Origin of the sequence: Thiorhodococcus minor, assembly GCF_010820565.1 — a bacterium.
Classification (GTDB): domain Bacteria; phylum Pseudomonadota; class Gammaproteobacteria; order Chromatiales; family Chromatiaceae; genus Thiorhodococcus; species Thiorhodococcus minor.
On record NZ_JAAIJQ010000009.1, the window covers coordinates 1 to 98,859 of the forward strand.

Here is a 98,859-nt window from a genome sequence, read left to right on the forward strand (position 1 = left end):
AGTCGAGTGGCCCCGCAGCCCAGTCGCCATACGGTGCTTGCAGGGTGACTCGGCATTATTCGGCACCCGGGATTATGACGAAGGACGTGAGTCCTTCGTCGTGAAGGCAATATGCAAAGCGCAGTCACACACGCCGTAGAGTCATTCGTCGTAGGGTCGTGCGTAGCCCGAGTGCGCCAACGGCGCTACTCGAGGCGGAGCAGCGACCCGGAGCGGGACGGCCCGGGCTGAGAAGGTTGTCGCCCTGCGCGAGTCCCGTCGGCGAGGGATCGACCCGACGGGTATCACGAGCGCAGACGCGACACTCCGGGTCGTTCATCGCGAGCTGGAAATCGGCAAACTGCGGGAGATCATCGCGCCCAACTGGACATGTTGCGAGGAAGCCGCCCGTCCGGGTCGTTGACGGTGATCGAGTTGCCATCCTTGAGCCGCTCTGAGTAAACGACCACGTTCGTTCCACCCTCATGCGCCTGGCTCGGAAAGAGGATGCCGGTGTGTCCGTGCGCCAGCACCAGATCGGCGAGAACCCATGTTGGCGGCTCGATGTGCCGCTCGAACTTCAGGTGGCGCCAGTCCTCGCGCCAGTCGTGCCACAGGTCGTCCCAGGGCTCGCCGTCGTGGAGCTGGCGCAAGTCGACCAGGTCACGCAGGGCCACGGTGTACGAGCACATGGTGCAGGGTGGCAGGAAGGGTGAGGTCTGCTGGTACTCGCGCAAGGCGGTCACCTCATCCAGCGACAGGTACAGCGCCTCCACGCCCTCTCGGTTGAATCGTCCCCCTCGGATTGCGGCGCCTGCACCGCTGATGGGCCGGCTGGCCCACTGCGGGGCATGCGCCCGGAACAACGTGGTGCCGGGGGGCAGGTCGCATAGGATCATCCGACGAAACCGGCGCTGATCGACTCCAGGTAGCCGATCGCATCCTCGGTTCGCCCGTCTTGAATCAGTTGCAACAGGGTCTTGTGACGAAACGCGGGAATGGGCTCGTTCTTGATTAGGAAGATGGCGCGTTGCGGGTCCGGCTGCACCGCCGTGGCGGCCGACAACACGCGCATCAGGTCACGCAGTGCGGATTGCAGTCTTGGCGATTCCGGATGGGTGCGCAGCGTGTTGCGATGGACCCCCGCCAGTGCGGCCAGATCCTGTTGTTGCAGGCCGAGAATGTCAGCAACGCCCGATGCCGAGAATCGCGACGTACCCGGCTCCCGCGTCGATTCGAGCACGTCTGCAAAGATGGCGCCCATTAGGTTTCTCCTAGGGTGGATGTCAGAAACGCACATTCTACGCACAGTATAGGCATAGCTCTAGTTGCCGTCTGTTCCTATATGTAGCCTTTCCGAGCCCCCAGACAGCCTCGTCGAGTGTCAGCTGCATGCCCGACTAAGGTCACATAATCTTTCCCGCTGACTGACCGCTCTGGGTCGTGACTTGTCACTCGCAAAACGAAAGGGACTTTCCGCTAGCAGGATGCAGCGGACGAAGCGTGGACAGGGTCCAGTGACCGCTCCTCGCCGACGGCCGTCAGTCGGACCAAGCCGACGAGCGCCCCTGACTGCGACGAGATGTTCGCCGCCTACAGACCGAATGGCATCGCCCCATCAGGATCGAGCCTGTGCTCCTTGTCGGTCCAATCTTGGCGCAGGCATTGATTGGTGGCTCTGCCAGCTAGGTGCCGCCCGAGCCCGTCGGCAGACGAAAGTCCTGGATCAGTGCCACAGTCCAATAGAGCGTGTAGGCCAGGAAGAGCCCAAGCGCGACGAGGAACAGCGGCTGATCGCGCCGGACGGGATCGGAACGATTGGCCGCGAGGGTCAAGAGCCCGACGGCCAGCAGGAAGAGAAAGAGTGCCGCGCCGAAGGCCCAGAGCCGCTCGCAGAAGCGGGCGATGGTCGCTTCGCGCCGCTCGGGGCTCAGCCAATAGGCGCGGTTGGGCAGGTTGACCCAGTTGACCGGTGTCCGGCGCAGTAGTGCGGGCGAGAGCCAGAAGGTCAGGAAAAGCAGGGTGTCCAGACTGAGCGTCAACAGGACGCTGTCGAGCCGAGCGGCCCAACCGTCGGCGGCACCGCCCCAGGCGAAATGGATGGCCACCCGCTCGGGCAGGACGAGGATAGAGAAGATGGCCAGCATCAGATTGGCCGTGAAGCTCAGGGTGAGCGCGACACGCATGCTTTCGAGTCCTCCGATCCCATGGAATAGGGATGCCGCCACGCCAAGACTGCCCCGTGTCGATCCGGCCGGACGGTGGATCCCCTCACACCAGAGGCATCATACGACGGTGTCGGCGAGCCGCATCGCGCGCTTGTCCCCAGATCCTCTGCATGGAACTGTGGATAAGCTGTGATACGTGGCTGTAACCGACTGTCTGCCATGGTCGACGCGGTGACTGGTCGAAGACTGACCGGCTGTGTGATGCTTGGGCTTCCCCGGAGATTAGAAGACAGGCCGACCGCCATGGGACGACGTGCTCCAATGACACTGGCCCTCTTACTCTGGAGCGCCTTCACCGGCGCCGACGGCTTTCCGCTGACCTGCGCCTATGTCGCGCGGGCCGCTGACGCCGAGCTAGCGTCTCACCCCGCGTGTGCGGCCCGCGAGGGCGAGCGGCTGATTCTGGCACAGAGGCATCTTCGACAGATGCGCTACGAGACAGAGGGGCTCGCGAGCGTTTGGGTCGCGGGACGCTGGTACTACGCTCGGCCTTCGGGCGCCGCGTTACCCGTGGTGACCCTGGACAATGCCCCAGATCCCTTTGCCGAGGGGCTGGTCCGCTCCCGACGCCAGGGCCGCATCGTCTATGCCGACGCCCACTTCCGAGAGGTCATCGGCCCGCGCTACGACTGGGGCTGGCCCTTTGCGCAGGGCAGGGCGCTGGTGTGTCGCGGCTGTCGGCCGCTTCAGGAGGGCGAGCACAGCCACGTGAGCGGTGGACGCTGGGGCTGGGTCGACCGTCAGGGCCGGGAAGTCGTCCCGGTGCAGCTCAGCGAGGCGCAGGCGCGGGCGCGCTGAGGGGGACTTCGGGGACTCGGCCAGGGAGCACATCGCGTCCGGCGCTCATTGCAACGTCCGCTCCGTCCGCGCCGCGCCGTCCAGGAGCCCCGTGAGCCGCCCGCCGACCTCGCTGAAGCGAGTGAAGCTGGGCGTGGCGAAGGTGGGTGCCCCTGGCGGCTCGCCTTGAGCGGCACCTGCGCCGCCCACATCCCCCGGTCCGTTTCCAACGCGGAGGAAACGCTGTCGACGCGATAGGGCGAGTCGCCGATCGGTCCGTGCTCGGCGAGGATGGCCTCTTTGCGCACGCTGGCCGCGACGGCGCGCTGGTGGTCTCCTTTAATCTGGGGATACCTCAGGATCAGACCTTTGCTAGCGCCCGGCCCAGCCTCCCGTTGATCCTTTGCAGAACGCAGGGAGAGCGCTCGCCGAGGGTCGTGACCAGGATGGGGGTGAAGTGTTTCGGCCCTCAGACGAAGGATGCCGGGCTGGTCTGGCCGATCTGGCCGGTCACCAGCCAGTCGCGGGAAAGAGGGCGATTTCTTGGTGACGCTCGAGCCGTGGGTCGCCCAATGCGTGAGTCCGTTCGCACATGCCCGCCCCCGACTGAGCTCGTCGGTGCCACAGGAGCCGGCGGGGCATGTGTCCGTGCTCTGCGGGAGGGCCCCGGGCTTGCCAGCACCCGAGGGCACCTCTACAGTCCCAGCGACGGGGCAGAAGATCCGCAGCGCGGGGGCACCATGGAAGCAGAAATCCTGGAGATTCGCGATCATATCAGCCGTCATCCGCCCTTCGACGGGCTGCCCGACGATCTCCTCGACAAGGTGGCCGGCGCGGTGGAGATCGCCTATTCCAAGGCCGGCACCATCATGGCCGAACGGGACCGACAGGTGCAGGCCCTGTCCTACATCCGCAGCGGCGCGGTGGAAGTGTACCGCCACAACGGCCAGCTCTTCAGCCGCCTCGGCGAGGGGGATATCTTCGGGCAGTTCGCCCTGCTGAGGGACGGCCAGGTGCGCTTCCCGGTGCAGGCCATCGAGGACACCCTGGTCTATCTGATTCCCAAGTCCGTCTTTGACCAACTGTGCGCCGCAGACGACGATTTCGCCGATTTCGTGGAGCTGTCCGGCTCGCGGCTCAAGAGCACGGTCGAGCAGAGCCTGCGCAACAACGACATGATCGCCACGCCGGTGCGCCGCCTCATCTCCCGGCTGCCGGTCATGATCGAGGAGTCGGCCAGCGTGCAGGAGGCGGCACGCCTCATGACCGAGCACGACGTCTCTTCGGTGCTGCTGCTCAAGCCCGGCAACGACGAGGATTCGGACCGCATGTTCGCCGACGCCGAGGGACGGCAGTGGCTGCTCACGGGCATGATCACGGACAAGGACTTGCGGCAGCGCATCGTCGCCGAGGGGGCCTCGCCGCAGACCCCGCTCGCTCGTATCAGCCACGGCTGGATCATCACCATCCAGTCCAACGAGTCGGTCAACGAGGCCATGTTGACCATGCTGCGCAACAACATTCAGCGACTGCCGATCCTCCATCGTCGCCGTCCCGTGGGGGTGGTGTACCTGTCGGACATCGTCCGCTACGAGACCAACAACAGCCTCTACCTGGTCAACAACATCTTCAGCCGCACCTCGGTCAAGGCCCTCGCGCGCCTTACGCCCGAGGTGCGGGCCTCCTTCGTGCGGCTAGTCGACGAGGGCGCCACCTCGCGGATGATCGGTGGGGCCATGTCGAGTGTCGGCCGCAGCCTGATGCGTCGTCTGGTGGAGCTTGCCGAGGCCGATCTCGGCCCGCCCCCTGTTCCCTATTGCTTCATGGGGCACGGCTCCCTCGCGCGCAACGATCAGTCGATTACCACGGATCAGGACAATGCCATGGTGCTCCACGACGCTTTCGAGCCGAAGCGCCACGATGACTACTTCAAGGAGCTGGCGCGATACGTGAGCGATGGGCTGAACGCCTGCGGCTACCCTTACTGCAAGGGGGGCGTCATGGCCACCAACGACCAATGGCGCCAGCCCCTCGCCCGCTGGAAACGCTATTTCAGCGACTGGATCGCCAAGCCGGATCCTCAGCGGCTGCTGCACAGCTCCATCTTCTTCGACCTGGACGCGATCCACGGCGAGACGCGATTCGTGGAGGAATTGCAGGACCTGATCGCCGCCCGGGCCAAGGCCAGCCCCCGGTTCCTCGCCGCCCTGGCGCGCAATGCCCTCGGCCGCACGCCGCCCCTCGGCTTTTTCCGCACCTTCGTGCTGGAGCAGGACGGACGGCACAACAACAGCATCAATCTCAAAGGTCGCGGAATCGCCCCGCTGAACGATGTCATTCGGGTCCATGCCCTAGGCGTGGGCTCCCGCGGCCAGAACGGCTTCGAGCGGCTCGACGAGATCAGTGCGGCCGGGGCCCTACCGGCCGGGCAGACCGACAAGTTGAGCTATGCCCTAGAGTTCCTGTCCATTGTGCGGATGCGCCATCAGGCTCAAGCGATTAGGGACGATCACGAGCCGCACAATGCCATCCAGCCGGATCGTGTATCGGACAGCGAGCGCCACAATCTCAAGGAGGCCTTTCAGATCCTGAGCAATGCTCAGAGCTTCCTGCGCTTCCGCTATCCCAGCCCGAGCCGCTGACCGCAATGATCCTAGGCAAGCACCAGCGGCAGGCCTCCCCGAGCTGGGCGGACTATTTCGCCCGTCAGGCCGAGGCTTGCAAGACCCCGGCTCTCAAGCGCTTCTACGCGGCGGGTGTGCCAGCAGAGGAAGGCCCTATCGGGGACGTCCCGCTGGTGGCATTGGACTTCGAGACCACGGGCATGGATCCCCGCGAGCACGCCATCGTCAGCATCGGCCTGGTGCCCTTCGACCTGCGGGTCATCCGTCCGTCGGCGGGCCGTTACTGGGTCGTCAAGCCGCCCCGGCCGCTCACGGAGGAGTCCATCGCCTTCCATCGCATTACCCACTCGGAGGTCGAGCAGGCGCCGCCCATCGCCGCGATCCTCGACGAGGTGCTGTCCGAGCTTGCCGGCCGCTTGGTGGTCGTCCACTATCGCAATATCGAACGGCCGTTCCTCGATGCCGCCGTCATGGCCAATCGCGGTGAGCACTGCTTGTTTCCCCTGATCGACACCATGGCCCTCGAAGCGCGCTGGGAGCGCCATGGCCGTCTGCGTGGCATCAAGCGCCTGCTCGGCATCCAGCCGTCCTCCATCCGGCTGGCCGACAGCCGCGGTCGCTACGGCCTGCCCCATTACTCCTCCCATCACGCCAAGGTGGATGCCATGGCCACCGCGGAGCTCTTCCAGGCCCAGATGGCCCGGCATTTTGGGCCGAGCACACCGGTATCCGACCTCTGGATCTAGCTTTTCGACAAGATTGACAGGATCCTCCAATTAGCTGTTTTCAATCCTGCTCACCCTGTGAATCCTGTCCGGTTTTCAACTGTCTCGTGTTCAAACTGATCGGCTGTATGGGTGCTGGGCGGTGAAGGCCTGCAGCCAACGAAGAGGGCGGCCGCGGCCGCCCTCCTCCACCGCCGTCAAGGGGCCGTCGGCCTGGTCGGCTTGGCGATCCGGGGCTCGCTCAGCAGCCCCATGATGATGGCGTAGCAGCCCGCCAGGAGCAGCAGGGTGAAGGGCAGGCCGGCGGATACCGCCACCGCCTGTAGGGCTGCCAGCCCACCTCCCAGCAGGAGTGCGATGGCGACGGCACCCTCGATGACGCCCCAGAACACCCGTTGGGGCTTGGGAGCATCGATCTTGCCGCCCGCCGCGATGGTGTCGATCACCAATGACCCGGAATCCGAGGAGGTGATGAAGAACACGAGCACGAGCACGATACCGATGAACGAGGTGATCTCCGTCAGCGGCAGCTCGCTCAGCATCATGAACAGCTGCAACGGCAGCTCCGCCGAGACGGCCCCCTCGAAGCCCTTTCGCACCTGATCGATGGCCGTGGTGCCGAAGGCCGTAAACCAGAAGATAGACACAGTGGTGGGGATGAGCATCACGGAGATCAGGAACTCCCGCACCGAGCGCCCCCGGCTCACTCGGGCGATGAACATGCCCACGAAGGGCGACCAGCTGATCCACCAGCCCCAGTAGAAGGTGGTCCAGCCCTGGCTGTAATTGACGTCCTCCCGTGCGAAGGGGTTGGACAGGAAGGGCAGCTCACCCAGGTAGCTGACGATATTCTTGAAGAAACTGGTAAAGATGAGCAGTGTCGGCCCCACGACCACCACGAACATCAGCAGCAGGAAGGCCAGCACCATGTTGATCTCGGACAGACGCTTCACGCCCTTGTCCACGCCGGCCACGATGGATCCCAGGGCCACCGCTGTAATGCCGGTGATCAGCAGCACCAGGGTCACATCCCCGTCACCGATCCCGAACAGGTAGTGCAGCCCCGAGGCCGCCTGCTCGGCGCCAAACCCGAGGGACGTGGCCAGTCCGAACAGGGTCGCGAACACCGCCAGGATGTCGACGATGTGTCCCGGCCAGCCCCAGATGCGCTCACCCAGAATCGGGTAGAAGATGGACCGCACCGTCATCGGCAGGCCCTTGTTGTAGGAGAAGATCGCCAAGGCCAAGGCCACGACGGCATACATCGCCCAGGGATGCAGGCTCCAGTGGAGCAAGGTCGCGGCCATACCCAGGCGGGTGGCGGCCTCCTCATCACCGGCAGCCGCCCTGAGAGGAGCCCAATCCGTGCGCACGCCGTCGTCGCCCAGGGTTGTGCCTTCCAGGGACGTCCCGTAGTGGGTCAAGGGCTCGGCCACGCCATAGAACATCAGGCCGATACCCATGCCCGCCGCGAATAGCATGGCGAACCAGGAGGTCCGTGAGAAGTCCGGCGTCGCATCGGCGCCGCCGATGCGAATGCGTCCTAGGGGCGAGAGGATCAGGCCGAGACACAGCAACACGAAGATGTTGGCCGATAGCAGATAGAACCAGGTCGCATGGGTGTTGATCCAGCCCTTCGCTCCATTGAAGATGGCGGTGGCCTGCTCGGGTAGGGCCAGGGTCAGCACCACGAAGCCGAGGATCATCAGGGACGACACGGCGAACACGGAGCCATGGATGTCGATATTCACCCCGAGCGGACGGGCCTGATAGTTGTCCTGACCGATCTGGTAATCGGTATCGATCAGATTGGCGGCTCCCTGCGGGGCCGGTATGCCGACCGACTCCAGCGGGGCCTCCGGAGCTGTTGAGGGTTCTTTTTCCACGAGATTCTCCCTTGACTGCCTGGTTCTAGTGCGGGGGCTTGTGCGGTGGTATTCAGGCGCGGTCATTCGGCCGAGAAGTCATTACGCACGAGGAGCACGGACGCCCTAGTGTGCTTTGCGATCTTGGCGCCGTTGGGGGGCATGATTGCGTCGAGATGGGTGGGCAGATGGGTCGCCATGACCACCAGGTCCGCACCGACGTCATCGATGGCCCGGACGAGGATATCGTCCAGGTCGGCCACCGGATCATGGCTGTTGTAGACGCGCGCCGTGGGCTCATGACCGCTGTCGGGGGCATGCTCGTGGGCGAATGCCCTGAGCTTGACCTCATATTCCTCGGGCGTGCGGGCCACCGCGCTGGGCTGGGATGTGGTCACGCCGATGTAGCACAGGGCCGCCCCGTAGTGGCGCGAAAGATCGGCCGCCACGGTCAGGGCCTTCTCCAGCGCACCCAGGTGCGCAAGATCGACCGGCACCATAATTTTGTTGAACATGAATGCGTGCCTCCTGGGGTTATGCGAGCGCATGCCGCGGCGGATCCTCCTGCACACCGCGCAACCGGCTCGTCGGTTAGGTAGACAAGCAGGTTAACAGAACGGCTGGAGGCCTTGCTGGAGCTGGCCCAGGATCTCCCGAGCCTGCTGCTGTGGCCGCCGTTGACCACGAGTCCCGAGGTGGGGCGCGAGGTCTGCGCGCGATTTGCGCTTCAGACGTTGGGGATGCGTTGGGGTGAGAACGACCCGATGCCAGGCTGTCGGCTCGTCTACCGCTTTACTTCCGAGCCTGTCACGCGATGCCTTATCGCAGTCGTGGAGGCCTTGGAGCAAGCGATGGGCTGGGAGTGGTGACGGCGACGACCGCACTCCCGAGTGCCTCATTCAACTGTGGTGGGGTGATGTTGGAGCGCCGGCTCCTGGAGTCCGCGTGCCTGCAAGTCGAGGGGTGCGCTCCATCTGTGGAAGGGTTCCGAATTCAGGGACGAGTTGCTTGGTCTCCTGGGACCGAGGCGGAGTGGTCGAGCCCGCCTCGGGGTTGCGCTCGAGCACCGCCAGACTCATGCCCGGCGGTGCTCGACGCTCGGCACTCAGCCCGCGCCGCGCAGCGCGTAAGGAACCAGTGGTGCCAGGCAGATGGCCCAAATCATCCAGTAGGCCTTGCGTTCGTTCTTGCGCATGGTCTCTTCGCTCATGATGTCACCTATATTCGTTGAATCTTGATGGCCGAACCGAAAACCTCTCGGGTGGCTCGACAGATCGCCCTCTCGTTGGGCAACCGCTTCTCGTATCGCCTACGATCGAGAGAATCGTGATGACCAAGCAAAATACAAGGAATACATTGTTCAGAACATGGGCATGCAAAGCCTCTTTCTAGGATAATTAGACGCAGCCTTGCGCTTGCGCGGCCTCTGGCTGTAAAGGCGATGCGGTCACGACCCTCCCGCTGGAGTGCTGGTCTGCGCCGACTGATCCTGTCCAGGTCTTGTCCTGTCTTCCGATCGCCGCGACGACCAGAGCAGGGGCCTCAGCTCGCCATCCGCGCCACGCCCGAGCCGATCCCGAGGATCCGGATCTCCTCGTGGCGCAGATGGATCGACTGCATCTGCGGATTGGCTGGCCGCAGACGAGCTCCTTCAGCACGGCCACGCATGGCCAACCCACAAGCGGCGGAGGCAAGTGACATGGACCTTGAGCAAGCGCAGACACTGGCATTCCAGGAGATGGCGCGCTTCCCGGCCGCTGCGATCGGCCGACCTGGTTTGTGTCGCGCATTTTCTCGACCGCGGTCTGGCTCCGGCCTTGGCCGCGGCTTTGCGTCCGGATGGTCTACTGCTGCATCAGATCTTGGCCTCGATCGTCAGTTGGACCGGTGGGCGAGCGAGCGAGAGCGAAGTCCACCGAATCCCGCGCCGGCGTTGGTGGACTGCGCTGCGCTTGTCCACCCTTGCGGGACGCCGGGCCAATCGATGATCGACGCCCAGACCCTCAGCCGCGTGGCGGTCACGGATCGCGGTCCCTCGAATCCTGAGTTTCGGATCGCGCCCAACGAGCTGCTTCGCTTGTTCCCTGGGCTGATCGTGCGCGCCTATCGGGACGAGGGCTGCACGGGCGACACCTGCCGCGGCACCCGGGAAATCGCCTTCCCTGTCGCCCAGGCACCCGCTAGATCCGATCACTCGGGGGCATTCGGGGACGAGGGGCAGGATTCCAAAGCGGATCCGGAACAGCGCGCGAGACATTGGTTGAACCGATCTGTATCGACGCCATAGCCGACCCCATGCCGATTGTCTCGGATCTCAATGTCACGATTAGCTCGCGCTCACGCCCGAGCCGGTCTCTGTTTGGCGGCTGCGGGGTCCCTTGAAGCGGTTTCGACACATCGGCGAAGTTCCGGGCCGGGCGAATGGCGCCGGCGGCCATGAGCGATCGCGTCGACGCCGATTGGGGCCTGCTTGGGCTTGGCTGCTCACGATCCTGCTGATACTCCCCTTGCCGGGCTCGGCCAGCTCGGTCACCACCGAGCATGTCACGGCCCGGCTGATCGCGGAGCGCACGCCGATCGCACCTGGCGCTGGCGTCGAGCTGGCCGTGGTGCTCGACATCCAACCAGGCTGGCACACCTACTGGCGCAATCCCGGTGACTCGGGCGAGGCGCCGCGCATCGACTGGACCTTGCCCGAGGGCGTGGTCGCGGGCGCCATCCGCTGGCCCTACCCAGAGCTGATCCGGGTCGGGCCGCTCGCCAATTACGGCTACTCTGGCCGCGCCGTGCATCTCGTCGAGCTCTCGGTGCCAGCGGACTGGCCAGCCGGAACGCCGCTTGACATGCGCGCGGAGGCCCATTGGCTGGTCTGCGCCGAGCATTGCATCCCCGAGTCCGGCTTGCTGGAGCTGAGGCTGCGGACCGCCGAGGCAGCGGGCGCCGCCGATCCGGCATGGGCAGACCTCTTTGCCGATGCCCGTCGTGCACTGCCCAGGGATCGCCTGCAGGGGGCGCTGCTCGGCGCGCATGATGACGGACTCAGGCTGTCGATCCCAGGCGTCCTCAATCCCGCCATTCAGGACGCGGAGCCGGCATCCGTCCGCTTCTTCGCGGGGAGCTGGGGCCTCATCGAGCATGCCGCGCCGCAGCCCTGGCGGATCGGCGCGGAGCGGCTGGAGATCGATCTGACACCCGGGAGTCTGGCTGCAACCGCAGATCCCGAGGGCGTCCTGGTCATCAGTGATGGAGACGGCGCCGTTGGCGCCTTCTCAGTCGTCGCCGAGCGCGGTGATGTGGCGCCATCGGCGGCGCAGGCCGCGGAGCGCGATGCACTGACTTGGCCGCTCGCCCTCGGTCTCGCGCTGCTCGGTGGCCTGATCCTCAACCTGATGCCCTGCGTCTTCCCTGTGCTCGCGATCAAGGCGCTGAGCCTGCTGGACGGGGCAGGGCGGCACGCCCTCAACGGCCTTGCCTACACGGGCGGGGCTCTGCTCTTCTTCGGACTCTTGGGTGCGCTGCTGCTGGCCATGCGCGCCGGCGGAGCCGCCGTCGGATGGGGCTTTCAGCTCCAGTATCCGCCTTTCGTCGCGGTCATGGCCGACGTTTTCCTGGTCATCGGACTCGCACTGGCCGGGGCGGTGACACTTGGGGGGCGTCTGATGGCGCTGGGAGGCGGGCAGACCGGACGGGGGCTGGGGGGTGCATTCGGCGCCGGCGCGCTCGCGGCGCTCGTCGCGGCGCCCTGCACGGCGCCTTTCATGGGGGCGGCACTCGGCTATGGCCTCACGCTGCCCTGGGGCCAGGCCCTGTCGGTGCTGCTGGCCCTGGGGCTGGGACTGGCCCTGCCGTTCCTGGCGCTGTCACTGTTCCCGGCGCTGGTTCGTTGGCTGCCGCGTCCCGGACCCTGGATGGAGACCCTGAAGCAGGCACTCGCCTTCCCGATGCTCGCGGCCGCGGCCTGGCTCCTCTGGGTGCTGGCGGTCCAGACCGGGCCGGACGGGGTGGCGCTGGGGCTGACCGGCATGCTACTGCTCGCCTTTGGGCTGTGGGTGCGCGAGCGCACCTTGCTGAGCGCGCCGAGACGGCGTCAGGCTGGCGCCGTGACCGCTGGAGCGACCATCCTCGCGGCTCTTTTGCTCGGCGTCTCGACCGACGAACTGGACGTCCCCGCAAGGTCGCCCGAGGAGCCGGCGAATGCTGGCCGACCGACCCTGCGCGCGCAGCCCTATTCGGCCAGCCGTCTTGCCGAGGCGCGGGCCGAGGGGCGCCCCGTGCTGGTCAACATGACCGCCGCCTGGTGCATCACCTGCCTGGTCAACGAGCGCGTCGCCTTGTCGACGGCCGCGACAGCGGCCCTGCTCGCGAAGCATCAGGTGCGCTATCTGAAGGGCGATTGGACCAACCGGGACCCGGCGATCACGGCCTATCTGGCGGACTTCGGCCGCAGCGGCGTGCCGCTCTATGTTTACTATCCTCCACAGGGAGAGCCGCGGGTGCTCCCCCAGATCCTGACCGCGGGCAGCGTCCGTGAGACCATCGAGGCCCCATCGACGCCTGTCCGCAATCATCAGTCCGACTCCCCGAGATGAACTCTTTCCCACCACGAGGATCTCTCTATGTCCCTTCTACTAACCCGATCGCCGCGCGCGCACGCCACCATGCTGATCTTGATCGGCCTACTCCTCACGGGCAGCGCCTTGGCGAAGCCCGAGGTCGGTGCCCCAGCGCCGGCCTTCACAGGCACGGATACCAGCGGGCAATCCTGGAGACTCGCCGACCTGCACGGCAAGACAGTCGTGCTGGAATGGACGAATCACGACTGCCCCTATGTGCGTAAGCATTACGGCAGCGGCAACATGCAGGCCCTGCAACGCGAGGCCGCTGGAAACGGCGTGCTCTGGTTGTCGGTGATCTCCTCGGCGCCCGGCAAGCAGGGGTACGTCAGCCCCGCCGAGGCCGATGCGCTGACCAGGCAGCGCGATGCCTCCCCGACGGCCGTACTGCTCGATCCAGAGGGCACCATGGGTCGCGCCTATGGTGCCCAGACGACGCCGCACCTCTTCGTCATCGACGGCTCCGGGACCTTGGTCTACATGGGCGGCATCGACGACCGGCCGACGACCGATCCGGCCGACATCGCGGGGGCGACCAATTATGTCCGCGCAGCGCTCGCCGATCTCGCGGCCGGTGAATCCCTTGGCACGCCGGTGGCACGTCCCTACGGCTGCTCGGTCAAGTACTGAGGCTGGAGAATGGGGCTCCATCGCCACCACGGAGCGCATGCGCACACAGCGTCAGCGGGAGCCGGTCGCCGGTGCGATCGGCAAGGCCATAGCGGCAGGCAAAAGACTTGGCCGCGCTCACGGCCCAGGTCGAGCGGCTCAAGCGGGCGACGCTCGGTGGAGGCTCGGTCAGTCGCTGGCTCTTCTTCGGTGAGCATCTGAGCGACAGGCGGGTGGAGGACAAGAAAGCCACGGCCCTTAGCCAATCGGCTTCCTGTTCGATTTCGGCGCCGCTTGGCGATTCGAGCTGCTGGTCGAGCGGATAGATTCCGAGTTGGCGAGCCAGGCGCCTGAGGTCCTGGAAGCGCATGGCACGGCGCCGGCGCAGTATCGAGGTAGGTAGCCGCCAGCGGCCGGCGCGAGGGCGAAGCTCTCTGGTCGGAGACCGAATCATGAAGTCCGGGATGACCCTGAGGTCAATCAACTTGGCTGGCCAGGCTCCGCGCGAGGGCCAGCAAGCTCAAGGGCGCGCAGCCCTCCGCCTTGTTGTTGGCGATTACATAGACGTCGCGGTCTTGGCCAAGCGCCGCGGCGACGAGGTCGGTGATCTCCGCGCGTGACGCGGGATCTGGCTCCTGCAAGCGATCGAACGGCTGGAAGCGCATACGGGCCTCGGCATATCCGCGATTGGCCCGGAGCATCCAGCGCAGGATCAAGGGGCCGGCCGGACGGTCTGCGAAGCGCTCCCGCTGCTGCCGCAAGGGCGGCAGGCGCGGGTGCAGGCTGTAGGCGGGGTGGGCGCCGCCGTGTCTCAGGGCGGCGGCGAGATCGGGTGTCAGCAGCTCGCGATCGCGCACCTCGACGGCCACGCAGGGGCCTTCAGGCAGGCGCTTCAGGAAGCGGTAGAGCGACTCGGCGAAGCGTCTTGGGTCGGCGGTGATGCGCCTTCCGAGCGGCGGGAACTGGAGCAAGAGCACGCCGCCGTGCTCACCAAGACCCTGGATGAAGGGGCGCGCGGCGAGATCCGTCGCCAGGCCTGGGTCGAGGAAGCCTGCATTGGGCTCCGCTGGGCGCCCCCCTGCGGCACGCACGAAGGGGTCAGTGACCAGGGCTGGTGCCTTGACCAGAAAGCGGAAGTCGGCCGGGACCTGGTCGGCGTAGGCGCGCAGGCGCTCTGTTGGCACAGGCGCATGGTAGGCGCTGTCGAGGCCGACGCTGCGCAGCAGCGGATGCTGGGCGTAGGCCCGCAGACCATGTCGCGACAAGGCGCAGGCATCATTGGCCTTGTCATAGAGGAGGCCGATCCAGCCGGGGAAGGCCCAGGACGAGGTGCCGAGCCGCAGGCGTCGGGGCAGGGTGGCCGCGAGCTCTGCAGCCTCGGCCCAGCTCGCCTGCGCCGGCCGAACGAGCGGGCTTGCGTCGTCCGGGGCGTCGCCGAAGAGATCGAGCTGCTGCATGGTGACTTCGCGGCTGGACGCGCTTCGGGGCTGCGCCTAGCGGCAAGCCACGAAGCGGATCGCCTCCGTCCCACCAGCGGCGATGCGGGCGAAGCGCGCGAGCGCGTCCTCGATCTCGGCGGCGGTCGTCTCTGGAGTCAGCGACAGCCGGATCGAGCAGTGCGCATCGGCTGTACCCAGCCCCATCGCGAGCAGCGCGTGCGATGGCTCGGGCGAGCCGGAGCGACAGGCCGAGCCAGACGATAGGGCCACACCCAGAGGATCCATCGCCATCACCAGGGATTCGCCGCGCACGCCTGGAATCCTCAGGTTGAGGGTGTTGGGCAGGCGCTCGCTCGGGTGCCCGTTCAAGTGGGCCTCCGGAAAGATCTCGATGAGTCCCTCCAGCAGCCGGTCGCGCAGCTCCCGGGTCTCGTCCGCGCGCTCGAGCGCCCTCGAGGCCAGCTCGGCGGCCGCACCCAGTCCGACGATGCCGAGCGTATTCTCGGTCCCGGCGCGCAGCCCTTGCTCCTGGTGTCCGCCGTGTACCAGTGGGTCCAGCGCGATGCCCTTCGCTAGATAGAGCGCGCCCACGCCCTTGGGGCCTTGGATCTTGTGGGCCGAGAGCGTCAGCAGGTCGACTCCGAGCGCATTCACATCGAGCGGAATCTTGCCGATCGCCTGCACGGCGTCCGTATGGAAGCGGGCGCCGCGCGCATGGGCGAGGGTGGCCAGCTCGGCGATCGGCTGCAGGGTGCCGGTCTCGTTGTTGGCGGCCATGATGCTGACCAGGAGGGTGTCGTCCGTGAGTGCCGCCGCGAGATCGTTCGGGCGCACCTGGCCGTGCGCGTCGACCGGCAGATAGGTCAGTCGGCGACCCATGCGTGATTCGAGCCAGCGGCAGGTGGCGAGCACGGAGGGATGCTCGACGTCCGTGGTGATGATATGGGCGCGCTCGGGATGGGCGAAGGCTAGCCCCTTGATGGCGAGATTGTTGGCCTCGCTGCCGCCGCCTGTGAAGTAGATGCGGCGGGCGGTGCAGCCCAGCAGGCTTGCCAGTGCGCGTCTTGCTCCTTCGACGGCCTGGCGCGCGGCCTTGCCTTCGCGATGGATGCTGGACGGATTGCCCCCGAGTGTCTCGAGTGCGGTCTGCATCGCATCGCGGACCGGCAGGGCGATGGGCGTGGTGGCGTTGGCATCCAGATAGATGCGTCGCTCGCTGGCGGCGACCGGCTCCTGTCGAGCCGAGGTCGTGGAGCGCTCGCCGCTGTCGATTTCGAGTCGTTCCGCGACCTCGCTGACCGGCTCGACCTCGCACAGCAGCGTCTTGTAGATGGGGAAGCCGCTGATGGGGTCGTAGCGCTCGATGTCGGTCAGCGCGTTGATATTGGCCTCCTGCCAGGCCGCCGGGCCGACGGGTGTGCCGCCGCCCATGTTGGCGTCGACCGCGCCTTGGACGATGTCGTCTGTGACCAGGGCGCGCATCTCCACTGCGCCCCGTGGTGAGCGGATGCGCAACTTGTCGCCATTGGCGATGCCGCGCCGCTCGGCATCCTTGGTGTTGATGGTCACGGTCGGCTCGGGGCGCTGCTTGACCAGGCCGGGGATGCCGTGGTGCTGGGAGCGGAAGTCCGTGGTCACGCGTGCGCCCGAGTTGAAGACCAGCGGGAAGCGCTCGGCCAGGTCCGGACGGGCCAGCGGGCCTTCTGCGGGCTCTGTGTAGACGGGGAGGGCATCATAGCCGTGCTCGGCGAGGATGCTGGAGGCGATCTCGAGCTTGCCCGAGGGTGTGTCGAAGCCAGGCTTGCCGTCCGGGCGCAGGCGTCCCTTCTCCCACTTCCTGTATTCCATCACGCTGGTCGGGCGCTTGACCCAGCCGCCTGCCGCGCGGACCTCCTCCAGGTCATAGCCGCTGCCCTGGAGGGCGAAGCGCAGGATGGCCTCCTCGTCCTGCGGGAAGCAGTCGCCATAGCCGAGCCGGCGGGCCAGCTCGGCGAGGATGAGGAAGTCGCTGCGGGCCTCGCCGACCGGCTCGATGACGCGCTCGCGCAGCCGGAAGATGGGGCCATAGTGCATGTAGCTGTCGATCTCGAAGCCTGTGGTGGCCGGCAGCACCAGATCCGCGTAGGCGCAATCGGCGGTGAGCTGGCGGTCGATGCAGACCAGGAAGTCGAGCGCATCGAGCGTCCGCTTCCAGATCTCCGGCTGCGGCCAGGAGGTGATGATGGATCCGCCGAGGACGATGAGCCCGCGAATTCGGTAGGGCTTGCCCTCCAGGACAGATTCCGGCAGGGCGATGGCGTGGGACTCCCCGCGATACTGGCTGTAGACGGGGAAGCGGTCGCGGCCGAGCGCTTTTTTGAGGTCCGGGTTGGCCAGCAGTCCGCTGCGGTTGATCGGAAAGGCGCTGTGCGGCATTGCGAAGCAGCGCCCACCAGGTAGGTCGAGCTGGCCCGCCAGCGCCCAGAGGACCATGGTGGCGCGGATCGCCTGGACGCCTGAGTCGCTGTATTCCAGGCCGGTGTACATGACCGGGCTGGCGCCGTCCGCCTGGGCGATGCGCCGCGCTAGGCGGCGGATGGTCTCGGCCGGGACGCCAGTGATGGCCGCGGCCTGCTCGGCGCGGAAATGCTGGACATATTGGCCGAAGTCGCCGAAGCCGAGTGTCCAGTCGCGGACGAAGGCCTCGTCGTAGAGCTCCTCCTCGATGATGACGTTGGCCATCGCTAGGGCGAGCGCGCCGTCCGTCCCAGGTCGGATCGGCACCCACTCGGCGCCGGCGGCCTTGGCCGTGCGGGTGCGGCGCGGATCGATCACCACCACCTCGGCTCCGCGCCGCTTGGCGGCGAGGATGCGCTCGAGATCGCGCGGCGGACAGTCTGTGGCCGGGTTGGCGCCCCAGACGACGATGAGATCGGCGTTCTCGAGATCGGAGAACATGTTGATGAACATGCCCCCCATGGTGACGTGAGGTGCGATCATCGCCATGGAGACATAGCAGAGTGCACCCACGCCAAGGGTGTTGGGCGAGCCGAAGGGGAAGAGCACGCTGGATGCCGAGGAGACAGCGACGCCCTTGGGCTGAAAGAGGTCGCACATCGCCAGCTCGAAGCTGCCGCGCCCGGTGTAGATGGCGGTTGCCTCCGGGCCGGACTCGGCCTTGATCGCCTCCAGCCGCTCGGTCATCAGCGCGAAGGCCTGGTCCCAGCTGATGGGCTCGAAGTCGAGCGTGCCCTTGGGGCCCTTGCGCCGCATCGGCTGCTTCAACCGATGCTCTGAATAGACGATCTCCTTGGCATGCTCGCCCAGGGTGCAGATGGCGCCGAGCGGATGGTCTTTATCGGGGCGGATACGGTCCAGCCGGCCATCGGCGTCATAGTCGACTTCCACCCAGCAGCCGGCGGGGCAGATGCCGCAGATGGCCTTGCGGCTGGCGTTGGGGGCGGGCATGGCGGGCTCCTATCCGAAAAGGTGTCAGGTTTCAGGTGTCAGGTGTCAGTGGCGACGCAATCGCCCTTGGGCGCTTGTGCGATCGGTCGTGCACGAACGCCTTTGCAGGGGCCAGGGCCCTTCGCCTTCGATCGTCCGTCTGTCCGAGCCCCGGACGCGCGCGCTTCAGGGGAGCAGGTCTCGAACGAGGACTGGATTTCCGGGGGCAAAGGCAGGCGCAACGCGCTCGTCCGATCGCACGACCTGTGCGAACGAATAGCCGCGACCCTTCGGCTCTCGATAGATTTCCAAGCGTTCTGCATTCAGGTCGAGCATCCAGTACTCTGGAACGCCGGTTTTCGCGGATGCGATCAGCTTCTTGCCGCGATCCAAGGCGAGCCTGGTGTCGGAGATCTCGCAGACGAGTAAGGCGGTAAGCGGATGGGCATCTCTGTCGTCGCGGGGACTCTCGGGAAGGATAGCGGCATCGGGCTCGGGCTCCGAGTGCTCGTCGAGGCTGAGCGGGAGCCGAAGGCGCACCGTCACCTCGGTGTCGAAGGCCGCGCGAAGGGCATCGCCAAATAGAGTGACTGCGGTCGCGTGCCGGCTCCTCTGCGGTGCCCTATCAAGGATTTCTCCGTCCAAGAGCTCGACGCGGTCGTCCGGACCAAAGATGCCGGCTTCCACCATGCGCGCGCATTCATGGCGGCTGAATCTGTGCCGGCTGGATTCGAAGACGGTGCTCATCGACGAGTCCTCGGGCTCGGTGGTTTGCGGGATGGACCGATGCGCCAGTGTACAAGCTTCCCAGGGTGCTCATCGAGATCCGCCCCTAACGCTAAGGTGATTTCCGGGAAACAGATTCCCCGTAGGATGGGCAAAGCGCAGCCTGCCCATCGTCCAGGCGCCTGAGCGACCTGGGTGGGCACGCCCCACAAAGGTCTTCCCCATGCGCGCCGGCGTGCCAGGGGCTTTGCCCATCCTACTGGAGGCGCTGTTCTGGGTAGGGTCATTTCAGGAAATCACCTAAGAGTCTCGTCGGCGCATGAATTCAGTTCTTGCCCTGAGGCGAGCGCCATGACGCGCGCGAAATCTCGCGGCAGCGGCTTGCGTCGATCAATAGCGAGAAGTAAGCTTCCGAGCTTTTTCATGGTGGACCCGGCCAAACTCCCGGCCAGGTCCAACAACGGCTTAACGACGGGGCACTAGACCAATGCGCACGCATTATTGTGGAGATCTGAACGACAGCCATGATGGCCAGGAGGTCGTTCTCTGCGGCTGGGTACAACGGCGGCGGGACCATGGCGGTGTCATCTTCATCGATCTGCGTGATCGCGAGGGCTTGGTGCAGGTCGTTTTCGACCCCGATCGTGCCGAGGTCTTCGAGCGTGCCGAGCATGTCCGCAGCGAGTATGTGCTGCGCGTCGAGGGCCGGGTGCGGCCGCGTCCGGAGGGCACCGTCAATCTAGATCTGCCGACCGGCATGGTGGAGGTCCTGGGCACCGAGCTCGAGATCCTCAACGCCGCCGACACGCCGCCCATCCAGCTGGACACCCATTCGGCCGACGCCTCCGAGGAGGTCCGGCTGCGCTACCGCTATCTCGACCTGCGCCGCCCCGAGATGCAGGAGCGCCTGCGTGCGCGCAGCAAGGTCACCCAGGCGATGCGCACCTTCCTCGACGGCCATGGCTTCCTCGACATCGAGACGCCCATCCTGACCAAATCGACACCCGAGGGCGCGCGCGACTATCTGGTCCCCAGCCGTACCCACCCCGGCGAGTTCTTCGCCCTGCCGCAGTCGCCCCAGCTCTTCAAGCAGCTGCTGATGATGTCCGGTATGGACCGCTACTACCAGATCGCCCGCTGCTTCCGCGACGAGGATCTGCGCGCCGACCGTCAGCCCGAGTTCACCCAGCTCGACATCGAGACCTCCTTCATGAGCGAGGACGAGCTGATGGGGTTGATGGAGGAGATGATCCGCACCCTCTTCCGCGAGGTGAGCGGGGTCGAGCTGCCCAATCCCTTCCCGCGCCTCTCCTATGCGGAGTCCATGCGCCGCTTCGGCTCGGATCGCCCGGACCTGCGCGTGCCGCTGGAGCTGATCGATGTCGCCGATCTCATGGGCGAGGTCGACTTCAAGGTCTTCGCCGGTCCCGCCAAGGATCCGGAGGGCCGCGTTGTCGCGCTGCGTCTGCCCAAGGGCGGCACGCTGACCCGCAAGGAGATCGACGGCTACACCAACTTCGTCGGCATCTACGGCGCCAAGGGCCTGGCCTATATCAAGGTCAACGAGTGGGCCGCCAAGGGCCGCGAGGGGCTGCAATCGCCCATCCTCAAGTTCCTGCCGGATTCGGCCGTGCAGGGCATCATGGAGCGCACCTGCGCTCAGGACGGCGACCTGATCTTCTTTGGCGCCGACAAGGCCAAGGTGGTCGACGAGTCGATCGGCGCGCTGCGCGTCAAGCTCGGCGAGGACCTGAATCTGCTGGAAGGCGACTGGCGTCCGCTCTGGGTCGTCGACTTCCCCATGTTCGAGCAGGATCCCAACAGCAACCGCTGGGTCGCGCTGCATCATCCCTTCACCGCACCCAAGGAGGAGCAGCTCGATTCACTGGAGCAGGACCCGGGTGCCTGTCTCTCGCGCGCCTACGACATGGTCTTGAACGGCACCGAGATCGGCGGCGGCTCCATCCGTATCCACCGCGAGGAGACGCAGCGCCGCGTCTTCAAGCTGCTCAACATTAGCGACGAGCAGGCCGAGGACCGCTTTGGCTTCTTGCTGAAGGCGCTCAAGTTCGGCTGCCCGCCGCACGGCGGTATCGCCTTCGGTCTGGACCGCTTGGTGATGCTGATGACGGGGGCGACCTCGATCCGCGACGTCATGGCCTTCCCCAAGACGCAGACGGCCGCCTGCCTGCTGACGGACGCGCCTTCCGCAGTCGACGAGAATCAGCTCAAGGAGCTGGCGCTGCGGATTCGCCTGCGGGCCTGAGGTGACTCCTAAGGGTGCCTGCTCGGCACCGCCCCGCAGTGACCCCTGGCTCCCGGCGCTCTGCGCCTTGGTGAGCCCGTGGGCCGAGGCGAAACGCTGATGTCAAAGACTGAGCGCAAACGGCCGCAGTCGGTACTTGTCGTCGTCTGCACCCGCCAGGGCGAGTTCCTGCTCATGGAGCGGACACGCCCGGAGGGCTTCTGGCAGTCCGTGACCGGCAGCCTGGCGCCCGGTGAGACCGCCAGGCTTTGTGCCGCGCGCGAGGTCTTGGAAGAGACGGGTCTTCGTCCCGGCGGCGGACTGATCGACCTGCGCCAGTCCGTCCTCTTTCCCATCATTCCGGCCTGGCGCAAGCGCTATGCGCCCAACGTCTGCTTCAACCGGGAATACTGGTTCGCGCTCATCCTGGATTCGCGTCGGCTCATCCGGCTGAGTCGACGTGAGCACTCGGAGCATCGCTGGCTCTCCGCGCCCGAAGCCATGGAGCTGACCGGCTCATGGACGAATCGCGACGCCATCCAGCGGGTCGCCAGCTTGCTCGATCCCGTCGGGGCCTGCGGCACGGCCGGACAGGGTGCGCGGACCATCCGCCGCACCACGCGCGTCATCGACCCACGCTTCCGGCGGGCCATCTCCAAGAAGTAGGCTGGGCAAGGGCCGCACAGCCGACCGTAGCAGGTGTCGGCACACTCTCCATTCTGGCTACCAGGCTCCAGCGTGGTAGCCAGTCAGCGACGCTCCAGCGTCACGATGACATCTCCCATCTGTCAGTTGAGCAGGAGGCTCGGGCCCCGGGACGCTGTGTGCGCATTCATCGCTGGCGCAGTGGACCGACATGACGGCTCGGTCACGAGTTGATGTAGTGCTCCAACTGCTCGATGATGAACTTCTGCTCCGAGATGATGGACTTGACCAAGTCTCCGATCGACACCAGTCCCAGCACCTGCCCGTCCTCGATGACCGGCAGATGCCGCACCCGCTTCTCCGTCATGAGGATCATGGCGTCCTCCAGCGATTGCTCTGGGGTGGCGCAGACGACCCGGTGGGTCATGATGTCGCGCACCGGCGTGTCTCTGGAGGCCCGTCCGCGCAGGATGCCCTCGCGCGCATAGTCGCGCTCGGAGATGAGTCCGACGGGGCCATTGTCGTCCACCACCAGCAGGGCGCCGATGCGGTGCTCCGCCATCAGCGTGAGTGCGTCGAACACAGTGGCGTCCGGGCCGATCGACCAGACGCTGGCGCCTTTTCCCTCGAGTAGCTCTTGGATCTTCTTCATCGCTCCTCCGGCTTGTTACGGCGTGTCCTATGTCGCCGTTTCTGGATTGTGCTTGTGCTAGTTTCCTAGACCGACAGGCTTAGCTTAGCAATAGAGTCGGAAAAGAGCGGGAAATCCGAGGCACGCCATGAAATGCCCGAAATGCAACGCCGAGCAGAATCACAGCAACGCCATCTGCGAGCAGTGCGGAGTCGTCTTCGAGAAGTACTACAAGCACCACCCGCATCCAGGCGAATCGCTGCCGGCCACGACCTTCGCGGACAATGGCTTCTCCACGGCGAGCGAGCTGCAGCATCTCCTGCTGCCGGCGCAGGTGGGCGGTGACGAGATGGTATTGGCGCTGCGCGCGATCCTCTGGGTCATTCTGGCCGTCTGGGGCCTGCTGCTGATCTTTTCCTCGGTCGATTCCAACGCCGCGGGCCAGTCCTTTCTTCACCTCATCAATCTGCCTTTCCATGAGACCGGGCACGTCTTCTTCCGTCCATTCGGCCAGTTCATCACCTCCCTGGGCGGCACCCTCGGGCAGCTCCTGATGCCGGCGATCTGTCTCGGCGTGCTGCTCATCAAGACGCGTGATCCCTTCGGTGCGTCCGTCTGCCTCTGGTGGCTTGGCGAAAACTTCCTGGATATCGCGCCCTACATGGCCGACGCGCGCGCAGGTATCTTGCCCTTGATCGGTGGCAATACCGGGCAGACTTCTCCCTACGGCTTTCATGACTGGGAGTATCTGCTCACCGAGACGGGGCTGCTGCACTGGGATACGACGCTCGCCACCCTGAGCCATTTGCTCGGCGCCCTCATCATGATTCTTGCCGCGATCTGGGGTCTGATCCTCCTGCGGCGTCAATTCCTGGGTCTCAAGTCGTAGAATAGGGCGCGAGTCCGCCGGCTTCGTCGGCCGACGGATCGCCCCCATATCCTCAGTCGGCGTCCAACCGACCGCCTCGAATCGAGCCCGTCGGCGCCCTGCGTCGACGCGAATGCCCCTTTGCAGTGAGACCCTCCATGAGTCATTCCTCCGCCTCCGACATCAACCGCCCCGGCGCACGCAACCTAGGTGCGCTCACGCGGCTCCTGACCTTCACGCGGCCCTATGTCGGGCGGCTCGTCGCCGCGATCGTCGCGCTCATCGTCGCCGCTGGCTCGGTGCTGGCCTTCGGTCAGGTCATTCGTGTCGTGGTGGACTCTGGGCTGGGGACAGGCTCGGTCGAGGCGCTCAACCGTTCGCTCGTGCTCTTTCTCGCCGTGGTGGTGCTGACCGCCTGCGCCATGATGGTCCGAAGCTATCTGCTCAATTGGATCGGCGAGCGGGTGGTCGCGGACATCCGCAAGGCGGTCTTCGAGCGGGCCCTGAGCCTGGACGTCGGCTTCTTCGAGACGACCCGAGCCGGCGAGATCATTTCGCGGCTGACCAGTGATACCGCGCTGCTGCAGATCGTCGTCGGCTCCACCCTGGCGATGTCGCTGCGGACCTCCTTGCTGGTCATCGGCGGCGTCATCATGCTCGCGATCACCAGCCCCGGACTGACGGGGCTGGTGCTCGCGGGACTGCCGGTCGTCATCCTCCCCGCGTGGATTATCGGCCGACGGGTCCGCCGGCTCTCGCGCGCCAGTCAGGACCGCATCGCCGACGTCGGTGCCTATGTCGACGAGGTCATCCATGGCATCCGCACCGTCCAGGCCTTCTGCCATGAGCCGATCGACAGCCGCCGCTATGGCGATCAGGTGGAGGCGGCCTTCTCGGTCGCCATGCGCCGCTCGCTCTCGAGTGCCACCCTATCAGGCGTTGCGACCCTGCTGACCTTCGGGGCCATTGGCGTCGTGCTCTGGATGGGCGGGCACCAGGTGCTCGAGGGCACGCTGAGCGGCGGCGAGCTCTCGGCCTTCCTCTTCTACGCCATCGTCGTGGCTGGCGCCGTCGGCTCCCTGAGCGACCTCATCGGTCAGCTGCTGCGCGGTGCCGGGGCCAGTGAGCGCCTGATGGAGCTGCTGGAGGTGCAGCCCGCGATCCTGCCGCCCGAGCAGCCGCAGCGGCTACCGGCGCGGGCCCAGGGCCGAATCGATCTCGAAGGGCTTCGCTTCGTCTATCCCTCGCGTCCCGGAACCGCGGCTCTGGACGGTCTCAGGCTGGTCGTCGAGCCGGGTGAGCGTCTTGCCTTGGTCGGCCCGTCGGGCGCGGGCAAGTCGACGCTCTTTCAGCTGCTGCTGCGCTTCTATGATCCCAACACTGGGGTCATCCGCTTTGACGGCGTCGACATCCGTCAGGTGGATCCGAAAGAGCTGCGCAGCCGCATCGCCCTGGTGCCCCAGGATCCGGTCATCTTTGGCGCCAATGCCTGGGAGAACATCCGCTACGGTCTCGACGACGTCTCCGACGCGGAGGTGCGCAAGGCGGCGGAGGCCGCCCATGCCGCAGACTTTCTCGACCGGCTCCCGAACGGCTTGGACACCTTCCTTGGTGAGCGTGGCGTGCGCCTCTCCGGCGGAGAGCGTCAGCGGATCGCCATCGCCCGGACCATCCTGCGCAACCCGGCGCTGCTGCTGCTCGACGAGGCCACCAGCGCCCTCGATGCCGAGAGCGAGCGCCTGGTGCAGGATGCCCTCGAGACATTGATGCAGGGCCGCACCAGCATCGTCATTGCGCACCGCCTGGCGACCGTGCGCAATGCCGACCGTATCCTGGTCATCGATCAAGGCCGCATCGTCGCATCCGGGCGGCACGATGAGCTCATGGCCGAGGGCGGGCTCTATGCGCGGCTGGCGTCGCTGCAGTTCCAAGACGCCGCGCTGGCTGTGCAGCCGGAGCTGCGTGCCGTCGCGGGTCAAGCCTGAGCAATCGGAGATTGGGCGAATAATGAGGGGCGCCTCCGCACGTCAGCCGAATGATTCCAGAAAGCTGGCTGCCGGAGGCTGGGGGAGCTGGCAGCGCCATCGGGATCAAGGCCGATACAGCCACCATGAGGTCTCGTTCGCCGAGAAGACCGGCTGGTAGTGCCGCACGCGCTTCGCGGGCCGCACGTCCTTGACTTGATTGTCGAGCAAGAGCGTCTCGCCGTGCAGCGAGACCAGCGTGACGGCGTGCCCGATGCCCAGGTTCTGGTCCTTGACGGCGACCAGCAGCAGCTCGTCATTGCTGAAGCCGAGCGCGCGCAGGCTCATGAACTTGACGATGGCGAAGTCCTCGCAGTCACCCGCCTTGGCGAAGAACTCGCCCGGCGTCTCCCAGTAGTCCTCGACGCCCCAGTTCACGCGATCTTCGATGTAGCGCCAGCGGTTCGCGAAGTCGTTCACTTCCCGCAGCTGCGTCATCCGATCGCGATATTTCAACTTGTCGATCAGGCCCTTCCATTCGGTATAGGGGCAGTCTCCTAGCTGGAGGCGTCGGCAGCGCGCGTCCTTCGCCTCCTCCGCGCGGTAGCGCTCCAGCAGCGTCTGCCACTTGGGGATGGGCTTGAAGTTGGTGAAGCGCTTCCCGCTGAGGCCGAAGATCGAGCGAGCGCCGAGAGAGGCGCTGCCGGTCTGCTGCCAGCCGATGCCGACGAGCAGAAGCGAGAGCGCGACCACGGCGGCGAGTGCGCAACCACCTGTCTTGGATGGGCTTGCAGCATGCATGGGGTTGGATTACACGCTCAGACCATGCTAGAAAATGAGTCCCGCGTCACAGGACGCCCAATGTAGGCCGCGTGCCGAGCCGGGCACGAATCCCTCCTATCCCGAGCCATCCGGAATGGACATCCACATGTTAACCGCTGATCGCAATGGCGATGTCTTCGCGCCACCTGGGGTGAGGCCGAGAATCTGGGTGGCCGTCGCTATTCTCCTGGCGACCGTCTGTGTGGCGCTTTACGGCGCATACGTGCTCACCGAGCGCGAGCGGGCTCGCGACGTCCAGCTCCTGCAGACGCGGATGACTGTGGTCGCGGATAGCCGAGCCGACGCCATTGGGCGTTGGCTCGAGGGCCAATACGACATTCTGGACGGCCTTGCGGACAATGCGTCGCTGCAAATCTACATCAAAGTCGTGAGTGCGAGCGACGGGGAGGAGCCCTTAGATCCGGATCCGGCCAACCTGACCTACCTGCGGACGCTGCTCGAGGCGACGGCGAGCCGCTCGGGATTTCAGCCCCGCGTCCGGTCCCCGTCCTTGCCGGCGAATGTCAGGCCCCTTGGCGATGCCGGCATCGCATTGATCGGTCCGCAAGGCGATGTGATCGTCGCCACCGCGGGCATGCCGCCACTTGAGGGGCGGATCGCGGCCTTTCTCGATCAGGTCCCGCAAAGCGAGCGCGGGCTGCTGGACCTTTCCATCAAGACGACGGAGACGCCGCAGCTTGGATTCGTCGTCCCGGTTCTGACGCAGGAGCCAGGCGAGGCCACGTCCAGGGTCATCGCGCGCGTCCTCGGCGTGCGGTCGGTGGGGACTGACTTCTACGACACGCTGGCGCAGCCGGGGGCGACGGCGCAGACGGCCGAGTCCTACCTGATCCGCCAGAAGGGCGGCAAGGTGGAGTACCTGACGCCACTCAAGGACGGCTCGCGACCGCTCACCAAGCGTCTCGCCCTGAATACTGCGAATCTGGTGGACGTGGATGCCTTGTCGAGCCCAGGGCGCTTCCACTCCGGCCGCGACTATGCCGCCAGGGCCGTCTTCGCGGTGAGTCGCGAGATTCCAGGCACTCCCTGGGCGCTGGTGCACAAGATCGAGCGTGCCGAGGCCCTGGCCGCCACGGACGATCGCCGCAACGCCCTGATGGCGGGCATGGCGCTGCTCATCGTCACCCTGGCCGCGGCCTTCGTCATCGTCTGGCGCTATGCGACATCGCTGCGGGCGGAGGAGGCCGCGCGGCAGTACAAGCTCTCCTCGGAGCGCTTCGCCGCACTCTCCGAGCTTCTCGATACCCTCATGGACAGCCAGCCCCTGCCCATCTTCGTCACCACGGCTTCGGGTGAGATCACTTTCGCCAATCAGCGCATGGCCGATCTCACGCAGGTGCCCAAGGAAGAGCTCCCAGGGCGCTCGCTCCTCGGCATGCTCGGTCAGCAGAAGGGTGGGCGGTATCTCGAGATCGCGCGTCAGGTGCTCGAGAGCGGGCAGCCCAGGACCGAGCTTTCGCGCTTCAGGCTGGAGGAGGGCGAGGAGCTGGTCTGGCGCTCCTACCATGCGCGCTTGTCCGCAACGGCCGAGCATCCAGGCGGGGTGCTGACCAGCATTGAGGACCTGACCGACCTGGCGCACGAGCGCGCGCGTCGAGAGCGCAACACGAGCCAGCTGATCGAGACCCTGGTCGGGCTGGTCGACGAGCGCGACCCGGATTCGGCCCATCAGTCCCGCTATGTCGCCTGGATCGCGCGAAAGATCGCCCAAGAAGCCGGCTTGGACGCGAGCATGGTCGAAGCGACGGTGCAGGCCGCGCGCTTGGTCAATATCGGCAAGATCCGCGTGCCAAGATCACTCTTGACCAAGCAGGACCGGCTCACCCAAGACGAGCTGCGGACGGTGCATCAGGCCCTCGACGACGGCCCCGAGATACTCAAGGACATCAGCTTCGAGGGCCCGGTGCTGGAGACCCTGCGCCAGATCAACGAGCGGGTCGACGGTCGGGGGCGTCCGCTCGGGCTCCAAGGAGACCAGATCCTGCTCAGCGCTCAGACCGTTGCCCTCGCCAATACCTTCGTCGCCTTGGTGAGTCCGCGCGCCTTCCGCGACGGCAAGACCCTCGAAGAGGCCGAATCCATCTTGCTCGAAGAGATCGGCCGTCGCTTCGACAAGAGGATTGTCTTCGCCTTCTTGAGCTACCTGGCCAACAAGGGCGGACGAGACGACTGGAGCCGTATGGTGGACGCCGAGTCGGTCTGACCGATCCGCTGGCCGCTGATTGCTGGTAGCGCTCCCGAGACTAGCGGCTCCGGGTAATCGGATTGCCACATTGCGTGCAGAAGCGAAGTCCGGGCTCGAGTGGAGCCCCGCAGCTCGCGCATGTCGGTGGAGAGGCGGCTGTCGCTGGAAGTGCTCGGTCAAGGCTGGCGCCGCACTCGGAGCAGAATTTCTGTCCTTCTCTAACCATGGTCCCGCAGGCGGGACACTGGCTCGTTGTCGCAGGCGTGGCGCCTGCGGCCGCCGCTTCTTCTGGCACGGGCGGCGACAGCATGCCGAAGAGCTCCAGCCAGTATGCGCCGGGCTCAAGCGACCGCAGCCTTGCCTTCGGCATTGGCGCTTCCTCGAACGCGATCACGCAGAGTGGTCCGCTGCCTCGCAGGGTCAGGCGGTGTGTCGTCGTTTCTTGGCGGTCTTCAAAGGTGACGACTTCGTGGGCAATGGCCGGAACCGGCGTCATCCAGTGGCCGGACAGCCGCATGAGGTTGGCGCTGGGGCTCCATTTGCCGTTGCCCTCATCCCTGAGCAGGCCGAGTCCCGCCAGCTCCCGATAGCCGCTCGTTAGCCTGGATGCGGAACCTCCGTCCCCAATCTGGAAGGAATGGGGGGCGAGCAGCCTCAACAAGGTCACCAGCCAGCGCCCGTCGGCCTGTGTGTCCTCAACGCTCAGGCGATACATGACCGTCAGGTGATCGACCGGAAGCAGGAAATCGGCTACGACCTGCCTCTGCATGATGGAGGTCAAGAGCACGAGACGCACGGCATCCGCCGCCGCCGCCAATGCCATTAGGCCCGCGGGGGTGAGCTCCAGCGTCGGGATGTCGGGGAAGGGCGCGCTATCGACATCCAGGGCGATGCAGTCTTCGAGCGCGATCTCCTTGGTCGTCCACGGAAAGGATAGCCTGTAGCCATCCTCGGCGGGGGCGATGGCCGTCAGCCTGTCGGGCGCGGCAGACGAGGCCGCATAGAAGGGCGCGCTGATGCGATCGGCCGTGGCCGTCGCGCTATTGATGAGCAGGTAGGGGTGGCACAGCGCCTCCAGCGCCGCTCTCCAGCTCTGGTCCAGCCAGCCACGTCCGCGCATGTCGGCCTGCAGGGCCGAATCCGGAAAGGCGGCGGGCAAGTCGCGCAAGGGCGACCCAATGCCCGGAGCCAGGCCCTGGGCGATCAGCAGCTGGGCCAGGTCCGATCGAGAGAGTGCTTGTTCGGTTCGCCGGGTCATTTTGGTCTCACCTTCGATTGCCGCGTTTGCCGATGCGCCTCGAGCCTCCTCAATGAAAACGGCGATTCTATGTTCATTCGGCCTTTGTCTTGCCTGGCCCAACGAGGTAGGAATTCCGCCAGTCGACGGCTTCATTGAACTCCTTGTACGACAAGATGAAGTCCTTGTTGGGAACTGCAGGATCGACAACTCGAAACTCTAATCCGGACGACCCCTGCCTTACTTCCGTGCACACAACGGCGTGAGGCCTCCCGGTAATCGCGCCCGAAGAGCTGCAGACGATCGGTTCTCCAGCATTTACCCTTGCGACTACCTCCGAGACGCCGAGATCACTCGCCCGAATTGGAGTACTTCCCAGGGATTCAATTGCCCCCGGAAGATTGCTCGGACTGAGTCCACCCTTTTGCCCCAGGAGATTCCTTGCTTTTAGGACATCCTCGACTTCGGTGTAGCTGCGCCCAGTTGCATTTGCCAACGATGCCCTCGCACAGTCTCCTCTAGAGTACTGTCCATGTCGTAACCCGCCCTTTGGGTCTTCTGCCCGATGCGCCCACGGGTGCGATGGGTCCAGTTCGGTCACATGGTAGATGCCGTCGCTATCCGAATCGCCCTCGGAGATTCGCTCTCCTTCTCGGAGTGTCGCTGCTGCTTCAGGAGCATCGTTTGGTGAGCCTTCGCTTCGCGTCGGCGTCTCTTGACCCGCACGCGATCCACTCACTTGGTCCGTCGGCTCATCGTCCGTGCTCGGCCGTGTTGCACCTCCTTCATTGCTCGCGGCCGAGCGCCGCAGACCGACGCTCTCATCCGCAGTGGTGGTTGAGCGCTGCGGCGATGTGCCCTCATCGGGCGTGCCGGGCTGGCCGCCTCCGTCATTGCCTGTCGACGGCCGCACTGCGCTGTCATCATCGCTGCTCAAACCGCGTGAGCCGGCGCGCAAGGTCGGGTCGTCGCCTGCGGGGATGCGCGGCAGTCCCGACTCATCGACGGCAGCCGAGCGTACCGAGAGATCGTCGTCGCTGCCAAGGCCACGTGAGCCGGCCCGCAGAGCCGGGTCGTCACCAGCGTCGATCCGCGGCGTATTGCTTGGGCCGAAGAGGCTCCCGCCGTTACGCTGCTCGACATTCTGCAGATGCTCGAAAAGGGCGCCGGTCGCGGCGCCCTGGACGCCGGCGTAGAACATGTCCTCCGCATTGCCGCCGCGCCAGCCTGCCTGTGCCGCATCGGTCAGGCCGCTGGTGAAGGCATTCCAGGCGACATCGCCCTGGCGCGTTGCGCCGAGATGGCCGCCAATCCAACGGAAGGTTGCACCGGTTGCGGCCTCCTTGATGGCCCCTTCCGCACCCTTGTCGCGGTATTGAATCGCATCGTAGACGAAGCTCGACACGGCGCCTCGCGTCCAGGGGGTAACCCTGCTTTCGAGAATGGCAGCGGCCTTTTTCCCGGTCTCGACGATCTTGATGGCGACATTCTCTCGGTGCTGCGCATCGATGGCCTCATGGTCGGCCTTGGCGCCGGCGGATTCAGTCTGGCCAGTGCGAATGTCATTTACGGCATGGTTGAGCCGGCGCAGGGTATCGAGATCCTCATCGGTGATGCTGTCGGGGTCGACGCCATGGCCGCGGTAGCCGATGCGATCGAGAATGCGGTCGAGCGCCGCCTGCTGCTCTAACGTCAGATGGTGGCGCCTGTCGTCCAGATAGTCGCCGCGCTGATAGTACTCATCCAGCGGCGTGCGTGGCTCATTCGGGGGCGGCGCATGCTCGTCCGGCACCCATTGCGGTGTGTTGCTACTGTCGTCGCGCCTCCAGCCTCGAACCCAGCGCTGGCTGTCGTCGTCCCATTTGAAGCCTTGCCGAGTCATCTTCTCGGCATAGAGATCGTCCTTGGGCCTGAAGCTGTTGGTGTCGGGATCCCAGGCGAGATTGTTCGGGTCAGGGTTGTTGCGCAGCGACCATTCGGGCACGAAATAGCCGCCGTCGCCGCTGTCTCGGTCGTCCTCTTGCGGCCGAGCTCGATCCTGTCCGTCGTCGGATTGACCGTCTATATCGTCCGCTTGGCTAGGCTCAGGGCTACGGTCGCGCGACGAGGAATTGCCAGCTTCGTTGCTACCGGCCCTGACGTCATCGCTGCTAATGATGACGAGATTGCCGTCCGGTCCGGTCGCGAGGCCAAGCAGTGGACTGTCGCTACCTGCGCTATGCGGCGCGCTCATCCAGTCGAGGTATTTGTCCGTCGGATTGCCCTGCGCATCGTAATAGCCGTTGCGGATCATCCAATCGCGGGCCGCGTCGCCATCGAGCAGGCGGGTATTGGCGCCGCCGCCGGGCGCGTCGTCGAAATCGATGCCGAGGTCCGTGCCGAGCCGGTTCAACACCTGCGCAAGCGCGGCTCCGAGTCCAGCCGCGACGCCGGCGGGCAGGCCGTTCATCAGGGCCGTGATCGATCCGCCCTTCTGCAGATAGATCAGGATGTTCTCGGGTGTCATCGGCCTGGTGCCCATGTACTCGGGCCAACCGCCATCATGGGCCAAGGCGATCGGGGACAAGTCGGGCAGGAAGGAGACCACCACCGCTGCCGCGATCAGCAGCAGGAGTATGCCGAGGCCGCCGAGTCTGCGATGCTGCAAATAGGCGAATGCCAGGGCGCCAGCGAGGAGCAAGAGACCGAGTGTGACGCCATCCGGCGTCACGAGCGAATTGAGCATGAAGCCGAGCGCGCCGGCCAGCATGGCGACATAGCCGATTGCCATCCCGTGCTGCCGCAGGGTTTGGCCGCGGAGCAGACTGAAGGCCGAATTCCAGGCCGAGCGCGCCAGCAGCGCCACTACCGAGCCGCCGCGCGCGGCGATTAGCGCGCTCGCGCCCAAGGCCAGCGATAGGTTGGCGGAGCCGTTGACGAGCGCGCCGATCACCAGGCTGAGACCCACGGACGCCGCGACTACGGCATAGGCGTCGTGTTTCTCGCGTCGGACATAGGCGAGGATCGCCTTCACCCGCTGTCTGAAGCCGATGCGCTTCCCCTTGCGGCTGAAGACCCGCCCGAGCCCCCAGACGAGGAGGGCCGACGCCGTCATCCAGAGGACGAAGTTGGAGACGGGGCTGTTGATCATCAGGAAGTCGCTGACGAGGGACGACTTCTGAAAGCCGCCGTTGATGACGATCAGCAGGTAGGCGTGCAGGAGAAAGCCTGCGAGCCCGAAGAGGATGGTCAAGGGGAGCCGTCTGAAGAAGGTGGTCAGCGCCTTCCCCAAGATCAGAGTCAGCAAGGCGAAGAAGCCGTCGGGCAGGCGCGCGGGCCCCTTGCCAACGCCTGCCTGTTTCCCACCTTGCGCCGTGGCGACGATGCGGCCGCTCGCCGGATCGATGCGGGTCTCTCTGCCGTCCTTGTCAGTAAAGCCGAGCGCGGCAACCTTGGCGTCAAATTCCTCGGCGGAGAGCACGCCCTGCTTCTGTGCTGCGCGCAGCGCAAGATAATTCTGCAGCAAGTCTTCATGTGCCATGGCGCTCTCCCGAATGCTGGCCGAGCAAGCGCTCGACAGCGCCTGGAGTCAGGCGCAAGGCACCCCTCAGCGTTCCGAGCCAGAGATTTCCCGCGCGGTCTTCCTCGATGACGGTGACCTCGGCGTCCGGCAGGCCGTCGTCGACGGTGAGGGTGCGGACGGTGCGACCCTGGTCGCGAAGCGTCAGGCCGTCATATTCATGCCCGACCCAAAGACGGCCTTTGCGACCACGGTAGAGGCTGCGGACCTTGGGGCCAGCCAGCTGCTCCAGCGGCAGGCTGTCGCCGATGCGCCAGCGCGCTGCGTCGCGGACGAATCTCACCGCGCCGCCCTTGTTGTAGAAGCCCTGACCGCTCCAGACCGAGCCGTCTCGCTCCAAGAAGAAGCAGGTCACCTGTGGGTGCTGGAGACCATCGGCAACCGACCAAGACCGAAAGTGGCCGTCTTTGAGGCGTAAGACGCCTTGTTGCGCCGTGCCTATCCAAAGGCCGCCTTCCAGATCGAAGAGCAAGGCTGTCACCAGGGTGTCTGGCCGAGGCAAGGGGACGGGAATCAGCGCGTCCGCGTCGACCCGGAACAAGCCTGCGTCGCCACCCGCCCAGAGTCGGCCATTGCGATCGAGCGCGAGGGCTCGCATGGCTCCGGGCGCCTTGCCATCAGCGCGCGGTAGCGCGGTCTCGCTATCCTTCGTCAATCGGGAAACGCCGCTTTCGCGCGCGACCCAGGTGTGGCCCATGGGATCCTTGACGATCGCACGCAGGAAGGGATCGATCCTGCGCTCTCCCATGAAGCGGTGCTGCTCGTTGCCATCCGGTGAAAGGGCCACCAGGCCTTGAATTGCGGCGACCATGGTAATGTCCCCATCGAAAAGGATGTCTTGCACCTGGAGATCGGCGGCATGAAGCGTCCAGCCTTGGGGCAGGGCAGGGGGGCGGGTCTCCGATGACAGGCTCAGGAGGAGAAAAAGGCTGAGTACGGCGATCGCAGCCGAGATTGAGCCGACTGCCGCGAAGCGCCTCTCGAGCTTGCCGGACATCTCGTTACTTCTCTCAAACGTCGATGACGAAGACGCTCGCCAAGAGGCCGATGAAGGCGGCAATGGCCCAACCGAGTGCCCCGAGCAGTTTCCGACGACGTGGAATCTCGCGCGCATCCCGCTCTTTCGTCGGCGTCAACGACGCCGCCAACAGAAGGGAGACCGCACCGAGAATGGGTGCTGCGAAGAGGATGAAGAGCGCGATCTCATCGTCGCTGGTCAGGCTGCCGCTGACGAAAGACCCAATGGGCACGGACAAGGCGAGAGCCCAGCCCACGAGCCACAAGAAGAGTCCGCCGACGGATGCGCGGCTTAAGCCAACGCGCTTTTCCGGAAAGACCTTGGTGAAGATGATTCCTGCGACGAAACCGCCGATCAGCCCGGCGAGGGCGAAAGCGGTCGTTGCGCCGGGGAGCGTATAGCCCCAATCCTGGATCGGGGCATAGAGTGCGTAGAAATCAGGGTGGCGCAGGCGTTGATCTGCCCAGTAGAGGGCTGGGAAGATCCCCACGGGCATCCATCCGAGGAGCCAGACGAGGCCCCAGTGCATTCCGGACAGCAGCTCCCTGCCGCCCAGGGTGTACCAACGCCCCCTGCGCTGTCTAGCCTGGCTGGGCCGGTCGATTTCCTCCGCAGCGACGAAGGGAGACTCGGTTGGCGCGGCGTGAGGCCGATCGGGCGCTTGCCTGCCGCCTTCGCGTGGCGCGGATCTGAATGGCTCTGGCTGGGGTGCCGCCCTCGGTGCTTGGCGGTCTGTTGGCGTCTCGGCGGGGGACGGCGGCCTCGTATCGGACGCATGCCACCCGCATTGTCCGCAGAAGCGATGCCCCGGCTTTATCGCCGCACCGCATTGACCGCAAAATCTGGCTGCTCGTGACATCAGAACATCTCCCTCTTCGACGGCTTCCCGCCGGCGCCATCATTGATCCGCATCAGAGCAAGGGGCGGCGATGCCCTGGCGGTCCAATGATATAAATATAGTCCAGCGGGGCTTCACATCGAACGCAGGAGCCCCGAGAGGATGCCGGGCTGCCATGGCCTGAGGCGCCTGCAGTCCGGATCTGCGGACCAAGGGGGATGGGAGCATGGGCTGGGATTTCGAAAGGCTCGACGAGGTGTTTGCGATGCTCGGACAGACAGGCCGTCATCTACTGCTGCACGGGCTCCTCGGCTTGCTCTTGTCGCTGTTTCTTGCGGCCTGCGACAGCGGGGATGTCGCTGTCGAGGAAGTCACCATCTACACCTCGGTCGATCAGCATTTTTCCGAGCCCCTGTTTCGTCGTTTCGAGCAGGTCAGCGGGGTTAGGGTAAGGCCGGTCTACGACATCGAGGCGGCCAAGACCACAGGGCTCGTCAACCGGCTGATCGGCGAGTCCAAGCGGCCGCTGGCGGATGTGCTCTGGAACGGCGAAGTCTCGCAGATGCGACGCCTCGCCGAGCATGGCGTGCTTGCGATCTACCGCCCCAAGCGGCTGCCAGAGGGCGTGGCGCTCGGCCCGAAGGGGCGCTGGCTGGAGTTCGGCGGACGTGTGCGCGTCTTCATCATCAACCGGCAACGCCTCGGTAGTCGTCCGCCACCGACCTCGATCGTCGATCTGCTCGACCCGCGTTGGCAAGGCGGCGACATAGCTATCGCCTACCCGTTGTTCGGGACGACGGCGACCCATGCCGTGGCTCTCGCCGAGGTCTGGGGTGTGGCGCCGACGCTCGACTTCTTCTCGCAGCTCGAGCGGCGCGGTATCCGCTTCGTCGACGGCAATTCGGTCGTGCGCGATCTGGTGGTCTCGGCCAGGGCGGTCTTCGGTCTCACGGATACGGACGACGCCTGCGGCGCGGTCGCCCGTGGAGAGCCCGTTTTCGCCACCTTCCCGGATCAAGGCGCCGAGGGGATGGGCGCCCTGGTCATCCCGAACAGTGTCGGTCTGATCGAGGGCGCACCGCATGAGGAGGCCGCGAAGCGTTTCATCGATTTCGTGATCGGGGAAGAGGCGACTGCGCTGCTGGCCCAGTCAGGCTGGCTCTATGTCAGCGGCAGACAGGTGGTTGCCGACCCCGATTGCCGCTTGCCCGCGCGCCTGAAGCGGATGTCCTTGCCTTCAGGGCTCGACGCCGAGGCCTTGGACAGGCTGCGTCGCGACCTGCGCGACGTCATCGTGCGCTAGGGACGGCCGATGCCGCGCCGCTCGGCCGTGGTGAAGGGGCGGGCCGACTGGAGTTGGGTCCTCTCGGCGGCCTGTTGGCTGGTGCTTGGGTTGGGACCAGTCGTGGCGATTCTGGCCGCGCTCATCGTCGAGCCGGAGAGTTGGCTTCACGCCGGGCCCCTCAGCGCGCGGCGTTCATGGCTGTTCGTCAAATCGGCGCTCTTGGCTTTCTCGGTCGCCGGCGCCGCAAGCGTGATCGCCGCCGCCGCGGCTCATTGGCTGCGCAGCCAGGGCGGTGCGCGCGCGCTGCTGCTCTGGCTGCCGCTTTCGTTGCTGACGGTTCCCCCCTACCTCCACGCCGCCGCTTGGATGGGCCTGGCCGATCATCTGGGGCTGCAGCTATCCGGCTGGATGGCGGTCTTCGTCATCGAGACCCTGACCTTCCTGCCTCTAGGGCTTGCGTTCGGGCTCGCCGGCTTTGCCATGACCGACCGGCAGCAGGTCGATGCGGGACGCGTCTTCGCCGACGATTGGCGGGTCTTCCATGCCATCGAGCTCCCGCAAGCCGCTCCGGCCATCGGCATCGGTGCGGCGCTGATCTTCATCCTGGCGATTGCCGATTACAGCGTGCCGGCGCTGATGCAGGTCGAGGTCTACGCGCTCGAGGCCTTCGTCGAATATAGCATCGCCGCCGAGAGCGCCGCCTCACTGCTGGTTGCCTTGCCCGTGCTCTTGCTGTGCGTGCTGTTGCTGGTGCTCGTGGCGGCGCCTATGCGGGCACTCGCGGTCAAGGTCTCCTTCCTGGCGCCTGCGCAACGTCCGAGAGCCCCTGCCTTGCATCGAGGCCTGCGACTGATGCGGTCGGGCGCTGTGATGCTCTGCCTGGCGCAGGTGCTGGTACCCGTGGTGTCGCTGTTCTTGATGACGCCATTGGGCGACATTTGGGTAATTTGGTCGGTCAGCCTGCGAGAGATCGGAAGCTCGCTCTCGACGTCCATGCTCGCTGCGTCGGTCTCCGTCTTACTCGGCTTGTTGCTAGCTCCACGGCTTGCCTCGACCGGATGGCTGGTCGCCGTGCTGCTGCCGCTCGCGGCGCCAGGCTCCTTGATCGGCACCGGGCTCATCGTGCTCTGGACCCTTCCCGGCCTCGCACTGGTCCACGGTACCGTCGTCATGCCCGTGCTGGCCGACGTGGCGCGGTTCGCGCCGCTCGCGATCCTGATCCAGTACGTCCAGAGCAAGCGCACCGACCCGGGATTGATCGAGGCGGCGCGCCTCTATCGCGGCAATGGACCCGCGGTCTGGCTGAAGGTGCTGCTTCCCTTGAGGGCGCAGGGACTTGCGGCGGGCTTCTTCGTCGTTCTCGGTCTATCCATGTCGGAGCTGACGGCCAACCTGCTCGTGGCGCCGCCTGGCGCGCAGTCGCTGATCGTCAAGATCTACGGTCTGCTGCACTATGGCGCTTCGCAGCAGGCCGCGGCCCTCTGCCTCTTCGTTCTCATCTTTTCCATGGCGTCGATGATCGGCCTTCTGCTGGCCCTGGGGAGGCTGCGCGCCGCGAACCTTTGGAGCGCGCATGGGCGAGACTGACGGGATTGCGGTCGTCGGGATCTGCAAGAGGCTCGACGGACGATGGGTGCTCGATGGCGCGTCGCTGCACATCGGAGCCGGCGAGCGCTGCGTCCTGTCAGGCGCCTCGGGAACGGGCAAGACCACCCTGCTGCGTCTCATCGCCGGCTTGGAGGTCCCGGAATCCGGTTACATCGACATCGACGGAGCCCGGGTGACGGGAGGCGAGCCATTCGTCGCGCCGCACAAACGCGGTCTGGGTGTGGTGCTCCAGCAGCCGACTCTGTGGCCGAGCATGACCGTGGCCGGCAACCTGGCGTTCGTCATGGGCCGCGCTCGGGACAGACAGCAGCGAATCCTCGCGCTGGCCGAGCGTATCGGATTCGCCGAGCTTCTCGGCAGGAGGCCGCAAACGCTTTCCGCGGGTCAGGCGCAACGTGTCGCACTCGGGCGGGCGCTCGCCGCGGAGCCCAGGTACCTGCTGCTCGACGAGCCGACGAGCAACCTGGACGCCGAGGCGCGCGATCAACTGAATGCGGTCATTCTCGATCAGGTTGCGGAGCAGGGCGTGGGCCTGCTCTACATCAGTCACGACGAAATTAGCGCTGCCGCCATCGCCGGCAGAAGGCTGCTGTTGTCCGACAGAAGGATCACGGAAGTAGGGACGGCGCGCCTTGGGGGGCACGGGCTTGCGGGGCCATGATCGGAGCCCGACCCCACCAGCGCTAGGCTGGGGCCAAGCTCCCATCTGAGCTGCGGACCGAGGCCTGCTCAGGCGCCTTGCCCCGGGCGCCTCGCCGGCTCCTTCATGGTCACCAGCTCTTCGGCGCTGCAGGGGTGGATGGCGACAGTGTTATCCAGATCGGCCTTGGTGGCGCCCATTTTGAGGGCGACGGCGAAGCCTTGAAGCATCTCGTCGACGCCGTCTCCGATGAGGTGGATACCCATGACACGCTCCTCGGGGCCTGTGCACACCAGTTTCATTGCGGTCTTGGCGCCGTGCGCGTTGAGCGCATAGCGCATGGGCGTGAAGCTGGTCTCGTAGACGGTCAGGGTGTCGCCGTAGCGCTCGCGGGCCTCCGACTCGGTGAGGCCGACTTTGCCGATCGGCGGGTGGGCGAAGACGACGGTCGGGATGTTCTCGTAGTCCAGCTTGGAGTCCGGCTTGCCGTTGAACAGCCGCTCGGCGAGACGGCGTCCGGCGGCGATGGCGACCGGGGTCAGCGGGTCGCGTCCGGTGATGTCGCCGAGCGCGTAGATGCCTTCCACGTTGGTGCACTGGTAGGCGTCCGTCGGGATGATGCCGTTGCGCTCGACCTCCACGCCCGCCGCCTCCAGGTCGAGGTCGCGGGTGTTGGGCGCCCGCCCTACGGCCCAGATGACCTGATCGAAGCCGCTCAGGCGCTGGCCGTCGCTTGCGAGCATGGTGATTCCGGATGCCTCGCGCTCCAGCCCTGCTACCTCAAACTCCAGATGGACCTGAATGCCCTCGGCCTCCATGTTCTCCTTGAGGGTCTCGCTGATCAAGGGGTCGAATTGCCAGAGCACCCGGTCCTCGAGGGCGACGGTGGTCACTTCGGTCCCGAAGGATCTGAGCACGCCCGCCAGCTCCACGCCAATGTAGCCGCCGCCGATGATGGCGACGCGCTTGGGCTGTTCTTCAAGCGCAAAGAAGCCGTCGGAGGTGATGCCCAGCTCGTGGCCAGGCATGCGGGGCACGATGGGCCGGCCGCCGGTCGCGATGACGATATGGTCGGCGCCGTAGTGCTGGTCGCCGACCGCGATGGTGCGTGCATCGACGAAACGGGCGAAGCCGTGGATGCGGGTGATCCCGAGCCGGTCGGCATAGCCGTCCCAGTAGTCGTTGATATTGGCGACATAGCGGTTGCGCCCCTCGACGAGCTTCTTCCAATCGAGCCCGCCGCCGCTGGCGTGGACGCCGAAGTCCGGCGCGTCCTTCACAGCGTCCGCCAGGTGGGCGCCGTACCACATCACCTTTTTCGGCACGCAGCCTGCGTTGACGCAGGTCCCGCCCAGCTTGGCGCCCTCGACGATGGCGACGCGCTTGCCGAACTGGGCCGCCTTTTCGGCGATGGCCAAGCCGCCGCTGCCGCCACCGATGGCAATCAAGTCGAAATGCTGACTCATGGTATTCAACCTCTCATTCCTCTGATCCGCAGCCGACTCCGCCGATAGATCGGCCGAGCCGCTTGCGCGCTTGGTCTCGATCGCATGCTGCTCCAAGGCCTAGCCCCCATGCCCCAAGCGAAGACGCCCTCCGCCCTGGATCAGGGGGGAGGGCGCCGCTGTGTCAGGACCGCCCTGACGATCCGCGATTAGCGCTCGGCGACCCAGGCGACGACCGCGTCCGACCCTCCGATCAGCTTACCGTTGACAAAGACCTGCGGAACCGTCTTGGCGCCGGTCATGGCGCGCAGCCCCTGCTCGGTGTAGTCCTTGTTGAGGACCAGCTCCTCGAAGTGGATCCCCGCGTTGCGCAGCGCCTCCTTCGCCTTGACGCAGAAGGGGCAGCCGTCGCGGCTCAGGACCGACACGTCCATCGGCTTGGGTGCCTCGGGGGCGATGTAGGCCAGCATGGTGTCGGCGTCGGAGACCTCGTAGGGGTCGCCTTCGACCTCGGGCTCGATGAACATCTTCTCGACGACACCGTCCTTCACCAGCATGGAGTAGCGCCAGGAGCGCTTGCCGAAGCCGAGAGCGTCCTTGTCGACCAGCATCCCCATGCCGGCGGTGAAGTCGCCGTTGCCGTCCGGAATGAAGGTGACATTGTCGGCGTTCTGCGTCTCCTTCCACTCGTTCATGACGAAGGTGTCGTTGACCGACATACAGACGACCTCGTCGACGCCGTGCTCCTTGAAAGTGGCCGCCAGTTGGTTGTAGCGCGGCACGTGCGAGGAGGAGCAGGTCGGGGTGAAGGCGCCCGGGAGCGAGAAGACGACGACGGTCTTGCCGGCGAAGAGCTCATCCGTGGTGACATCGACCCACTCGTGGCCCTTGCGGGTGTGGAAAGTGACGTTGGGAACGCGGCTTCCAGTACGGTCTTCAAACATTGGTCAGACTCCGTGTATTGCGTGTCGTGGTTCGACGTTTGGTTGTGGAGCACTTGCTCGCCGCTCGTTGCGGCTTGCTTGGGTGTAGATTACGGCGGCCAATTCCATCTGTGAAATGGATTATTGGTATCGTTATGATTGGTTATAGCGATGATTTCCGAGGCGCCCTATTTTGCCACGGCAGATGCGGCCTTTGTGTGGCGAATCAACCCATCGTCGAGGGCAGTCGTCGAGAGGGCGGCGTACCCCCGCTGGACAGAGCCTTGCGTCGGCGGGGTGCGGAGTCGGGTCCGTCGGCCGCTGAGAGCCGCTCTTGGGCGTGAGCTCCGGATGGGTCGTTAGAAGCATGCCTATCCGGTTGCTACCCAACGATTCCATGCTAGTTGTGTTTTCGAGCCGAAAGTGCGGCACAAGCCACTTCCGCGAGCCGTCAGCCCCCTGGATCGGCGAGTGCATGAGAAAAATCGGCCGCATTGCGGGACCCGCGGCATGGTGTGGGAGGCAACCGGATAGGCACGGTTAGAAGCATATCGCCATATAAGGATATATTGATTAGGGTCAAAGCCATTCCGGCGCTTCCGGCCTAAGTTATGGCGCTGCGGTCATCGCTCCGAGCGAGCGTGACGGCAGCTTGCGGAGCCCGTCTTCACGACCACCGCGATTGCGGCCAGCGTCCCGAGAGCGCGGAAGTCGTGGATGCATCCGAGGATGCGGACTCCCATCTTGCGCGGACACCGAGCCCCGCGCTCGCGCGTCCGCTGCGCTCTCAAGAGACAGTCTGAAAGCGAGGACAAGACGATGACGATGAAGCCGCTGGTATTGGCAGCGACCATTGCCGGTCTCTCGACGCTGGGCGCCACGCCCGCGAATGCCTTCTGGGGCTGGGGACCCTTCGACTGGTTCACGCCTTGGGGTGGCGGACCCTGGGGCGGCGGTCCTTGGGGAGGCCCCGGCTACGGTTACGGGCCCTATGGCGGCTATGGCTGGGGCGGCCCGGTCTATGGCTATCCTGGGCTGGTCTATCCGGGGTACGCCTATCCAGCCTATGGCTATCCAGCCTATGGCTATCCCGCCGTAACCGCGCCTCAGAGCACGACTTCTTCCAAATAAGGCGATTGCCGGAAATTCTTATACCGGGTGGCGCCGGATTGAGGTCCGCCTTCACGGAGCGCCGACAGGAGCATCGCTGGGCGATGTGACTGGCGGGGCGACACAGAAGGCGGGCGTCAAGACAAGCCAGATGGTATGGGAATTGACAGAAATCGCCTAAGCTCGCGACGCGCGAGTCCCTCGCGTCGTCCTGCTCGGGCCGAAGCGCGACCCCGCTTGCGGCCCGAGCCCGGCCAAAGCCCGCCGGAGCCCGACGAGCTGCGCGCCTTGATCATCGCAGCTAGGCCGTCTTAGCCGCTTTCACCAGCCGATCCAGCGAAGCGCCCAGAGGCGATTCTTGCAGCCCTTGCGGCGCCCGCGAGACAGTGCGCTCGGGTGAGCGCTTCCGGGCATTTCACCGCTCATCCCTCAACTTGCTATTATCCCCCGCCGGATTCGCTGCCCGATCCTAGCCAGGCGAGGGCGGGCTAATGCTCGCCATGTAGAGACTCGGAGACACGATTATGCGTTTGTTGGTGGGTGACATCGGAGGAACCAAGACAGCACTCGGTGTCGCGGATACGGACGGCGAGCAGGTTAATCTCTCCGAGCCCAAGCGTTATCCCAGCGCAGCCTTCGCGACTTTCGACCAGATCGTGCAGCGCTACCTGAACGAGACCGGGGTCACTTGTCGTTTCGCAGCCTTTGCGGTCGCCGGGCCGGTGCAAGATCGCCGCTCGGAGACCACCAATCTGCCTTGGGCGCTGGATGCCGATGCCTTGGAGCTGACCTTCGGCTTTTCCGGGGTGGACCTACTGAACGACCTCGAGGCCGTTGCCTGGGGAGTTCCCGCGCTCGGGACACAGGACATCGCCGAGATTCATCCGGGCGATGCCTTGAGTCAAGGCAATGCCTGTGTGGTGGCGGCGGGCACTGGGCTGGGGCAGGCGGGGCTGTTTTGGGATGGCGTCGCTCATCACGCCTTCGCGACCGAGGGTGGGCACACGGATTTCGCGCCCGTCGACGAGCTGGAGTTCGCCCTGCTGACGTATCTCAAACGACGTTACGGACGCGTGAGCTGGGAGCGCCTCGTCTCCGGTCCGGGCATTGCCAACATCTACGAGTTCTTGCTCGAGCGTCATGGGGCCGCTCAGCCGGACTGGATACGCCAGGCGATCGATGAGGGAGGGGATACCGCGGCGGCCGTGGCTCAGGCCGCCGCCGATGCGCGCTGCCCAGTGTGCGCCGAGACCATGGACCTCTTCATGCGGCTCTACGGGCGGGAAGCGGGCAATACCGCACTCAAGCACATGGCGCTCGGGGGGGTCTATCTGGGCGGCGGAATCGCGCTCAAGAATCTTGCTCTGGTCCGTAAAGGTGGGTTTTTGGAGGGCTTTTTCGATAAGGGCCGAATGGGCTCGCTGATGCGGCGCATGCCGGTCAGGGTGATCCTGCAGCCGCATACGCCCCTGCTTGGCGCAGCGCGATTCATGGCGTCTCAGTAGATCGGCCGGCCTCGGGTCGGCCAGCATCGCGGACCTATCCAGGCCAGGGTCGGTCGCGGCTGCCCCCGCCCTGGGCTAAACTGCGGGGACGCTATGACATCAGCTAGGGCGTTTGCGTGCCAGATCGACTCTCCGCCAGCGAGCAGGCCAGAGCCACATCTCGCTCCCACTGCCTCCGCCTCGTCCGCAGCCGCCGAGCTTGGTGTCTGCTCCTTTTTATCCTCAGTGCCAGCCTTGCCGCCGCGCCTGCCCTTGCGTTGAAGCTCGATGCTCGTGTCCAGGGCCTCGAGGGCGAGCAGGAGGCCAACGTCCTGGCGCTGCTCGACATCTACCAGGAGCGCGGAGACGACGAGCTGACGCCGTCGCGCGTCTTGGCGCTGCACCGCATCGCACCCGACCAGATTCGCGACGCCCTGGCGCCATTCGGCCTCTACAGGGTCGAGGTCAAGGGCGATCTTCAGGAGCCGCCGGGCGGCGAGGGCACCTGGACGGCGACCTATTCGGTGACGCCCGGCGAGCCCGTTAAGGTCGCCACCGTGGATTACCAGGTCACTGGCCAGGGCGCCGAGGATCCGACCTTTCCCAAGGCCTTTCCGATGAAGGTCGGGGACGTCCTGCTCCACTCGCGCTACGAAAAAGCCAAGTCGGACATCCGCTATGCCGCTTCCTCGGAAGGGTTTCTGGATTACCAGCTGACTTGGCATCAGGTCCTCATCGACCCTGTCGCCTATGAGGCACACATCGTCTTCCATATCGAGACGGGTCCTCGGTATCGCATCGGCAAGGTGACCTTCAACCAGGACCTGCTCGACGAGGATTTCCTGCAAGGCTACGTCAAGGTCAAGTCGGGCGACGTCTATGACCCCAACCGACTCATGGCACTGCAGGCCAGATTACTCGGCACCGAATACTACAAGGACGTCGAGATTGTTCCGCACAAGGACGAGGCCGGCCCGGACAATGAAGTCCCCATCGAGGTCGTCGCCAAGCGCAATAAGGCCAACAAGTACCGCATTGGTCTCGGCTATGCGACGGACGTCGGTCCGCGCATGACGCTGGACTATCGGCGGCGCTATCTCAACCGCTGGGGTCACAAACTGCGCAGCGAGCTGAGTCTGGCGCCCGCACTCTCCGAGCTGGAGCTGGACTACCGCATCCCCATCCAGGATCCGACCCGCGACTACATCGTCATCAAGCCGCGCTCCTCCATGTATGACACGGCCACACGCAAGGGCTGGGTCCATTCGGTGCAGGCCGCGCACTCGACCCTGACGCCGCGCGGCTGGCGGCGCAACATCGGCGTGGACTACCGCTACGAAGACCTGGATACCGGCTCCGACTCGCTCGGCGCGACCAACGAGCTGGTTCCGAACATCTCCTGGTCCAAGACGGTCTCAGACGACCCCATCAATACCAACCATGGCTACCGCCTCAAGTACACCCTCTTGGGCACCTTCCAGGGGCTGGTCTCAGAGACCTCCTACCTGAGCGGTCTCGTCCAATTCAAGTGGGTGAGGCGTCTCAACGAGAACTATCGCTTCATCACGCGCACTGACCTAGGTGCGACCTGGGCCGAGAGCGTCGACGACCTGCCCGCCAGCCGCCGCTTCTACGCCGGCGGCGATAGCTCCATTCGCGGCTGGGGCTTCGATGTCTTGGGTCCCAACGATCCGGTGACCAATGAGACGGTGGGCGGCCGCTACCTGGCGGTCGGTAGCCTGGAGCTGGAGCGCCGTATCAAGGGTCCTTGGAGCGCCGCCGTCTTCACGGATTTCGGCAATGCCTTCGATCCCGACTACGAGCAAGAGCTGGCGCAGAGCGCCGGGGTCGGCCTGCGCTGGGCCTCGCCCATCGGCCAGGTGCGCTTCGATGTCGCCTTCGCGCTCACCAAGGATCAGGGCGACTACGACGGCCTTCCACCCGCCCGGCTGCACATCGTGATTGGACCTGACCTATGAGCCAGACCACCGAGCAACGCCCCACGCAGCCCCCGGATTCGCCGCCTGACGCCGGGGTCAGCCCGGGGCGCAAGCCGGCACTGGGCTGGCGCATTCTGCGCTGGCTGGGCGGGACCCTATCGACGCTGCTGATCCTGGTTGTCTGCGTCCTCTTCTACTTCCTGGGCACCGAGCACGGGCTGCACACAGCCATTGCGCTGGCCGATCGGGCTGCGCCCGGTCTAGTGAAGATCCGGGTCGCCGAGGGGCGCATCCTCGGGCCGTTGCACCTCGAGGGCTTCGAGCTGCATTTGCCGACCACGGACGTCACCGTCGGCGGCTTCGATCTCGATTGGTCGCCCGCCGGGATTCTGCGGGGTGTGGTTGCCGTGCAGCGGCTTGCCGCGCGTGACATCACCCTGACCCTGGGACCTGCGGAAGAGAAGGAGGACGAGCCCTTCGCCCTGCCCGAGATCGCCATCCCGATCCGCTTCGCGATCGAGCAGGCTACGGTGGACCGGCTGCGGGTCGTCAGTCAGGGCGCGGAGGCGCCCATGCTCGTCCTAGAGCACGCGGGTCTGAGCGCGGCCTTGGAGGGCAGCGCGCTTCAGCTGGCCGACTTGAGCGTCCTGCTCGAACAACCTCAGCTTGCCGCGGATGCCAAGGGCCAGGCGCGGCTGAGCGGTGACTATCCGCTCGGGCTGGATCTCGCGTGGACCTTCGATCTGCCGCCGGACGCCAGGCTGCAGGGTGAAGGGACGCTGGGCGGCGATCTCAAGCGATTGACCCTGGAGCATCGCGTGCGCGGATCGGCGGAGGTGGATGTCGACGCCGAGGTGACGGATGTGCTCGAAAGCCCGGCGTGGAATGGCTCGGTCAAGGTCCTCAAGGTTGCGCTGCCGGACTTCAAGCCGGACCTCCCGGCCGTCGAGACGACTGCGGCGCTCGACACCAGCGGCAGCCTTGACGAGGCGACCCTCTCGGGCACGCTCGACGCCCGCGCGCCGAACCTGCCGGATTTCGGCCATCTCGCGCTGGTCCTGGATGTGCTCTGGAAGGAGCAGCGCCTCAGCATCCGTCAGCTCGACATGACCGAGCAGGTCTCGCAGGCCTCGCTCGAGGCGACAGGGGAGGTCGATCTGAGCCCCACCCCTGGGCGCTTTGAGCTTCAGGGCGAGTGGCAGCGGCTGCGCTGGCCATTGAGCGGGGATCTTCTGGCCCAATCCGCACAGGGCAAGGTCGACGCCTCGGGCACCTTCGAGGACTTCGTCTACGCACTCGAGGCACTGGCCGCCGGACCGAGCTTTCCGAGCGCCAAGATTGCCGCCAAGGGGCAGGGCACCGCCGAAGGTACCAAGCTCGACCAGCTTCGCATCGACACCCTGGACGGCGTGCTGGAGGGCAAGGGCAATCTGGCCTGGGCGCCGGCCCTGCAGTGGGACTTCGCGCTGCACGGAAACGACCTCAATCCAGGCAGCTTCGTCGAGGGTCTGGACGATCGGGTGGTCCTCAATCTACAAACCGCCGGCAGCCTCGAGCAGTTCGACTACGACCTGGTCACCACGACCTCGGGCCCCGGCCTGCCTCCGGCCAGCCTGACTCTGGTCGGCAGCGGCGACCTCGAGCAGACCCGCGTCGAGACCCTGAAGCTCGATATCCTGGATGGGCGCATCGAGGGTCAGGCCAAGGTCGATTTGGATCCGCAGATCGGCTGGGACGCTGGGCTCAGCATTGCCGGCATCAATCCGGGCAGCTATGCGCCAGAGTGGCCTGGACGAATCGACGGCAAGATCACCACCCAGGGCGTGCTCCAGGAGACTGGGCCCAGTCTCGTCGCGGTCATCGAGCAGCTTGAGGGCAGGCTGCGCGGCTATCCCATTGGTGCTACCGGCAAGGTCTCCTTGGACGGCAAGACGGCGCGCATCGAAGGACTGGCCGCCGAATCCGGTCCGAGCAAGCTGCGTGTCGACGGCACTGTTGCGGATGCCTTGGAACTGGACTTCGCCCTGACCTCGCCGGACCTCGCCAGCGTGCTGCCTCAGGCCGAGGGCAGCATCGACGTCAAGGGCAAGGTAAGGGGCGCGCTGGATGCGCCGGATGTGATGCTCGACTTGAGCTTTGGCGGTGTGGCCTTGGCCGGCAACGGCATCGCCAGTCTGACTGGCGATGCCGAGGTCGGGCTGGGCACGGATGGCCGCTTCGATGTCGATCTGCAAGGCAAGGATCTCGTCGCCGGGGGGCTGCAATGGGAAACCCTCAGGGTCCGCGGGACGGGTGCCCTGCCGGATCACCAGCTCTCGGTCGCGCTGGACGGGCAGCAGCTCTCCGCGAAGCTCGCCTTGACGGGCGGGCTGAAGGACGGTGGTGCCTACGCGGGGCAGCTCAGGACCCTGGATCTCAGCACGCCGGAGGTGGGCGCTTGGGCGCTCGAGCGTGCGATGCCGATCAGCTATGAGGCGCCCAAGATCGCTGCCGGTCCGCTCTGCCTGCGTCACGCCGACGGCTCGGGCGGCTGCCTGGACTTCGAGCAGCCGCAGTCCGGGCAGTGGACGGCGGGCGTGGATCTGGACAAGCTGGACTTCGCGCTACTCAAGGAGTTTCTGCCGGAAAAGCTGACCGCCGATGGCCTGGCGCGCGTCAAGGGCCGCTTCACGGCGCAGGGTCCGACGCTGACGGGGTCCGCCGTTGCGGAGATCCCGGACGGCGTGGTGAGCGTCGACATCGGCAAGGGCAAGCGCCAGACGCTGGACTTCTCCACCACTCGGCTCGGCCTGGAAGCCAACGGGAATGGGTTGTCCGCGAAGCTGGGCCTGCCGCTCAAAGAGATCGGCGAGGTCAGCGGCGACCTGAGTCTACCGGGCTGGCGCCTGGATGATCCGGCACGTCCGGGGCAATCCCTGCGCGGCGGCTTGAAGGCGAATGTCCAGAATCTCTCGCTGATCGCCGACATGGCCCCTCAGCTGAACGGACTGAGCGGCGCGATCGATGCCGATCTGACACTGGGCGGGACCATCGGGCAGCCTGGCGTCAAGGGGCTCGCGGAGGTCAAGGGCGTTGGCTTCCAGGTGCCCTTGCTCGGTCTAGAGGTGAAGGACGTCGACCTGACCGCGCGGGCCCCGGCCTGGGATCGGCTCAGCATCGCCGGCGGCGGCCTCATCGGCGGCGGCCGGCTCGAGATCACAGGCGATGGTGGCCTAAAGGGGAGCGACTACACCGCCGAGATCAAGATCCAAGGCGACAAGCTCAAGGTGGCCGACACCAAGGAGTATTTCGCCCTCGTCTCGCCCAAGATCGACATCCAGGCCGGGACCACGGGGGCCGCGATCCGCGGTGAGATCCGCATTCCGGAGGCGCGGATTCGCCCGCGCACGGTGCCCGCCGGCACGGTCTCGCCCTCGGCGGATGTCACCCTTGAGGAGAAGGAGCCGGCGCCGCCCTACCCGGTGTCGATCGATCTGACCGTCGCCATGGGAAATGAGGTGACCATTGATGCCTTCGGCGTGCGTGGCCGGCTGGCTGGCGATCTGACCATCCTGCAGCGGCCCGGCAAGGACATGCTGGGCGACGGCCAGCTCCAGATCAAGGAAGGTGAGTACCGGATCTCCGGCGGCTTCGGACTCGCCGCCGAGCTCGGCGCTCCGCTCAAGATCACCCAGGGCCGCTTGATCTACGCCAAGAGCCCCATCGACAATCCCGGCCTCTTGCTCCAGGCCGAGCGTGACGGCGGCGATACGACAGCCGGCGTGCGTGTCCTCGGGAGCATTCGTGACCCCAAGCTCGCCTTCTTCTCCGAAAGCGATCCGGGCATGACGCAGGCCGAGATCACCAAGTACCTGCTGACCGGGATCCCGCCGTCCGGGAACGATCAAACGGACAATGCCGGCCTAGCCGTGGGCACCTATGTCGCACCCAAGATCTACATGGAGTACGAGAGTGGGCTGGGCGACGAGGCCAACAAGATCAAGCTGCGCTATGAACTCTCGCGCAGCATCGAGCTACAGACGGAGACCGGTGAGAGCCAGGGTGCGGACATCTACTTCAAGTTCGAGAATTGACCGCGCGCTGCTGCATCCGAAACATTGGCCGAGCTGGCTCGGCGTCGGCGCCATCTTTGCCTTCGGTCGCTTGCCCTTTCCACTGATCTGGGCGCTCGGCGGTCTGCTCGGCCGTCTCGGCTATCTGCTCGCCGGTGCGCGTCGCGTCGTTGTGCGGCGCAATCTGGCGTGCTGCCTCCCTCATCTCGGCCGCTGGGAGCGCGAGCGCCTCATGATTGCGCACTTCGGCTGGCTCGGGGTTGCCGCGCTCTCCCAAGGCGTCGGCTGGGGCGCGTCCCCTGAGCGCTTGAGCCGGCTGGTGCGCATCCGCAACCGCGAGAGGATCGACACCTACGTCGCCGAGGGTCGGCCCATCATCGTCCTGGTACCCCACTTCATCGGGCTCGAGCTCGGCGGCGCCGCCTTCACGGCCCTGGTGCATTCCGGCGTCTACATGTACCAGAAGATCCGCAATCCCGTCGTCGATCTTCAGGTGCGCCGTGCGCGTCAGCAATACGGCAGCCTGTCGATCGAGCGCCAGGATGACCTGCGTGGGCTGATCCGCGAGATAAGGAAGGGCACCCCCTTCTTCTACCTGCCGGATCAGGACGGTGGGCGGCGGGGCATCTTCGTGCCCTTCTGCGGCGTGCCAGCCTCGACCGTGCCCATGCTCGGCCGCTTCGCCGCCATGACCGACGCCGTCGTTATCCCGACCTTCGCGCGCTTCCTCCCCTGGGGGCAGGGGTTGGAGCTAATCTTCGACCCGCCCATGGCGGACTTCCCAAGTGGAGATCCGGAGCGCGATACGACGCAGATGAACGCGCTCATCGAGGCGCGTATCGCGACCATGCCGGACCAGTACTTCTGGGTACACCGGCGTTTCAAGACGCGCCCCGAAGGCGAGGCGCCCCTCTATCCGCCGAAACCTCGGCGCAAGAAGCGGAAGCAGTGAGCGGCGATATAGGGACCGCCCTGTGAGCGCGTCCGAATCGCCGCTGAGCGCCGCGCCTCGCCTTGGCCGCCTGCGGGACTGGGCCTTGGGGCTCGGGCTGCTGCTTGCGCTGATCCTTGCGGTCCACTTCAGCGTCGGCTGGGGGCCACTGCTAGCTCCGTGGCTTTCACTGTCGTCTTGGCTGCTGGCCTGGCTCTTCCTGCTGTCGGCGCTCAGCTATGGTCTGCGGGCCTATCGTGTCTACGACTACTTCCGCCCTCGGCTCAAGGGCGACTTCCCGGTCGTCCTGCGACTCTCGGTGCTGCACAACACGGCCAACAATCTGCTCCCCATGCGGGCGGGGGAGCTGGTCTTTCCCTGGCTGATGCGACGCTATTTCGGGCACGGCATGCTGGAGTCGACCGCGGCGCTGCTGTGGATGCGTCTGCTGGACCTGCACTTCCTGGCCCTGGTCGCACTCCTGATCCTGAATCTTCGTCATCCGTCCTGGCTTTGGTGGGGGCTCGCGGGGCTGTGGCTGGCTGGACTGGGGCTCATCCTGCTGTCCGGGCGAATCGCTGGCTCGCGCTGGCTTCAGGGAGCGGCGACGTGGCGCGCGACGCTGCGACGCGCCCTTGGCGCCGCGCCTCGCGACGCCTGGCTGCTGGTGCGCGTCTATCTCTGGACGGGCCTGATCTGGGTACTCAAGCTCGCGGCCTTCACCAGCGTGCTCAAGTTCTTTCTGCCGCTCGACCTCGGGCGCTTGTTGGCCGGGGTGCTGGGGGCCGAGCTGTCGAGCGTCCTGCCTTTCCATGGCGTCGCCGGCAGCGGCAGCTACGAGCTGGCGGCGGTGGCCGCGCTCCTGCCCTTCGGGGTCGATCCCGAGCTGGCGCTCGCCGGTGCCGTCAATCTCCATCTCTTCCTCCTGGGCGTCACCCTCGTCCTCGGTGGACTGGCCCTTTTGCTGCCGAAGCGGGCAGGGCAAGCCTCCGAGCCCTGAGCGCCGTCCGTTGCCAGGAATACCTGAGTGTATTTGTCGAAGCTAAGCTTTGATAAAAACTATTGATGGTTTCTGAAGAAAGCCTATATTCTGATGCGCTGCACAAAAGGCGCATCCTGGCGATGCTCGAGATCCTTCGGGGCCCTTTGTGTCTTCATCGCGACAATCGCGGACTCGGCCCTGCTCACGCGCACTGAGCGAATCTCCTCAGCTCTGCATCGGTCGAGCGCCCGCGGCTCATCAAAGGTCCGAGAATGCAAACATCCAGACCCGTCTTCCTGGACTTGTGGCGCATCAAGCTCCCGCTGCCAGGACTCGTTTCCATCCTGCATCGCCTTAGTGGCGTGCTCATGATTTTGTCCATCCCCGTCGCCGCCATCCTGTTCCACCAGGCGCTGTCCAGTCCCGAAGGATTCGCCGCGACGGCCGCCTTTCTGGATTTTTGGCTGATCCAGCTGGCGATCTTGGCGTTGACTTGGAGCTTGCTTCATCACCTGCTGGCCGGCATCCGTCATCTGGGTCTGGATATCGGCGTCGGCTTGGACCGCCCGGTTGCGCGCAAGACCGCCTGGGTCGTTCTCATCGGCGCACCCGTCCTGCTGGTCATCGTCTTGGCGTTGGGAGGCTAAAGGCATGAGTCGACAAGCTTCGGGTCTGATGGCCTGGCTGATGCAGCGCGCGACGGCCGTCTACCTCGCGCTCTTTACCACCTATCTCGTCCTGCACTGGCTGCTCAATGCGCCCGCCAGCCACGCCGACTTGGTGAGCTGGGTGACGCATCCGGCCGTGGCCATGGGTCTGGTCCTCTTCGTGCCCGTCGTGCTGGCACATGCCTGGGTCGGCATGCGCGACGTGCTCATCGATTATGTGCACATCCTCGGACTGCGTGTCGGTCTGATGCTGGTGTTCGGATTCGTCTTTCTCGCCTCGGGTCTCTGGGCCTTGAAGGCCATCATCACCGCTGGGATCGGAGGCTAGATCGCGGATGAGTCTACCAACACGCCATTTCGACGCCCTGATCATCGGTGCCGGCGGGGCCGGACTGAATGCGGCGCTGCAGCTCGCGAGCGCGGATCTGCGGGTCGCCGTGGTCTCCAAGGTCTTCCCGACGCGCTCCCATACGGTCGCCGCCCAGGGCGGTGTGAATGCCGCGCTCGCCAATGTGCTGCCAGACTCCTGGCATTGGCACATGTTCGACACCGTCAAGGGCTCGGACTACCTCGGCGACCAGGACGCCATCGAGTTCATGTGCCGCGAGGCCATCCCGACGGTCTACGAGCTGGAGCACGCCGGCGTGCCCTTCTCGCGGCTCGACAACGGCAAGATCTACCAGCGCGCCTTCGGCGGGCAGAGCCAGAACTTCGGCGGCGATCAGGCCGCGCGCACCTGCGCCGCGGCGGACCGCACCGGCCATGCCATCCTGCACACCCTCTATCAGCAGAACATCCGTGCCCGCACGCACTTCTTCGACGAGTTCTTCGCCGTCGACCTGGTGCGCGATGCCGACGGCATCTGCTCCGGCGCATTGGTGCTGGAGATCGAGACCGGCGAGCCTCTGCTGATCGAGGCCAAGGCGACCCTGCTGGCCACGGGCGGCTGCGGCCAGGTGTTCCGCACCACGTCCAACGCCCACATCAACACGGGCGACGGTGCCGCCATGGCGCTGCGCGCCGGCATCCCGCTGATGGACATGGAGTTCTTCCAGTTCCACCCGACCGGCATCGCCGGCAAGGGCATGCTCATCACCGAGGGCGTGCGCGGCGAGGGCGGCTATCTCATCAACAAGGACGGCGAGCGCTTCATGGAGCGCTATGCCCCGCGCGCCAAGGACCTGGCCAGTCGCGACGTGGTCTCGCGCGCCATCGTCACCGAGGTGAAGGAAGGCCGCGGCTGCGGCGAGAATGGCGACTATGTGATGCTCAAGGTCGATCACCTCGGCGAGGCGGTCATCTCCAAGCGCCTGCCGGGCATCCGCGAGTCGAGCAAGGTCTTCGCGGGCGTGGATCCGGTCGTCGAGCCCATTCCCGTCTTCCCGACCGCGCACTACGCCATGGGCGGCATTCCCACCGACCGCTTCGGCCGTGTCGCCGTCCCGGCCGGCAAGGGGGAAGAGGTCGTCGTCGGCCTCTATGCGGCGGGCGAGTGCGCCTGTGCCTCGGTCCATGGCGCCAACCGGCTTGGCGGCAACTCCCTGCTGGACATCCTGGTCTTCGGGCGTCTGGCCGGGAAGGACATCATCGACTTCGTCCGCGAGAACCCCTACAGGCGTGCGGCCGATTCGGAGAGCCTCGACACGGCCATGTCCCGTCTCGCGCGCTGGGATCAGAAGGGCGACGGCATCTCGGTTCAGGAGATGCGCGCCGAGGTGCGCAAGTGCATGGAGGACCATGCCGGCGTCTTCCGCACCGAGGAGATCATGCAGGAGGGCTACAAGAAGCTCTGCGAGCTGCGCGAGCGCATGCCGGAGGTGCGGCTCCGCGATCACTCCAGGGTGTTCAACACCGCACGCGTCGAGGCCCTGGAGCTGGAGAACCTGATGGACGTGGGCATGTCCATCGCCGTGTCCGCGCTGCATCGGCAAGAGAGCCGCGGAGCACACTCGCGGCCGGATCATCCGGAGCGGAACGACCAGGCCTGGCTCAAGCACAGCCTCTATTCCATGGAAGGCGATCGCATGGACTACAAGCCCGTGCGCACCAAGCCCTTGACCGTTGAGTCCTTCCCGCCGAAGGAGCGTGTGTACTAATGAAGATCAGTGTTTATCGCTTCAATCCGGAGACGGACAAGAAGCCGCGGATGCAGGACTACGAGATCCGCACCTTCCAGGGCATGATGCTGCGTGACGCCTTGCTGGAGGTGAAGGAGCAGGACGAGACCTTCAGCTTCCGCCACTCCTGTGGCGAGGGCGTCTGCGGCTCGGACGGCGTCAACGCCAACGGGCGCAATGTGCTCTCCTGTGTCACGCCGGTCGCCGAGCTCAAGACGCCGATCGCGGTCCGTCCGCTGCCGGGGCGTCCGGTCATTCGCGATCTGGTCGTCGACATGACGCAGTTCTACGAGCAGTACCGCGCGGTCAAGCCCTACCTGGTGCGCAAGGATCCGCTGCCGGAGCAGGAGATCCTGCAATCGCCGGCCGACCGCGACAAGCTGGACGGGCTCTACGAGTGCATCCTCTGCGGCTGCTGCTCCACGTCCTGTCCGTCCTTCTGGTGGAACCCGGACAAGTTCCACGGTCCCGCGGCACTGCTGCAGTCCTGGCGCTTCCTGGCCGATACCCGCGACCAGGCGACCGAGGAGCGGCTGGATGCCTTGGAGGGTCCCTACAAGCTGTTCCGCTGCCACAGCATCATGAACTGCGTCGAGGTCTGTCCCAAGGGGCTCAACCCCACCCGGGCCATCGGTCACATCAAGGAGCTGATGCTCGACAAGGGCCTCTGAGTGACCCAGACCACCATGGATGATGATGAGCAGCTCCGGCGTCTGCGCTGGCAATGCCGGCGCGGCATGCTGGAGCTGGATCACCTCTTCAGCCGCTTTCTCGAGCTGGGCTATGCGGACCTGACGCCGGCCGATCGTCTGCTCTTCACGGAGCTGCTGCGCGAGCAGGATCAGGATCTGCACAACTTGCTGATCTCGCGCTCCGAGCTGCCCGAGGCCAGGTACCGCGAGCTGATCGAGCAGATTCGCGCGGTGGCCTCGGAGTCGGGCGGCTAGCCGCCGGCCATGGGCTCGCACCAGGACTGGCCGCCACTCGTCATCCGACCCAGGCTCTCGCGTCACTTGGCGCTCTTTGTCGCCGCGACTCACCTCTTGGCCTTGCTGTCCGTCTGGACGCTCCCGCTTGGAATCTACCGTCTGCCCTTGGGGCTGCTGGTACTGGCGAGCTTCGGCCTCGTCCTCTATGCGCAGATCCTGCGGCGGGCACCCTGGTCCATTCGGGCCGCGGTTTGGCAGCCGGACGGCGACTGGCGCCTGGTTCTGCATTCGGGGCGGACGCTGACCGTCGCGCTGACCTCCGCCACCTTCGTCTCAGTACCCTTGGTCATCCTGAATTTCAGGCTGGGCCGCTGGCGTCGCTATGCGCTGCCCATTGCCCGCGATGCGCTCGACTCGGAGCAGCTCAGGCGCCTGAGACAGCGGCTGCGGTTGCAGGGCGTCACCAAGGCCGATGCGCTCGGCTGAATCGAATACAATGCCCCGACTTTTGTTAGCGGGAGAAGAGGGGCAATGCGAGCTCTGGTGACGGGCGGCGCCGGCTATATCGGCAGCCATATCTGCGTGGAGCTCTTGCATGCGGGCATGCAAGTTGTCGTCGTCGATAGCCTCGCGACCAGCACTGAGGATTCGCTGCACCACATCCGCGGCATCACGGGAAAGAGCCTCGGCTTCATTCAAGCCGATGTTCGAGACCGCTATGCCCTCGAGGAGATCTTCTCGCAGGGCTCCTTCGATGCGGTCGTGCACTGCGCCGGCCTCAAGTCAGTGGATGCGTCGGTGAGCAGTCCACTGGATGACTACCAGAACACTGTGACAGGGACGCTGACGCTCTGTCAGGCGATGGCCGCAGCCGAGGTCAAGACGCTGGTTTTCACCGCGTCGGCCGCGGCCTATGGCGAGCCCGCCTCCGTGCCAGTCCGTGAAGATGCCCGGCTTCAGGCCGCGAACCCCTGCGGTCGCGCCAAGGGCTTTGTCGAGGACGTATTGCGAGATCTGCATGCGTCCGATCCGAGCTGGAGGATCGGCCTGATGCGCTGCTTCAATGCGACTGGTGCGCATCCGAGCGGTTGTATCGGAGAAGATGCGCGGGAATCTGCGACGAGCTTGCTGTCGGTCATGGGGCAAGTCGCGCTGGGCAAACTGCCCAGCCTGTCCGTCTTCGGCAACGACTACCCGACCCCTGATGGCACAGGCGTGCGCGACTACATCCACGTGGTCGATCTGGCGCGAGGGCACCTGGCCGCGCTGCGGCGCCTGCAGGATTCCCCCGGCGTCCTGACCTGCAATCTGGGCACTGGCAGGGGCTATAGCGTGCTGGAGATGGTCGCCGCCTTCGAGGCCGCCAGCGGCAAGCCGGTGCCCTACGAGATCGCCGCGCGCCGCCCGGGTGACATCGCGACCTGCTACGCGGATCCGACTCTGGCGCGCGAGGAGCTTGGCTGGCAGGCCGAGCACGGCATCCAAGAGATGGTCGCGGATGCCTGGCGCTGGCAGTCCGCCAATCCCAACGGCTACGACTAGCGCGGCAGGGTCAGCCTGACGCGGGCGCCGCCAAGCGCGCTTCGGTCGATCTCCAGACGTCCTCCATAGGCCGTGCAGATCTCGCGGACGATCGCGAGCCCGATCCCATGGCCTGGCGTCGACTCGTCCGCACGCGCGCCGCGCTCGAGCAGCCGCGCAACCTGGTCTTCCGGGATCCCAGGCCCGTCGTCCTCGATGCAGAGCGTCCAACTCGATTGCTCCTCGGCGCTCCGAAGGTGGATCTGACCGCGGCACCACTTGAAGGCGTTCTCCAGCAGATTGCCGAGCATCTCCATGAGGTCGCCTTCCACCCCACGAAAGAGCAGTCGCGCGTCGATCTCTGCCGCCACCGAGACCGCCTTGTCCCGATGCACCTTCTCGAGGGCGGCGATCAGGCGTCCGGAAGCCTCGCCGACGCGGACGGGCGGCGCCAGGGCGACGGTGCTCTGGGCACCGGCGCGGGCGCGCTGCAGTTGGTAGTCGACGATATGCTGCATGCGCCTGAGCTGCTCTTGGATCGCAGCCTCGGTCGATGCCGGCAGCTTGCCCTCTTCGAGCGTGCCCCGCACCAGGGCGAGCGGCGTCTTGAGGCTGTGGGCCAGGTCGCCGAGCGTGTTGTCCAGTCGGCGCTGTCTGGCGCGCTCGTGGGCGAGCAGCGCATTCAGGTTGTCGGTCAGGGTCTGGATCTCGTGCGGGTAGCGTCCGAGGATCTGGGACTGTCGGCCCGACTCGATGATTCGCAGTTCCTTCGCCAGGTGCCGCAAGGGCTTGAGTCCCCAGCGCAGCACCAAGACCAGGCCGACGAGCATGAGCAGGCTCATGGCCCCGAGCCAGGTCGCGAGGCTGGTGCGGAAGCGCGCGACCTCGCGCTCGGCCGCCGTGCTCTCCTCGGCGACGACGAAGCTGTAGTCCTGGGGAACGGCCCCGGTCGCCCAGGTGACGCCGAAGGCGAGCACCAGGTAATCCGTGCCGTCGGGCGAGGTCCGGCGCTCGAAACGCCGCTGGCCGGGCGCTAGCGGCAGGGGTGTCGGCGTCTCGAGGCCGAGCGCCGAGGGCGAGCGCCACACGGGATCGCCGAGCGCGCTCAGCACCTCGGCATAGAGCCCCGAGCTTGGCAGCGTCAGGCGCGGCTCCGCGAGCGCGTTAGGAAAGACCAGACCACCCTGGCCTTCCTCGCCGACGGCCATGAGCAGGAAGATCTGCGCTTGAAGCCGCTCCTCGCGCGCCGCAATCACGGCCTCGCGCACGGCCCGCTCCAGGGCGAGGGCGGTCAGCAGGACGAAGAGGGTCAGCACCGCGGCGGCCGAGAGCAGCACGCGCGCGCGCAGCGATCTCATTTGCCGGTGCCGTCGCCGGACTCTGAGCCAAGGCTCAATCTGTACCCGCGGCCGCGCAGCGTCTCGATCGGGCTCAGCTCCCCCTTGGGGTCGAGCTTGCGCCTCAGGCGACCGACCAAGACCTCGATGACATTGCTCTCCCGATCCTCGTCGTGAGGATAGAGGTGGTCGGCCAGCGCCTGCTTGGACAGCACCTTGCCACCACTGGTCGCGAGCTGCTCGATGAGGCGGTACTCGTAGGCCGTCAGCTCGATCTCCCGCTCATCGACCCAGACCTGCTCGGTGTTGAGATCGATGCGCAGCGGGCCGACACGCAGCTCGCGCGAGGCGGTGCCGGCAGCGCGCCGCGTCAAGGCCCGCAGCCGCGCGATCAGCTCCTCTTGGTGAAAGGGCTTGACGAGATAGTCGTCGGCTCCGGCCTCCAGGCCCTCCACCTTGTCTTGCCAGCGGTCCCGCGCGGTGAGAATGAGGATCGGCAGCAGACTCTGCTGGGCACGCAGCCGGCGGATGATCTCCAGACCCGACATGCCCGGCAGCCCAAGATCGACCACGGCCGCGTCGAAGGCGTACTCGGTGGCCAGATAGAGGCCCTCGGGGCCGTCGCCCGTGCCCTCCGCGCGCCAGCCAGTCGCGACAAAGCGGTCTAGTATCTGGCGGCGCAGCTCAGGCTCGTCTTCGATGATCAGGACGTTCATGCTAGATCGGATGATTGGAACCGCAAAGACGCGAAGGACGCGAAGAGAGAAGAGGGCTCGCCTTGTGTGGGCTCTTCATTCTGGTTGTGACGGCCGCGCTCTCCGCGGCTCGAGTGCGTCTTCCGAGCGCGTCGAAAGAGACCGCGAGAGGCGCAGGGGCCAGCGGGGTGGACGAGCGAGCGCGACTGTGAGAGTCATCCAAGCGCACCGCGAAGATCGCAGATTGGTGTAGGTTGGGCCGAGGCAGGAGGCCCAACAATCAAAGCGTTAGGCTAGCCGCCATGTTGGGCTTCGTACCTCAGCCCAACCTACGCAGAATTTCTTCACAGTCTCGAGCGCCAAGTCCACCGAATTCCGCTCAGTTGCTCGGGACGAAGACGAAGCGCACCTTGCCCTCAGGCGTCAGAACCTTTACCTGGAAGCCGCCATCCGCGGGCTTCACCGCCAGCACCCGCCCGCCGCCGGTCTGTTGGCGAGCGATCTCGCTCGCCTCGGCCGCGGTGCGCGCGCCGCTGAGCGCCATCGGCGGGAAGCTGGCGCCAAGCAGTGCGAGGGCCATGCAAACGACCTTGGTGATCTTCGAGATACGCATGGTGACAATGGCTCTGCGAGGTCAGAAAGACAGCCGGAATCTAGCACATTCCCGCGGCTTGGCGCTTGTGGGAGCCGCGGCTGGGGCGCACTGGGCGCAGCGCGTCAGGGCTGGTGGCGGCTGACGACTGCGCTCGGTGCGTCTTGGTGGCGCTGCCTCAGCGATAGATGATGGTCAGGCCATTGCCCAGATCGAGGCGCGCCGGCGGGGCGCGATGCACGAAGCGAAGGGGGCGGTGCGGTGCATCGACGTAGATCTTGGAGCGTCCCTTATGATGCTTGCCGTGCCCATGGCGCCACTTGTTACGTCGATGGCTCCACTTGTCGGACCCATGGTGGTGACGGTTCGCGTGCTTCGGCGGCGGCGTCCAATGCGCTTCTTGGGCGTCATGCCAGCGATCCAAGCGCCCGTGAGCCGAGGCGACAGCCGGCAGCATGAGCGCAGTGGCGAGGGTGGCGACGGACATCAGGGTCAATAGACCTGTGGTCTTCGGGCATGGTGTCTTCACAGTACGATCTCCTCTCGTTGAGAGACGGGACGCTGGTCTTCCCGTCTTGGAGGAGATCCTACCTAGGGCATCCTGAATGCCTGCTGAATCAGCGCCGCGTCAGCAGAATCAGGTCGTCGCCGCGTTGGATGCGCAGGCTGTAGAGACGCTTCGACTTGCGCAGCACGCTTGCGATATCCCGCAGACCGCCGATCCGCTGACCGTTGACCTGGATGATACGGTCGCCTTCGCGCAGACCCGCGTGCCAGGCCGGGCTGTCGGCCTTCACCGTGCCGACCGGAACGGCCGGGATGTTGTCCTGGAGATTGAGCTCGCCCAGCACGGCGCCTTCGAGGCTGGGGGCGATCCGCTCACCTGGGAGGAAGTCTGCGTAGGGGTCCGCAACCCGACCCTCCAGTCGGCGCAGGCGGCCCTTGCGGATCAGCTCCAGGTCGACCCTTTCACCGACGCGCAAGAGTCCGAACTGGTTGCGCAGGTCGGTCGCGCCGCGCACCGGCTTGCCGTTCAATGCCCGGATCACGTCACCTGTCTTGATACCGGCCTCGTGCGCCGCCGAGCCGTCCTCGACGGAGGTCACCAAGGCGCCATCGCCATCGGGTACCTCCAGGGCGCTGGCCAGCTCGCCGGTGAGATCCTGCACACTGACACCGAAGAGCCCGCGCCTGACCGTGCCGAACTCGACGAGCTGCTCCATGATGGCGCGGGTCATGTTCACGGGAATGGCGAATCCGATGCCGATGTTGCCGCCGCCGGGTGCGAGGATGGCCGTATTCATTCCAACCAGCTCGCCCCGTAAGTTCACCAAGGGGCCGCCGGAGTTGCCCGGGTTGATGGAGGCGTCCGTCTGAATGAAATTCTCGTAGCCCTCGATCCCGAGACCTGTGCGGCCCAGACCGCTCACGATTCCGGAGGTTACCGTTTGCTTGAGCCCGAAGGGGTTGCCGATGGCGACGACGAAGTCGCCGACCCGCAGCTGATCCGAGTCGGCGAGCGGCAGGGCGCCCAGCCCCTCGGCGGGGATGCGCAGAACGGCGACATCCGTCTCCGGATCAGAGCCGATGAGTGTCGCCTCTAGGGTTCGGCCATCGTGAAGGGTCACGCGGATCTCGTCCGCCTTGGCGATGACGTGGTGATTGGAGAGCACCAGCCCGCGCTTGGCGTCGACGATGATGCCGGAGCCGAGGCTGTTGCCCTCTCGGCGCTGACGCTGCTGAGGAATATCGAAGAAGTGCCGAAAGAAGGGATCCCGCAGCAGTGGATGGTCCGCGGCCTCGATCCGGGTCACGGTCGAGATGTTCACGACCGCCGGCACGACGCGCTCCAGCATGGGGGCCAGGGTCGGCAGCGGCTGACCCTCGACCGCCGCAGGGAGTCCGGCCTGGGCTTGGGCGATGCCCGAGAGCAAGAGCAGGATGCAGCCAAGTCTGCGTAAGGCTTCGTGGAAATTCATGGCATGGGCGCGGGTTGCTGTCGATGGGTGCAAAACTTAATCGCCTCGGGGGCAAGGCGCAATGAGGTCGGGGCACACGAAAAAGCCGGGCAGATGCCCGGCTTGTCGTGAGGTCGACCACGCTGAATCGCGCGAGACTAGCCCGACACATCCTGCTGATGTCGCGCTTCCGGCATGGATGCCGTCGACACCAGCGGCAGGCGGGCTTGCCTTTGGGCTAAGGAGTGCTGACCTGGAGGTCAGCACGTCCGGGCCTGGGCGAGTGGCGCGGCATCGAGTCGAGCGCTAGGCGACCGCTCGCTTGGTCTCGCCCTTGATGAGGTGGTCGCTCTTGGTGCCGCCGCGGATCTCGATCTTGCGTGGCTTCATCGCCTCCGGGACCTCGCGGCGCAGCTCGACATGCAGCAGGCCATGCTCGAGACGGGCGTCGACGACGCGCACATAGTCCGCGAGCTGGAACTTGCGCTCGAAGCTGCGATTCGCGATCCCGCGGTAGAGGAAGCGGCGACTGCTGTCGGCATCCTCAGGGCGGCCGCCCGAGACGGACAGGATGTTCTCCTTGACCTCGATGGTCAGATCCTGCTCGGAGAAGCCGGCCACGGCCATGGTGATCCGGTAGTCGTTCTCACCACAGGCTTCGATGTTGTAGGGCGGGTAGCCGCCCGGCTCGGCGCGATAGGCATTCTCGAGCGCTGAGGTCATGCGATCGAAGCCGATCATGGAGCGCAGCAGGGGCGAAAAATCGATATTGGACATGGACATATCCTCTCGTTGAGCAATATGGAAAAGTGCGTTCCTCAGGGAACCGCATAGGCACAGACCTCGTTCGAGCGTCTGTGTTATGTAAAGTAAAGGTGCGCTTTCCGGATGTCAATACAGGGCGACGGCGGCGTCTCGCATCGCCCTGACGAGGGGGCTCAGGGGCGCTTGACGAAACGCGCCTCGGCTCTCCGCGCGTCATCCGGGGTGTTCAGGTTGAGGAAGGCCTCGGGGCAGTCGCTGAAGTCGGCCTGCGCGATCTGGTGGCGTCGCTGCCACAGCTCGACCTTGCGGTCGCCGGCGGCGAGGAAGTCGGCGAGGTCCGATGCCAGTGCGGCCGGGAGCAGGGCATGCAGGCTGTGGCGGCGCGTCCCGTCGGTGGCGATGGCGAGATCCGCGGTCCGCTTGGCGATCTCGGCCCCCAGTCGTCGGCCGAGGTCCGGGGGCGGGAAGGGCGCGTCGCAGGGCAGGGTGAGGATCCAGGGCGTTCGGGCGCTCCGCATCGCGCTGAGGACGCCCGCTAGAGGCCCATTGAAGCCGGGCTCGCTGTCGCGGACGACCGGGAGGCCGTAGCGGCTGTAGCTGTCGATGTTGCGGTTGGCGCTGATCAGCAGGCTGCCGACCTGGGGCGCCAAGGCGTCGATCGCCCATTCCACCAGGGCGCGATCGCCGAAGGGGAGCAGTCCCTTGTCGCGCCCGTCCATCCGTCGCCCCGCGCCTCCGGCGAGGATGACCCCGGTGATGTCGTCGAGAGAAATCGCGGTCATGAAAAACTGGCTGCTGGAAGCTGGTCGCTCTTTTCAGGGGCAATGGCGGCGAGGCCTCTTTGCCCCGCCGCAGCGCATCGCCTGTCGGGTCAATCGATCACGACGCGGGCGTTCAGGCGCTGGATCGGGCGATTGTTCGGGTGACCCATGATCTCGGAGAATTTACTGATCTGGTCGTGGGATGCGGCGACGGGCTCCTTCATCACCAGCCAGACGACACCCTCGGTGCAGGGTGGTGTGGTGAGCGAGCCGTTGAACCTGTAGTAGTCGCGGTTCTCAGGCAGCAGCCCCTCGGCGGACGCCTTGTGCGCCAGATGCACGCTCTGGTCCGCGTGGTCCGGGATGACGCTCCAAGGCTCGGCCAGTGCGCCGTTCTCGGCGCCTTCCTCGAACATCACCGCAATCACCGCGAGATTCCCGTCCGCGTCGGCATGAACCAGATGGGCCTCCATCGGATACTCCTTGCCGTTGATGTGATTCTCGCTCGGGGTGTGGAAGTGGAACTGCTTGAGGGCGTAGTCATGGCCGTCGACGGTGATTCCGCTGCCGGCCTCGTAGTTGATCTGGATGGTGTGGCCGTTGTTGACCTCATCGCTGCCGCCCGGCGCGTAATGGAAGCCGATCGGTGGGAGATTGGAGTCGACGATGTGCGTGAGATCGACGGGGGACTGGTTCTTGCCGCTGCTGCAGATCCTGAAGTTGGGGTCGATCTCTCCCCAGTGCTCCGGCCCGCTCGCGCCCTCATAGCCCCAGTGTACAGGATGATCGGCGGCGACTGCTGTGCCGCTGGCCGCCATGGCGAGAGAAAGGATCAGGGATTTGTGAGACATGGGTCTTCCTCGTCTTTTTTGGTTAGTGGAAATGGTTGCGGAGTCTGGCTCCGTAGAGACCCCGAGCAGGGCGGACAAGCGCAGCCCAGTCCGCCAACACCGGCCGGCAGGAGCCATGATCGAGGTCGTGCGACCAAGGATGAGAAGCTCGAAGCCGATAAGAGACTGACGATAGTTAGTGCCAATGCTCTTCGTGAGCGCTTGGCTCAGCTCACGCCCAACTTGCCCGCGTTGCGGCCGACGCTCGCCTGACGCCTTTTTTGATGCGGCGGCAAGGCTGTGGTAAGCGGCCGCGCCCCATGAGCTCACTCGACGAAGGGAGTCGCCCAGCGAAGGAGGCCGTCGCCGAGGGGCGTCGTCCGGCCAGTGCGGTCGCCCCGAGCAAGTAGGACACGACGGTCAAGCCTTGAACCGAGATCCGGCGGTTGGGCGGGATTCACCATCCTGGCCTTGGGTGTCCTGAGCGTCGGGCAGCTCTATGCCGATCGGTGCTGCAGATGCGGGCAAGGCGGCTGAGCCGGCAGCGAGCGCTGGTTGATCGGCGCATCGACTCGCCTTAGAGCTGACCCGGCGGCCTCGGCCGCTCGGGTCTCGCCTCATCTGGGCAATCAGCCGTCAGTGACCGCTTGGCCCCGAATCGAGCTGGTCAAGACTCCAGCGATACCCCTAGCTCTGCAGCTGATGGCGCTCGAAACTGCCGCCGTCGAGTACGGTCCGTGCCGCGGTGCGCGGCGTCGTCAAAGCCCTCGCCGCGCGGGTACCGCCGTCGCCGCGGGCCTGCTTGGACATGCGCGCATTCCCAGCGCCAGCCCCATCGGCCTTGTTCATACGTGCCTGGAAGGCGATCAGCAAGCCAACGGCCAGCGCCGCCACCGCCAGGTGTCCCAGCTCCAGCTCGTAGGCCCCGATCAGGCCGGCAAGGATGAGTGGGAGATGCCAGAGCGTCTTCGCCAGCGGTCCTTCGCCGGACGACGCCTTCCCATAGGCGTGAGCGTGATTCATGGGGCGCCTCGCTTGGACTCATGTCTTGGATCTCAGGACAGCCTAGCGGAGGCCCGGTCAAGGGAATGGGAAGGCAAGGTTAAGGGAGCGTTAAAGCAAGAGGAGCCGTCAGCCGCCAGCGATCCGCTTCCAGCTGTTGGTTTGCCGAGGTGTCCGATGGTTGAGGTCTTCACCCTTCGAGTAACCCTGGGTAAGTGCCGCAAGCTGGCCGCCGCTTCAGGTCAAACCTGCTCCGAATCAACCCTATCTGTGGGCTGGAAGACCAGGCTTGCCCTGGTGCCACCGCCCTCCCGGTTACTGAGTCGGACCGCCCAGCCCTGCTTGGCGCACAGTCGCTGGACCAATGACAGCCCAAGCCCGGCGCCGCGGCTGTCGCTGCCGCGCACGAAGGGCTGGAAGAGATCCGCACCGGCTCCGGGATCCAGTCCTGGCCCAGTGTCCTCGATGGCGACGAGGCCGGACGCGACCCGCAGTCTCACATGCCCTTCCTGGGTGAAGGCGAGGGCGTTGCGCAGCAGATTGCCGAGTACCATGGACAGCACGGCCCGGTCCGAGCGCAGGCGCGGCCGTGCATCCACCTCCAGCGTCAGCTCGACCGGCTTGCCGGGAAAGAGGTTGCGGTAGCGCTGGACCAGCTCTTCGGCCACGGCGGCGACATCGCAGTCGAGCGCACCCTCGGAGACGGCCTCCTGCTCCCGCGCGAGCGCCAGCAGCGCCTCCGTCATCTCCCGCATCTCGGCGACCGCGCGCGCGATCCGTGTCACGCGCGCGCGGTTGCGCTCACCGAGGCTGGGATCGGATTGCAGCAGCTCGGCCGCGCCGGCGACCACCGTGAGCGGCGTGCGCAGCTCGTGACTGACATCGGCGGTGAAGAAGCGCTCGCGCTCGATGAAGTCGTGCAGTCGGGTCAGATAGGCGTCGAAGTCCGCCGCGAGCTGCTGCACCTCCTGCCAGGGAAACTCGCCCGCCAGCGCCCGCGGCGGGTCCTCCGGCCGCTGCGCGGAGACGCGCCGCGCCAGCGCGGTGACCGGCGAGACCACCACGCAGGCCAGCCAGCGTCCCGCGAGCGCCGAGACCCCGGTGACCAGCACGACACTCAGGGCGAGCAGCAACAGGAAGATGCGCTCGCGCTTGCGCAGCGCGCTGACGTCGAAGAGGACGACGAACCGCTGATCCTGGACGACGCGCACGGCGGCTCGATAGCGCTTGCCCTCCAGCGTCAGCTCGTGGCGACCCGGTCCGAGCGCCGCGACCTCAGGCGGAATGGGCATCGTCCCGCCCTCGGACGCGACCACGAAGGCGCGGATGGTCGCCGTGCGCTCCGGCAGGGACTGCGGGTTGCGCTGACGCCGCGCGACATAGTCGTCCAGCTCGGCGGTCAGGGTGTCGTCGATCAGGCGGCGCTCCAGGTCGTGCGAGGCGACATACATGAAGGTCGCGAGCGTCAGGCTGACCGCGCCGCTGAACGCCGCCAGGGTGACGGCGACGCGGCGGCGCAGGCTGCGCCTAGCGGTCATGGGGCTCGGCGAGCTGGTAGCCGATGCCGCGCAGGGTATGCACCAAAGGGGTCTCGGCGTCGCGATCCACCGCGCTGCGCAGCGCGTGGACATGGGCGCGGAGGGCGTCGCTGTCCGGCGGGTTGTCGCCCCAGATCGCCTGGGCGATCTCCTCGCGGCGCACCACGCCAGGGGCGCGCTGCATCAGCAGTTGCAGCATGCGCAGCGGAATGGGCGCCAGCTCAAGCCGGCGGCCGCCACGCTCCACGCGCAGTCGGTCCGGGTCGAAGGTCAGGTCGCCGACCCGCAGCAGGCTGCGCGGCATGGCGCGCTTGGCCCGCCGCACCAGCGCCGTCAGCCGCGCCTCCAGCTCGGGCAGGTCGAACGGCTTGACCAGATAGTCGTCCGCGCCATGCTCGAAGCCCCCCAGCTTGTCGGCGAGCGTGTCGCGCGCGGTCAGCATCAGCACGGGCAGGTCCCGCCCCGCCTCGCGCAGCCGGCTGCAGACCTCCAGCCCGTGCATCCCCGGAAGCATCAGATCCAGCACCATGGCGTCATAGTCGCGCTCCAGCGCGAAGTTGAGCCCGGCGAGCCCATTCTGCGCCAGATCGACGCTGTGCCCGCGCGCGTCGAGGAAGTCGCTCAGATTCCCCGCCAGATCCGGATTGTCTTCGATGATGAGGAGATGCATGGCGTCGACTCAGATCGGAGCTTGGGAGGTTGAACCGCAGAGACGCAAAGGGCGCGAAGGAAAGAAGGGGCTGTCGGACCCGCAGTTTTCGCTGTTGCGCAAGGGTGCCGATGGCGCGACAGGCCGACATCCCTGGGAGCGTCGCCCTCCAGGGCGACGGGAGCCGAGGCGCCGCGCCCGGTCTGGAGCCCTGAAAGCCGATTCAGACTAACCGAAATCCGGCCGCCGATCCCGCACCGCCAGCGTTCAGTCGGCACTCATGCGGCCAGGCATGGATATCGCCATCAGTTATAAAAAAGAACATCAAATCATTTTCCAAGTTCTACCGGCTTGCCCAGACTTTGGATGTCCGCGAAGGCCGTGATCGCCACTTGGACCCGTAGGGTGGACGAGCCAGAGCGAAGTCCACCGAGCCCCGCGTCGGCGCTGGTGGACTGCGCTGCGCTTGTCCACCCTACGTAGACTGGAGAGTGGTTTTCTAGCCGCAGAGAGCCCGAAGCGCGCAGAGGATGTCGGTAGGTCGCGGGATCCATCTTGTCCACCGAGCGGGCGGAATCTGCGCATCGGCCAATGCATCTGCTCTCTTCGCGTCCTTGGTGCCTTTACGGTTCGGCATCGATCGCCGATCGGAACCGTCGCGTGGACGAGCCAATCGATGATCGACGCTTGCAGCTCAACCTGCCGACCTTCGATCGAATGGGAGATTTCCATGAACGAGGCATTGCGGAAGATGGTGTCACGGAAGATGGTGTCAGGTCTTGCCTTTTGTTGGACGTAACGCCCGCCGTTTGATCCCCCCAGCCACAGCCCGCGCCTCGGTCGGATCCTCCGGCCAATGATGCTTGGGATAGCGCCCGCGCAGCTCCTTGCGGACTTCGGTATAGCCGCGTGCCCAGAAGCCGGCGAGGTCTTGGGTGACCTGCATGGGGCGGCGGGCGGGGGAGAGGAGGTGGAGCAGGACGGGGACGCGGTCCATGCAGACGCGGGGGGTGTCTTGGAGGCCGAAGAATTCCTGGAGCGGGGCGGCGAGGACGGGGATGTCGCCGGTGCTGTAGTCGATGGGGCGTTTGTTGTCGGCGGGGGTGACGAAGCTGGTCGGTGTCTCCTGGTCGAGCCGTTGCTGCTGGTCCCAGCCCAGGCGGGCGGTCAGGAGGGCGGCGAGGTCGAGCTGGCGGACGTCGCTCAGGCGGGTCTTGCCGTCGAGCCAGGGGGCGAGCCACACAACTAAGGTGGCGAGGAGTGCGCTGCCGGAGAGGTCCGGCCAGTCGCCGCTCGGGTCGTGCTGGCGCATGAGGGCGACGCGGGCCTGGAGCTGGCGCGCGGCAGCGGACCAGTTGAAGGCGCGGTCGGGCTGCTCGCGGATGCGCTCGAGGAGCAGGGCGGTCGCGTCGTCGTCCGGTTGGAGCGGGACGGGCTTGGACGCCAGGGTGATGGCGCCAAGCCGGCTGACCTCGCGGCAGGCGACGGCCTCGCGCTCGGGCTCCCAGGCGACCTCGCGGGCTTGGGTGATGCGGGTGTCGAAGAGGGTCTCGATCTCGGATGGCTCGAGGGGCAGGGCGAGATGGATGCGCCCGTCGCGGCCCTTGGCGTCCAGCTCGGGGACGACGAGGTAGGGATGGATGGCGAGGGCGTCGTCGCGCGGCAGGATGGCGCCGCCGCCTGAGGCGAGCAGATAGCGGTCGTCCGCGCCCGCGCGCCTTTGGGCGACGCGGTCCGGGTAGGCACGGGCGAGGAGGGCGCCGGGCGATCGCTCTGGGTTGGATGCCTGCGCCTCGGCGCGCTCGACGAGGCGCGTCAGCTGGGCCGATGCCCGTCCGACGGCGGCGAGTCGGTTGCGGTCCATGTCGCGCGGCGTCTGCTTGGCGCGGGACGCCTCCAGGGCGTGCAGCCGCAGACCGAGGTCGGCGGGTCGGGAGCGGTCCGGCGCGGTCAGGAAGGGATCGCGCTCGGAGATGAGGGCACAGAGGTCGGCGGCGGTCTGGCGGTCCGCGGCGGATGCGCTCAGCAGCATGACGGCGAGCCTGGGGTGCACCGGCAGCTCCGCCATGGCGCGGCCGAGGCGGGTGATGGCGCCGGTCTCGTCCAGCGCGCCCAGGGTGCGCAGCAGGTCGAGCGCCTGCGACCAGGCGGGCGCGGGGGGCGGGTCGAGCCAGGCCAGGTCGGTCGGGTCCTTCACGCCCCAGAGCGCCAGCTCCAGGGCGAGCGGGGCCAGGTCGGACTGGAGGATCTCGGCGGTGCGGTGCTCGGGCCGGCCATGCTCTTGGGCCGGCGTCCACAGCCGATAGCAGACGCCCGGCCCGAGCCGCCCGCCGCGCCCGGCGCGCTGCTCGGCGGAGGCGCGCGGGACGGCCTCGGTGACCAGGCGCGTCAGTCCGGAGCCGGGATCGAAGCGCGGCTTGCGGGTCAGCCCGGTATCGACGACGACGCGGATGCCCTGGATGGTGACACTGGTCTCCGCGATGTCGGTGGCGACGATGACGCGCCGCCGGCTCCCGTCTCCCGGCAGCAGCGCCTGGTCTTGCTCGGCGGAGGGCAGGCTGCCGTGCAGGGGCAGGATCTCGGCGGTCTCATCGACCGAGGCGCGCAGCCGTTCGACGCAGCGGTTGATCTCGCCGGTGCCGGGGAGAAAGACCAGGACATCGCCCGTCTCCTCCGCCAAGGCGCGTCGGACGCCGGCCAGCGCGGACTGCACGATGTCCCTATCCGGCGCCCGGTCCGCGTAGCGCACCTCGACCGGGAAGCTGCGGCCCTCGCCCCGGATGATCTCGGCACCGCCCAGCAGCGCGGCGACCGGCTCGGCGTCCAGGGTGGCGGACATCACCAGCAGCCGCAGCTCGGGCCGCAGGCTTCGGGCGACATCCAGGGTGAGCGCGAGGCCCAGGTCGGACTGGAGGTTGCGCTCGTGAAATTCGTCGAAGATCACCAGCCCGACGCCTTCCAGTCCGGGGTCGCGCTGGAGTCGGCGGGTGAGGATGCCCTCGGTGATCACCTCGATGCGGGTGCGCGGGCCGGCGCGGCGCTCGAAGCGGACCTGGTAGCCGACGCGCTCGCCCAAGGGCTCGCCCAGCAGGCTGGCCATGCGCGCGGCGGTCATGCGTGCCGCCGGGCGTCTGGGCTCCAGCATGAGGATGCGCTGACCGGCCAGCCAGTCCGCGTCCATTAGGGCCAAGGGCACCTTGGTCGACTTGCCCGATCCCGTTGGGGCCTGCAACAAAGCGTGACCCTTTCGAAGCGCCGCGCGCAGCGGATCCAGCACCGGATCGATCGGTAGCCATTGATTTTCTTGGGGTGGATTACTCTGGGGCATGCTGGCCTGGGCTCTCGGGACGCTCGCGCCGGCTTGGTTGCGAATAGACGATTCGTGAATGAACGCCGCGTGCCGCGTGATGGGCGAGGGTCGGTTTGTCTATGGAAACTAGTTGCGTTTCATGTGCTTATGCTTAGCGCGACTGCTGCTTCCTACAATGGTCCGAGCGGTGGTGATCAATGCGCGGTGATCAACGCGCGATGGTGATCAACGCGTGTCTATCGATTCGGTTTGACATGACTTAGCGCAAGCGGAATGCGCGTATCGGGCAGCAGGTTGGTCAACGCTGTCTATACTCGACAGACAGGTCAATCAACCGGATCCGACCCTACTCATGGCCCGTCTACCCCGCTTCGTTATGCCTGGATATCCGCAGCACGTCATCCAGCGCGGCAACAATCGTCAGCAGATCCTCTTCGAGGAGGAGGACTACTGGTTTATCTGGGACAAGATGGGCGTTGCCGCCGAGAAGTTTCAGTGCGAGATCCACGCCTACGTCTTGATGCCCAACCACTTCCACCTCTTGCTGACGCCCTATCTCGAGAACGGCATCGGCAAGCTGATGCAGTACGTCGGCCGCTACTACGTCCAATATTTCAACAGCCGCTATGACCGCACCGGGACGCTCTGGGAAGGCCGCTATCGTGCCACCTTGGTCGATCCCAAGCACTACCTGCTGGCGGTCGGGCACTATGTGGAGGCCAACGCGGTGCGCGCCGGGCTGGTCGGCACCCCTGGCGATTACGGCTGGTCCAGCTACGGGGCCAACGCGGAAGGCATGGACGACAATCTGGTCACGCCGCACCGCGAGTACGAGCGGCTCGGCCGCAGCGCCAAGGCCCGCCGCGAGGCCTATGCCGTGCAGGCCGAGAAGCCGCTGCCGGACGCGGAGCTCAAGCAGATTCGCGATTGCACCAACAAGGCGTGGGTGCTCGGCAGCCCCGAGTTCTGCAGCCAGATCGAGGGCCTGCTGAACCGCCGTGCCCTGCCGCGGCCGCGCGGGGGAGACCGCAGATCCGAGGCCTATCGACGGAGCGTCGGTCGCGCGTGAGCGGCGAGGCTGCGATCGTCCATTCGCCCGACGAGGCGGATGAGTATTTTATGGTCGAGGGCTGTTTCATCCTGGAGTCTTGGAACAGCCCCGACGACCCCGCCGTTTCCATCGCGCGCGCCCGGGTCGAGCCGGGCGTCACCACCCGGCTGCACCGGCTCGCGGGCATCGTCGAGCGCTATCTGATCCTGACCGGCCAGGGCGTCCTCGAGGTCGGGGGGCGGCCGCCGCGAGAGGTCGGTGTCGGCGATGTCGTCTACATCCCGGCTGGATGCAGCCAGCGGATTCGCAACCCTGGCGAGTGGGATCTGGTCTTCCTCGCCATCTGCAGCCCGCGTTTCGAGCAGTCCGCCTATCGGGATATCGACCCTGCACCTCTGGCCTGATCGGGGCATGGCCACTTCAGGCCAAGACGCCAGCTCGCGCCCGCCGATTGCAAGGGTGCGCGCGGGCACCGATCTCTTCGGGAAGCGCATCGTCAGATCGTCATCGAATCCTGGTATTGATGTGGCCTGACGCGGCTCCCGGATCTGGATCTATCTGAGTCTTTCTCCCATGCAGGATCACCCCAGCTTGTCGTCCGAGGCGATGGACGCCATCGAATCCATTTTTCATCTCTACGACCCGCCGCTGTGGCTGGTGACCGCGCGCGCCGGCGAGCGCCGGGGCGGGCTGATCGCGACCTCTGCGGTCCGCGCCTCCATCGTTCCCGAGCTGCCGCGCATGCTGATCGCCATCGCGAAGCAGCACCATACTTGGGAGCTGATCCAAGCCTCAGGGGGCTTTGCCTCGCACCTGCTGCGCGCCACCGATCTGGGGAGCGTGTGGCGGTTTGGGCTTGCGACCGGGCAAGACACCGACAAGCTCGCCGGTTTGAGCGCGAGCGAGACGCCGGAGGGCAATCCGCTGTACCTTGAAGCGGCGGCCTGGATGGATTGCCGGGTCGAGACCAGCATGGACATCGGCGATCGCAGCCTCTACCTCGCCGAGATCCTGGGCGGGCGCCTCCTGACGGAGGGGCCTGTGCTGACGGTCGCCGGCCTGATGCGCGATGCTCCGCCGGAGCGCAAGGCCGAGCTGGATCGCCTCTATGCCAGGGACCAGGGCATCGACGCCGCCGCGATTCGCGCCTGGCGAGGGGATTCGCCGGACCCCTAAGTCGCACCCCCGTTATTGATCTTCATCCTCGAAGGAGCCTCCAGCGCCTAGCCGTTGGCTTGCCGCGCTTTCCGATTCCCGAGGCCTTCACCCGCCGGGCGAGTCCAGGGAATCCCATTCGATGGGCGATCGGCCAACCGGCTGATTGGCGGGCTGCGAAAGGCTGGCCGCTCAAGGCTGGGAGCTGGCAGCGCTTTTGAGGCTCATCCGTCTCAGCTCCGTTGAGTTGTACCCCAAACTGGGAGGATTCCCCCATGCAGTTGCCCGACCACAAGACGAAGATCGTCGCCACCATTGGTCCGGCCTCGGACGCGCCTGAGGTGCTGACGCAGCTCATCCAGGCCGGCCTGAACGTCGCGCGTCTGAACTTCTCGCACGGCGATCCGGACTATCACGCCGAGATCGTCGCACGCATTCGCCGGGCCGCGGCCGAGACCGGCAAGCGTATCGCCATCATGGGCGATTTGCCTGGCCCCAAGATGCGCATCGGCGATCTCAAGGAAGAGCCGATCGAGCTGCAGCGCGACGACGCCCTGACCCTGACGACCGAGGACATCCTCGGGGACAAAGACCGGGTGGGCATCAGCTTCGAAGCTCTGCCAGATGCCGTTCAGCCGGGGGACCGCCTCTATCTCAACGACGGTTTCATCCTGCTCAAGGTTCTGGAGGTGTGCGGCAGCGACATCCGCTGCAGCGTGCGCGTCGGCGGCGAGCTGTCCTCGCGCAAGGGGCTCAATCTGCCGGGAATCGACCTCGGCATCAGTGCCTTTACGAACGATGATCGGGAGTGGCTGGGCTTCGCCGCCAAGCACGGACTGGACGCCGTCAGCCAGTCCTTCGTCGCGTCAGAGGACGACATCCTCGCGGTGCGGAAGGCCGCGGCCGAGATGGACTACAGCCCCTTCATCATCGCCAAGATCGAGCGCGCCGAGGCCCTCAACAACCTCGAGCGCATCCTGACGGCGGCCGACGGCATCATGGTCGCGCGCGGCGACCTCGGCGTCGAGATCCCCATCGAGCGCATCGCCGTGGCGCAGAAGCAGATCACCGAGCTGGCCAACCACCTCGGCAAGCCGGTCATCACCGCTACCCAGATGCTCGAATCCATGGTGACCTATCGCCGGCCGACCCGCGCCGAGGCCACGGACGTCGCCAACGCCATCCTCGGCGGGACGGACTGCGTCATGCTCTCCGCCGAGTCCGCCGTGGGGCGTTATCCGGTCGAGGCGGTCGCCATGCTCGCGGGCATCGCCGCCCAGGTCGAGCCGGAGCGCAGCAAGCAGCCCTTCGTCCGCACCATGGGCCGCCTCGACGGCAATGGCCGGCCGCACGCCGTGGACCTCATCGCCGCGAGCGTCTACCACACCATCAACAACAGCGAGCCCAAGGTGGTCGCCGTGCCGACCCAATCCGGCAGCACGGCGCGCAACGTCGCCCGCTTTCGCCCGCCGGTCTGGATCATCGCCTACAGCCCGAATGCCGCGACCTGCCAGTCGCTGCAGTTCTCCTACGGCATCCACGCCGTCCAGGTGGATAACGACCGCTCCGACTGGTCCAGCTTCGTGCGCCAGTGGCTCCGCGAGCGCGACATCGAAGCCGGTCTGGTGCTGCTCACGCAGGGTCCGACCGCGGACAACCCCTGCGGCAACTTCCGCATGGAGATCCTCGAGCTGGGCATGCAGGCAGGGAGGCAGTGCTCCTGATTCCGATCGGCAGCTCGCGCGCCGCAATGTTGACCGGGTGAGTCAGCTCCGGTTATCATTTTTAGTCTGATTCGGGCGCATAGCTCAGCGGGAGAGCACTGCCTTCACACGGCAGGGGTCACAGGTTCAATCCCTGTTGCGCCCACCAAATCGATCGAAGAAGCCGGCTCCGGCCACACCGGAGTCGGCTTTTTTGTTTGCCGCCGAATTGTTCTCCACTGGAGGTCGGTGCTGGGAGTGCCGGCCTTCAGGCCGGCGGGTGTTGACCTGGAGGTCAACACTCCCGGGGCGTGCGATTGAGGGAAGACACTGCGCAATCCTAGATTCGGCGATCGGAACCGCAAAGGCGCGAAGGACACGACGAAAACCAGAGGCTTGCATCGCCGCGTCGCTTCGCCCTCTGAGTGAGCATCGCTTCGCAGACAAGGTGTCGACATCCTTCGCGCTCTTTGTGTCCTTTGCGGTTCAACTGCTCCTTTTTAGGGTCGTCGGTCTCGATCACCCTCTGCGGCGTTTGGCCTCGATCCTGCTTGTGGGCATCGACTCTTCAGGTGCCCGTGCAATCCGTGACCCAGATGTGGCCGGGCCGTCCTTCGCGGCGGCTCGGGGGCGTGCTCTTGTTTCCATCGACGCCCGGTGCGTGCCGGCCGTCCCAGCAATCCCAGTGATCCATCATGAAAGCTTTACGCCAGGAGTGGCTATCCAACGTCCGCAATGACCTGCTCGCCGGCCTGGTGGTCGCGCTGGCGCTCATCCCGGAGGCCATTGCCTTCTCAATCATCGCGGGGGTCGATCCCAAGGTCGGTCTCTATGCGTCCTTCAGTATCGCGACCGTGACGGCATTCCTCGGCGGGCGTCCCGGCATGATCTCGGCCGCGACCGGCGCTATGGCCCTGCTGATGGTGACGCTGGTCGCGGAGCACGGGCTGCAGTATCTGCTGGCCGCGACCGTGCTGACGGGTGTGCTGCAGATCCTGGCCGGCATGCTGCGGCTGGGCAGCCTGATGCGCTTCGTCTCGCGCTCCGTCATCACCGGCTTCGTCAACGCGCTCGCCATCCTCATCTTCATGGCGCAGCTGCCCGAGCTGATCGGCGCGACCTGGGAGGTCTACGCCATGGTGGCCGCCGGCCTGGCGATCATCTATCTTTTCCCCTATGTGACCAAGGCGGTGCCCTCGCCCCTGGTGACCATCCTGGTGCTGACCGCCGTGACCATGGCGCTGGGGCTCGATATCCGCACGGTCGGCGACATGGGCCAGATGCCGGACACCTTGCCGGTCTTCCTGCTGCCGGACATCCCGCTCAACTTCGAGACGCTGGAGATCATCTTCCCGGTGTCGGCGACGCTGGCGGTCGTGGGCTTGTTGGAGTCGCTGATGACGGCGGCCATCGTCGACGACCTGACCGATTCCACCAGCAACAAGAACCGCGAGTGCGTGGGGCAGGGCGTCGCCAATGTCACCACCGGCTTCATGGGCGGCATGGCCGGCTGTGCGATGATCGGTCAGTCGGTCATCAATGTGAAATCGGGCGGCCGCGGGCGGCTCTCGACCCTGGTCGCCGGCGTCTTCCTGCTGCTCATGGTGGTCTTCGCCAACGACTGGGTCGCCCAGATCCCAATGGCGGCCTTGGTCGCGGTCATGATCATGGTAGCCATCGGCACCTTCAACTGGGCCTCCATCCGCAATCTGCGGGACCATCCGTTGTGGGCGAATGTCGTCATGCTGTCGACCGTCATTGTCGTGGTCGCGACACATGACCTGGCGAAGGGCGTGCTCGTCGGCGTGCTGCTGTCCGGCTTCTTCTTCGCCAACAGGGTCGGCAAGGTCCTGCACGTCGGCTCGCTGTCGATGGACGAGGGCCGGATGCGCGCCTATGTCGTCACCGGCCAGGTGTTCTTCGCCTCGGCGGACCGTTTCGTCAGCGCCTTCGACTTCAAGGAGGTCATCGAGCGCGTGCGCATCGACGTCAGTCGTGCCCACTTTTGGGACATCACTGCCGTCAGTGCACTGGATAAGGTCGTCATCAAGTTCCGACGCGAGGGCACGGAGGTCGAGGTCGTCGGGCTGGACGAGGCGAGCGCGACCCTGATCGACCGCTTTGCCGTGCACGACAAGCCCGAGGCTGTCGAGCAGTTGATGGGCCACTGAGGAGGAGAGCCACCATGTTGAACGAGCCCAAGATCCTGGCCTGTGTCGACCAGTCGCACTTCGCGGACACCGTGACCGACGCCGCCGCCTGGGCGGCCAGCCGCGCCGCCGCGCCCATGGAGCTGCTGCACATCATCGATCGTCACCCGGAGATCTCGACCGGCGACGACCACAGCGGTGCCATCGGTATCAACGCCCAGCAGCACCTGCTGACCGAGCTGTCCGAGCAGGACGCGGCGCGCAGCCGCGAGGTCCGCGAGCGCGGCCGACTGTTTCTGGTGCGCCAGCGCGAGCGCGCCATTCAGGCCGGCGCGGCGGCACCGGACGTGCGCCAGCGCTATGGCGAGCTGGAGGAGGTGCTCATCGAGCAGCAGGCGGGCGTGCGGCTCTTCGTGCTCGGTCGGCGCGGCGAGTCGGCGGAGACGACGCAGCGCGACCTGGGCCGCAATGTCGAGCGTGTGGTGCGTGCGCTCAAGAAGCCCATCCTCGCCGTCACCGAGGACTTCCATGAGCCCAAGCGCGTCATGATCGCCTTCGATGGCGGCATGGTGACGCGCCGCGGCGTCGAGATGGTCGCGGCGAGTCCGCTGTTTCGCGGCCTGAGCGTCCATGTGCTCATGTCCGGCAAGGAGCGCAAGAACGACGCGAAGCAGCTCGAGTGGGCGCGGACGACGCTCGAGGCCGCCGGCCTCGAGGTAGAGGCCGCGCTCATCCCCGGCGACGCCGAGGGCATCATCGCCCGCAGCGTGCGCGAGCAAGCCATCGACATGCTCATCATGGGCGCCTACGGGCACTCGCCGATCCGGACCCTGTTGTTCGGCAGCAAGACCTCGGATCTGCTGCGCTCGGCGACGATCCCGACGCTGCTGCTGCGCTAGCGCGCCGGAGCCCGCTTGCGGGCGATTGGCGCGGGGAAGCGAGAGGACCCTACAGGTGCAGTACTCCGAGGGTCGACCCAGGAGTCGGGCCAATGGGCATCAATTGGCCGCCATCTTGTTGGGGGCTGCCTTCCGCTCGGACGGCGGTGTCGGATCCTCCGGCCGCTCGGCCTTGAGTGCGTCCCTGAGGCTGAAGTAGCCGTCGTCGAAGGAGGCCCTGAAGTCCGCGAACATGAGCGCATTGAGCGCGTCCGGGATCTCCGTATCGTCGATCAGCACCGGAAGAATCCGCTTCTTGAGCTTGATGGCCTTTACGATGGCGGATTCGGGCCAATCCGAGTCTGCGCTGCGCGTCGAGATGACAACGATGACGTCGTCGCTCTCTTCCAATAGCTGGCGCTGCTTTTCTTCGATGTGATCGCCGACCTGGATCTCCTTCTTGTCCCAAAGGATGGTGTAGGGCGTGATCTTGAGCGCCTTGTAGAGCTTGGATACGAAGGCGAGATCTTCGTCCGAGTAGAGGATAAAGACCTTGTGAGCCTCCTTCCTGCCTATGGCTCGAAGGAGCATGGCGATGATTGCAATGACGCCCACCAAGGCGAGCAGGCCAAGCGCGATCTCGACGCCCGCGGCAAGATGCCGATCCGATAGGAAGCCGACCGCCGAGTAGAGCAGGGCGGCCAGGATCAGAATGGCCGTGATGACGTCGGCAATCTTGTTGTGCTTGGGCTTACTCATGTCGCTTGATTGGCTGCTGGGGCGTGATGAATTTGGCGGCTGGCGTGCGGTCAGGCTGTCTGTGTCGCAGGCGATCGATGATCGCAGCCTTCGAGCCTGCTTCCGGCAAGCATACCTCAGTCGATAGGCGAGGAGGGACGACGTGGCCGCTGCGGCCACGCGCCTCGGCCAGCAGCCCCTGTGCGGATGCGGCTCCCGGCATAGCCTATGACCGCGATCGCCTTCAGAGTCTGATCGCGCTTGCGCCGAAGATGACGTAGAGCATGGCCAGCGAGAACCCGATGCTGATCGAGGTGAGTCGCGCGAAGTGACCCTTCTCCTCCATCGGGCTGAGCGCCCAGCGTCTGATGAAATAGGCCAGCAGGAAGAGCATGACACCCAGGAAAAAGCTGAGCTTCTCGGGGCCGAAGGTTTCGCTCCAGAGGACGCGGGTCCCGGTAATCATGGTCCCGACGGAGAGCGCGAAGAGGATCCAAGACAGGGCGAGCGCGGGTGCCGTCAGCCTGGAGATGAGTGCCTTGATGTCCTCGCGCTCGTGGAGATGCTTGACGAGATAGGTCATCGCGATGACCAGCAGGAAGATCACGAAGAGGAAACCGCCCAGGCTGTAAAGCGCCTCGTCTCGGCCGGAGCAACCGGTCGAGACGCTGACCGCTGCGAGCGCGGTGAGGCGTGCTCCGCGCTGGCCTGCATGCGTCACCGAGGCTTGTCCTCGCCGTTTGGCGCCTCATTGCTTAGCGCCTTTCTGACGTCCTTGCCCCATCGGACGATCCCCGCGAGATTGGGCAGAATGACGACGAAGAGGATCGCCAGGAGCCCGAGCGCGAACAGAATCGTCGTCACGCTATGGGTCGCGAAATACGCCATTACCCCAGTGCCCGCGGCGGCGGCCAGGATGATGACGATGATGAGCCAGATTGGAACGATGACGGGTGCAGCCATGACGCCGAGCCCCCTGTGTCGATTGAGTGTCGCCGCCCAAGCCTAGGCGGTGTCGAGCCCCTATTCGGGCTGTGTCTATCCTGCGGTCTACGCCCACGGCCAGTGGCGTGGGAGCGGCGCCTCGCTGAGATTCGCGCGACGGCGTCCCCAGCATGCCCTTAGGGGCGTTCCATCAGCGCGGTGCAAGACCGCGTCGGAGTATGCCGCAGCTGCCCAGCCCAAGGTAGCTGCGTCGCCTCGAGGGGGGCGCCGCGATGCCATTCCTGGCTCGGCATGCGGTTGACAGCCGGCCGCGCGCTGAGGAGAGTCGAGGCCAGATTCAGCAGTCGGAAACCTCAAGTCATGCCAGCATTGTCCGCAATCGCCACGTCCTTTCGCTCCTGCGTGCCTCCATGCACGGATTGGTCGCTCCGGCTTGTTGCCGAGGAGAGCGACCACCTCGAGGTGCGTCAGGGCGTCGTCGAGCCGAGCCTTCTCGGCACCTCGCTCGGCGCCATGGTCACTGTGATCGAGGGTGCCGGGGTCGGCTATGCCGCGACCAGCGACCTCAGCCCCGAGGGGCTGCGTGCCGCCGCGGAGCGGGCTCTGGAGTGGGCGCGGGCGCACGCGCGGCATGGGCTTTTCGACGCTGCTATCCACCCGAGCAGCGCGCTGCGTGCGGAGTACCAGGCTGAGGTCTCCAAGTCTTGGGAGACGCTGTCGGTCGCCGACAAGCTCGGCTTGCTGCAGTCCGCCAACCAGGCCTTGGCGCTCGACGAGCGGATCGTCGACTGGGCCGCTTGGCTGACGTATCGCCGCACCGAGCAGCTTCTGGTGACCAGCGCGGGCGGCGAAGTCGCTCAGGTGCAGGAATTCGTGCTTCCCGGACTGCTCGCCGTGGCCAACGCCGGCAGTCAGACGCAGCGTCGTCACGGTGGCGGCGCGGACGGCGGTCTTCAGGGCGGGCTGGAGAACATGGAGCGACTGGGCTTCGTGGAGGCCGCGCCGCGCGTTGCCGAAGAGGCGATCGCCTTGCTCGAGGCTCCAGAGTGTCCGACGGAGGTGAGGGATCTCATCCTCATGCCCAGCCAGATGGTCCTGCAGATCCACGAGAGTATCGGGCACCCGCTGGAGCTGGATCGCATCCTGGGCGACGAGCGCAACTATGCGGGTACCAGCTTTGTGACCCCGGAGATGTTTGGCCAATATCAGTACGGCTCTGGGCTGCTCAATGTCACCTTCGATCCGACGGTGCCCGGCGAGCTCGTCTCCGGCGCGGCGGACGACGACGGCAGCGCGGCGACCAAGGCCTATCTGATCCGCGACGGCATCCTGGAGCGGCCGCTCGGCGGCACGCTGTCGCAGGCGCGCGCCGGGCTGCCGGGTGTCGCCTGCAGCCGCGCCTGCGGCTGGGAGCGCCCGCCGATCGACCGTATGGGCAACATCAATCTAGAGCCGGGGGAGGGGACGCTTGCGGACCTGGTGGCGCGCGTGGAGCGCGGCGTGCTCATGGAGACCAACCGCTCATGGTCTATCGACGACAGCCGCAACAAGTTTCAGTTCGGCTGCGAGCTGGGCCGGCTGATCGAGGACGGCGCGCTCAAAGGCATGGTGCGCAACCCCGGCTACCGGGGTCTTTCCACGAGCTTCTGGCGCAGCTTGGATGGTGTCGGCGGCGTGGAGACACGGGAGGTCAGAGGCGTGCGCAACTGCGGCAAGGGTGAGCCGAGCCAGTCGATTTACGTCGGCCATGCGTCGCCGCCCTGTCTGTTCCGCGACGTTGCGGTCTTCGGAGGTGGCGAATGAATCCAGAGGCGTTCTTCGGGCTGGCGGCGCAGATCAACGCGGGCTTGCAGGGGGAGGAGATCCTCTTCTACAGCCTCAGCGGCGAGGCGTCCGATTTCGTGCGGCTGAATCGCAACGCCATCCGCCAGGCCGGCCATGTCCGCGCCGGCTCGCTCGGGCTCACCCTCATCGACGGCGCGCGCCAGGCGGAGGCCGCCTGCGATCTGACCGGCTCGCCCGAGCTGGACTTGGTGAGCGCCCGGCGACTTCTGGAGCGCCTACGCGAGCGGCTCGCCTTCGTCCCGGAGGATCCCTATCTCCACTTCTCGACGCAGGCCGGGGAGGGCATGCAGCGCGTGGGCGAGGGACTGCCGAGCAGCGAGGAGATGGTGGGTACCCTGATCGGGGCGGCCGAGGGGCTGGATCTGGTCGGCATCTGCGCCTGCGGCGACATCGCCGAAGGGCTGGCGAGCTCGCTCGGCCATGCCTACTGGCACCAGAGCACCAGCTTCAATCTGGACTGGAGCTGCTACCTGCGTGCCGACAAGGCCGTGAAATTCGGCTACAGCGGCTTTGCTTGGGAGCCGGACATCCTGGGGGCCAAGCTGACCGAGCTGCGGATCGGCCTTGACGTGATGGCGCGGCCGGCCAAGGTGATCGCGCCCGGCCGCTATCGCGCCTATCTGGCGCCCGCGGCGGTTCAGGAGCTGATGGAGATGCTGGCCTGGGGCGGTTTCGGGCTCAAGGATCACCGTACGCACCAGACCCCCTTGCTCAAGCTGGTGCGGGGCGAGCGCGCCTTTTCGCCCAGGCTGACGATCGAGGAGCAGCACGCGCGCGGCCTGACGCCAGGCTTTACGCCCGAAGGCTTCCTCAAGCCCGGCGACGTCCCGCTCATCAGTGGGGGCGTCTTCGGTCACTGCTTGGTCGATGCGCGCAGCGGCAAGGAGTACGGCGAAGCGGTCAACGCGGCCTCGGATGTCCCGGAATCCCTCGGCGTCGCTTCTGGAGAGCTGCCGATGGCCGAGGCGCATCGGCGGCTCGACACCGGGCTCAGCATCGGTAATCTCTGGTACTGCAACTGGTCCGACATGAACGAGTGCCGCATCACCGGAATGACGCGCTTCGGGACCTTCTGGGTCGAAGGCGGAGAGGTCGTCGCGCCAGTCGATGTAATGCGCTTCGACGACAGTCTCTACCACCTGCTGGGAGATCGCCTGGAGGCACTGACGCGGGAGCGCGAGCTGATCCTCTCGGCGGAGACCTACGAGGGTCGCTCGACGGCGAGCGCACTCCTGCCCGGCATCTTGGTCTCCGGAATCGATCTTGCCTTGTAGCAGAGAGCTGCGGCGGGGCGCGTCAGGGCGTCGGGAAGATGCCGGGCGAGCTCGCGTCCGAATCGCGACTGGCCGTGGCCTGGGGCTTTAGGCGATTTCTGTCAATTTTCATACCATCTGACTTGTCTTGACGCCCGTCTTCTGTGTCGCCCCGCCAGTCACATCCCCCAGCGATGCTCCTGTCGGCGCTTCTTGAAGGCGGACCTCAATCCGGCGCCACCTGGTATAAGAATTTCCGGCAATCGCCTTGTCGGACTCGCCTCTCCAGAGGCATTGCGGGTATGGGCGCTGTGCGCTCGGGCTGTACGCACAGTCTCATGCGCGCTGTGTCGTCGATTTGTATTCGAGCGCTAGAATGTTGGAAGACGGCCCTGCAAGTCAGGCCTGGCTCAATCCTCCCGGAGCCCGATATGTATAACTGCAGACTCATCTATCGCAGCACCTGCACCGACAAGTTCATGGCGAACGAGGAGCTGCGCGAGCTCATCGAGAAGAGTGCCGAGAACAATCGCAAGCTCGGCATCACTGGCCTCTTGGTCCTCTCGGGCCATCAGTTCCTTCAAGTGCTGGAGGGACCCGCGGGCGCGGTGAACGACCTCTATTCCAGGATCGTTCGAGACGAGCGTCACCACCACCTGAGACTCATCTCCTACGAGCCGACCGAAGAGAATTACTTCGAGGACTGGGGGATGTCGCTCGTCGATCTCTACGATCTGCCCAAGGCCGTCCGCGACATCCTCATCCGCAAGTATTCCTCGAAAGAGGATGCGGTGGAGTTTCCGGAGCGCCTGCATGAGATCTACGCCTTCTTGCTGGACGCCAAGATCATCTGCCAGGGGCGGCCCTGGGAGACCTAGTCCGGCCTGCAGAGCAGGGGAGACGCCGCCATGTCCATTGCCGCCGCAAGCCGCGCCCTGTGCGGCGCGCTGCTTGCCGCGAGCCTGGGCGCTGTGCCCGCGCAGCAGCTCTACCGCTGGACCGACGATCAGGGGCTGGTGCATTACAGCGATCAGGCGCCGAGCGCAGCCCACCGACAGATCCAGCTGGAGTCCGAAGCGGGCGCCGCGTCTTCGGGCAAGGATTCCGATGCCTACTCCGTGTTGAATCAGGTGAGGGCCATGGAAGCGGAGCGGCTGCAGCGTGAGCAGGCGCGCCAAGCGGCGGAGATGCAGCGTTTGGCCCGCGAGCAAGCGCGTCTCGAGGTGGAGGCGGCGCGGGCCAACGCCAGCCGAGCTGAGGATGAGGCCGAGGCTCGCCGCTCCTTCGTGCTTCCGCCGCCCAGGCCGCCGCTGCGGCCGCAGCCGCCCGGTCACCGTCCCGTCGCTCCGACTCCAGAGCCGGTCAAGCCAACCCGGAGGTCCTTGAAGCTGCCGTCGCGCTCGCTGCGTCCGCCGCCTGGAGGTGGATCCCAGTTGCGGTAGGCTAGGGATCGGCGCTCCAGCCTGCGTCCATCATCCGCCGCCGCGCCGTTATAGAATGCGCCCTTTCGTTTCGACAGGACGCATCGGACGGCCGCCTTGAACCCACTCAAACGACTCGCCTCCCAGACCGCCATCTACGGGGTCAGCAGCGTCTTCGGGCGCTTCCTCAATTACCTGCTGGTGCCCTTTCTGACCTACAGCTTCGCCCCGGCGGAGTATGGCGTCATCGCCGAGTTCTACGCCTACATGGGCTTCCTGGCCGTGCTGCTGACCTTTGGCATGGAAACGGGCTACTTCCGCTTTCGCTCCAGCGACGAGCATGCGCCCGAGGTCGTCTATGGGACCGTGCTTCGCTTTCTGGTGGTGTCCAACGCCCTCTTTCTGCTCGCGATCTTCCTCATGCGCGAGCCCATCGCCGAGCTGCTCCGTCATCCCGACAGCCCGGAATACGTCTGGTGGAGCGCCGCCATTCTGGCCCTGGACGCGATCGGGGCGGCCGCCTTCGCGCGGCTCAGGGCGGAGAACCGCGCCGCGCGCTTCGCGACGCTGAAGCTGATCGAGATTGGCGTCAATGTCGGCCTGACCATCTTCTTCATCTACGTCTGCCGTCACGCCCATGCGAGCGATCCCCAGTCCCTGCTCGGACAGTTGTGGATCCCTGAGATCGGCGTGGGCTATGTCTTCGTCGCCAATCTGATGGCAAGCCTGGTCAAGCTGCTGCTGCTCGCCCCGCAGCTGCGCGATGGCTTCCGCGTCTTCGATGGGGTGCTCTTCGCGCGCCTGATCCGCTACTCGCTGCCCATGGTCGTCATCGGCTTCGCCGGCATCATCAACGAGATGCTGGACCGCGCCGCACTCAAGTATCTGCTGCCCTTCGACGATGAGACCAACATGGCGCAGCTCGGCATCTACAGCGCCTGCTACAAGCTCTCCATCCTCATGTCGCTCTTCATCCAGGCCTTCCGCTACGCCGGCGAGCCCTTCTTCTTCAGCTACGCCAAGCAGGCCGACGCCGGGCGCACCTATGCCATCGTGCTCAATTGGTTCGTGATCTGCTGCGTCTTCCTCTTCCTGCTCGTCACACTCTATATCGATGTCTTCCAGTACTTCGTCGGCAGCGCCTATCGCGAGGGGCTGCATGTGGTCCCCGTCCTGCTGCTCGCCAACCTCGCGCTCGGCATCTACGTGAATCTGTCGATCTGGTACAAGCTCACGGATCGCACCCTGCTGGGCGCGGGCGTCTCCATCATCGGCTCTCTAATCACTGTCGGGCTCTTGCTCTGGTGGGTGCCGATCTATGGCTTCGAGGGTGCCGCTTGGGCGCATCTCGTCTGCTATAGCTCCATGGTGCTGATTTCCTACGTCCTCGGCCGGCACTACTACCCGGTGCCCTATGATGTCGGAAAGGTGCTGGGCTATGTCGGCTTAGGTGTCGGCATCTATCTCGGCAGCGGCTGGCTCCAGTCGGCGACCAGCTGGCACGCGCTGGCCGTCGGCAGCCTCTGCCTCGCCGCTTTCCTGGCCGTCGTGGCGCTCGTCGACGGGCGCAAATTGCTCAAGGGGGCGGGGCGCCGTTCCCACGAGCCGAACGGCTGACCCGAGCCGACCTCGCTCGGCCCGCCGGCTCCGGGCTATAGATCCTGGTCGCAGACTCGCGCGACGATGCTTCCTACCACGGGGATGCCTGCGAAACGGCGCTCATCTTCCTCCTCGACCTTGCGCGCCTCATCCCACCGCGTGTTGCCGATGTTGCGGACCATGCGGGTCGGGCAGTAGATGCGATAGCTGTGGCTCTGCGGCATCGGCTCGCCACCTCTGGGAGGGTAATAGGTCACGCGAAAGCGTGCGACGAACAGACCGGCCTTGTCCGGCTCAGGGATGTCGACCTCGCCGAGTCGGATGTCGTCATAGTGCGGGGTGGTGCGGACATAGTCGCCGGTCAGCCAAACCCCTGCTCCGAACTCCTCGCAACGTCCGTCCTGCTGCGCGTGCAGGCCATCGGGCGTGCCCCTCAGCGTGATGACGCAGCCTTGGCCACGATAGATGCCGACGTGTGCCTCGTCTTCATGGGGCAGCTCGATCGGCGCCTGCTCGATGATTCCATAGTGTGCGGACGGGCTCAGCAGCACGGCTTCCGCGCTTAGGAGCACGCCTTGTCCGTGCTTGAATTCGATGCTTAGGGTGCTGGATATCTCGGGACGCTCCAGGCTGTATGAGCCGGGGGCCAGAGGGCTGCTGTCCGCGAGCGCGCTGTGCGTGAGGGACAGGCCCGCGAGGGTCGAGCAGCTGGCGAGGATAGGCAAAAACCTCATGGAATGTACTCCTGTAGTCCAGAGTGCCGCCCAGGGAGCGAGCGCGCGGAGATCCTGACCGGCTGCCGTCGTCTGGTCAGCCGATCGTCCGGCGCGCCGTGGTCGCGAGGGCTAGGGGATGATTTCGATCGGCGTGCCGTCGCGCACCATGCGCCAGATCTCGTCCATCTCATGGTTCTGAACTGCGATGCAGCCCTGCGTCCAATCGCGGCCGACGTACTGGCGGCGCATGCTCTCGGATCGGATGTAGTTGGGCATGCCGTGAATCATGATCATGCCACCTGGGCTGTAGCCGAGCTGACGACTGACATGGCGATCCCGCTCGCTGGGGTAGGAGATGTGGATCGCCTTGTGGAAGTTGCTGCTCGGATTTCGCCAGTTCAGCACATAGCTGCCCTCGGGCGTGCGCTGGTCGCCCTCGCGGTACTTGTGCCCGACGGGCGACCCGCCGAGCGCAACGCGATACTCCCGCATCACCTGGCCGCCGCCGACCAGCTGCAGCTTGCGCTGCGATTTCTTGACCACGACGCGCTCGACGGGACCCGTGTACTTGGGGGGCTCCGAGGTGGTCGTGCAGCCGCTGAGTGCGAAGGTGCCCAGCAGCAGGATCGCGGCGATCCCCAGGCCGAAGTCTGGCCGCCAGAAGCGAAATCGGGGGCTTGCGAAGCGCGCGCCGCGCGTCTCTTGAGGTCTCATAGGTCGAATCCTGAATCGGGATTTTGTGCGCTGTGGGCTCTCCGAACTGACGCTAGGAAGTGTATGTAAGCCTCTGAAGAAAATCTATCTTGTTTGGTCGGGTATGCAGGTTCGCTCATGGATGTCGGGCAGTCCGCCGCGACGCGCCCGGGTGAGGCACACAGGGCGCGGCGGGAGGCGTCTGCGCCATGCCGCATCAGTCGCCGTTGCTCGGGCTTGTCGGCTGCTCTGGCGCGACGGGCGGCGGCGAATTTGCATCCTCGCCCAGCCAGGCGAGGATGAGCTTGTAGCCGAGCACCAGGACGACGGCCCCCACGAAGAGGCCGATGATTCCTGAGCTGATGAAGCCGCCGATGGCGCCGATGAAGACGACGGCCATGGGCACGTCGACGCCGCGCCCCAGTAGGATGGGCTTGAGGATGTTGTCGATGGCGCCGGTGAAGATGCTCCAGATCAGGAAGAGGATGGCGGGCAGGGTGTCGGCGGTCGAGAAGACATAGAAGACGACGGGGATGACCACCAGCATGGGGCCGATCTGGATCACGCTGAGGATCAGGCAGAGCAAGGCCCAGAGGCCGGCGCCCGGAACGCCCATGACGAGGAAGCCGAGCGCGATGAGCAGCGATTGGATGAGCGCCACGCCGAGGATGCCCCGCGCCACGCTGCGCACGGTCGCTTCGGCCAGCCTGGCGAAGGACTCGCCCTGAGTGCCGGCCAGGCGTCTGGCGATCGCTCGCGTCGCCCGGCCGCCCGTCTCCGAGTGTGCGAGCAGGAAGCCCGCGATGATGACCGCGACGAAGAGCTGCAAGATGACGAATCCCGCGCCTGCAGCGGCGGACAGCAGCCAGGACCCGAATGCCTTGAGCTGGGGCGCGAATTTGCTGAGTGTGCTCGCGAGGTTGGCCGATGCCTGGCTCCAGAAGGCGTGGAGCTGCTCGCCCACGACTGGCCAGGACTTGATCCCATCCGGGGGCGGCGGCACGGCGAGCGCTCCATCCTTCAGATTCTCCGCCATGCCGTGCGCCCCCTCGATGACGGTGCCGCTGAGCATCGCTGCCGGCAGGATGAGGATGATGATCCCAAGCATGGCGATGAGTGCCGCCGCCGGCGCCCGTCGGCCACCGAGTCGTGCTGTCAGCTTGCCGTAGGCGGGATAGGTGCCGACGGCGATGATGATGGCCCAGGCGATCGGGATGATGAATGGCTTGATGATGGAGAAGCACCAGGCGGCGATCAGGAGCAAGACCCCGATCCGAATGGTCGCTTCGAGGGCATTGTCGACAAAGGGGTTTTCATCCGTCATCGGCGGCTCCCTCATTCTGAATGGTTGGAGATACGAATACCCACGAGCGTCGCCACCAGGACGGCGATATAGAACTGGCCGGTGATGGCCTCGGCATAGACGAGAAAACGGGCGATGGGGGCGGTGGGGCCGATATCTCCGTATCCGAGCGTGGTCATGGACACGAAGCTGAAATAGACCAGATCCGGGAAGATTTCATGCCAGGGGCCAGGTGCGATCCCATAGAAGGCCTCTGGATTGCGCACCGCGACCAGCATGTAGAGCGTGGTCCAAATCAGCCCCAGGAGCAGGAAGATGCAGACGGCGCCGACGATCTTGTTGCCGTCGATGGGGCCGGTGAGCAGCACCTGTCGCGTGGCGACCCAGACCGTCAGCGCCAGATAGGCGAGCAGGATGACCAGCCAGAGGACATCCATGTGCGCCCAATTGAAGAAGAGCCCGGCCAGCATGACGACGAGAATTGCGGCGACCAGGCCGGCTCGCGTCATGTACCAATGCCGCTGGCTCTGGATGGTCCAGATGCCGAGCGCCAGGACCACGACGATTGCCGACTGAATCAGCGTCTGTCCGAGCCGGAAGCCGACCTCGTCTGCAACCGCGACGCCGAGGAGGAGCAGGACCAGCGCCCCCGTCAGGTAGCTGAAATTGTTCTCCTGGCTCAAGCGTCTCTTGCGGCCCATCTCATGCCTCGCTGCCCGGATCGTCTTGCACTGCCCTGATCCGGGCCATGGCTTCGTTCTTGGGGGGCGGCCTGGGCGGGAGTCGCTGCTTGTCCCGCTTAGGCGTTTTTCAGCGATCCGGCGCTGTCGGGCTCGATCGCCCTGGTCTCAGAAGCCGGGCAGGACCCGCAAGTAGAGGGTCTTGAGGTAGGCGGTCTCCGGGATCGCGGGATGGACGGGGTGATCCGGTCCCTGCTGACCGGCCTCGAGCAGCTGCAGGCTGCGGCCGGCGCGGCGCGCGGCCTGCTGCACGGTGCGCAGGAAGGCGTCGCGCCCCATGTGGAAGGAGCAGGACGAGGTGACGAGCAGGCCGCCGGGCTCGAGCACTTCCATGCCGAGGCGGTTGAGTCGCTGATAGGCCTGTGTCCCGTCCTTTTCGTCCTTGCGGCGCTTGATGAAGGCGGGCGGGTCCAAGATCAGGGTGTCGAAGCGTCGCCCTTCGTCGCGCAGGCCTCGCAGCACCTCGAAGGCATCGCCTTGCATCCCCTGCACCCGATCCTCCAGCGCGTTTCGCGCCGCGTTTTCCGCAACCCGCTCCAGTGCGGGGCTGGAGACGTCGACGCAGGTGACTTCCTTGGCCCCCAAGGCGGCGGCCCGCAGTCCCCAGGCCCCGATGTAGCTGCAGACATCCAGCACGCGCTCGCCAACCCCATAGCGGGCGAGTCGGCCGCGATTCTCGGCCTGGTCGAAGAACCAGCCCGTCTTCTGTCCGGTGAGCGGCGAGACGACGATCTCCAGTCCGTGCTCGTTGATCGTTACGCTGTCCGCGGGCTCGCCGAGAATGCGCTCGACGCCTTGCTCCAGGCCCTCGAGCTCGCGCACCGCGGTGTCGTTGCGCAGGACGATGGTCTTGGGCCGCAGGACCTGCTCCAGGGCGGCCAGGATCTCGGCGCGCTCGCGCTCCATGCCGGCCGTCGTGATCTGAACGGCGAGCAGATCGCCATAGCGGTCCACGATGAGTCCGGGCAGACCGTCGCTCTCGCCGAATACCAGCCGGTAGAACGGCTGGTCATAGAGGCGCTCGCGCAGGCTCAGGGCGTCGTGGATGCGCTTGACCCAGAGGGCCGGGCTGAGCGGCTGATTCGGGTCGCGGCTGACGATGCGCGCGCAGAGCAGGGCGCGCGGGTTCACATAGCCGTGCCCGATCCAGCGCTCCTGGCGGCTCAGTATCGCGACGGGCTGGCCTGGCTCCAGGGGTTTCAATGGGGTCGCCTGGGTGTCGACCTCGTTGCTGTAAATCCAGCAATGGCCGGCGAGCAGGCGGCGCTCCTGGTCTTTGCGCAGGATGAGTGGCTGAGTCGTCATGGTGATCTTCGCGTTGGGCTCATGTCGTGCGGTTGGCAGCGGGCGGCCCCGCTGAGCGAGCAAGACTATCAGAAGGCGCGCCTCTTCGCGGCGCCGTGGAAAGCGAGGCGGGCGGCACCCACTGTCGCAGTCAATACCGCAGCTCGATCGGCGATGCGGTCTTCAGTCAGTTTGCGCCAGGAGCCGCCATGTCCAGCACCATCCCGCGAATGCCCCCCCAAGAGGCCGCTCAGGCCAACCGGCTGGCCGGCAGCACCAGCCCCTATCTCTTGCAGCATGCGCACAATCCTGTCGACTGGTGGCCCTGGTGTGAAGAGGCGCTTGCCAGGGCGCGCGAGCAAGACAGGCCCATCCTGCTCTCCATTGGCTACTCGGCCTGCCACTGGTGCCATGTGATGGCGCACGAATCCTTCGAGGATGCGGCGACCGCCGAGCTGATGAGCCGGCTCTTCGTCAACATTAAGGTGGATCGCGAAGAGCGCCCGGATCTGGACCGCATCTATCAACTGGCGCATCAGCTCCTGACGCAGCGCTCAGGCGGCTGGCCGCTGACGGTCTTCCTGACGCCGGACGATCACAAGCCCTTCTTCGCCGGCACCTATTTCCCGCGCAAGCCGCGCCATGGTCTGCCGTCCTTCGCCCAGGTCCTGACCGGCGTCGAGAGTGCCTATCGCGAGCAGCGCGATGCGATCCGGGCGCAGAATGCCAGCCTCATGGATGCCCTGCAGCAGCTCGAGCCGGCTAGCGGAGATGCCGTGCCGGATGCCGAGCCGATCGATCGGGCCTGTGCGCAGCTTGCCGACAGCTTCGACGCCCAGCATGGCGGCTTCGGGAGTGCGCCCAAGTTTCCTCACCCGACCAGCCTGGAGCTGCTGATGCGGCGACCTGAGGCCGATGTCGGTGATGCGGGCCGCTCACCCGTCGAAATGGCGACCTTCACCCTGGAGCACATGATCCGCGGCGGTCTCATGGATCAGCTCGGCGGCGGCTTCTGCCGCTACTCGGTCGACGCGCAATGGATGATCCCGCACTTCGAGAAGATGCTCTACGACAATGGCCCCTTGCTCGGCCTCTGCTGCGATGCCTATTGCGCGACCGAGTCGGCCGTCTTTCGCGACGCGGCCTTGGCGACCGCCGACTGGGTCATGCGCGAGATGCAGGGTCCCGAGGGCGGCTACTTCTCGACCCTGGATGCCGACAGCGAGGGTCACGAAGGACGCTTCTACGTCTGGGATCGAGACCAGGTGAAGGTGCTGCTCAGCCCGGCGGAGTATGCCCCCTTTGCCGCCGTCTATGGCTTGGATCGGCCGCCGAACTTCGAGGGACGCTGGCATCTGCACGGCTATCGCACCCCAGAGGCCGTCGCGCGGGAGCAGGGCGCGACGCTCGAGCAGACGCAGGCCCTGCTGGCGAGCGCCCGCGCCGCGCTCTTTTCCGAGCGTGAGCGGCGCGTGCGTCCGGGGCGGGACGACAAGGTGCTGGTCTCCTGGAATGCGCTCATGATCAAGGGCATGGCGCGCGCCGCCAGGGTCTTGGATCGGGCGGACTCTCTGGAATCGGCCGAAGCCTCCCTGCACTTCATCCGCAAGACTCTCTGGCGCGACGGCAGGCTGCTGGCGACCTATCGGGACGGGCGCGCCCATCTGAGCGCCTATCTCGACGACTACGCCGATCTCATGGATGCCTTGATCGAGCTGCTGCAGGTGCGCTGGTCGAGCGCGGATCTGAGCTTCGCCATCCAGCTCGCCGAGGTCCTGCTCGATGACTTTCACGACGCCGAGCACGGCGGCTTTTGGCTCACGGGCCGCTCGCACGAGCCACTGATCCACAGGCCCAAGCCCCTGACGGACGACTCCATGCCCGCCGGCAACGGGGTCGCCGCGCAGGCGCTGCAGCGGCTGGGCCATCTCATTGGCGAGCCGCGCTATCTCGATGCCGCCGCGGGCACGCTCAAGCTCGCCGCGGCGTCGATGCGGCACATGCCTTACGCCCATGCGGCCATGCTCATCGCGCTGGACGAGCACATCGAGCCGGTGGAGACGATCGTCATCCGTGCCGCGGACGATCGGCTGGCGACCTGGCAGCTTGAGCTTCAGAAGGGCTATCGACCCCGCCGGCTGGTGTTTGGCATTCCGTCATCCGAGACGGCGCTTCCAGGGACGCTGGGGGCGATGACGGCGGGCGAGCGGCCCCGCATATACCGCTGTCGCGGCACCAGCTGCGAGCCGCCGGTAGATTCGCCGGCGGCGCTCTTGCAGGCGTGAGGCTCCCATCTGGTGGGCATTGGGGGCTGGGCTGGCTTCTTACGCGGAGCGCGTTGCCCGCAAGCGGGCTCCTACGGCCGCGCGCTTGCGTAGGGGCCCGCTTGCGGGCGACTCGGCCGTTCTCCGGTCGTTGCCGTTTACGCGGGGGCAACGGCTGGACGGTTTCTCAATAGAGCCAAGGCGCGAACTTCTTGACCCGCCGGGCATAGTCCACATACTCCGGGTGCCGCTCGGTCAGCCAAGCCTCTTCCTTGCCGGATTTGTAGTCGAAGAAGAAGAAGCCGACGATCAGGATCGCGAGGTGCGTCAGGCTCAGGGTGAAGAGGGTCCAGCCGAGCGCCGCGAACAGCTGGCTGCTGTACAACGGGTGCCGGACCCAGGCATAGACGCCATGCTGCACCAGCTGGCTGTGGTCGACCGGGTAGGGCAGTGGGGTCAGATACTCGCGGATATGGACGGATCCCAGGCCGCCCATGATCAGGGCGACGATGCCGAAGAGCGCGAGCGCGCCCCAGCGCAGGGGCTCCAGCGCGTCCATCAGCCCTTGGGTCGCCAGAGGATTCCAGCGCGGCGCGAAGATGAAGGCGAAGAAGAGCACGAACTGCAGCGCGACGAGATACTCGCCGCGATGGCCGCGGAGAAAGTGAAGGGATGGCATGGGCAGCTCCTTGAGCGCGTTTGAATGGAAGATGGAGTCGCTTTCGGGTGTCTCGCCCCGATCGCGGTGATTGGCCGAATGGGGCTTGCTGATCTCGGGCTTTGATCTAGGGTGTCGCCTGGGCTAGCCGAAGCGATGTCGTGATGCTTGGCGAATCACGCGGTGTTTTCCCGACGCCTTTCCCCTCTTTGTGCATTCCTGGGTCAGGATGCGCCTGGTCCAGGGCGCGGGCATGGCTCAGACCACGCCAAGGCTCGCGAATTCCGCAAGGTGCCCGGGCGGGTCATTTTCGATACACTCCAGCGTTTTTGCGCAGACGGCTCGACTCAGCTCCCAAGCATGTCATCTTCAGCGGATTCGCCCAATACGACCTTCGACTGGCCAGTGCGTGTGTACTACGAGGACACGGACGCCGCCGGCGTCGTCTACTACGCCAATTATCTGCGCTTCATGGAGCGCGGTCGCACCGAGTGGCTGCGCGCCCTGGGCTATGAGCAGGACGAGCTGCGCGAGCGCGAGGGGATTCTCTTTGTGGTGCGCAGCGTCAGCCTCGACTATCTGGCCTCGGCCAGGTTCAACGATCGCCTGACCGTGACGTCGAGCGTCCCTCACCATGGGGGCGCCAGTCTGGAGTTCGAGCAGCGCATCATCCGCGATGCGGATCAAACCTGCTGCTGCCGGGGGCGCGTCAAGGTCGCCAGCCTGGATGCCGCCACCATGCGCCCCAAGCGCATGCCCGCCCACCTGCTTTCCGGAATTCTCTCAGGTCTCGCGCATCAAGCGCAGGCGTCCATGGAGTAACCTGCAATGAGTACCGATCTGTCGTTGCTGAGCCTGGTGCTCAATGCCAGCTTCGTCGTCCAGCTGGTGCTGGTGGTCCTGCTGCTGGCGTCCGTCATCTCTTGGACCATGATCCTCGATCGCGGCCGCGTGCTGGGCCAAGCCCGCAGGCTGGCCAACAAGTTCGAGGAGCGCTTCTGGTCCGGTGGCGACCTCAGCGCCCTCTACAAGGAGCTGGGCGAGGAGGGCAAGGGGACGCACGGCCTGGCGTCGATCTTCCGGGCCGGCTTCAAGGAGTTCGTGCGGCTGCGCAAGACCGAGGGCAACGACATGATGGCGATCCTGCAAGGCGCCGAGCGCTCCATGCGGGTCGCCATGAGCCGCGAGGTCGATCGGCTGGAGACCAATCTGGCCTTCCTCGCCACGGTCGGCTCGACCAGCCCCTACGTCGGGCTCTTCGGCACCGTCTGGGGCATCATGCAGGCCTTTCATGCACTCGGAAACGTCGAGCAGGCGACGCTTGCGCTGGTGGCGCCAGGCATCTCGGAGGCGCTGGTCGCCACCGCCGTCGGCCTCTTCGCCGCCATCCCGGCGGTCATCGCCTACAACCGCTATTCGAATCAGGTCGAGCGTCTGAACAACAGGTACGAAGAGTTCGTCGAAGAGTTCTCGACCCTGCTCCAGCGTCAAGGCCGTAGCTGAGCGATCCGGAGCCTCCCGCTATGGTCAAGCATATGCGCAGCCGTAACCGCCGTCGCTTGATGGCGGAGATCAACGTGGTGCCTTACATCGATGTCATGTTGGTGCTGCTGGTCATCTTCATGGTCACTGCGCCGCTCATCACCACGGGCGTCAAGGTCAATCTTCCGCAGGAGAAGGCGGGCGGCATCGCCAGCCCGACCACTGAGTCGGTCGTCATCACCGTCGATCAGTTCGGCGATTACTACATCGACGTCGGCAAGGAGAAGAATCAGCCGGCGAGCGATCAGATCCTCTTCGAGCGTGTGCGCACGGTGCTCGAATATCGCCCGGAGACGCCCATCCTGGTTCGGGCCGACAATCGCGTCGACTACGGCCGGGTGGTGCGCGCCATGGTGATCGCGCAAACCGCCGGCGCGCCTGAGGTCGGACTCATCACTGTGCCGCCGGAGCCGCTCGAGCGCTAGCCATGTGGGAGATCCTGCGCCGTAATCGGCGGGCCTTCTTCTGGTCGCTCACGCTGCATGTCCTCTTCGCGGTGCTCTTCTTCGTCGGCGTGGATTTGTCGCGTCCCGTGGTCGATGCGGGGGCGAAGGCCCGCGTGGTGAAGGCCAGCATCGTCTCGGATCGCTCCCTCGATGCCCTGATGGCCGAGATTCGCTCCGAGACCGCGCAGCGGCCGGCGGATCAGGAGCCGGCGCCCGAGCCTGGCGCGGCGGAGCTGGAGGCCCAGCAGCGCGCGGCCGAGGAGGCCAAGCGCCAGGCGGAGCTGGCTGCGCAGCGCGAGGCTGAGGCGGCCGTCAAGCGCGAAGCAGAGCTGGCGGCGCAGCGTCAAGCCGAGGAGGCGGCCAAGCGTCAGGCCGAGGAGGCGGCCAAGCGTCAGGCCGAGCAGCAGGCGCAGCGTGAGGCCCGCGAGGCCGCCCGCCGCCGCGAGGAAGAGGCCCGCCGCCAGGCCGCCGAAGCAGCGCGGCTCCAGGCGGAGGCCGAGGCGAGGCGCCAGGCGGAAGCGCAGGCGCGCCGCCAGGCGGAGCAGGAGCGCCAGGCCCGAGAGGCACGCCAGGCCCGAGAGGCACGCCAGCGTGCCGAGGCCGAGCGGCTGCGCGCCGAGGAAGAGGCCCGTCGCCAAGCCGAGGAGCTCGCGCGCCGTCAGGCGGAGGAGCAGCGCCAGGCCGAGGAGGCCCGCGTCCGCGCCGAGGCCGAGCGCCGTCGCGCCGAAGAGGCCGCGCGGCAGATGGCCTCGGAGCGCGAGCGGCTGCGCCGTGAGGCCGAGCAGCGCGCCGCCGAGGAGCAGGCTAGGCTCGAGGCCGAGCGTCAGCGCCGTATCGCGGAAGAGGCCGAGCGCCTGGCCGCCGAGGAGCAGCGCCGGCTCGCCGAAGAGCTCGAGCAGAAGCGCCGCGAGCAGCAGGCGCGCGAGCGCGCCGCTCAAGAGCAGCGTCGTCAGGCGGCCGAGGAGGCCCGACGTGCGCGGGAGCAGGACCTGCTCTCGCAGCTCATGGCCGAGCAGGTCTCGCGCGAGGCCGAGCGCTACATCCCCGTCATCAAGGACCGTGTGCGGCAGTATTGGGCTCGGCCGCCGGGCGCCGACGGCAGCCTCAGCGCCGTGGTCTCGGTGCGGCTGACCCCAGGCGGTGACGTCGTCCCCAACAGCGTCCACATCGAGCGCAGCAGCGGTAACATCGCCTTTGACCAATCCGCCGTCAACGCTGTGTATAGTGCTTCACCCTTTCAGGTTCCATCACCGCCTGCTTTTGAGCGCTTCCGCGAATTCTCCTTCACCTTCACGCCTTAGCTAGGACCACGCATCATGAGCCGAACGCCGCGCTTGCTGCGCCTCCTGCTTGTCGCTGCCTTGAGTCTCTCCGGGATTCACCTCGCGGTGGCAGCACCCCGTCTCAACATCCAGATCACCGGGGGTGTCGAGGCAGCCCAGCCGATCGCCGTCGTGCCCTTTGGGGTCTCCGAGGGGCTCATTCCTCCCGTGGATGTCGCTGCCATCGTCAGCGCCGACCTCGCGCGCACCGGCAAGTTCAGGCCGATGCCGACCCGCGACATGCTGGACATGCCCTCTCGGCATGAGGACGTGGATCTGCGGGATTGGAGTCTGCTGGGGGTGAACAACCTGGTCATCGGCCGGGTGGAGGCGGACAGCGTCGGCTTTCGGGTGAGCGTCAGTCTCTACGACGTCTTTCGCGGCAACGAGCTGACCAGCGAGACGCTCATCAGCACCAAGAACGGCATGCGCGCCACGGCGCACCGCATCGCGGACCTCGTCTACGAAAAGCTCACCGGCCAGAAGGGCGTCGCCTCGACGCGCATCGCCTACATCACCTCGACCGGCAGCGGCGACGGCCTTCGGGTGACCCTGCGGGTGGCGGACGCCGACGGCTACAACCCGCAGACCATCGTCTCCTCCGGCGAGCCCATCATGTCGCCGGCCTGGTCCCCGGACGGGCGGCGCCTCGCCTACGTCTCCTTCGAGAACAAGCGGCCGGCCATCTATGTTCAGGAGCTGAGCTCCGGTCGCCGCGAGCTGGTCGCCAGCTATCCGGGCATCAATGGCTCGCCCGCCTTCTCGCCGGACGGTGTGCGGCTCGCCATGACGCTCTCGAAGGACGGCAACCCGGAGATCTATACGCTCAACATGCTGAGCCGCGAGCTGGTGCGCTTGACCGATCACTACGCGATCGACACCGAGCCCGCTTGGTCGCCCGACGGCCGCTCCATCATCTTTACCTCGGACCGCGGCGGCAGCCCGCAGATCTACCGGATGTCGGCCTCGGGCGGCGCTGCGCAGCGCATCAGCATCGACGGCGACTACAATGGCCGGGCGTCCTACGCGCCGGACGGGAGCTCCGTCGCCATGGTCACGCGCATCAACGGGTCCTTCCGCATCGCCGTGCTCGACACCCAGCGCGGCATCACGCGGCTGCTGAGCAGCGGCAATCTGGATGAGTCGCCAAGTTTCGCGCCCAACGGCAGCATGGTAATTTACGCCACCATTCACGGGGGGCGCGGCGTCCTGGCCGCAGCCTCCGTCGAGGGCGGTGGCGGCCAGCGGCTTTCACAGGACTCGGGCCAGGTTCGCGAGCCCGCCTGGTCCCCCTTCATGCGCTAAGGAGCCCAGCGTCATGCATGGTTCTCTCCGATTCACTCTGTCCTCCCTGGTGTTGCTCGGCCTGGTCGCCGGCCTTGGCGGATGCGCAAGCACGCCGCCGCCAGAGCTGCCCGAGCCGGCGCCCGCGACGACCGCGCCCTTGCCGCCTCAGCGCGTGCCGGAAGTGAGCACGGCGCCGGCCGAAACGATTCGTCCGACCTATGCGGGACCCTGGGAAGATCCCTCAAGTCCCCTGTACGAGCGGACCATCTATTTCGACTACGACAGCGCCGAGATCAAGCCCGAGTATGTGGCGCTGATGCGCACCCACGCACGCTACCTGGGCAGTCATACCGATACCCGCGTCACCCTCGAAGGGCACACCGACGAGCGCGGTACCCGCGAGTACAACCTGGCGCTGGGGGATCAGCGTGCCGAGTCCGTGCGACGCGTCATGCTCGCCGAGGGTGTGCTGCCGGATCAGATGGCGACGCTCAGCTATGGCGAAGAGCGCCCCGTCGAGCCGGGGCACAACGAGCAGTCCTGGCGGCGTAATCGTCGCGTGATCGTCCAGTATTGAGGGAAGCTGTCCTATGAAGGCGTCTATGCTGCGTATTTCGCTCGTCGCTACTGGCTTGACCGCTGCGTTCTGGCTCCAGGCCGCTCCAGCCGCGGATCCAGAGCTGGAAGGGCGCATCGGGCGGCTCGAGCGCATCCTGGAGAATCAAACGGGATCCGAGCTGTTGCTGCAGGTCCAGCGCCTGCAGACCGAAATGCAGGAGCTGCGCGGCATGGTCGAGCAGCAGCGCTTCGACATCGAAAAGCTGCAGCGCCAGCAGCGCGATCAGTTCATCGATCTGGACTCGCGGCTGAGTGGCGCTGGCGCGGCTGGGCAGCCCTCATCGCTGGGCGGCTCGACAGCCATCGGCCAGGCCAAGCCGACACTGCCGCCGGGCATGGTCGACGCCAGCGGCGGGGGGCTGGACCCATCTGGCACCTTCGGCCAGCCGCAAGGGGCCGCCGCGCCTCAGGCGCCCGCGCGCCCCAATCCGACCGGGATTCCCGCGCTGCCCTCGCCAGAGACCATCGGCGGCAGTGAGCGCGACCTCTACAGCCGCGGATTCGAGCTGCTCAAGGACCGCAAGTACGAAGAGTCCAAGACGGCCTTCAACGAGCTGCTGCGCCGCTATCCCCAAGGCGAGTTCGCGGACAACGCCCGCTACTGGCTGGGCGAGACCTATTATGTCCTGCGCGATTATCCCGCGGCCTTGGCCGAGTACGATCGCCTGGTCCAGCTCAACCCGGGCAGCCCCAAAGTCCCCGGGGCCTTGCTCAAGATCGGCTTCATCCAATACGAGCAAAAGGACTACGCCCAGGCCAAGCAAACCCTCGAGCAAGTCGTCCGCAGGTACCCCAACAGCACCGAGGCCCGACTCGCCCGCAGCCGCTTGGAGCGCATCGGAACATCAGGACCCGCAGCAGCCCAGCGTCCCTGAGCCAGCTCAGGCTGCCGAGCAGGTGCGACCCGATGTCGCGCGCCTGCTTGAAAAGCGGAGGCATTCGACTATAATGGGCAGTCTTTCGCGCCCTTAGCTCAGCTGGTAGAGCATCTGACTTTTAATCAGGTGGTCGCAGGTTCGAACCCTGCAGGGCGCACCATACAGTCAACGGCTTAGTGAGCCTGGCCACCGTCCCTGATGGATTTTCCCCTTTAAATAGTCATTTTGCATGAGGGAGAGGGGTGGGCCTCCCT

The 98,859-nt window shown here is 66.0% G+C and carries 83 protein-coding genes and 2 tRNA genes; 48 read left to right on the forward strand and 37 right to left on the reverse strand.

Annotated elements, in window-relative coordinates:
• Positions 1–350 precede the first annotated feature (350 nt).
• The 3 genes from G3446_RS04360 to G3446_RS04370 form a co-directional block, all read right to left on the reverse strand.
• Positions 351–878 carry an RES family NAD+ phosphorylase gene (locus G3446_RS04360; RefSeq protein ID WP_164451189.1) on the reverse strand — a complete coding sequence of 176 codons (528 nt, stop codon included), beginning with the start codon at positions 876–878 and terminating at the stop codon, positions 351–353.
• Positions 875–1,243, reverse strand: coding sequence for a DNA-binding protein (locus tag G3446_RS04365; protein ID WP_164451190.1), 369 nt, complete (start codon positions 1,241–1,243; stop codon positions 875–877). Before G3446_RS04365 ends, G3446_RS04360 begins: the two co-directional genes overlap by 4 nt.
• Positions 1,244–1,664: 421 nt before the next feature.
• A complete protein-coding gene (locus G3446_RS04370) occupies positions 1,665–2,165 on the reverse strand; it encodes a hypothetical protein (protein ID WP_164451191.1) in 501 nt (166 codons plus the stop codon).
• 303 nt (positions 2,166–2,468) lie between these two features.
• On the opposite strand from G3446_RS04370, the gene G3446_RS04375 reads away from it, so the two are divergent.
• The 3 genes from G3446_RS04375 (at position 2,469) to G3446_RS04385 (ending at position 6,354) form a co-directional block, all read left to right on the forward strand.
• Positions 2,469–3,005, forward strand: a complete 537-nt coding sequence (locus G3446_RS04375; RefSeq protein ID WP_164451192.1) for a WG repeat-containing protein — start codon at positions 2,469–2,471, stop codon at positions 3,003–3,005.
• A gap of 719 nt (positions 3,006–3,724) precedes the next feature.
• Positions 3,725–5,626, forward strand: a complete 1,902-nt coding sequence (locus G3446_RS04380; RefSeq protein ID WP_164451193.1) for a DUF294 nucleotidyltransferase-like domain-containing protein — start codon at positions 3,725–3,727, stop codon at positions 5,624–5,626.
• Positions 5,627–5,631: 5 nt separating this feature from the next.
• The gene (locus G3446_RS04385) at positions 5,632–6,354 is read left to right on the forward strand and encodes a 3'-5' exonuclease (RefSeq protein ID WP_164451194.1); all 723 of its coding nucleotides are present in this window, start codon (positions 5,632–5,634) and stop codon (positions 6,352–6,354) included.
• A gap of 176 nt (positions 6,355–6,530) precedes the next feature.
• Here G3446_RS04385 and G3446_RS04390 read toward each other — a convergent pair whose 3' ends face one another.
• Together G3446_RS04390 and G3446_RS04395 are read right to left on the reverse strand one after the other, a co-directional pair.
• On the reverse strand, positions 6,531–8,219 hold the full coding sequence (locus G3446_RS04390; protein ID WP_164451195.1) for a BCCT family transporter: 1,689 nt from the start codon (positions 8,217–8,219) through the stop codon (positions 6,531–6,533).
• A 62-nt stretch (positions 8,220–8,281) separates the two neighbouring features.
• A complete protein-coding gene (locus tag G3446_RS04395; RefSeq protein WP_164451196.1) occupies positions 8,282–8,713 on the reverse strand; it encodes a universal stress protein in 432 nt (143 codons plus the stop codon).
• A gap of 114 nt (positions 8,714–8,827) precedes the next feature.
• Between G3446_RS04395 and G3446_RS04400 the strand changes: the two genes are divergently transcribed.
• From G3446_RS04400 to G3446_RS04410, 3 genes are all read left to right on the forward strand, one after another.
• Complete coding sequence (locus G3446_RS04400; protein ID WP_164451197.1) at positions 8,828–9,067, forward strand: hypothetical protein; 240 nt, start codon at positions 8,828–8,830, stop codon at positions 9,065–9,067.
• Positions 9,068–10,705: 1,638 nt separating this feature from the next.
• On the forward strand, positions 10,706–12,787 hold the full coding sequence (locus G3446_RS04405) for a protein-disulfide reductase DsbD family protein (RefSeq protein ID WP_245232305.1): 2,082 nt from the start codon (positions 10,706–10,708) through the stop codon (positions 12,785–12,787).
• 27 nt (positions 12,788–12,814) lie between these two features.
• Positions 12,815–13,441, forward strand: a complete 627-nt coding sequence (locus G3446_RS04410; RefSeq protein ID WP_164451199.1) for a thioredoxin family protein — start codon at positions 12,815–12,817, stop codon at positions 13,439–13,441.
• A 455-nt stretch (positions 13,442–13,896) separates the two neighbouring features.
• On the opposite strand, the gene G3446_RS04415 is transcribed toward G3446_RS04410, so the two are convergent.
• From G3446_RS04415 to G3446_RS04425, 3 genes are all read right to left on the reverse strand, one after another.
• The gene (locus G3446_RS04415) at positions 13,897–14,877 is read right to left on the reverse strand and encodes a DUF72 domain-containing protein (RefSeq protein ID WP_164451200.1); all 981 of its coding nucleotides are present in this window, start codon (positions 14,875–14,877) and stop codon (positions 13,897–13,899) included.
• A 36-nt stretch (positions 14,878–14,913) separates the two neighbouring features.
• Entirely contained in the window at positions 14,914–18,306 is a 3,393-nt protein-coding gene (locus G3446_RS04420) for an aminotransferase class V-fold PLP-dependent enzyme (RefSeq protein ID WP_164451201.1), read from the reverse strand.
• A 165-nt stretch (positions 18,307–18,471) separates the two neighbouring features.
• Positions 18,472–19,032, reverse strand: coding sequence for a Uma2 family endonuclease (locus G3446_RS04425; protein WP_164451202.1), 561 nt, complete (start codon positions 19,030–19,032; stop codon positions 18,472–18,474).
• Positions 19,033–19,498: 466 nt separating this feature from the next.
• Between G3446_RS04425 and aspS the strand changes: the two genes are divergently transcribed.
• Positions 19,499–21,277 carry an aspartate--tRNA ligase gene (gene aspS, locus G3446_RS04430; protein ID WP_164451203.1) on the forward strand — a complete coding sequence of 593 codons (1,779 nt, stop codon included), beginning with the start codon at positions 19,499–19,501 and terminating at the stop codon, positions 21,275–21,277.
• A gap of 99 nt (positions 21,278–21,376) precedes the next feature.
• The gene (gene nudB, locus G3446_RS04435; RefSeq protein ID WP_164451204.1) at positions 21,377–21,922 is read left to right on the forward strand and encodes a dihydroneopterin triphosphate diphosphatase; all 546 of its coding nucleotides are present in this window, start codon (positions 21,377–21,379) and stop codon (positions 21,920–21,922) included.
• A gap of 202 nt (positions 21,923–22,124) precedes the next feature.
• Here nudB and G3446_RS04440 read toward each other — a convergent pair whose 3' ends face one another.
• Complete coding sequence (locus G3446_RS04440) at positions 22,125–22,553, reverse strand: CBS domain-containing protein (protein WP_164451205.1); 429 nt, start codon at positions 22,551–22,553, stop codon at positions 22,125–22,127.
• Between the two features lie 127 nt (positions 22,554–22,680).
• Between G3446_RS04440 and G3446_RS04445 the strand changes: the two genes are divergently transcribed.
• Both G3446_RS04445 and G3446_RS04450 read left to right on the forward strand, forming a co-directional pair.
• Positions 22,681–23,421 carry a CHY zinc finger protein gene (locus tag G3446_RS04445; protein ID WP_164451206.1) on the forward strand — a complete coding sequence of 247 codons (741 nt, stop codon included), beginning with the start codon at positions 22,681–22,683 and terminating at the stop codon, positions 23,419–23,421.
• A 137-nt stretch (positions 23,422–23,558) separates the two neighbouring features.
• Positions 23,559–25,385 (forward strand): ABC transporter transmembrane domain-containing protein, encoded by a 1,827-nt coding sequence (locus tag G3446_RS04450; protein WP_164451207.1) that lies wholly within the window; start codon positions 23,559–23,561, stop codon positions 25,383–25,385.
• A gap of 105 nt (positions 25,386–25,490) precedes the next feature.
• Here G3446_RS04450 and G3446_RS04455 read toward each other — a convergent pair whose 3' ends face one another.
• Complete coding sequence (locus G3446_RS04455; RefSeq protein WP_164451208.1) at positions 25,491–26,165, reverse strand: transglutaminase-like cysteine peptidase; 675 nt, start codon at positions 26,163–26,165, stop codon at positions 25,491–25,493.
• Between the two features lie 127 nt (positions 26,166–26,292).
• Here G3446_RS04455 and G3446_RS04460 point away from each other — a divergent pair, with 127 nt between their 5' ends.
• Entirely contained in the window at positions 26,293–28,410 is a 2,118-nt protein-coding gene (locus G3446_RS04460; RefSeq protein WP_209262263.1) for an HD domain-containing phosphohydrolase, read from the forward strand.
• Between the two features lie 40 nt (positions 28,411–28,450).
• On the opposite strand, the gene G3446_RS04465 is transcribed toward G3446_RS04460, so the two are convergent.
• The 4 genes from G3446_RS04465 to G3446_RS04480 form a co-directional block, all read right to left on the reverse strand.
• Positions 28,451–29,650, reverse strand: coding sequence for a zinc ribbon domain-containing protein (locus G3446_RS04465; protein ID WP_209262264.1), 1,200 nt, complete (start codon positions 29,648–29,650; stop codon positions 28,451–28,453).
• 73 nt (positions 29,651–29,723) lie between these two features.
• Positions 29,724–33,149 carry a hypothetical protein gene (locus G3446_RS04470; RefSeq protein ID WP_164451209.1) on the reverse strand — a complete coding sequence of 1,142 codons (3,426 nt, stop codon included), beginning with the start codon at positions 33,147–33,149 and terminating at the stop codon, positions 29,724–29,726.
• Positions 33,139–34,185, reverse strand: a complete 1,047-nt coding sequence (locus G3446_RS04475; RefSeq protein ID WP_164451210.1) for a ligand-binding sensor domain-containing protein — start codon at positions 34,183–34,185, stop codon at positions 33,139–33,141. The genes G3446_RS04470 and G3446_RS04475 overlap by 11 nt, the downstream gene beginning before the upstream one ends.
• 13 nt (positions 34,186–34,198) lie before the next feature.
• Positions 34,199–34,735 carry a hypothetical protein gene (locus G3446_RS04480; protein WP_164451211.1) on the reverse strand — a complete coding sequence of 179 codons (537 nt, stop codon included), beginning with the start codon at positions 34,733–34,735 and terminating at the stop codon, positions 34,199–34,201.
• 535 nt (positions 34,736–35,270) lie between these two features.
• Between G3446_RS04480 and G3446_RS04485 the strand changes: the two genes are divergently transcribed.
• The 3 genes from G3446_RS04485 to G3446_RS04495 are packed head-to-tail and all read left to right on the forward strand — an operon-like array spanning position 35,271 to position 38,598.
• The gene (locus G3446_RS04485) at positions 35,271–36,347 is read left to right on the forward strand and encodes an ABC transporter substrate-binding protein (protein WP_164451212.1); all 1,077 of its coding nucleotides are present in this window, start codon (positions 35,271–35,273) and stop codon (positions 36,345–36,347) included.
• Positions 36,348–36,356: 9 nt separating this feature from the next.
• Positions 36,357–37,916 (forward strand): ABC transporter permease, encoded by a 1,560-nt coding sequence (locus tag G3446_RS04490; protein WP_164451213.1) that lies wholly within the window; start codon positions 36,357–36,359, stop codon positions 37,914–37,916.
• The gene (locus G3446_RS04495) at positions 37,903–38,598 is read left to right on the forward strand and encodes an ATP-binding cassette domain-containing protein (RefSeq protein WP_164451214.1); all 696 of its coding nucleotides are present in this window, start codon (positions 37,903–37,905) and stop codon (positions 38,596–38,598) included. Before G3446_RS04490 ends, G3446_RS04495 begins: the two co-directional genes overlap by 14 nt.
• A 68-nt stretch (positions 38,599–38,666) precedes the next feature.
• On the opposite strand, the gene gorA is transcribed toward G3446_RS04495, so the two are convergent.
• Entirely contained in the window at positions 38,667–40,043 is a 1,377-nt protein-coding gene (gene gorA, locus G3446_RS04500) for a glutathione-disulfide reductase (RefSeq protein WP_164451215.1), read from the reverse strand.
• Positions 40,044–40,231: 188 nt separating this feature from the next.
• Positions 40,232–40,966 carry a glutathione peroxidase gene (locus G3446_RS04505; RefSeq protein WP_164451216.1) on the reverse strand — a complete coding sequence of 245 codons (735 nt, stop codon included), beginning with the start codon at positions 40,964–40,966 and terminating at the stop codon, positions 40,232–40,234.
• Positions 40,967–41,764: 798 nt separating this feature from the next.
• Here G3446_RS04505 and G3446_RS04510 point away from each other — a divergent pair.
• From G3446_RS04510 to galE, 13 genes are all read left to right on the forward strand, one after another.
• Positions 41,765–42,076, forward strand: a complete 312-nt coding sequence (locus G3446_RS04510) for a sulfur globule protein CV3 (protein ID WP_164451217.1) — start codon at positions 41,765–41,767, stop codon at positions 42,074–42,076.
• Positions 42,077–42,579: 503 nt separating this feature from the next.
• Positions 42,580–43,560 carry a glucokinase gene (glk, locus tag G3446_RS04515; protein ID WP_164451218.1) on the forward strand — a complete coding sequence of 327 codons (981 nt, stop codon included), beginning with the start codon at positions 42,580–42,582 and terminating at the stop codon, positions 43,558–43,560.
• A 206-nt stretch (positions 43,561–43,766) separates the two neighbouring features.
• Positions 43,767–45,518 (forward strand): autotransporter assembly complex protein TamA, encoded by a 1,752-nt coding sequence (locus tag G3446_RS04520; RefSeq protein ID WP_164451268.1) that lies wholly within the window; start codon positions 43,767–43,769, stop codon positions 45,516–45,518.
• On the forward strand, positions 45,515–49,552 hold the full coding sequence (locus tag G3446_RS04525; protein WP_164451219.1) for a translocation/assembly module TamB domain-containing protein: 4,038 nt from the start codon (positions 45,515–45,517) through the stop codon (positions 49,550–49,552). Before G3446_RS04520 ends, G3446_RS04525 begins: the two co-directional genes overlap by 4 nt.
• Positions 49,470–50,483, forward strand: coding sequence for a lysophospholipid acyltransferase family protein (locus G3446_RS04530; RefSeq protein WP_164451220.1), 1,014 nt, complete (start codon positions 49,470–49,472; stop codon positions 50,481–50,483). Before G3446_RS04525 ends, G3446_RS04530 begins: the two co-directional genes overlap by 83 nt.
• Before the next feature lie 22 nt (positions 50,484–50,505).
• Positions 50,506–51,462 carry a lysylphosphatidylglycerol synthase domain-containing protein gene (locus G3446_RS04535; protein ID WP_164451221.1) on the forward strand — a complete coding sequence of 319 codons (957 nt, stop codon included), beginning with the start codon at positions 50,506–50,508 and terminating at the stop codon, positions 51,460–51,462.
• A gap of 254 nt (positions 51,463–51,716) precedes the next feature.
• Positions 51,717–52,091 (forward strand): succinate dehydrogenase, cytochrome b556 subunit, encoded by a 375-nt coding sequence (gene sdhC / locus G3446_RS04540; RefSeq protein ID WP_164451222.1) that lies wholly within the window; start codon positions 51,717–51,719, stop codon positions 52,089–52,091.
• Positions 52,092–52,095: 4 nt separating this feature from the next.
• Entirely contained in the window at positions 52,096–52,440 is a 345-nt protein-coding gene (gene sdhD / locus G3446_RS04545) for a succinate dehydrogenase, hydrophobic membrane anchor protein (RefSeq protein ID WP_164451223.1), read from the forward strand.
• Positions 52,441–52,447: 7 nt separating this feature from the next.
• Positions 52,448–54,208 carry a succinate dehydrogenase flavoprotein subunit gene (sdhA, locus tag G3446_RS04550; RefSeq protein WP_164451224.1) on the forward strand — a complete coding sequence of 587 codons (1,761 nt, stop codon included), beginning with the start codon at positions 52,448–52,450 and terminating at the stop codon, positions 54,206–54,208.
• A complete protein-coding gene (locus G3446_RS04555) occupies positions 54,208–54,900 on the forward strand; it encodes a succinate dehydrogenase iron-sulfur subunit (protein WP_164451225.1) in 693 nt (230 codons plus the stop codon). Before sdhA ends, G3446_RS04555 begins: the two co-directional genes overlap by 1 nt.
• Positions 54,901–55,176, forward strand: coding sequence for an FAD assembly factor SdhE (locus tag G3446_RS04560; protein ID WP_342450036.1), 276 nt, complete (start codon positions 54,901–54,903; stop codon positions 55,174–55,176).
• 9 nt (positions 55,177–55,185) lie between these two features.
• Positions 55,186–55,644 (forward strand): protein YgfX, encoded by a 459-nt coding sequence (locus G3446_RS04565; RefSeq protein WP_164451226.1) that lies wholly within the window; start codon positions 55,186–55,188, stop codon positions 55,642–55,644.
• 45 nt (positions 55,645–55,689) lie between these two features.
• Positions 55,690–56,700 carry a UDP-glucose 4-epimerase GalE gene (galE, locus tag G3446_RS04570; protein WP_164451227.1) on the forward strand — a complete coding sequence of 337 codons (1,011 nt, stop codon included), beginning with the start codon at positions 55,690–55,692 and terminating at the stop codon, positions 56,698–56,700.
• Here galE and G3446_RS04575 read toward each other — a convergent pair.
• From G3446_RS04575 to hrpB, 12 genes are all read right to left on the reverse strand, one after another.
• A complete protein-coding gene (locus G3446_RS04575; protein ID WP_164451228.1) occupies positions 56,697–58,037 on the reverse strand; it encodes an ATP-binding protein in 1,341 nt (446 codons plus the stop codon). The genes galE and G3446_RS04575 overlap by 4 nt on opposite strands.
• Entirely contained in the window at positions 58,034–58,732 is a 699-nt protein-coding gene (locus G3446_RS04580; RefSeq protein ID WP_164451229.1) for a response regulator transcription factor, read from the reverse strand. The genes G3446_RS04575 and G3446_RS04580 overlap by 4 nt, the downstream gene beginning before the upstream one ends.
• A gap of 358 nt (positions 58,733–59,090) precedes the next feature.
• Positions 59,091–59,324: a hypothetical protein gene (locus G3446_RS04585; protein ID WP_164451188.1), complete on the reverse strand. Its 234-nt coding sequence runs from the start codon at positions 59,322–59,324 to the stop codon at positions 59,091–59,093.
• A gap of 157 nt (positions 59,325–59,481) precedes the next feature.
• Positions 59,482–59,832, reverse strand: coding sequence for a hypothetical protein (locus G3446_RS04590; protein ID WP_164451230.1), 351 nt, complete (start codon positions 59,830–59,832; stop codon positions 59,482–59,484).
• An 88-nt stretch (positions 59,833–59,920) separates the two neighbouring features.
• Positions 59,921–61,282, reverse strand: a complete 1,362-nt coding sequence (locus G3446_RS04595; RefSeq protein ID WP_164451231.1) for a DegQ family serine endoprotease — start codon at positions 61,280–61,282, stop codon at positions 59,921–59,923.
• Positions 61,283–61,567: 285 nt separating this feature from the next.
• Entirely contained in the window at positions 61,568–62,038 is a 471-nt protein-coding gene (locus G3446_RS04600; protein WP_164451232.1) for an Hsp20 family protein, read from the reverse strand.
• A gap of 161 nt (positions 62,039–62,199) precedes the next feature.
• On the reverse strand, positions 62,200–62,808 hold the full coding sequence (gene mobA / locus G3446_RS04605; protein ID WP_164451233.1) for a molybdenum cofactor guanylyltransferase MobA: 609 nt from the start codon (positions 62,806–62,808) through the stop codon (positions 62,200–62,202).
• An 89-nt stretch (positions 62,809–62,897) separates the two neighbouring features.
• Positions 62,898–63,638: a carbonic anhydrase gene (locus G3446_RS04610; protein WP_164451234.1), complete on the reverse strand. Its 741-nt coding sequence runs from the start codon at positions 63,636–63,638 to the stop codon at positions 62,898–62,900.
• Positions 63,639–64,304: 666 nt separating this feature from the next.
• Complete coding sequence (locus tag G3446_RS04615) at positions 64,305–64,640, reverse strand: hypothetical protein (protein ID WP_164451235.1); 336 nt, start codon at positions 64,638–64,640, stop codon at positions 64,305–64,307.
• Positions 64,641–64,861: 221 nt separating this feature from the next.
• The gene (locus G3446_RS04620) at positions 64,862–66,157 is read right to left on the reverse strand and encodes a sensor histidine kinase (protein ID WP_164451236.1); all 1,296 of its coding nucleotides are present in this window, start codon (positions 66,155–66,157) and stop codon (positions 64,862–64,864) included.
• Positions 66,147–66,827: a response regulator transcription factor gene (locus G3446_RS04625; protein ID WP_164451237.1), complete on the reverse strand. Its 681-nt coding sequence runs from the start codon at positions 66,825–66,827 to the stop codon at positions 66,147–66,149. Before G3446_RS04625 ends, G3446_RS04620 begins: the two co-directional genes overlap by 11 nt.
• A 751-nt stretch (positions 66,828–67,578) precedes the next feature.
• Positions 67,579–70,134, reverse strand: coding sequence for an ATP-dependent helicase HrpB (gene hrpB, locus G3446_RS04630; protein ID WP_164451238.1), 2,556 nt, complete (start codon positions 70,132–70,134; stop codon positions 67,579–67,581).
• A gap of 334 nt (positions 70,135–70,468) precedes the next feature.
• On the opposite strand from hrpB, the gene G3446_RS04635 reads away from it, so the two are divergent.
• From G3446_RS04635 to G3446_RS04665, 7 genes are all read left to right on the forward strand, one after another.
• Positions 70,469–71,185, forward strand: a complete 717-nt coding sequence (locus G3446_RS04635) for a transposase (RefSeq protein ID WP_164451239.1) — start codon at positions 70,469–70,471, stop codon at positions 71,183–71,185.
• A 50-nt stretch (positions 71,186–71,235) separates the two neighbouring features.
• Positions 71,236–71,571, forward strand: a complete 336-nt coding sequence (locus G3446_RS04640; RefSeq protein WP_164451270.1) for a cupin domain-containing protein — start codon at positions 71,236–71,238, stop codon at positions 71,569–71,571.
• Between the two features lie 169 nt (positions 71,572–71,740).
• Positions 71,741–72,343: a flavin reductase family protein gene (locus G3446_RS04645; protein ID WP_164451240.1), complete on the forward strand. Its 603-nt coding sequence runs from the start codon at positions 71,741–71,743 to the stop codon at positions 72,341–72,343.
• 254 nt (positions 72,344–72,597) lie between these two features.
• Positions 72,598–74,046 (forward strand): pyruvate kinase, encoded by a 1,449-nt coding sequence (gene pyk, locus G3446_RS04650; protein WP_164451241.1) that lies wholly within the window; start codon positions 72,598–72,600, stop codon positions 74,044–74,046.
• A gap of 73 nt (positions 74,047–74,119) precedes the next feature.
• Positions 74,120–74,194, forward strand: a tRNA-Val gene (locus tag G3446_RS04655).
• A 526-nt stretch (positions 74,195–74,720) separates the two neighbouring features.
• Positions 74,721–76,196, forward strand: coding sequence for a SulP family inorganic anion transporter (locus tag G3446_RS04660; RefSeq protein WP_164451242.1), 1,476 nt, complete (start codon positions 74,721–74,723; stop codon positions 76,194–76,196).
• A gap of 14 nt (positions 76,197–76,210) precedes the next feature.
• Positions 76,211–77,074, forward strand: a complete 864-nt coding sequence (locus G3446_RS04665) for a universal stress protein (RefSeq protein WP_164451243.1) — start codon at positions 76,211–76,213, stop codon at positions 77,072–77,074.
• Between the two features lie 99 nt (positions 77,075–77,173).
• On the opposite strand, the gene G3446_RS04670 is transcribed toward G3446_RS04665, so the two are convergent.
• The 3 genes from G3446_RS04670 to G3446_RS04680 form a co-directional block, all read right to left on the reverse strand.
• On the reverse strand, positions 77,174–77,812 hold the full coding sequence (locus tag G3446_RS04670; protein WP_164451244.1) for a toll/interleukin-1 receptor domain-containing protein: 639 nt from the start codon (positions 77,810–77,812) through the stop codon (positions 77,174–77,176).
• Positions 77,813–78,035: 223 nt separating this feature from the next.
• Entirely contained in the window at positions 78,036–78,512 is a 477-nt protein-coding gene (locus G3446_RS04675; protein ID WP_164451245.1) for a hypothetical protein, read from the reverse strand.
• Positions 78,509–78,754 carry a hypothetical protein gene (locus tag G3446_RS04680; RefSeq protein ID WP_164451246.1) on the reverse strand — a complete coding sequence of 82 codons (246 nt, stop codon included), beginning with the start codon at positions 78,752–78,754 and terminating at the stop codon, positions 78,509–78,511. The genes G3446_RS04675 and G3446_RS04680 overlap by 4 nt, the downstream gene beginning before the upstream one ends.
• Before the next feature lie 342 nt (positions 78,755–79,096).
• On the opposite strand from G3446_RS04680, the gene G3446_RS04685 reads away from it, so the two are divergent.
• The 5 genes from G3446_RS04685 (at position 79,097) to G3446_RS04705 (ending at position 84,872) form a co-directional block, all read left to right on the forward strand.
• Positions 79,097–80,539, forward strand: a complete 1,443-nt coding sequence (locus tag G3446_RS04685; RefSeq protein WP_164451247.1) for a TldD/PmbA family protein — start codon at positions 79,097–79,099, stop codon at positions 80,537–80,539.
• Complete coding sequence (locus tag G3446_RS04690) at positions 80,536–81,855, forward strand: metallopeptidase TldD-related protein (protein WP_164451248.1); 1,320 nt, start codon at positions 80,536–80,538, stop codon at positions 81,853–81,855. The genes G3446_RS04685 and G3446_RS04690 overlap by 4 nt, the downstream gene beginning before the upstream one ends.
• Before the next feature lie 410 nt (positions 81,856–82,265).
• Positions 82,266–82,712 carry a BLUF domain-containing protein gene (locus G3446_RS04695; protein WP_164451249.1) on the forward strand — a complete coding sequence of 149 codons (447 nt, stop codon included), beginning with the start codon at positions 82,266–82,268 and terminating at the stop codon, positions 82,710–82,712.
• Positions 82,713–82,742: 30 nt separating this feature from the next.
• Positions 82,743–83,276 carry a DUF4124 domain-containing protein gene (locus G3446_RS04700; protein ID WP_164451250.1) on the forward strand — a complete coding sequence of 178 codons (534 nt, stop codon included), beginning with the start codon at positions 82,743–82,745 and terminating at the stop codon, positions 83,274–83,276.
• 96 nt (positions 83,277–83,372) lie between these two features.
• Entirely contained in the window at positions 83,373–84,872 is a 1,500-nt protein-coding gene (locus G3446_RS04705) for an oligosaccharide flippase family protein (RefSeq protein ID WP_164451251.1), read from the forward strand.
• 35 nt (positions 84,873–84,907) lie between these two features.
• Here G3446_RS04705 and G3446_RS04710 read toward each other — a convergent pair whose 3' ends face one another.
• The 5 genes from G3446_RS04710 to G3446_RS04730 all read right to left on the reverse strand — a co-directional run bounded on the left by G3446_RS04710 (position 84,908) and on the right by G3446_RS04730 (position 89,611).
• Positions 84,908–85,588 (reverse strand): hypothetical protein, encoded by a 681-nt coding sequence (locus G3446_RS04710; protein WP_164451252.1) that lies wholly within the window; start codon positions 85,586–85,588, stop codon positions 84,908–84,910.
• 111 nt (positions 85,589–85,699) lie between these two features.
• Positions 85,700–86,284 (reverse strand): L,D-transpeptidase family protein, encoded by a 585-nt coding sequence (locus G3446_RS04715; protein ID WP_164451253.1) that lies wholly within the window; start codon positions 86,282–86,284, stop codon positions 85,700–85,702.
• Positions 86,285–86,480: 196 nt separating this feature from the next.
• A complete protein-coding gene (locus tag G3446_RS04720; protein WP_164451254.1) occupies positions 86,481–87,587 on the reverse strand; it encodes an AI-2E family transporter in 1,107 nt (368 codons plus the stop codon).
• 11 nt (positions 87,588–87,598) lie between these two features.
• Entirely contained in the window at positions 87,599–88,267 is a 669-nt protein-coding gene (locus G3446_RS04725) for a potassium channel family protein (protein ID WP_164451255.1), read from the reverse strand.
• A gap of 147 nt (positions 88,268–88,414) precedes the next feature.
• Positions 88,415–89,611 (reverse strand): class I SAM-dependent rRNA methyltransferase, encoded by a 1,197-nt coding sequence (locus G3446_RS04730; protein WP_164451256.1) that lies wholly within the window; start codon positions 89,609–89,611, stop codon positions 88,415–88,417.
• 188 nt (positions 89,612–89,799) lie between these two features.
• Here G3446_RS04730 and G3446_RS04735 point away from each other — a divergent pair, with 188 nt between their 5' ends.
• Positions 89,800–91,875 (forward strand): thioredoxin domain-containing protein, encoded by a 2,076-nt coding sequence (locus tag G3446_RS04735; protein WP_164451257.1) that lies wholly within the window; start codon positions 89,800–89,802, stop codon positions 91,873–91,875.
• Positions 91,876–92,041: 166 nt separating this feature from the next.
• On the opposite strand, the gene G3446_RS04740 is transcribed toward G3446_RS04735, so the two are convergent.
• Positions 92,042–92,533, reverse strand: coding sequence for a methyltransferase family protein (locus G3446_RS04740; protein ID WP_164451258.1), 492 nt, complete (start codon positions 92,531–92,533; stop codon positions 92,042–92,044).
• A 339-nt stretch (positions 92,534–92,872) separates the two neighbouring features.
• On the opposite strand from G3446_RS04740, the gene ybgC reads away from it, so the two are divergent.
• The 8 genes from ybgC (at position 92,873) to G3446_RS04780 (ending at position 98,765) form a co-directional block, all read left to right on the forward strand.
• Positions 92,873–93,334 carry a tol-pal system-associated acyl-CoA thioesterase gene (ybgC, locus tag G3446_RS04745; protein WP_164451259.1) on the forward strand — a complete coding sequence of 154 codons (462 nt, stop codon included), beginning with the start codon at positions 92,873–92,875 and terminating at the stop codon, positions 93,332–93,334.
• Positions 93,335–93,340: 6 nt separating this feature from the next.
• Positions 93,341–94,015, forward strand: coding sequence for a protein TolQ (gene tolQ / locus G3446_RS04750; protein ID WP_164451260.1), 675 nt, complete (start codon positions 93,341–93,343; stop codon positions 94,013–94,015).
• A 20-nt stretch (positions 94,016–94,035) separates the two neighbouring features.
• Positions 94,036–94,479, forward strand: coding sequence for a protein TolR (gene tolR, locus G3446_RS04755; RefSeq protein WP_164451261.1), 444 nt, complete (start codon positions 94,036–94,038; stop codon positions 94,477–94,479).
• A gap of 2 nt (positions 94,480–94,481) precedes the next feature.
• Positions 94,482–95,801, forward strand: coding sequence for a cell envelope integrity protein TolA (gene tolA / locus G3446_RS04760; protein WP_164451262.1), 1,320 nt, complete (start codon positions 94,482–94,484; stop codon positions 95,799–95,801).
• Positions 95,802–95,816: 15 nt separating this feature from the next.
• Positions 95,817–97,127 carry a Tol-Pal system beta propeller repeat protein TolB gene (gene tolB / locus G3446_RS04765; RefSeq protein WP_164451263.1) on the forward strand — a complete coding sequence of 437 codons (1,311 nt, stop codon included), beginning with the start codon at positions 95,817–95,819 and terminating at the stop codon, positions 97,125–97,127.
• Between the two features lie 13 nt (positions 97,128–97,140).
• Positions 97,141–97,686 (forward strand): peptidoglycan-associated lipoprotein Pal, encoded by a 546-nt coding sequence (gene pal / locus G3446_RS04770; protein ID WP_164451264.1) that lies wholly within the window; start codon positions 97,141–97,143, stop codon positions 97,684–97,686.
• 25 nt (positions 97,687–97,711) lie between these two features.
• The gene (gene ybgF / locus G3446_RS04775) at positions 97,712–98,602 is read left to right on the forward strand and encodes a tol-pal system protein YbgF (RefSeq protein WP_164451265.1); all 891 of its coding nucleotides are present in this window, start codon (positions 97,712–97,714) and stop codon (positions 98,600–98,602) included.
• 87 nt (positions 98,603–98,689) lie between these two features.
• Positions 98,690–98,765 (forward strand) — tRNA-Lys (locus tag G3446_RS04780).
• The last annotated feature ends 94 nt before the right edge of the window (positions 98,766–98,859 follow it).

Bases quoted from the DNA above. Each gene is read 5' to 3' on its own strand.
- G3446_RS04505 (WP_164451216.1), bottom strand. From the start codon at position 40,966: ATGTTTGAAGACCGTACTGGAAGCCGCGTTCCCAACGTCACTTTCCAC.
- G3446_RS04420 (WP_164451201.1), bottom strand. From the start codon at position 18,306: ATGCCCGCCCCCAACGCCAGCCGCAAGGCCATCTGCGGCATCTGCCCC.
- tolR (WP_164451261.1), top strand. From the start codon at position 94,036: ATGGTCAAGCATATGCGCAGCCGTAACCGCCGTCGCTTGATGGCGGAG.
- nudB (WP_164451204.1), top strand. From the start codon at position 21,377: ATGTCAAAGACTGAGCGCAAACGGCCGCAGTCGGTACTTGTCGTCGTC.
- tolQ (WP_164451260.1), top strand. From the start codon at position 93,341: ATGAGTACCGATCTGTCGTTGCTGAGCCTGGTGCTCAATGCCAGCTTC.
- G3446_RS04425 (WP_164451202.1), bottom strand. From the start codon at position 19,032: ATGAGCACCGTCTTCGAATCCAGCCGGCACAGATTCAGCCGCCATGAA.
- G3446_RS04685 (WP_164451247.1), top strand. From the start codon at position 79,097: ATGCCAGCATTGTCCGCAATCGCCACGTCCTTTCGCTCCTGCGTGCCT.
- G3446_RS04380 (WP_164451193.1), top strand. From the start codon at position 3,725: ATGGAAGCAGAAATCCTGGAGATTCGCGATCATATCAGCCGTCATCCG.
- G3446_RS04485 (WP_164451212.1), top strand. From the start codon at position 35,271: ATGGGCTGGGATTTCGAAAGGCTCGACGAGGTGTTTGCGATGCTCGGA.
- tolA (WP_164451262.1), top strand. From the start codon at position 94,482: ATGTGGGAGATCCTGCGCCGTAATCGGCGGGCCTTCTTCTGGTCGCTC.
- G3446_RS04740 (WP_164451258.1), bottom strand. From the start codon at position 92,533: ATGCCATCCCTTCACTTTCTCCGCGGCCATCGCGGCGAGTATCTCGTC.
- G3446_RS04725 (WP_164451255.1), bottom strand. From the start codon at position 88,267: ATGGGCCGCAAGAGACGCTTGAGCCAGGAGAACAATTTCAGCTACCTG.
- G3446_RS04495 (WP_164451214.1), top strand. From the start codon at position 37,903: ATGGGCGAGACTGACGGGATTGCGGTCGTCGGGATCTGCAAGAGGCTC.
- G3446_RS04620 (WP_164451236.1), bottom strand. From the start codon at position 66,157: ATGACCGCTAGGCGCAGCCTGCGCCGCCGCGTCGCCGTCACCCTGGCG.
- pal (WP_164451264.1), top strand. From the start codon at position 97,141: ATGCATGGTTCTCTCCGATTCACTCTGTCCTCCCTGGTGTTGCTCGGC.
- G3446_RS04490 (WP_164451213.1), top strand. From the start codon at position 36,357: ATGCCGCGCCGCTCGGCCGTGGTGAAGGGGCGGGCCGACTGGAGTTGG.
- G3446_RS04720 (WP_164451254.1), bottom strand. From the start codon at position 87,587: ATGACGGATGAAAACCCCTTTGTCGACAATGCCCTCGAAGCGACCATT.
- G3446_RS04410 (WP_164451199.1), top strand. From the start codon at position 12,815: ATGTCCCTTCTACTAACCCGATCGCCGCGCGCGCACGCCACCATGCTG.
- mobA (WP_164451233.1), bottom strand. From the start codon at position 62,808: ATGACCGCGATTTCTCTCGACGACATCACCGGGGTCATCCTCGCCGGA.
- sdhD (WP_164451223.1), top strand. From the start codon at position 52,096: ATGAGTCGACAAGCTTCGGGTCTGATGGCCTGGCTGATGCAGCGCGCG.
- G3446_RS04440 (WP_164451205.1), bottom strand. From the start codon at position 22,553: ATGAAGAAGATCCAAGAGCTACTCGAGGGAAAAGGCGCCAGCGTCTGG.
- G3446_RS04615 (WP_164451235.1), bottom strand. From the start codon at position 64,640: ATGAATCACGCTCACGCCTATGGGAAGGCGTCGTCCGGCGAAGGACCG.
- G3446_RS04715 (WP_164451253.1), bottom strand. From the start codon at position 86,284: ATGAGACCTCAAGAGACGCGCGGCGCGCGCTTCGCAAGCCCCCGATTT.
- sdhC (WP_164451222.1), top strand. From the start codon at position 51,717: ATGCAAACATCCAGACCCGTCTTCCTGGACTTGTGGCGCATCAAGCTC.
- G3446_RS04385 (WP_164451194.1), top strand. From the start codon at position 5,632: ATGATCCTAGGCAAGCACCAGCGGCAGGCCTCCCCGAGCTGGGCGGAC.
- G3446_RS04645 (WP_164451240.1), top strand. From the start codon at position 71,741: ATGCAGGATCACCCCAGCTTGTCGTCCGAGGCGATGGACGCCATCGAA.
- gorA (WP_164451215.1), bottom strand. From the start codon at position 40,043: ATGAGTCAGCATTTCGACTTGATTGCCATCGGTGGCGGCAGCGGCGGC.
- G3446_RS04415 (WP_164451200.1), bottom strand. From the start codon at position 14,877: ATGCAGCAGCTCGATCTCTTCGGCGACGCCCCGGACGACGCAAGCCCG.
- G3446_RS04680 (WP_164451246.1), bottom strand. From the start codon at position 78,754: ATGGCTGCACCCGTCATCGTTCCAATCTGGCTCATCATCGTCATCATC.
- G3446_RS04450 (WP_164451207.1), top strand. From the start codon at position 23,559: ATGAGTCATTCCTCCGCCTCCGACATCAACCGCCCCGGCGCACGCAAC.
- G3446_RS04460 (WP_209262263.1), top strand. From the start codon at position 26,293: ATGTTAACCGCTGATCGCAATGGCGATGTCTTCGCGCCACCTGGGGTG.
- G3446_RS04455 (WP_164451208.1), bottom strand. From the start codon at position 26,165: ATGCATGCTGCAAGCCCATCCAAGACAGGTGGTTGCGCACTCGCCGCC.
- G3446_RS04555 (WP_164451225.1), top strand. From the start codon at position 54,208: ATGAAGATCAGTGTTTATCGCTTCAATCCGGAGACGGACAAGAAGCCG.
- hrpB (WP_164451238.1), bottom strand. From the start codon at position 70,134: ATGCCCCAGAGTAATCCACCCCAAGAAAATCAATGGCTACCGATCGAT.
- G3446_RS04530 (WP_164451220.1), top strand. From the start codon at position 49,470: ATGAACTCTCGCGCAGCATCGAGCTACAGACGGAGACCGGTGAGAGCC.
- G3446_RS04395 (WP_164451196.1), bottom strand. From the start codon at position 8,713: ATGTTCAACAAAATTATGGTGCCGGTCGATCTTGCGCACCTGGGTGCG.
- G3446_RS04610 (WP_164451234.1), bottom strand. From the start codon at position 63,638: ATGTCTCACAAATCCCTGATCCTTTCTCTCGCCATGGCGGCCAGCGGC.
- tolB (WP_164451263.1), top strand. From the start codon at position 95,817: ATGAGCCGAACGCCGCGCTTGCTGCGCCTCCTGCTTGTCGCTGCCTTG.
- glk (WP_164451218.1), top strand. From the start codon at position 42,580: ATGCGTTTGTTGGTGGGTGACATCGGAGGAACCAAGACAGCACTCGGT.
- G3446_RS04445 (WP_164451206.1), top strand. From the start codon at position 22,681: ATGAAATGCCCGAAATGCAACGCCGAGCAGAATCACAGCAACGCCATC.
- ybgC (WP_164451259.1), top strand. From the start codon at position 92,873: ATGTCATCTTCAGCGGATTCGCCCAATACGACCTTCGACTGGCCAGTG.
- aspS (WP_164451203.1), top strand. From the start codon at position 19,499: ATGCGCACGCATTATTGTGGAGATCTGAACGACAGCCATGATGGCCAG.
- G3446_RS04565 (WP_164451226.1), top strand. From the start codon at position 55,186: ATGGGCTCGCACCAGGACTGGCCGCCACTCGTCATCCGACCCAGGCTC.
- pyk (WP_164451241.1), top strand. From the start codon at position 72,598: ATGCAGTTGCCCGACCACAAGACGAAGATCGTCGCCACCATTGGTCCG.
- galE (WP_164451227.1), top strand. From the start codon at position 55,690: ATGCGAGCTCTGGTGACGGGCGGCGCCGGCTATATCGGCAGCCATATC.
- G3446_RS04580 (WP_164451229.1), bottom strand. From the start codon at position 58,732: ATGAACGTCCTGATCATCGAAGACGAGCCTGAGCTGCGCCGCCAGATA.
- G3446_RS04595 (WP_164451231.1), bottom strand. From the start codon at position 61,282: ATGAATTTCCACGAAGCCTTACGCAGACTTGGCTGCATCCTGCTCTTG.
- G3446_RS04510 (WP_164451217.1), top strand. From the start codon at position 41,765: ATGACGATGAAGCCGCTGGTATTGGCAGCGACCATTGCCGGTCTCTCG.
- G3446_RS04575 (WP_164451228.1), bottom strand. From the start codon at position 58,037: ATGAGATCGCTGCGCGCGCGCGTGCTGCTCTCGGCCGCCGCGGTGCTG.
- G3446_RS04375 (WP_164451192.1), top strand. From the start codon at position 2,469: ATGACACTGGCCCTCTTACTCTGGAGCGCCTTCACCGGCGCCGACGGC.
- G3446_RS04470 (WP_164451209.1), bottom strand. From the start codon at position 33,149: ATGGCACATGAAGACTTGCTGCAGAATTATCTTGCGCTGCGCGCAGCA.
- G3446_RS04365 (WP_164451190.1), bottom strand. From the start codon at position 1,243: ATGGGCGCCATCTTTGCAGACGTGCTCGAATCGACGCGGGAGCCGGGT.
- G3446_RS04660 (WP_164451242.1), top strand. From the start codon at position 74,721: ATGAAAGCTTTACGCCAGGAGTGGCTATCCAACGTCCGCAATGACCTG.
- G3446_RS04735 (WP_164451257.1), top strand. From the start codon at position 89,800: ATGTCCAGCACCATCCCGCGAATGCCCCCCCAAGAGGCCGCTCAGGCC.
- G3446_RS04360 (WP_164451189.1), bottom strand. From the start codon at position 878: ATGATCCTATGCGACCTGCCCCCCGGCACCACGTTGTTCCGGGCGCAT.
- G3446_RS04690 (WP_164451248.1), top strand. From the start codon at position 80,536: ATGAATCCAGAGGCGTTCTTCGGGCTGGCGGCGCAGATCAACGCGGGC.
- G3446_RS04710 (WP_164451252.1), bottom strand. From the start codon at position 85,588: ATGAGGTTTTTGCCTATCCTCGCCAGCTGCTCGACCCTCGCGGGCCTG.
- sdhA (WP_164451224.1), top strand. From the start codon at position 52,448: ATGAGTCTACCAACACGCCATTTCGACGCCCTGATCATCGGTGCCGGC.
- G3446_RS04640 (WP_164451270.1), top strand. From the start codon at position 71,236: ATGGTCGAGGGCTGTTTCATCCTGGAGTCTTGGAACAGCCCCGACGAC.
- ybgF (WP_164451265.1), top strand. From the start codon at position 97,712: ATGCTGCGTATTTCGCTCGTCGCTACTGGCTTGACCGCTGCGTTCTGG.
- G3446_RS04695 (WP_164451249.1), top strand. From the start codon at position 82,266: ATGTATAACTGCAGACTCATCTATCGCAGCACCTGCACCGACAAGTTC.
- G3446_RS04665 (WP_164451243.1), top strand. From the start codon at position 76,211: ATGTTGAACGAGCCCAAGATCCTGGCCTGTGTCGACCAGTCGCACTTC.
- G3446_RS04635 (WP_164451239.1), top strand. From the start codon at position 70,469: ATGGCCCGTCTACCCCGCTTCGTTATGCCTGGATATCCGCAGCACGTC.
- G3446_RS04585 (WP_164451188.1), bottom strand. From the start codon at position 59,324: ATGCGTATCTCGAAGATCACCAAGGTCGTTTGCATGGCCCTCGCACTG.
- G3446_RS04480 (WP_164451211.1), bottom strand. From the start codon at position 34,735: ATGCACTGGGGCCTCGTCTGGCTCCTCGGATGGATGCCCGTGGGGATC.
- G3446_RS04730 (WP_164451256.1), bottom strand. From the start codon at position 89,611: ATGACGACTCAGCCACTCATCCTGCGCAAAGACCAGGAGCGCCGCCTG.
- G3446_RS04370 (WP_164451191.1), bottom strand. From the start codon at position 2,165: ATGCGTGTCGCGCTCACCCTGAGCTTCACGGCCAATCTGATGCTGGCC.
- G3446_RS04525 (WP_164451219.1), top strand. From the start codon at position 45,515: ATGAGCCAGACCACCGAGCAACGCCCCACGCAGCCCCCGGATTCGCCG.
- G3446_RS04465 (WP_209262264.1), bottom strand. From the start codon at position 29,650: ATGACCCGGCGAACCGAACAAGCACTCTCTCGATCGGACCTGGCCCAG.
- G3446_RS04700 (WP_164451250.1), top strand. From the start codon at position 82,743: ATGTCCATTGCCGCCGCAAGCCGCGCCCTGTGCGGCGCGCTGCTTGCC.
- G3446_RS04670 (WP_164451244.1), bottom strand. From the start codon at position 77,812: ATGAGTAAGCCCAAGCACAACAAGATTGCCGACGTCATCACGGCCATT.
- G3446_RS04475 (WP_164451210.1), bottom strand. From the start codon at position 34,185: ATGTCCGGCAAGCTCGAGAGGCGCTTCGCGGCAGTCGGCTCAATCTCG.
- G3446_RS04625 (WP_164451237.1), bottom strand. From the start codon at position 66,827: ATGCATCTCCTCATCATCGAAGACAATCCGGATCTGGCGGGGAATCTG.
- G3446_RS04600 (WP_164451232.1), bottom strand. From the start codon at position 62,038: ATGTCCAATATCGATTTTTCGCCCCTGCTGCGCTCCATGATCGGCTTC.